We start from the raw sequence: 89,374 nt of genomic DNA, 5'->3' as shown, positions 1-89,374 counted from the left end.
GACTTCATTCGGTATTAGCTCACGTTTCCGCGAGTTATCCCAATCTTACAGGCAGGTTGCCCACGTGATACTCACCCATCCGCCGCTCGTTCCACGGACTAGACACCCCGAAGGGTGACGAGTCCGCTTCCCGCGCTCGACTTGCATGTATTAGGCACGCCGCCAGCGTTCGTCCTGAGCCAAGATCAAACTCTCCAAAAAGTTTGTTGTTAAATCTTAGCTTGTTCAAAAGGTTACCCTTTTGAGTTTTATAGAAGAAACTTAATTTCTCCTGACATACTGGTTGTTCTGTTCAGTTTTCAAAGATCAATTTCTGTCGTTTTTTAACGACGAGATATATCTTAACATGTTTATGAAATGCTGTCAACATATCTTTTGAAATGTTTTTGTTTGTTAATCCCTTTATCGGACAACAGAAATAAATATACCATATTAAAAAATATAATTCAATAGTATTTTTATAGTTTTTCACTTTTTATTTGAATTCACTTTTCTTCGGCATATATTCTAAACATTCTTGGTCAGTAGCCACACGGCGTAGCAGTTGAAATAATGTATGATACCTTGCACGCATAGCTTGTTTAACCACTTCATCTATTCTATGATCTTCTAAATCAAATAATAGTTCTTCTAGTTCTCTCTTAATCAAATAAATCATTTCTTTATGTTCTTTTTCATTAATTAATAATCCTAACATTTCCTCACCTCATAACTAACTACTTCTCTCACAAGTCACTTTCTCTTACATACCCTCTATACAGTTAATCAAACGCACCAAATTAATTATATCTGTTCCTATATAGGAATTCGACATATATGTAGAAACATGTCGGTTTTTTATCATTGTTAGTCAAATATTAGACAATAAGTTTATTTATTTAATATCCACGCTCCTTTATTTATTACCTAAAAACAAAGTTCTAATCATTTGCAAAATAGATTTACTTAAAATTACTATATATCGTCTTGTTACAACAGGACAAAGTTAACATAAACAACTGCTGTTCATAATAATAAATTTGCAACATAAACTAGAGCATGGAATATTTGTGAAGGGAGATTTCATATGCACCATTTTTATGTGTTAAGCGCCAAGCATTGGAAGCGCTGGGCAACTGTAGTTGTGTTTGCATTTTTTGCAGCTGTTTTCCTTTGGAATGGACAAGGAACTTATTCAACCTTTTCATCCACTGATCAAGAAGTTGTCTTAGCAAAAGGTAATAAGGATGAACCAAATATTAGTTTAACGTTTAATATTAGCTGGGGGGAAGAAAAAGTCCACGACATTTTAACACAGTTAAAAAAGCATGATGTCCAAGCTACCTTTTTTGTCAGTGGGGAATGGGCAGAGCTGCATCCAGAGATTTTAGAAGAAATCACTGAACAGAAACATGAACTAGGAATGTTAGGATACCGTTATAAAAGCTACTTAGAACAAGAAACTGAAGAAGTTCAAAGGGATTTAGTTCAAGCTAAAGAAACTTTCGATAAACTAGGTTACGAAGAAGTTGATTTATTGAGAGCTCCAAGTGGTCACTTGAATGAAGAGGTTATTGAACTGGCTGAAAACCAAGGCTTCAATGTCATTCAATGGAATGTCAATCCGAATGATTGGGAAAATCCAGGTACACAAGCAATCATAGATGACGTCATGGAAGAAACATCGAATGGTGATATTATTTTACTTCACGCTTCCGACTCAGCAAAGCATACTGCAGACAGTTTAGAAACAATCTTGCCAGGATTGAAAAATAAAAAGTATAAGTTCGTTCCCATATCAGAGTTACTTAATCAAGCACATGCCGAATCCGAAATTATTGATTAATCAAGATAAAAATTACACTGGATAGATAAAGGGGTCGGGACATAAGTATTTTTCCGAAACAAATAGCGCTCACTTAAAATTATACTTAGTTTTGGCCCAACCTCTTAATTTATTTTTTATTTGTTTTATTTGCAATTGTTTTTCTTTCATCCTGTTTGCCATTGCTCTTATTGTCTTTTGACAAACGATGAAGGGCAAACAATTGGTATGTGTTACATGCAAGCAAGGTAAAAATCATTAAAGTCGCGTAATCTGTTCCTTCAGACTGCAAACCCGGCACCCATTCGACTGTTGTAATCACAATCATTAAAAACAAAGCTGGAATAAACGCAGTTTGATTTGTTTCTTTCGCTTTCTTTTTAGCAACAATCCATCCGTAGCCAAACAAGGCAGCTGCCATTAAAATAAACCATAAGATTGACACTGTCCCGTTGTATGCGTTATATGGAAAATAAATTAAATCAAATAACACAAAAGCAATTAATATAACCTGTACTGTCGGCCAAAATGTTCGAAATATATTTAAACCAAAACGGTGTATAAATAAATAAGCAAAGAATCCTGTTTGACTGACAACTGCGGAGAGAAATCCAAAGCCAATATAAAACAGGACAAGCCCCAACAATTCCATTAAATTAAATGGACTAAGATTAGCTGAATAAATACTTGGATTAATAAAAAAGCTAACAATGAGACCTATTAGTCCACCTAGACCAAGAGTTTTAAAAAACAGATGCACGACATTTCGACTTCCCACTATTTTTCCTCCTAAAGCTTATCAACTTAGTTAATTAAGTCGTTATAATTCCACACTTTTATATCCATTCGTATTTTAACATGAATGCTTCACTTTTTCCTTTATATGTGCATATTTTTTTATTTATTTATCCATATTAAAGATAGGAGGAAGGAGGACTGTCGGCAAATGAAACGTCTCATGATGGTCTCATTATCAGTTATTTTTTTCTTATTATTAAGTGCTTGCGGTGGGGAAGATACAGGAAAGCAAGCCGAATACGATACAACTAAAAAGATGGTCATTGATATATTACAAACAGACGATGGCAAAAAAGCATTAGCTGAAATATTAGCTGACGAAAAAATGAAGAAAGAGTTAATTATGGATTCTGACATATTAAAAGAAGCTGTTAATGAATCGGTTGCTTCTGAAAAAGGAAAGGATATGTGGAAGAAGCTATTTGAGGATCCAAAGTTTGCTGAGAAATTCGCTAAATCCATCGAAAAAGAACAAGAAGAACTAATGAAACATTTAATAAGTGATCCTGAGTATCAGGAAAAGATGATTGATTTATTTAAAGATCCTGAAGTAACAAAGCACATATTACAATTATTAAAAAGCCAAGACTTTAATAAACATCTACAAGAAAGTATTCAAGAAACATTCGAAAATCCAATTTTCCAAGCTAAAATCCAAGAAATTCTGTTAAAAGCCGCGGAAGATCAAGGTCAGAAAAACAAAGACCAAGAAGACGATGGCGGAGGACAAGACCAACAACAAGGCGAACAACAACAACAACCTGGTGAAGAAGATATGTGACCATAACTTTCACAGTTATAACGGCACAATTTAAAAAATCTAGAGAAGCTAATTGTAACTTAGCTCTCTAGATTTTATATCATTTACTCCTCAACTTGAGCAACTATTTTTGATGCAATTAAATGATACTCTTTACCAAGTGGGTGATCCTGCTGGTAAATAGAAGGTGCGAATTCATCTTCCTCTTCATATGGTTGTTTCAGTGGTAGACGGCCAAGTACTTTTGTATCTAGAGCCTCTGCCAGCTTATCTCCACCACCACGACCGAAGACATATTCCTTTTCACCGGATTTACTTTGGTAATAAGCCATATTCTCAACAACACCTAATATTTCATGTTCTGTTTTGATGGCCATTTGTCCTGCACGCGCTGCAACAAAGGCGGCTGTAGGATGTGGTGTTGTGACAATGACTTCTTTACATGTTGGTAAAAGTTCATGAACATCCATCGCAATGTCACCGGTACCTGGAGGCAAGTCAAGCAATAAATAGTCGAGGTCGCCCCACTCTACTTCCTTAAAGAAGCTTGAAAGCATCTTTCCAAGCATTGGTCCACGCCAAATAATAGGCGAGTTATCCTCTACAAAGAATCCCATCGAAATAACTTTTACGCCAAAACGATCTACCGGAATGATTTTTTCACCTCGGACTGCCGGTCTTTGTTCAACACCCATCATATCAGGTACACTAAAACCATATATATCCGCATCGATAATACCAACTTTTTTACCAAGACGCATAAGTGACATAGCCAAATTCACGGTGACAGTAGATTTCCCAACGCCACCTTTACCGCTCGAAACCGCAATAAAGTGAGGTTGTTTACTGCCACCCATCAGCGTTTTCTCTTTGTCAGCTTCGGCAGCTGGTTGGTATTTTTGAATGATTTCATCTGGAAGTTGTTCAAAACGAAGCCCTACCGTTGAAGCACCATTTTTCTTTAAAATGCCGACAATTTCCTGCTGTAATTGCATTTGTTCACCGGTATTTGTTTTACTGATGCCTACTTTAACGCTTACATGCTTTTTATCCTCTTTAATTTTAATTTCTTTAATTCCGTCTGTCTCTTCAAGAGTTCTATGTATAAATGGATCTTTAACCGGATTAAGAAGCTCAATAATTTCTTCTTTTGTTAACATACTTTACCACCTCTCTTAACTGCTAGAAATATTATTAACATGCTGTTCAATTATGTTACTAAAGATACCTAATTTGTCGTTCCAACATGTTTTCGACTATTTTTTACTACAAAACTAGTATAACATAATTCAAAAAAATTCTAAGTGATTTGAATCATAGATGCTCTTAGGTTCACATTTCATAAAACCAAAAAATAAGATCTAACACAAAAAGAGCCCACCCAAATTTTAAAATCGAGTGTGCCCGTCTACTACTCTTCTATAAGTTATCTTTTTCTTCGTATTTTATTCTTCCTCTTCAGGTTCTTCTGTCACGTAACGCAACATACCTTCGTAAATACTTGCGGCCATTTGTTGTTGATAGCTTTCTTGTTTAAGTTCTTCTCGTTCTTGCTCATTTGATAAGAAACCAATCTCCACCAAAGCGCCTGGCACTTCTGCGTTCTTCAGGAGATAAAGTGTATTGATTGCAAGTGGTGTTCGGGTTGTGTTTTCTAGGTTATCAATAATTTCTGATTGAATCATCGTTGCTAAATGACGACTATGATCTTCTTTCGGATAATAAAAGGTTTGTGCCCCTCGCCAACGTGTTGAAGGAATGGCATTAAGGTGAACAGTAACGAAGAAATCCGCATCTTTTTCATGGATAAAATTAAGTCGATTACGAATATCTTCCGACTTTCGATTAGAGAGTCCTTGCGTTCCATCTTCCGCCAAATCTGTGTCTGTTTCTCGAGTCAAATAGACTAGAGCACCTGCTTGCTGCAAATAACTCTGTAATTTTTTAGATACGGCCAAGGATATTTCTTTTTCTGATGTATCATCTTTTCCAACTGCTCCTCCATCTGGACCACCATGCCCCGGATCGATAACGATGGTTTGGCCTGATAATGGTAAGGACCATGACTCCCATGTCGTAGTGGTTTTGTTAATAGGATATTGAATTAAAAAGCCTAACGCGACGATTCCTGCCACCCATGCTACCTTTTTTAACATTCCATTCATGTCACTCGCCCCTCATCCTGTTTACTCTCATTATTTTATGGGACGAGTTTAAGATTTATGACTTTTTATACTATAGAATCTGGTAATTGACAGGCATGGGACACTAAAGCTGGCTCTATTAGAGAACAAACCTGTTTGATGCGTGCGTGCTATTGGACATCTAAAATGATTTTCAAGCTTCCCATGTCCAGTTGGAACGTTTTACCGGACACCAATGGCCATTTTTGAGACTTCCATGTCCATTTGCAATGCTCTATCGGACATTTTATGGAAGATCTGAGCCATCCATGTCCGATAGGCATTTTTCCGAGTCCCACGAAACTCACGCTAGAAACCAAAAAATATCGACCCTCCTTAACTAGGAGAGTCGATATTATAACTCGGATTCAACCTCTTGCTTAATTTTTGCCAACTCATTTGCTCTTTTTTCTCCGTCTGTATACCACTTATTCTGGGTAGACTTTACTTTTTGGTTCAATGTAGAAACGAGTTGTTTGGCAGGATCTTTTGCGTATTTATTCAAGAGCCAACCTAGGACAATGCTGCCTGCAGAGCCAGCAAGAATTGTAGTACCCTTTGATGTTTTTCGTTTATTTTGTTTGCTCATGGGTCATAGTCCCTCCAGCTTTTTTCATCTGTTTACGTTTTTTCAACCAGTAATAACCTAATGCAAAACCGCCGTAGAGACCCCCTAATTGATTTTTATCAGCCATATCTTTTCCAGCTTCTGTTCGTGACTTCAATGTGTCTGTCACGTCAACTAGTGATGAAGAGAAGCGACGTGTCACATTTCCTACATCACCGACAATGTAAAAAAGTGGGCTAAGCTGCTCTAATTTCGTATTGACATCGGCAAGTGTCTCGTGACTTTCACCAATAAGTTGACCTGTTTCTTTAAAAATATCGTCAAGCTGATCTGGCAGCCTGTCAACCGTTTTTTCTACTCCCTTAAGAACGCCCGCCAAGTTGTTTAACGCATGCGCTACGAATATAGCAATGACTAGTAACGCTAATCCGATAATGATTACACCAACACCTGTTAATGTCATATTATCCCTCTTTCCCTGTTTGTTTTAATGGTACTACGTTTGTTTCTTCATTTTGTACTGCTAATTGTGTTTCTTCTTGAGGCTCGTCCTTCTTCCAATTGGAATAAAGCTCTGTACCTACTTCACTCCATTTGATGCCTTCAAGAAATGGTTTAGCTTTTTGGAAAATTTCTTCGTCTGATGTTCGGTCTCTCTTGATTTTATAGACTTGATTCATGGTGTGAACAGATGTCCCAATATTTCCAACTGTATCGACCACGCTGTCAGTTGCTTTTAATTTATCGTATATATCATCAACCAACTTACTTGATTCCTTCATTGCATTCTGTAACTCGGGAGTAATGACTCTCATCTTTTCTTCCATGTCATGAGCGGTTTTTCCAACTGATTTAAATGTAGACGCTACACTCATGAGTAAATAACAAATATAAAACACTATAATCGCAAAGCCAATCGCCAAAAGCATTAAAGCAAAATATAAGATACCTTGCATCCGTTCAACCCTCCTCTTTCACAATATTATACCACTCATACAAATAAATAAAACGTTAAGCTATCTTAAGATTGGTTCTCACTAAGATTGGGTATATAAGATACACATAACATCTATATGGAGGACCAACTTATGAAAACAATTAAAAATTACATCAAACAGCTGATGGAAAAATTCAGTGAACATAATGTCACTTTACTTGCTGCAGGTCAAGCTTATTATTATCTGTTATCAATCTTTCCATTACTTATTGTTGCATTTGCTATCATTCCCTATCTTAATCTCGATGTGAATCAAGTGATGGATACGGTTGAAAAATCACTTCCATCCGGAATGGCTGAGATTTTTGAAGATAATATTGTAAGCTTGATCGAGACCCCTAAAGGCGGATTACTAACAATCGGTATCATTGGCGCTCTCTGGTCAGCTTCCAACGGGGTGAACGCCTTCATCAAATCTGCAAACAGCGCCTATGGTGTTGAAGAAACGCGCTCATTTATTGTAGTGAGAGCAATGGCACTTGGGCTTACCATCGGATTAATCATCGCGCTTGGTGTCGCCATTACATTACCGATATTCGGTAATACCATTGTAAAGTACTTGGATATGATTTTATCGTTAGGAAGTTCAAAAACAATTCTCATACAAATCTTACGCTGGGCCATCAGCATCATTGTTCTCACAGGAATATTATTAATGTTCTATCGCTTTGCACCAAATAAAAACTTGCCATTTAAAGACACTTTACCTGGCGCTCTAGTTGCCAGTATTGCATGGTTACTTATTTCTTTCGGTTTTTCGTTTTATATAGACAACTTTGGAAATTACTCTGCAACCTATGGCAGTCTGGGTGGAATAATCATCTTAATGATGTGGTTCTTTTTAACAGGTATTATTTTAATGGTCGGTGCACTGATTAATGTTATTTATCAGCAAAATCAACAAAACACAAATGAGGCTAAAGATATGAAAAAAAGTAGAGAGGCTTAGTTTTATTAAGCACTCTCTCTTTTTCTGTTTTTATCTTGAAATAAAACCTGTCATTAAATCTTTAAACCATCGATCAGACTTTAATCGCTTAGCGTTAAGTGTCTTAACATCAAGTGAAGTGATGAATGGACTGGGGGATGTGAACCTATCTTGCGGATCAATCGCAATCCACTCACCCACTTCCGCTCCTTCAGTAATTTCTATAAGTGAATCCATTTCAATACCTATTTCAACAGGGTTCTTTATGATTGTACCTTTTGGGGTCATTAACCAAATCCCTGAATCATCTAAGTCTTTCTCGTCAACAACAGAGGCCTGAGATGATTCTTTCGTGATGATTTCTAAATCTGCATGATATCCGGGAAAAAGCTTGTCTTCCTCTTCTTCCTTTTCTTGCTCGTCCACGGTTTCAGTCTCTTTCGACTCATCATCACTTTCATTGATCTCAAGCCCTTTCCCAGAGTCTTGATCTTCATCTTGATTCTGATCTAAGTCTTGGTCATCCTGTTCTTCCTCGAAATCTTCTTGTTCAGCACCCTGATTTTCATCTTGTATCTCTTCATCTAACAGAGTAGCAATAAATGGATATTTACTCTTTCCCTTTAAACTGATTTCATCTGGAATTTCATCAACTTCTTCAATAAGACCTTCTTCTTTAGAATCATTTTCTGCCATGGTGATATAAACGGTTTGTTCCGGCTCTACTTTTGAATGATCTTGCTCCTTCAACTCTCCCTTTACAACCAATTCTGCTGATTGAACGGTAATTAAAGGATCTTCTAGCGTTTCAGATATATTCGTGACAACTCCATCATAAGGACTTTCAACTGTCACCGTTTCACCTGTTGCCGTTAATTCTGATAACTGTGTTTCCACACTAGTTTGCTCCGCTTCCTTTTGAGCGAGTTCTTTTTCTTTTTCCGTAATATATTGTTCTTTTATCAACTCGGCCTGTCCTGTATCTTGTACTTGGGTCATTTCTTCAAGAAAACTCTTGATCATTGAGTTCTCATCTTCGTCCGTATCGTCATCCATTGATGAGAGTGAATTAGCTTGAGCCGGCGCTGACGAAGTAGATGAAGGAATTTGATAGCTCTCCATCTTCGTAATAGCCGCTTCAATAGCCGTGATTTCTCCATCTAATTTTTCCATCTCACCCTCAAGCTGAGCGGCTGTTTCATAATAATTACGGACTTCATATGAATATAAGTCCTCTCCTGCATGAACCTGTTGCCCTTCTTCGATCATAAACGACTGAAATTCGCCAAGACTATCATCAAAATATATAAAGGACTCTTCAGAGAAATCAAGCACCCCTGTCGTATCGACCGATTCATACATATCCTGTTCAGTCACTTCCGTCCATTCTTTAATATGAGAAGTCTTGGCCACCTTTTGCTCTTTATCAATATAAATAAGCAAAACATTAGTCAATACAAATAACACTGCTAACACCAAACTCATTTTATGTTTTCGGGTTAATCTCATCCAAACCACCCACTTATAATAGACTGATCAGTAAACGAAAAGATGGCCGCCAGTCCCCACCATAATATATGGAGGAAAATGACACTAAGCCATAATGAACGCTCCCTTATCCCTGTCGTCATAGATTTTAAAAACAGAACTTGAAAACCTATGATCCATAATTGGAATATACTTATGGCTCCGAAGAAGTAGATGGCCCAACTATGATCCGTTATGTATGAAGCAATAATACCGAATGATAAAGGTGATACGTACCAATCAAGCCCTGCAAACAACATTAAAGGAATCCACAGCAAGCGCTCAACTAACATAATAAACAGGACGACCTGCTGCATCACAACTAACTTTTTAAATGGAATATCTGTCAGCAACTTAAATAAGTATGCAGGCACAAATAAAATAAACGAAGCAAAAAATGCCCCATAAAGAAGCCGACCGATAACAAACCAAAACTTGCTAGCTTCATAGTTTAACGCTCCCAAGACGAGCGCATCCCCTGAAATTAAATTAGAACCCATCCCTAAAAACGCCATCCACAGATAAATAAGCATACTCAGCAGAATGAGCAAACTATTCGATCTCCAAATGGGACTCATCGCCTCAGCCTGCCGCAGCCGAAACAAATGATCATTAATTGAAAATAAAAACTTAAAAAAGTTCGGTTGGTAGTTCATCAAACCCATTCCTTTTCTATTAAATAACACTTCTCTTATATTACTGAAATACTCTTAATTAATTTATTTCACGTGTATACACCATTTTACCTTATAATACCCCAATATCCCACCATTTTCCCGACATTTTTTTAAATAGACCTTTGTCACTAGTCATATACTAAAAGAAATCCGCCAAAGGGTAATACGTCGACTGCTGAGGAATCCACTCTTCAAACTTACGAATTTCAGCTATATCTCCATCAATCAAGCCAAGTTCAAACAACTCAAGCGGCCGCTTAAACCCTAACAACATCACCGTCAACTGTTGAATCGTGCAGAAAATAGCTACCTGATTATGACGATTCGATTTTCCATGTGCCACTTCCACCTTTTCACCCTTTTGGGTCAATCGATAAAAACCCTCATTTTCAGAAAAAAATGGGTCGTCCACCATAAGCGTTACTGACTCATTTGCCTTGACGGCTGTTTCAAATGGATAGTCTTTTAAGAAAGCCTGTACATCAACAATGCGTGCCATAAAATATGGTTCGATATGCTGAGAGAAATCTGGTTCATGGGCTAAAATAGCTAATTGATCATTTTCCGGAACAGTTATTTTAATGGTTTTTGCCATTGAATCATGATTAGCGATAAACTCAAGTAATAATTGCCAACCATTCATCGTTCGGTAAGCCAGCTCTTTCACAACCATTTCGTCTTTTTTTACGTAGTAATGAATATATCCTTCCGCTTCGTTATTTTCATTATATGCAATCGCAATTTGTTCGACTTGTTTAAAAGCGCGTTGCTTCCACCATTTATCATCGCGCATAATAGTACCAGTATAACGCTTCGTATAATCACTATAAATAGCATTTAGAGTAGGGATATCCAATTCACTACGGCGAACATAACCTTTTCCCTGCCAACGCCCTGCCATCTTTTCTACTGGAATGGTGTAATGTTTAAGATTAAACGTATGTTCAAAACCATACTGCCGGTAAAATCCGAATGAAAAAGGATGAAGAAATGTAATCGTTTGTCCCGCGGCTTTCATATGATTAAGTGCATGAAATAAAAGCTTCTTAGCCATGCCTTGCCTCCGGTATTCAGGCCATGTGGCAACGGAACTTATACCGCCCATTTTAAAAGGTTTCCCGTTAATCATTGTTGTCAGTGGAATGAGATGGAGCTTCGCCGCAATACTTCCATCATCCATATAGCCCCAAATCGTATGACGATCAGCTTCTTGTTTCTTTATTTCCATAGCCTCGTCATCTAATTTATATTGAAAAGCAAACTGTGATAACTCAAAAATTTCCGGATAATCAGAGGTGCTTAATGTTTTAATATTATCCATCTGTTCTCCCCCTTTTTCAGTATATATCTCATGATAATAGAAAATAGGCAAAAAACAAAACAGGGCAATAAAAAAAGGACCCTGAAGTCCTTTTTTAAGAAATTATAGAGTAATGGGGTGTTTAATTAAGTCCCAATTGGACATGGAGTCAGGTTTTCGCTTGTGCGATGTCTGATTGGCACGTTCTATCGGACATAGAGTTAGATTTTCGCTTGTGCGATGTCCAATTGTTAAATCACTTTCCACTTTATTCACTTAATAAGTCTTTTTCTACTTTCCCACCTTTTAAAACAACTTGAATAGTATCGTTGTTAGCCAATGAGTAGATGTCTTCGAGTGGGTTGCCATTAACGACAATTAAATCTGCTAGCTTGCCTTGTTCCACTGTACCTAATTGATCGTCCCATCCCATGCATTCGGCAGCTGTTTTTGTTGAAGCTACAATCGTATCCATTGGTGTCATGCCTCCGGCTGCCATAAGACCAAGTTCGCGTAAATTCGTTCCGTGTTTCATAACACCTGCATCTGTTCCCATAGCGATTTTAACACCTGCTTTATAAGCTCTCGTAAAACTTTCTTTATGTGCTTCAATCACTTCTCGCGATTTCTCTACCGCTCCTGCAGGCATGCCGCCTTCTTCTGCCATTTCAAGAACTGCTACGGGAGCGAGTAATGTCGGCACTAAGTAGGTTCCATTCTCAAGCATGAGTTCAATCGCTTCATCATCTAGGTAAATCCCATGTTCAATGGAATGGATGCCTGCTCGGATTGCATTCTTTATACCTTCAGCGCCTTGAGCATGGGCCATGACTTTGACTCCTTTTCTAAATGCACCTTCTTCAACAATCACTTTTAACTCTTCAGGAGAAAACTGCGTGAATTCAGGATGATCTGTCGCACTTAAGACGCCACCTGTGGCATGCACTTTAATAATATCAGCACCCGCACGTAGGATTTCACGAGTCTTTTTACGAACGTCCTCTACACCGTCACAAATTCCACTTGGCATACCTGGGTAGCCAGAAGGGAGAGTTTCAATATCATTTGTTGAGACGGTATAGCCATCACCATGCCCTCCAGTAATTGTTAAGGCGTTAACACTGATTTGTAGACGCGGACCTGTGATTAATCCTTTTTCGACCGCTTGCTTCACACCTAAGTCGGTTCCCGCTGCATCCCTGACAGCCGTAATCCCCGCATGGAGTGTGGTCTCCAAGTACTTCGATGCGTTGTAATACATCAGGGAGAATGGCATCTCTAGTTTTTTAGCAACTGGCATGTATTCCATCATCATATGCACATGGGTATCGATTAACCCTGGGAGAATTGTACCTCCTTGTGCATCAATAACTTCCTCATTTCCTGTTAATGAATAACTAGATTCCTCTCCTACGTATTCAATCTTATCTTCATTGACTACGACAATTTGATTTTCTTTCGCTTCACCACCATTACCATCAACTAATAGACCATTTTTAATTACTTTTTTACCCATGACAATCCCTCCGCTATTTTTTATAAAGTTTCAACAAGAATACTTGCAATTACAATGGATACGGCGGTGACTGTTGTGAATCCACCGATCAACATTGGGGCTAACAATTCATCAAATATCGTCTTTTCTTCCTCTTCATCTCGTGCGATGCTTCGACTCACTTCTTCACAGAGAATATAATCTCCTGGAAAGCCTATTAAGGCGGTTAAAGCCACTGGCATACCTTTAAACGGGTGCCATTTAACGAGTCTAGATACAATATAACCGCCTAAAGTGATCCCAACTGTCCCAATCAATAAAATCGTAATGATGCTTGGTAAATTATTTAACACTTGGCTAGGAGAAACACCTTCCATCGTCCCGATAATGACAAATAAAATTCCAAGCATGACTAACGTAAAGGAATTAGACTTCTCGAGAGCTTTCGCCTCAAGCAAGCCAAGTTTCAGACCAGCGACACCAATGGCTAAACACCAGAGACTGTAGTGGATTGGCGTCAGTTCCCCTAACATCACACCGATTGCTCCACCGACAAAGACGTAAAATAATTTCAACATCATACTTTTCTTTAGGGGATTCTGCTTACCATTTAGTTCTTTTGTTGCCGCGACATCATCAGTCATCATCGGTACAAATGAACCATTATCCATTTGTTTCTGAATAACAAAGGAATACTTTCTTAAAAAGTACATCGCGAGCGGCATTCCGAGCAATCCTTGAAGTGCTGCAATCAAAACAGGAATGGCAATAATAGATGTCATACCCAATTCCGTTAATTTTTCCGATGTGATGATGAGAGCAATCGTTCCGCCAGTGACTGGACCAATGCCAGCAACAGCTGTTGGATAGTCAAAAATAATTGGAACAATAGTCAAAATGACCACCCCTGATACTAAAACTCCTCCTAAAGCTATTAACACAGCTTTATACTGGGTTTTTAGTAAAGAGAAGGGAATCATTGTACCCATATGCACAATAGCAGGACCAATTAACATCGATCCCAAGATGGGGAGTGTTGACTTCTCTAGTATGTCTTCAGGAAAAATACCAGTCCATGTTAAAATTAAAAAACTTACCATCACCGTCAGTAACATAGGCACTCTAGCGCGAGTGATAATTGATAACCATTCCCCAAAAGCAATCAAAGCGAAAATAAGTACAGTAGCAATTAATGGATTGCTTAACATATTTACCCCTCCTCTTTTGAATAGTGAAATAATTTTAAATATAATGCTAAGTAATATATCACCTTTAAAAAGCTTTGTAAATGCATTTTTTAGAAATTTCAAACCTTTAAAATAATGGATTGTTATCACGTCAACAACGGCAATCGCTTACATAAGTTTAAAAATATTTTTATTATCATTAATTCAACTTTCGCATCAATAGAATAAGTTTAAATAGTGAACAGGGCCTGAGCTTATAGTTCTTCTAATCATCTTCTAAACAATCTGTTTAACTGAGTCTGTTTCTAAAAAAATCAGAACTATAGTTACTTGTTGACCGAACAGAAAATAACTGTTTATATACAAAAGATATAAACTGCGCAGTCCCAATAAAGCTGCTCTCAAAGCAAGCGTAATATCCACCGTCTGGGATCGCTCCGGGCGGATGATTTCCGCGGTGCCAGGAAGAATTGGAGTTCATTCTTCCCACTTCAGCCTCCTCGAGAAAACCACTCTGCGGGGTTTTCAGACTCGTGGAACTGCACTATCGTTCGCCCCATCGAAAACCATTTGCTGTTCCCGCAGAGGCGAAGAATTGCAATTCATTCTTCTTTAGTCACCACCCTGCACTCACCCAGACTATTAAAGTTATTTGATGCTATTATAAGATTTTTCTGTACAACAATATTACGCTGAGACAAGCGGAGGAAAAACGCGGAGACTCCTGGGACTGCAGCAAGCTTCGCCCCACCAAAAACCTTTGTGGGAGCTAATGTTTTCGGTGGGACGAGCATTTAGCGCAGTCCCAGAGACTCATCAGCCACCCACGGAAAGCGTAGCGATTTTTCCGCAGCGATGGGTTAGCACTTACCTTAACAGGACGGGAAGAGAGTCTTCGTTGAAACTATGTCGCAGTTGTGCTTGGTAATTAAGTTTTCTTAGGGGCAGTTCATTAAAAATCAACTGATGCTATGTATTATTATCCCGCCCCATAATCCCAAGGGGTATTTGTTAATTTTAATCTGCAAAAGTTGAGTTATTAAGCTAGCCGACAAAAGAGTTTCAAAAGCCTTAATCAAATAAAAAGGAAGGTTCGGTGTTTTCCACCGAACCTTCCTTTTTATTTACTTAGTGCTCGCTCAGTACAAATAACTGGTCATCTTTTTCAATTTTTGCAGTCTGTTTGAGAGTTGCAAATTCAATTGTCTCGTCCCGTTTAATAAATAAAGGAATACCTTGAACGTCAAGTTCTTGGAGATTAATCGACTTCTCATCAGGTATCTCAGTTGGTTGGATGCTATATCCTGTATTGACTTTCTTGTTTAAGTCTTTAAACGACGCCTCTTCATCAAATAAAAGATGTGCCTTTCTAGCCATGGGCAAATCCCTCTGGTTCTTTGTCCGATTCGTATCAACGACTAATGAAAAAGTGTTGTTATAGCCAAACTCAGGAACATAGGATTGACTGACAAGTGCGTTATAAGCGGCATCGCCTGTCATGACCAGTATTGTTTCATATGGAGTTAAATCGAGATTAAACTGAGCATGTTCTGATAAAATTTCTCCATGATGGGTTTCAATACCTAAAGAAATAGCCGGAAAAAGTCGACCGTATGAGGAGTCACTAATTAATACGGGGATATCCATGTTTTTCAAGGCATCAGCCAAGGCTATTGAAAAACTGCTCGCCCCAACTATAAGTACCCCAGGCGGGGCGTCACTAGCTAACTTTAGTTTTTTCGCAATAGGGCCAATTGAAAAGCCGTGTGCACAAACGGTAATAAATACAAGCGCAAAGGTTAACGCCGTTAGGAGAGCAGCTCCTTCGTATCCATCATCCATTAAAATATTGGCAAAGTAACCTGATACAGTTAAAGCAACAATTCCACGCGGGGCTATCCAACTCGCAAGTGTTTTTTCTGCCATCGTTAATTCGGTATTGATAGTAGCTAGCCAGATGGAAAGCGGCCTGACAATAAATAGCATAACAAGGACAAAACTAATAATTGGCCACGTGAACACTTCCGCAATCGTTTCACGAGTCAATGAAGCCGTTAGAAGGATGAACACTGTTGACGTGAGGATCACTGATATATTTTCGATAACATGTCCAATATTGCCTATGGAGGAGACGTATTTCTTTGTCCAACCAAGTGTCAAACCTAAGACCGTAACGGCTAACATCCCTGTTTCGTGCATGACAACTTCCGAAACTGTAAAAGTTATTAATACAAACGAAAGAATGATTGGTGATTTTAAGTACTCGGGAAATAATCCTTTATCGCTCATCCACCCTATTAAAAGACCAATCACTATCCCTAAAACGATAGCAATTAAAGCACCTATGAAATAGTTTGTTAAGTAATTAAATGATATGTCTTCATTTGTTAACACTCGCGATACTTGATAAGCAAGCAAAGCGAGCATCGGGCCTGCTGGGTCAACAATAATTCCTTCCCACTTTAATACAGCAGCAATTCGTGGTTTCAATTTAGCCTGCCTAAGCATAGGAATGATGACGGTCGGACCGGTCACGACGAAAAGTCCACCAATAATAAAAGCAACTTCAATTTTTAAACCTGCAATATAGTAAGCAGCGAGTGACCCACCAATCCAAGCAAGTAGAACGCCCCAAGTCACAATTCTAAAAACCGATTTCGATATATCTTTTATCTCTCGAACATCGAGACTTGAGCTTCCTTCAAAAAGTATAATTGCGACAGATAGTGAAATCAAAGGGCTATATAGTCCCCCTAAACCTGCACTCGGATCGATTAAGCCAAATATAGGTCCTATCAATAGACCTGCAATAGACATAATGACAATGGACGGCCACTGAATCCGCCATGCAAACCATTGCGAGAAAATACCTAGTCCTAAAATTATGACGATACTAATAAGTGCCAGTTGTTCCATTACTCCACCCCTTTATCCAAAAAAGCACAATTAATCTAAGATATTTCTAATGTTCTTATACCCTATTCTCCAACAAAAAAAGCATAGCTATACGCTACGCTTTTTTAAACGAAGTGTGAGGTGTTTTATTATACCATTACTCTGCAAATATCATTCGTAAACTCGACTGGATCACTGACAGGTAGGCCTTCGATTAATAATGCCTGATTATATAAGAGATTGGTATATAGTTTAAACGTCCCTTCATCTTTATCATAAGCTGCTTTAAGCGAATGATAAACATCATGATCAATATTTATTTCTAGAACTTTATCTGCTTTAATTTGCTGATTGTTCGGCATGGCGTTTAACACTTTTTCCATTTCTAGTGAGATTTCACCATCCGTAGAAAGACAAACAGGATGGGATTTAAGTCGTTTGGATACTTTCACATCGCTAACTTTACCAGAAAGAAGCTCCTTCATTTCTGCGAACATATCCTTATGCTCGTCCTCTTCTTCTTTCGCCTTTTTGCTTTCTTCTTCTGTATCAATGCCCAGGTCACCACTTGATACGGAACGAAACTCTTTATCTTCGTATTCAGTCAACATTTTAATTGCAAATTCATCAACTTCATCTGTGAAGTAAAGAATTTCATAGCCTTTATCAGCCACGAGTTCGGTTTGTGGTAATTTTTCAATACGTTCATTCGATTCACCTGCAGCATAGAAAATATATTTTTGATCTTCAGGCATTCTTGATACGTATTCATCAAGTGAAACAAGCTTCTTTTCTGTTGATGAATAGAATAGCAGCAAGTCTTTCAATGTTTCCTTATTAGCTCCAAAGTCATTGTAGACACCGAATTTAAGTTGACGGCCGAATGCATCATAAAATTTTTCATAGGTTTCTCGATCGTTACGAAGCATTTTCTTTAGTTCTTGCTTTATTTTCTTGACGATATTTTTTTCAATTAAACGAAGCTGACGATCATGCTGTAACATTTCCCGAGAAATATTTAATGATAAATCTTCGGAATCAACCATCCCTTTTACGAAACTGAAATAATCTGGGAGTAATTCTGCACATTTATCCATGATTAGAACGCCATTTGAGTAGAGTTCAAGTCCTTTTTCATATTCAGCAGAGTAATAATCGAATGGCGCAGACTCAGGGATGTATAAAATAGCGTCATAGCGAATATTTCCGTCAACATGTGTGTGGATATGTTTTAGTGGCTTATCAAAACCGTAATGTTTCTCTTGGTAGAAATTGACGTAATCTTCATCAGTCAATTCGCTCTTGTTTTTGCGCCAGATTGGCACCATGCTATTAATGGTTTCTTCTTCTTTGTAATCGACATATTCGTCACTATCATCATCTTGCGGTTTACTCTTTGTAACTGTCATTTTAATCGGATAACGAATGAAGTCAGAGTACTTTTTAACAATTGTTTGGAGACGATGTTCTTCTATATATTGATCATAATCTTCATCATCTTTATTTTCTTTTAGTTTTAAAGTAATTTCTGTTCCAACCGCTTCTTTATCAATTGGTTCAATCGTATAACCATCCGCTCCTGCTGATTCCCACTTGAAGCCTTGTTCACTATCGAGGGAACGTGTTTTAACAGTTACAGTATCAGCAACCATAAATGCAGCGTAAAATCCAACACCAAATTGACCAATGATATCGTGGCCATCTTCTACTTCATTTTCCTCTTTAAACGCTAGCGAGCCACTTTTTGCGATGATTCCTAGGTTTGTTTCCAGTTCTTCCTCTGTCATTCCAATCCCTGTATCTTTAATAGTTAAAGTGCGTTCTTCTTCGTTAGGAACGACTTCTATATAATAATCTTCTTGATTAAATGTCATGGAATCATCAGTGAGTGCGCGATAATAAATTTTATCAATCGCATCGCTTGCATTTGAGATTAGCTCGCGTAAAAATACTTCTTTTTGTGAGTAGATAGAGTTAATCATAATATCCAATAAGCGTTTGGATTCCGCTTTAAATTCTTTTTTAGCCATTATTAATCTCCCCTTTTTAAAGTTGCTATAGTCTATTTTAGCACTCTCGAGTCTCGAGTGCTAATCCCATATATTAAATAACATATTTTACTGAAAACGTCAATCAACACTCTATTTATCCAAGAAAAACTTGAAACCTAACGCACTATTAAATCGTATTTACACTATGCTACATTATATAGATAGTCATCAACTAGGGAGGAACACTAATATGTCATTACTAAACGAGCCTATTCATCCGATTGCTAAAGACGCTATTAAAGTTTGGAGAATAAGCAACACGATCAGTCAAATCATTATCATTTTAGTCGGACTAGGATTGATAGTTTCATCTATATATTTTGACTGGTATCGCTGGATACAAATAACGTTAATTATTTTACTTGCTGTAGATATATTGATGTCGATCTGGGATATTTTCATCGAACCAACATTGCTGCAAAAGTATTGGCGATATGATGTGAATAATGAGTACGTCCAGATGAAACATGGGATTTTCAAAGTAAAACACATCATCGCACCTATGACAAAAGTGCAGTACGTCAATACAGAACAGGGGCCCATTCTTAGAAAGTACAAGTTATATACCGTTGAAATTGGCACAATGAGCTCGTCCTTTTCGATCCCTGCCCTTCCAGAGCAAGAGGCATTAAGATTACGTTCACAAATTGCTGAATATGCAAAAATAAAGGAAGTGGAAAATGTATGATTGAAAGCTTTCGCATGCATCCTATGAATATTATCTCATCAATTATTAAACTATTTAAAGATTCCATTGTCTTTATCTTATTATTATTTGTGTTTAATTTTCGTGACGTATCTTTTTTTATAAAAGTCGGACGTGCTGTCTTTTTAACTTTTATCATTGTTCGTTTGATATTAATTGTCATTGAATGGTCGAAAACAACGTATGAAATCAAAAATGGAACAATACAAATCAAACATGGCGTGTTTCAGAGAAAGCAAAACAGCATACCTTTGCAGGAAATTCAAAATATCACATGGCGTACTCCTTTTTATTATCGTTGGTTCGGCATTACCTCATTACGATTAGAAACGAGCACTACTAGTGATACAGCCACCGTTCAATTAAACGCCATCAAAATTGATTTAGCAGAGCAAATTGAAGAACTTGCAACGCAATATAAAACAGAAATTACTGAAGGTAGAGATGAATTAGCAGAGGAAGAAGCTAACTCAGAAAATATAAACGATGACTCCAACTCATCTCATGAACGGACAGTTCATTTTATACCGACTAAAAGGGACGTTTTAAAAGCATCTTTTCTATCATTTAGTTTCTTAGGTCTCATTCCGATTATTATTGTTGGCTATACACAAATTGAAAAAGTAATTGATATCGACAGCCAAGTCGAAGGTGCTTTTTCATTTATAATGAGTTCTTGGGTTTTAATTGTCATAGCAATTATACTACTCATTACTGCCGCAGTAGGATTTGGTGTCATGCAGACGTTTCTTAAATATGGCAAGTATGAAATTTCTTCAGATGATGATCGAATTTTTATTCATCGTGGTATCTTAAATGAAAGATCCTTTTCAATTCAAAAAACGAATGTCCAGGCGATTCGACTGAACCAATCACCATTAAAAAAGCTGCTCAACTTTACTGATGTTCAGCTAATCAGTGCTGGTAGCGAAGAAAATGGTGACGATATTAGCTCCTTATATCCTTTTTTACCAAGTGATAAAGCCAAGGGACTGTTAGATGAGCTTTTGCCACAATTCCCACTTCAAGAAGCGGTCAATAAATTGCCACGTGAGTCTCTTTATATACGTTTGATGAGAATACCATGGCTTTGGTTAGTCGCCACTGGCTTAATCCTATGGTTTAAAAAAGAATGGTGGTTCATATCGCCAATCTTATTTCTTACCACATACTTATCGCGCTACTTCACTTACAGAAACACACGATTTTCGTGGGAAGGAAAAACCATTCAATTTAAAACAGGCGGTATTTCCACAGATATCTTCGTCACGAATCGAAAGAAAGTCATAGAAGTCTACACAGAACAAACAATTGTCCAGAAAAAATTAGGATTAGCGACCATCAATACCGTCAACAGAGTGAAACCTGTGCATCATGAAAAATTACAAGATATCCCTGTGATGGAATCTGAAAACTTTACTAACTGGTATCAGCAAAGAATAAATGAGATTAAGACTGAATAGGGAATTATCTATTTAATGAAATCGGGGTAGAATCGGCGTATCGGGTAAATATGTGGATTTTATTGGAATTTTGACCTTGAGAGGCACACTATCGATTACTTTTCCCGACTTTACTGGTATTTTAATCGAGAGAAGCATTCTCTCGATCACTTTTCTCAATTTCGACGATGTTTTAATCGAGAGAGGCGTTCTCTCAATCACTTTTCTAGACTTCACTGAGATTTTGAACGAGAGAGGCGTCCATTAATTTGGAAGTCGTTAACCTTTACAGGAGGTTCTATGGAAAACTGGTTTTATAATCCCAATATCCAATTTCATATGTGGGATAGTTCTCACCTGTTAACTATCTTTATAATTGTTGTCCTGCTTATTCTTATTTTCACATTAAGAAAGCGGCTAACCCCCTTTAGACGTCCCATTCGATTGATAATCGGAGTGTTGTTAATCTTGAGCCGGCTCAGTCTTGATCTCTGGTATATCACGACTGATCAATGGACGGCTCAATCATCACTTCCTTTAGAGTTATGCAGTATTGCTTCTCTCCTTGCTGGAGTAATGTTGCTGACAAAAAGCCGCTTCCTTTTTGAAGTGCTTTACTTTATTGCTATCAGTGGAGCTGTCATGGCAATTGTGACTCCGGATTTATATTTCGGGTTTCCGCAATATCGTTACATTCAATTTTTCTTTGATCACTTTTTACTGATTCTTGCCCCTCTATTAATGATTTGGTTGTATCATTATCAATTAACATGGCGATCAGTCTTTAAATCTTTACTATTTTTAAACGGGCTGGCAGGCGTTGTATTTATAATCAATCAACTGATATCAGCTAATTATATGTTCCTTCGAGAAAAGCCTAGTGGGGCTAGTTTACTTGATGTACTTGGGCCATATCCGTATTATCTTTTGTCATTAGAGTTTATTGCTCTAAGTTTATTTTTTCTACTTTATTTACCGGTTTTTAATAGCGGAGTTAAGAGGTAAATAATAACCCCCTTTCAATCGGTTTATTCTTTGATAAACTCTCTCATGGGAAGTAAAATAATTATCATGAACAATTTTGAGATGACTATAAGATGATAATTAACATATTCATTTTTATCAAAGAGAGGGTGAGCACCGATAGATTTAACAACAAGTATTATTAAACATAAAAAGTGGGTTGTTATTATCTTCACTGTTCTGGCGTTGGTTGGGGCGATAGTACAATTTGGCGTGCCAGTCAACTACAACATGACTGATTACCTGCCATCTAACGCTCCGTCTACAGAAGCGATGGACGTCATGGAAGAAGAATTTGGTGAAGATGTGGCTAACACACGCGTCATGGTACAAGACGTCTCAGTTCAAGAGGCGCTAGAATATAAAAGTGAATTAGAAGCGATTGATGGGGTTTCCGACGTATCATGGCTTGACGATGTAATTGATATTAAAACTCCCATCGAAATGGCAGATACAGATACCGTCGAAACGTATTATAAAGGTGATCATGCTTTATTTACTTTTCATGTTGATGAAGGAAAAGAAGTTGAGGCAACTGATAAAATCTATGAACTCATTGGGGATGGCAATGCTTTATCTGGTGAAGCACTCGATACAGCCATCTCACAGGAATCAACCGGTGAGGAGACGTTTAACGCAGCAGCCATTCTCGTCCCTATTATCATTTTAATTTTATTGCTTTCGACAAGGTCATGGATTGAGCCTGTATTTTTCCTTACAGCAATTGGTATTTCTATCCTGATTAACCTTGGCACAAATATTTTTGTCGGTGAGATATCCTTTATTTCTCAAGCGGTCGCTCCGATTTTGCAATTAGCTGTGTCACTCGATTACGCGATTTTCCTGCTTCATAGTTTTGATGATTATCGGAATAAAATGGATAGTCCGTATGAAGCCATGAAGCAGGCGATGAAAAAATCCTTTCCAGCGATTGCAGCAAGTGCTTCAACAACCTTTTTTGGATTTCTCGCACTGACCTTTATGAATTTTGAAATCGGTGCTGATTTAGGTATTAACCTTGTCAAAGGAATTTTATTAAGTTTTCTGAGTGTGATGGTTTTCTTACCTGCACTAACTTTGATGTTCTATAATTTAATTGATAAAACTTATCATAAGCAATGGATTCCAACGAAGTATAATATTGGAAAATATCTATTAAAATTACGTATTCCAGTACTCGCATTGATCGCTATTTTAATCATCCCAGCCTTTCTTGCCCAAAGCCAAACGAATTTCATTTATGGAATGGGTGAACTTCCCGACAACACGCGAGCTGGCCAAGATACTGCAAAAATAGAAGATGTCTTCGGTAAATATACGCCAATGGTACTTTTAGTTCCAAAAGGAGACCTTGCTAGAGAAGACGAGCTTGTTGGGGAGCTTAGCGATCTTAAACAGGTGAAAAGCACTGTCGCCTACACGAATACAGTTGGGGTTGCAATCCCACCAGAGTATCTCGACGAGGAGACAAAAGAACAGTTTTTCTCGGATAATTACAGTCGCATCATTTTAAACACAACAACAAAAGATGAAGGAGATAAAGCCTTTTCCCTTGTTGAAAAGGTAAGGGATATTGTAGATAGTTATTACGGAGAAGATTACTACGCCACAGGTGAAAGTGTAACACTTTACGATATGAAGCAAATTGTCCAAAAAGACAACACGCTTGTCAATATACTCACCGTGGCCACAATAGCGCTTGTTCTGTTAGTGACATTCCGTTCGTTATCCTTACCTATCGTACTGTTATTAACGATTCAATCGTCTGTATGGATTAACCTGGCTATACCATACTTTACTAATGATCCGCTCGTTTATATCGGATATCTTATTATCAGTATTGTACAGCTCGCTGCTACGGTTGATTATGCAATTTTATTTTCAGATGACTATACAAGTAATCGACAAAAGATGGGCGCATTAGCTGCAATCAAGAAAACCATTAACGAAAAGATTTTCTCAATTGCTGTCCCTGCTTCCATTCTTTCAAGTGTCGGATTTATCCTTTGGTTAACGTCTTCAGATCCAATTATATCATCCATTGGAATTTTGCTTGGTCGAGGAACATTACTAGCATTTACCTTAGTTGTCCTCTTCCTGCCGGCATTACTTGTTGTACTTGATCGACTCATTCAAAAAACAACTTTGAAAGCAAACTTTTATAAAGGGGAGTGATAAAATGCGAATAAAAAACTGGTTGATCGTTATATTGAGTGCTCTACTCGTGTTTTCTACGCTTCCTATAAGCGTGGCTGCGGATAATAGCGATAAAGACGACAGCCAAACAAGCGCCAAGTCAGGAAAGTATTCCACTAAAGACGAAGTAATTTACGGAAACTTAGATGCTAATGGAAAAACAAAAGATATGTACGTCGTAAACACATTTCATGTTACAAAGCCAGGGAAAATCGTGGATTACGGAAACTACTCTGATGTTCGTAATTTAACCAATTTATCAGATATAGAACAGACAACGGACAACGAAATTCAATTTCAATCAGATGAAGAAGAATTTTACTTTCAAGGACAACTTGAAAACCAACCGCTACCTTGGGATATTTCGATTACCTACCTATTAGATGGTAAAGAAGTAACCCCTGATGAATTAGCTGGTCAGAGTGGCGATTTTGAAATACAACTGAAGACATCTGAGAATAAGGATGTTGACTCTACCTTTTTTGAAAATTACTTGCTCCAGATCTCTCTAACACTTGATCCATTAGTATTTAATGACATTCAAGCACCAGAGGGAACCGAGGCAAATGAGGGTAAAAATAAACAAATATCATTCATGGTATTACCGGACCAAGAAGAAGAATTAATTTTAACAGCACATGTAAATGATTTTAAAATGGACCCCATTGATATATCAGCTGTCCCAGCGAATATCGCTATTGAGGATCCGGATATAGGTAATATGACTGGTGATATGGAATCTTTGTCAGATGCGATTCACCAAGTTAATTCTGGTATGGAAGAATTGAATAATGGCATTACGGAGCTTAGTTCCGGTGCTGAAGAATTAAGTAACGGATCCACCGAATATCGAAACGGGATGGACGAACTCAATCAATCTTCCGGGGAACTTGTGGAAGGTTCAAAACAAATTCGCGATGTATTAAACGAAGTGAGTGGTGCCCTACAGAGTAGTCCGGACATGCCGGAGATGGGCGAGATGAAAGACTTGCCTGCAGGTTTTCGAGATATGGCCGAGGGCTTAAGAGCTGCAGCAGGTGGACTTGATGAATTGAAAGAGAACTATGATGAAGCGTGGGATGCCTTGAGTGGTGCAATTGATGGTATTCCTAATTCCAATATTAGTGAAAAAGATATCGAAAAACTATATGGAAGTGGCGCTGATAAAAATACTGTTGATGAGTTAGTCAAGACTTACGAGGCTGCTCAGAAAGTCAAACAAACTTATGACGCTGTTAAGGACGGGTTTAATGTTGTCTCAGGAGCATTAAATGAATCTACCAAACCACTCCAAGAGATGGCTAATCAAATAGACTCTATTGCAGATGGTATGGAATCTGGGATGAAAGACTTAGAAAACTTTGACGCCCTTACTGAGTTACAAGATGGCATTAGCACGATGGCTTCTGAATACAACACGTTTCATAATGGGCTTATCGACTATACAGAAGGCGTTGGTACTTTGGCAACCAACTATCAGGACATTGACGCTGGCATTAAGGAACTATCAGAAGGAACATCTTCTCTTAATAGCGGTGCGGCCGAGTTAACTGAAGGAACAAATGAACTTCATAATGAAACAAATGATTTACCTGATGAAATGCAAGATAAAATTGATGAACTCATGGAGGACTATGAAAACTCGGACTTCGAGCCACAATCTTTCGTTTCTGATAAAAATAAAAAAGTCGATGTTGTCCAATTCGTCCTCCAAACAGAAAAAATTGAAGTTGAAGAACCAGAAACAGAGGATGTAGAGGAAGAAGAGCATAAAAGCATGTGGGATCGCTTTTTAGATCTTTTTAGGTAAAGGTAATAATTCATCTCGATTTAAACACTTGTAATTCCCTTAATAATAGTGGAATCACAAGTGTTTTTTGCATTGAAAGGGCTATAGAATTAATTAAAGGGACATAGAACAATAAAAGAGGGTTATGGAATTACAACCAGACAGATAAATACTTCATCTAGAATGCTCGTTATGATATATTGATAAAAATATACATATACATATTCCTTTCTAGAGGGGGCGTTTATTGATGAAGTGGTATTATACGTTTTATGCAATTTTGTTAGCAGCTCTTTCAATTTTCACCGGTGAAATTGTTACATTCTTAATGCTTGGGTTTATCTTACTTAGTTTAAATAACATCAATTTCACTTTAAAAAAGATCCTTAAGACAAAGCAAAATAGTGGCAAGATGTAAGTTTGTCAAAATGAGAACAATTAATAATAAGACAAAGGAGAATGTTGTAATGGCTACTTTTGATGATTTTGCCAAGTTGGATTTACGAATTGGAACTGTTATTGAGGCTGAGCCTTTTCCAGAAGCTCGAAAACCGGCCATCAAACTTCGAATAGATTTTGGCGAATTAGGTGTGAAGCAATCATCCGCACAAATTACTAAACGGTATGAACCTCGTGATTTAGTCGGACGACAGATTGCAGCAGTTGTCAATTTTCCTCCAATGCGTATAGCTGGATACAAATCCGAAGTGCTCGTTCTAGGTGGCATGCAAGAAGATGATGATGTTGTTTTACTGAATACTGATGAACCAGTTGAAAATGGCACGCGTATTTCCTAATAACAGGTCGCTCACATTCGAGCGGCCTTTTTTATTAATAGTTCAACTTAGTGATCCAGGGAATGGTTTCCCAAAAAATTTGTGATGTTAGATATGTTGTCTATCGATGTATAATTCTCTTTTTTATCACTTTCATATCGTGACACACGTTCTAACGATGGATAATCCTTTTTTCTATCATTTTCACATCGTGAGAAGTCCTCTATCGATGTATATTTCGTACTTTGAGAATTTTCGTAACGTAACAGGACTTCTAATGATGTATAATTCTCTTTTCTGACATTTTCACAGTATGAGCACGTATTTATTCTAATGCCTTCACAGATAGACTGACTCTACTTATCACCCTTCTCACACCTACCTATCAAAGAAATATATTCAACGAACATGTTTTAAACTTTCAAGATGAACGAATATAAGTTGTTTAATGCACATTCGCTTTTATAGACTAATTTTTTTCTTCCTTTTTATAGGTTTGATTATAAATTTTTTCGTATCAACAGATTTGATAATCAGTCTATATGAGTAAATACCTCGATATTGGGAATACAATAATTAGATAGCATATAAAAAGGGGGAGTATCTTTAAAGTGTTTAAAATAGAGCATTTAGTCGTAGAAAATGTGCTCAAAATCAATGAGCTCAAACTTGACGCATCTATTGTTAGTATCGAGGGACAAAGTGGCAGCGGGAAGTCTACCCTTTTACGTTTGCTTAATAACTTAGACACCCCAAAATCGGGAACCATTTATTATAACGATAAGTCATTAATTGAAATTGAACCAATGGAGCTTAGAAGAAAAATTGTTATGGTTCCTCAAGATCCGGTTGTTTTTGATGGAACTTTACGTGATAATTTACTGATTGGCTTAAAACTTTCTGGACAAGATGAAATAAGCGATACGTCTTTAGAAGACACACTCAAAACATTTTGGTTAGAAGATAAAGAGCTTGATACAAGTGCTTCTGATCTATCTGGTGGAGAAAAACAAAGATTAGCACTTGCACGGGTTTTATTAATGAAAGAAGCAGATGTCTATTTACTTGATGAACCCTCATCAAGTTTAGACGATGAGACGACAGACCATGTTCTTGATGCTTTTATACACCAAGCAAAAGAACAAAAGAACCAAATTATTATGGTCACCCATGATAAAAGAGTTGCTGAAAAGTATACCAAGCAAAAAATAAATATGGATGAGTATAGTACTCATATAAAACACGAGGTGACTCACGATGGATAACGATCAAATGATGGATTTCACCATTTGGCAAGTGGGCTTTGCCTATGTATTTATATTAGTTGTTTATTTAATTGTACGAATTAAAAAAATTCCTAGAGAAAAACTCATTTTAATATCAGCTCTTCGAATGACCTTTCAATTAATTTTAGTTGGGTTTATTCTAATTTATGTCTTAGATAACCCAAATCCTTTTATCACGGTAGGAATTATCTTAATCATGCTGAGCTTTGCAACATTCAACGTGTATCAACGAACAAAACCTATTATTAAAATATCACTAAAAAAAATGATTGCTCTCGCTATGTTTGTCGGTATAAGTGTTAACCTTATTTATTTTATGTTTGTTGTTCTTCAACTGGACCCTTGGTATGAACCTCAATATTTCATTCCGATTGGAGGCATGATTATCGGTAAAACAATGACGGGTGTCTCTTTGGGTGTTAATAATTTATTAACTGGGATGAAGGATCAGCAAGAAAAAATCGAAGGAGCACTTATGCTAGGTGCTTCCCCAAAAGTGGCGTCAAAATCCATTATCAATCAAGCTTTTGATGAAGCAATGCTTCCAACTATTAATGCCATGGTCGGTATGGGGATTGTTTTTCTTCCTGGAATGATGACGGGGCAAATTATCGCAGGTCAACAACCAATCACCGCTGTTAAATACCAGATCTCTGTTATGCTTGGTGTCGCTGGTACAGTGTCAATCACAGTACTTATTTTTCTTCATTTAGCTTATAAAGTATTTTTTAATGAACGAATGCAATTTATTTTGAGGAAACGAGATGCAAGTAAAGATGACTTACCTGTGCTATATGATAAATAACCACATAGGCCACCATGTCTGGTTCCAGTTACGACACCAGGCATGGTTTTTAATTGAATATTTTAAATATACAATTCATATCCGTTAATTAAAATATTTTAAATAAACTAATGCTATTTTATTCGTTTTAGCGTATATTAGTAATTAGAAAAGTTTAAGAGTAAGGAAGTGATACACTTGACCTTATTTGGTATGGACATAAATTCTATTTATTTAACTTTATTGATTGTCGCAGGAAGCTTGACTGTCCTTTACTTATTATTCGGAGATTTTTTAGAAGCGGTCGGTGAAGCGACTTTCTTAAGTCCCGTGCTAATCTTATCTTTTATTACATTTTTTTCCGCTACGGGCTATATACTCGAACTTATCACACCATTACATAGTTTACTTATTATAGCGATTTCTATCATACTTGCATTTATTTTAGACACTTTACTCAATGTATTTGTACTTATACCATTATCGTCTGCAGAGGAATCCTTAAGTTACACAGAAGAATCTTTAAAAGGAATGGTAGGGAAAGTGATTATTCCAATCCCTGAAAATGGATTTGGTGAATTAGTAATAGAAAGTAAATTTGGAGTCATTTCAAAACCTGCTCGTGAGATGGAAAATGGCGCCATTGAAGAAGGTGTAAAAGTTCTTGTTTTGAAAGTGAAGAATGGGGTTCTTTATGTTGTACCATATGAATATAATCAGCTAGATTCCATGTCTTAAACACTTATTTTGTGAATTTTCTTTTTCACAGAATATAGATAAATAAAAAATACAGGGGGAATAAGAATGATGTTAGATGGGATATGGATTGTTATTGCCATTGTTGCGTTTTTAATCATCGCACTCATTGGCGTATTTGTATCAAAATACCGCACTGCGGGACCTGATGAAGCTCTTATTATTACAGGGAGCTATTTAGGTGGGAAAAATGTACATACTGACGAATCGGGTAATAAAATTAAAATTATTCGTGGTGGAGGTGCGTTCGTTTTACCTGTATTTCAGCAGGCAGAGCCACTAAGTTTACTCTCTAGTAAACTAGAAGTCACCACACCTGAAGTATACACCGAACAAGGTGTCCCTGTCATGGCTGACGGAACCGCGATTATCAAAATAGGTGGATCTATTAATGAAATTGCAACCGCTGCTGAGCAGTTCTTAGGCAAAACGAAAGAAGAACGTGAGAATGAAGCCAAAGAAGTATTGGAAGGACATCTTCGCTCAATCCTTGGGTCAATGACAGTTGAAGAAATTTATAAAAACCGTGATAAATTCTCACAAGAAGTACAGCGTGTAGCTTCACAGGATTTAGCTAAAATGGGATTACTTATCGTATCCTTTACAATTAAAGACGTAAAAGATAAGAATGGTTATTTAGATTCGTTAGGACGTCCTCGTATTGCACAAGTTAAGCGAGACGCTGACATTGCAACAGCTGAAGCCGTCAAAGAAACACGAATTAAAGAGGCTTTGGCAAACAAAGAGGCACAAAAATCAGAGCTTGAGCGTGCCACTGAAATTGCCGAGGCAGAAAAGGAAAATCAGCTTAAAACAGCAGACTATCGCCGAGAATCTGATGCTGCCAAAGCACGTGCTGACCAGTCCTACGATCTAGAAACTGCCCGTTCAGAACAAGAAGTAACTGAACAAAAAATGCAAGTTCAAATTATTGAGAGAGAAAAACAAATTGAACTGGAAGAAAAAGAAATTCTTCGTCGTGAAAGACAATATGATTCTGAAGTTAAGAAAAAGGCCGATGCGGATCGCTACTCTGTTGAACAATCAGCCGCTGCTGATCTTGCAAAACAAAACGCTAACGCCGATGCTGCTAAGTATCGTATCGAAACGCAAGCGAAAGCTGAAGCAGAACAAGTCCGCGTTGATGGTCTTGCTAAAGCTGATGCCCAGCGTGCACAGGGTGAATCTGAAGCAGAAGTCATTCGCCTTAAAGGTCTCGCGGAAGCTGAAGCTAAGCGTAAGATTGCGGAAGCCTTTGAACAGTATGGCCAAGCGGCAATACTCGATATGATTACAAAAATGCTTCCTGAATATGCTAAGGAAGTTGCCGGACCACTTAGCAACATTGATAAAATTACTGTTGTTGACACTGGGGGTAAGGATAGCCAAGGTGGTGCCAATAAGGTTTCAGGCTATGCGACAGATCTAATGTCAACACTTCAAGAGTCCCTTAAAGCTTCATCTGGCATTGATGTTAAAGAAATGCTTGAAAATATGACCGGGAAAAAGAATGATCGATATGATGACCTAGGTTTTAATCGTTTATCACACAACACTAATCAAAGCACAAATGAACTAGCCGCAAGCAAAGATAATAACCATGAAGAATCAAATGAATGATAATCAAGACAACTAAAATAACAGTTTTAAAATAAAGGCAAGGCCCATCTACTAAGTGGCCTTGCCTTTATCATTATCTATTCACGTGCTTGTTTCCACTTCTTTTTTCATCGTTGATTTTTTGCTTATTAATTTAACAACAATCATCACAATAAACGAAACGATGAGTCCTACTGCTAGAAAGCTGTATTGAAACCGAATTTCTGGTAAGCCCACCAGGTTACTAATCGAATCGAGTACGACAGGTGATAAAAATTGACCTACATAAATCATACTAGAAACAATAGATATAACGCGATCACTTAATGCCGGATCAACGTCATTCAATACTTTATCGTTTATCAACGGAAAGATAATTCCTTGACCAAACCCGATAAAGCATACACTTATTAAAATAAATAATCAGAAGTGACGGTATAGTTAAAACTAATTTAATCAGAACTGGTGCAGCGTCATCAAAATGGGCTGCGATTAATCCAAGTGCTGGTGAAATTGCCGCTCCAGCCATCACGGTTGCCATTGCAATTGAAATAATGGTTGGTTTTAGCATACGACTCATTCTATCAATCTCCTCATATTTTTTACTTATATAAAAAAGTAGTTATGGGGCTAATTAATCACACTTATCAAATAAAGTCAAATATGCTCATATTACCTAAACTCATTGACATACTCACTAACCCCTGATATAGTTAGCACACTAATTCATAGGAGGATTTTATAGTGGTAGAAAGTCAAATTCGTAAATTAATACAAACCATTTCTATCCAAACTAGAAAAAGTTACTCATTCGAACTTCGAAAGTTAGGATTATATATCGGACAAGAACTTGCCCTGTCTTATCTATTTAAAAAAGATGGTATAACCCAATCCGAATTGAAAGAAATGATCGGATCTGAAGCTTCTACTGTAAGCAATATGCTAAAAAAGTTAGAAGGAGACAGTATTATAGTTCGAAGACATGAAGATCCAGACTCCCGGATCTCTAGGGTTTACTTAACAGATAAGGGAAGACAATTAGAGCAACCCATTAAAGATATGTGGAAGAAACATGAAGATAAAATGCTCGAAGGAATCCCACCAGAGGAATTGATGCTTTTGCGAAGAATTTTAAAAGAAATGTCAGATAACCTTTCTGTTGAAAACTAGAGTAAGCAACCTAAAAGTGAATATAAACATAGCCGTATGAGGTTGTACATCCTTTTGCTCTGAATACTTTGTAAGGGCGATACAAACCTTGATACAGCTTCTTGCATAATGAACCTAATTTAGTTAAATGGTTTTTCTTAATCAGCTTTCTTATTTTTATTCCAATTTAGGACTGGACGTGTTTCAGAGTGTAAATGATTATTGATAAATTCATCATCAACTGGTAAGTGTTCTTTTAAGAGATATGGTGGCGTTTGGGACATCCATTGACTAAGTGATATTTCCGCAAAGTGATCGCTACGAAACATTTCTAAAAACTTCAAAGTCGTGTCACCTGTGTTTTCAATATAGTGCCCCATCGCAAATGGCACATACCCGACATCACCTGCTTGATAGTCATAAGTGCGAGCTTTTCCCGCAGAGGCAAAAACTGACATTCTACCTTGTCCCTCTAAGTAGTACTGCCATTCCGCCGCATTGGGGTGCCAGTGTAATTCCCTGATCCCTCCAGGCTCTACTTCAACCAAGGCTGCAGCGATTGTAAATGATTTCTTAAAGTTGGTAGAGTCCAAAATACGAGCAGAACCACCTTTCACATCAACCTTTTTACCTTTATCAAATCGACTCGTATATGGAGGGGTCACAGATTCATTTTGCTCTTTTGGTAAATCTTCAATGAGTGGCCCAGGGACGTCACCTTGATAAATATACTTTTCTCCTTTAGGAAAATTATCAAAGTAGTCTTCTGAGACACCGAAGTTTTTGGCTAACGCTTCTTTAGGTGTATGGGCAAACCAATCTGTAATCGTAAATGTACTATTCTCAGAAAAGCTCCCATCATCAAAGACCAATAAAAATTCTGCGCCATTCTCTAAGCCCTTGATAGAATGAGGAATACCTGATGGAAAGTTCCACACGCCTCCTTCTTCAACATCGTCAACAAACATATTTCCCTCTGGGTCAATTGCTGTCACGCGGGCTGATCCCTTTATCATAAGAGCCCACTCTGCCTCTTTATGCCAATGAAGCTCTCTTACACCTCCTGGTTCGAGATGCATATTCACTCCCGCTATAGTAGTGGATTCCGGTAGTTCACGAGTGGTTACTTCTCGAGACCAACCACCATGTTCATTCCGTGTATGGCTCAGTGCATAGGGCCATTTTAAACTTGGCATGGTACCACTGTCGGTATCAGGAGGTGTAAGCATATCAGGGTTTTGTCGTTCTACCTCTACGTTATGCGCCCCATAGATGTTTCCTCCCAGGCTTCCCTTTTTAGGTTGCGGGAGAGGTTCTGTATTTTTATGATCTTGATTACTCATTATAGATCCGTCTCCTTATTTAGGTTATTAAATACTTGTACAAAAAGTATTATATTGTTCTTTACCCAAGCCTAGATTAGTTAAATCATATATTCAGTGTATATACCTATTTACCATCAATAAGACAATCAGTTTAAACAACATTATTTCTTTATGAAGGTATTTAATTATTTATACAATCTCATTGTTCTGATTGACTTTATCTAAAGATGGGTAGATTAATAACGGCAATCAATTTTATTTTTTTATTTGTATTTATAGATGTATGGGAGTTGATATTATCTCAAATTCAACAAGCCTCTACCGAAAGAGCATAAGTGTTTTAACGATATTCGCAACTTTTTTGATGGGATTCATCGATGCCTACACATACTTAGTCTTTGATGGAGTTTTCGTCAGTGCGCAAACCGGGAATGTGATTGTGATGAGTGTCAAAGCCTTTTCTGAGCAATGGCTAGAGTCCATTGTCCATTTAGCTGTGTTTGCCGGCTTTGCAGTCGGAACTTTCGTCGGTGAAGCAGTCATTGAGAAAATAAACAGCCAATCCTTGAAACAATTTCGCATCTTTCTTCTCGTACAAGGTGTACTTTTGTTGATTTTATCCTTATTCCAACTAACTCTTCCCAATTGGATTATGGTCTTTCTGCTTGGAACTTTATCAGGGTATGAACTTTCTGTCTTTAGGAAAATAGGTGTGACCACGATCAACAATGGAATTATGACGGGAAATACGAAAAACATGATGCATAGTCTCTATAAGCTGATGTTCGATGGGGAGAAAAAAGCGGGCATTGATTTCCGTAATCTTTTATTGGGACTTTTCATTTTTATTGTAGGGGTTATTTGTGGCACTCTAGTAGCTCGTTGGGATAGTGAGATGATTTTATGGACAGCTTTTATATTAAATATCCTTTTCAGCCTTTGGTTATACATTCTAAAATATAAAAAGAGAACAGTGTGAAAAGATTCCTAACTTGAGCCAGTTATTAGCGCGATTATAACCTTCTTCTTTGAATATCACTACGGACAAGCATAATAAAAAATCCATTCACCTGAAGGTAAATGGATTTTTTTACTATATTTGCGCTATTAACGTTTCGAGAACTGTGGTGCACGACGAGCTGATTTAAGACCGTATTTATAACGTTCTTTCATACGAGCGTCACGTGTAAGTAGTCCTTCACGTTTTAATGTTGTACGGTATTCTGGATCGGCTTCTAGAAGTGCACGAGCAATACCGTGGCGGATAGCACCAGCTTGGCCAGTAAATCCACCGCCATGAACGTTTACTAAAACGTCGTAAGTTCCTTCAGTTTCAGTAGCAGCTAATGGCTGATTCATAATTAATGATTGTGTTTCGTATGGAAAATAGTCTCTTGAGTCACGGCCGTTAATTGTCACTTTACCTGTACCTGGAACTAGACGTACACGTGCAGTTGACTTTTTACGACGACCTGTGCCGTAATATTGTACTTGTGCCAATTGAGTAACCTCCTTTTAATTATCCACGAAGCTCGTAGACTTCTGGTTTTTGTGCTTGATGTTTATGATCTGAACCTCTATATACGTGCAATTTTTTACCCATTTTACGTCCTAACGCACCTTTAGGTAACATTCCTTTAATTGCAAGCTCTAGCATTTGTTCTGGATATCTTGTACGCATTTCATTTGCAGAACGTTCTTTCAATCCACCTGGGTGGTTTGAGTGGCGGTAGTACATTTTATCATTAATTTTATTGCCTGTTAGTTCGATTTTTTCTGCATTGATGATAATGACGTTATCACCTGTATCAGCGTGTGGTGTGTAAGTTGGTTTATGCTTACCGCGTAGAATTGTGGCAATTTCACTCGCCAAACGTCCTAGACGCTTACCTTCAGCATCCACAACAAACCATTTGCGCTCAATATTTGCTTCATTTGCCATATAAGTTGTACGCATGGTTGATTTCCCTCCAATATATTTCATTCGTATCAATTTTTATTCTTATATTCTAACACAATTAGTTTCGGGGCTAATTTGCGGTTTTAGAAAATAAAATACCATAAGTCATAATATAACAAATCAGGGTCATTTGTCAAGGGGTGATCCCCTTTTCCAATGATCTTTTTCAAATTATTATTCATACTTAACATCCCATAAATATAATCCTTGTGGGGGAGCCGTTTTTCCGAGTAAACGACGATCTTTTTGTTCTAACAGTTCTAATATATCTTCTGGATTCCGTCGCCCTTGTCCAATATCTAATAAGGCACCCACCATAATTCTAACCATATTATACAAAAAACCATCGCCCCGGAAAATAAATTCAACTTTTCCATTGTTCATATGACAGAATGCATGAGTTAGTGTCCTGATTTTACTTCCTTTTATGGTTGCCTTTGCTGATGAAAAGGTAGTAAAGTCATGCGTTCCCGTAAAATACTCACAAGCCTTCTGCATGGATTCAAGTGACAAGGGATAAGAAAATTGATAAACATAGTAACGGTTAAACACGTCTTTTTCTGCATGATTCAACACATAATAACGGTATTCCTTTTCAAGTGCACTATACCTTGCGTGGAATGTGCTGTCTACTATATTCGCTTCTTTAACAAGTAAGTCATCAGGTAGTACCGTATTCAAGGCCTGTCGCCAATTTGACGCTTGGAGATCCAAGAACGTATCAAAGTGAAACACTTGCCTTATAGCATGTACACCGGCATCTGTTCTTCCAGAAGGATGAATGCGAATAAAAGTACCTTTGTGAATCTTCGTCAAGCCCTTTTCAAGCTCTCCTTGAACTGTGCGTTGCTTAGGTTGGATTTGAAAGCCAGCAAAATCACTGCCATCATAACTTATCACACACTTGATCCTTTTCATCCTTGACATCCTTCCGTTATTTATCAATGGAACTTTTCTAATAATGACGCGTTAGAAATAATCCCGCTACGACAAGAATAAACAATAGGTAGATAAGTATATCAATCTTACCTATTTTTAGCTCCCGTAGTTTAGTTCGACCTGCATCTCCTCGATAGCCCCGAGCTTCCATGGCCATGGCAAGTTCCTCAGCTCTTTTAAAAGCACTCACAAATAAAGGTATAAGTAATGGAACCACAGCTTTAACACGTTCTTTAATGGGGCCTGTTCGAAAATCTACGCCACGTGATGCTTGTGCTTTAGAGATTTTATCTGTCTCCTGCATCAATGTAGGAATGAATCTTAATGATATGGACATCATGAGTGCTAATTCATGAACTGGAAACTTAAAACGTTTCAGTGGATGAAGCATATCTTCAATCGCATCCGTTATTTCAATCGGTGTCGTTGTTAACGTTAAGAGAGACGTCATTAAAATTAGTAAAAAGAAACGCATTGAAATAGCAAAACCTTGGATAATGCCACCCGTATAAATTTCTAAGGAGAATACTTCAATTAAAACAGTACCTTCTTTAGTAATGAAAATGTGTAGTAAAAAAGTAAATGCGATTAAAAACCAAACTGGCGTTAAACCTTTTAATATAAATTTTATTGGAATGTGAGTAATCAAGACACTTATAAAAGCAAAAGCTGTTAAAATACTATAGCTCCAAAATGAATTAGCAAAAAACACGAAAAACACGAAAAAGAAAATAATAGTGATCTTCGTACGTGGATCTAAACGATGTACTAATGATTTACCAGGGACATACTGGCCGATGATTAATGAGTTATTCATGGTTGTCGACCCCTTTTAACGAAGTCTGAATTTGCTTAGCCAGTTCCTGAATTGACTGACGAGTAAAAGGTATTGACGTATTAAAACGCTTGTTATAATCATTCATAAATTGGACCATTTCTGGAACATCAAGCTGAACGTCATTTAAAGCGTCCTGACGCGTAAATACGTCTTCGGGCTTACCTTCCATATACTTCGTCCCTTTATTCAAAATAAGCACATGGTCAGCGTATTTCATGGCATCTTCCATGCTGTGTGTTACAAGCACTGTTGTTAATGCTTCTTTTTTATGCATGTCATAAAACATATTCATCATTTCTTTTTGTCCACGAGGATCCAAGCCAGCCGTTGGTTCATCCAGTACCAGTATATCGGGATTGACGGCCAAGACACCAGCAATAGCAACACGACGCATTTGTCCTCCACTTAAATCAAATGGCGAGCGTTCGAGTAACTCTTTTGGTAACCCAACAGCTGGAATAATGTCATTCATGCGTTTATCAATTTCTGTTTTTGATACGCCGAAATTTTCAGGACCAAAAGCGATATCCTTTGCGACAGTTTCTTCAAATAGTTGATGTTCCGGATACTGGAAGACAACACCGACCTGGCTCCTGAGTTCTTTCATGTTTTTTGGTTTTTCATTGGGTTTCAAATGGAAGTTTCCAATCGTAACTTCGCCTTTACTTGGGGAGACCAATCCATTTAAATGCTGAATGAGCGTTGATTTTCCTGACCCTGTATGACCGATAATTGCAACGAATGAGCCTGATGGTATATGAAACGAAACCTGATCCAGTGCTCTATGTTCAAATGGGGTATTTTGTTGATAGATATAACTTACATCTTTGAATGTAATGTCCATAGGTCCTCCAAAAGTTCGTCGTGATTCATCGGGTCATGAGTTAATTGAACATCAAGTTCTTTTAATTCAGATGCTAAAAGAGCAACAAAAGGTAAATCCAGACCGATGTGTTGTAGTTGTTCTTTTTCAGCAAAAATTTCTCTTGGTGACGCTTCTTTCCAAACTTCACCTGCATTCATAACAATAACTCGCTCAGCTTGAACAACTTCTTGTAAATCATGGGTAATCGTTATGAGTCCTAGATGATGTTCATCCTTCACCTCAGTTACCGTCTTTAGAATTTGATGTCGTCCTCTTGGATCAAGCATTGCTGTTGCTTCATCCAAGATAATCACTTCAGGAGAAATTGCTAGAACTCCAGCAATCGCGACACGTTGTTTTTGTCCTCCTGAAAGTCTATGAGGCTCAGTTAGTCGATAATCTTCCATTTGAACTGCTTTTAGCGACGAGTCAATTCGTTCAATCATCTTTTCACGGGGAAAACCTCGATTTTCCATTCCAAATGCGACATCATCTTGCACTGTCGTTCCTACGAACTGGTTATCGGGATTTTGAAAAACCATACCGACTTCTTTTCGGACATCCCAGACCGTTTCTTCATTAACAAGTTTGCCGTTTATGATGATTTCTCCTTCTTGTGGAAAGAGAAGTCCGTTCATTAACTTAGCAATAGTCGACTTCCCCGATCCATTGTGACCAATGATTGCCAGCCATTCATTCTTATATATGGAGAATGAACAGTTTTTAAGTACCCAAGGCCCTTCCTCATCATAACGAAAAGACACATTTCTAAACTCTATTAATTTCTCTCTCAACTTGGCTCCTCCTCTTCTCAGCTAAATAGCCGTGGGTAATTTTAAAAGTAACTCTCAATCCGTTTTATGATATGTCTATTATATATAAAACACAAAACAAAGGGCAAGATACAAACAAAACAACCGCTAAGCATGCTTAATTATAATTTAACGTTTACAGGAATACTGCGACATAGTGACAATTAATAATGTGTATCTCTTTATTCTAGCAAATTGAGTGCGTACACCTCGCTTCGGCAGAATGCTTCGCTTTCCATGGGCACGGCTTCAGCCTCCTCGAGGAAACCACTCTGCGGGGTCTTCAGACTCGCGCTATTCCCATAGGAGTCTTCGCATTCTGCCTACGCTTTGAAAGACTTTCTACTTCATTATTGGCTGCAAATCTTGGTGTAACTGGTACAAAATCAACTCTAACAGGATAGTAGTTTAACAAAAATAAGAAAAGATAAACTTCAGCGGAGGAAATACGCTGAGACTCCTGTGGGAGCTGAGGCCTAGATGAGACCCCGCAGAGCGATAAGCTCGAGGAGGCTCATCAGCCACCCACGGAAAGCGAAGCGTATTTCCGTAGCGCTGGTTTTATCTCTCTCTAAAATAGTAAGTTACTACGCATCAAATATCTTATGTTCATTAAATTAAACCCTTGTTTTGATTGCTGTACGATAATGATAAATACACAAAAAAAGGGCTTGGATGTACCTCTTAAAAGAGATTCAGTCCTGCCCTTAACGCGAATGGTTTATTAAACGAGTTCAATGATGGCCATTTTAGCACCATCGCCTTGACGTTCGCCTAATTTAAGCACACGTGTGTAACCACCTTGGCGATCCTCATAGCGTGTTGCAACATCATCAAATAACTTTTGAATGACGGTATTGTCTTCTTCTTCTACCTCTTTATTGTATAGGAACGCTGCCGCTTGACGGCGGGCATGAAGATCACCGCGTTTTCCAAGTGTAATCATTTTCTCTACAACTGATTTAAGTTCTTTTGCTTTAGACTCAGTTGTTTCAATACGTTCATGTATAATTAAGTCAGATGCCAGATTACGAAGTAAAGCCATCCGTTGATCTGTTGTACGACCTAGTTTTCTAGCCATGGACTATCCCTCCCTTTCTTGAAACTCTAAAGGTGTCTTTGTTGATTAATCGTCTTTGCGTAATCCTAAGCCTAATTCATCTAATTTATGTTTTACTTCATCTAGAGATTTACGACCTAAGTTACGTACTTTCATCATATCTTCTTCTGTCTTTTGCGAAAGTTCCTGTACAGTATTTATTCCCGCGCGTTTTAGGCAGTTGTAGGATCTAACAGATAAATCTAATTCCTCGATTGTCATTTCCATGACTTTTTCTTTTTGATCTTCTTCTTTTTCTACCATGATTTCCACGTCTTTAGCTTCATCTGTTAAACCAATAAATAGATTCAAATGCTCAGAAAACACTTTTGCGCCTAGAGAAACAGATTCTTCTGGGCGAATGCTTCCATCAGTCCATACATCCAATGTTAACTTATCATAGTTTGCACTTTGACCGACACGAGTATTTTCTACTTGATAGGTTACACGTGGTACTGGTGTGAAAATAGAATCAATTGGAATGACACCAATAGGTTGATCATCATGTTTATTATCCTCAGCCGGACGATAGCCACGGCCACGTTCTGCGGAAATCTTCATATTCAGGCTACCTTTACTATTTAAAGTAGCAATATGCAAATCAGGATTTAAAACCTCAACATCACTGTCATATGTCAGGTCAGCAGCTGTCACGACTCCTTCTTCCTGAACATCAATCTCTAACGTTTTAACATCATCAGAGTAAATTTTGAGAGCTAATTCTTTTAAATTCAAAATGATAGTCGTTACATCTTCAACGACACCATCAATGGTGGAGAATTCATGTAATGCTCCATCAATTTGAACGGATGTAACAGCAGCGCCAGGAAGTGAGGATAGAAGGATACGACGCAAGGAGTTTCCTAGAGTTGTACCATACCCACGTTCAAGCGGTTCAATTGTAAACTTCCCAAACGTAGCATCATCACTGATCTCTATCGTTTCAATTTTTGGCTTCTCAATTTCGATCATTCAATAAAACCCTCCTTAAAAACGTCGAAACCCCGGTTAGACTCATCTGTCTAACCGAAATTCCCCAAATAGGCAGTTGGCGTTTCTGCACTATCGTAATTCCGTACTGTTTGTCTTAACGATGTTGTTACAGCAAAGATTAAACTTTGGCATTTCTCCATTACATGTAATGAAAAGAATAACTAGTTTGTTAGGCTGTTTACTTATTCTATAGATAAACAACGCTTCGCCATATACTTTAGCCATCATAACCCATTATAGACAGGGTGACAAATTCTATACGCTAAAATTAAACGCGACGACGTTTCGGCGGACGGCATCCATTATGTGGAACCGGTGTTAGATCACGAATAGCTGTTACTTCAAGACCAGCTGCTTGTAATGAACGAATAGCTGCTTCACGACCTGCACCTGGTCCTTTTACCGCTACTTCTAGAGACTTCATACCTCTTTCAACTGCTGACTTAGCTGCAGTTTCTGCTGCCATTTGAGCGGCAAATGGAGTAGATTTACGAGATCCTTTAAAGCCAAGTGCTCCAGCTGAACTCCAGCCAATCACGTTGCCTCCAGTATCCGTAACCGTAACAATTGTATTATTAAAGGTAGAATGAATATGAGCTACCCCTTTATCGACTTGCTGTTTTACACGACGTTTACGTGTGGATTTTTTAACTTTTGTACGAGCCATTAGTAATAACCTCCTTTACATTTATTTCTTTTTGCCTGCGATAGCATGACGAGGACCTTTACGAGTGCGAGAGTTGTTTTTAGTCTTTTGACCACGAACTGGTAATCCGCGACGATGGCGAATTCCACGGTATGAGCCAATTTCCACTAGGCGTTTAATGTCTAATGAACGCTCACGGCGAAGATCTCCCTCAATCGTATAGCTTTCGACCGCTTTACGGATGTTTGACAACTCATCTTCTGTCAAGTCGCGTACACGTGTATCTTCTGAAACGCCTGCTTCTTTAAGGATTTTCTGTGCGGTAGATTTTCCAACTCCATAAATTGATGTTAGAGAAATGACTACGCGCTTATCACGTGGTATATCTATACCTGCAATACGTGCCATAAATACTACACCTCCAGTGCTTAACCTTGTTTTTGTTTATGCTTAGGGTTTTCACAAATCACCATAACTTTACCCTTACGACGAATAACTTTACATTTTTCACAAATTGGTTTTACAGATGCTCTTACCTTCATCTTCGTTACCTCCTCTTATATCGGAGCTTACTCGCTTATTTGTAACGATAGGTAATGCGCCCTCTAGTTAAATCGTAAGGAGAGAGCTCTACCGTTACTTTATCTCCTGGTAAGATACGAATAAAGTGCATACGAATTTTACCAGATACATGCGCCAATACGGTATGGCCATTCTCAAGCTCAACATTAAATTGCGCGTTCGGTAATGTCTCTTGAACAATACCTTCTACTTCAATAACATCTTCTTTCGCCATCGTGTTGATCTCCCTTCTTTAATCAGTCACAACCTCACCAACAAATTTAGCTATAGCAAATCGTAATTTACCATTTGTGACACGACCAGTTTTTAGAAGGCTGTCTCGGACTTCTGGAGAAATATAATCTATTGCTTCAATATGATTGATATTCTTTTTCTTCTGTCGATCATATTTACGCTTATCCCCATCTGCTAACATAACAAACTTATCATCAATCACTTCAATGACTATAGCAAACTGTCCTGCTTCGCGTCCCTGTTTAATACGAACAATTTGACCTATTCGTGGAACCGAATCTTCTACGCTCAACAACGATCACCTTCACTTAGGCTATTTTAAATCCTTGCATTAGGATCTATTATTATATTTTGTCTTTGTGTCACTTCGTAAAACTAAAAAACACTACGACTTATATTATAACTTTTTACATATGGATTTGCATCTATTCCATATTATATGTGGCCTTAGAGCGTTTTATTTTTCAATTTTCGACTGAATGTCATGAAATACGTCATTAATGTCTTGGTCACCATTAACCGTTACTAGATAACCTTTTTCCTTATAAAAATCAAGTAAAGGTTGTGCTTGCTCAATATTAACGGAAAGTCGTTTTTTAACTGTTTCAGGTTTATCATCGTCTCGTTGAATTAGCTCAGAACCGTCCTTATCACATATCCCAGCTTCCTTAGGTGGGTTGTAAACCAAGTGATAAGTTGTTCCACAAGTTGGACAAACGCGACGACCTGTGAGTCGTTCAACTAACTTTTCTTCTGGGACTTCAACATTTATAACATAATCGATGTCTTCATTCAAATCACGCAAGATGTCTTGTAATGCTTCTGCCTGAGCAATTGTTCTAGGAAAACCATCAAGCATGAAACCCTCTTTACAATCATCTTTACTCAAACGCTCTTTGACAATACCAATGGTCACTTCATCTGGAACGAGAGCTCCTTGATCCATATATTCTTTTGCTTTTTTTCCAAGTTCAGTTCCTTCCTTAATAGCAAGACGGAACATATCTCCCGTGGAAATATGAGGGATATTATATATTTCATTTATTTTTTCTGCCTGTGTGCCTTTACCAGCACCGGGTAGACCCATTAAAATCAAATTCAAAGCAATTCCCCTCGCTTTCATCATTGGCAGCTCTTATCTAATGAAGCCTTTGTAGTGACGTTTAACTAACTGACTTTCTAGTTGTTTCATCGTCTGTAACGCTACTCCAACAACAATTAGTAAACTTGTGCCGCCGATTTGTACTGCTTGAGGTAGATTTGCAAGACTACCAAGTAAAATAGGTAGTACAGAAACAGCCGCTAGGAAAATAGAACCTACAAATGTCAAACGATACATGACACGCGTTAAATAAGTTTCTGTCTTTTTCCCTGGACGAATGCCTGGGATATATCCACCTTGTTTTTGTAAGTTTTCAGCCATTTGTTCTGGGTTAACTTGAACAAACGTATAGAAATACGTAAAGGCAATAATTAATGCCACGTAGATAACCATACCAATTGGCTGTGTATAATCAAAAATCAACTCAATTTTTGAAGCGATATTACTTCCTTCAAAAAAGCCTGCTACTGTACGTGGAGCAATAATAAATGCTATCGCAAAGATAACTGGAATTACTCCAGCAGCATTAACTTTAAGTGGTAAGTGGGTTGAATGTCCCCCGACCGGTGAACGGTTAACCAGCTTTTTGGCATATTGTACTGGAATTTTACGTAGAGCCTGTTGGATATAAATAACCCCTACTGTAACAGCAACAATCACTAAGGCAATAAGTGCAACAATCACTATATTAATGAATAGTTCATCTCCAGGGTTAGTGAAGTAAGTGACGTATAGTTGCTGTACGCCATTAGGTACAGCTGCAACAATCCCTGCGAAAATGATAATAGAAATACCATTGCCAACACCATTTGCAGTAATTTGCTCACCCAACCACATTAAGAAAGCTGTTCCACTTGTTAGCACAATCGCGATAACAAGAAATTTAGAAAAGCTCGGGTTATCGATTAGCATTCCACCAGCCATTGCATTAAATCCAATTGACATAGCAATACCTTGAATAAATGCTAAAACAATTGTACCGTATCGTGTGACTTGGGCTAATTTCTTCCGTCCCATTTCACCTTGTTTTTTCCACTCAGCAAACTTCGGTACAACGTCCATTTGCAGTAGTTGCATAATAATGGAAGCTGTAATGTAAGGCATTATCCCCATAGCAAATATGGAGAAGTTTTGGAGAGCCCCACCACCGAATGTATTAAGAAATCCGAACACATTTTGTTGATTCATAAAATCAATGGCTTCTTTATCAGTGAAAGGTACAGGTATAAACGTACCTAGACGGAATATAATTAGCATAAGCAAAGTAAATACAATCTTCCGTCTTATATCACCTACGCGCATAAAATTGGAGATTGTACGGAACATTAAATCACCTCTGTTTTACCGCCCGCTGCTTCAATAGCTTCTTTAGCTGAAGCGGAGAACTTATGAGCTTTTACGGTATATTTGTTTTCGATTGATCCTTTTCCAAGAACTTTAATTCCTGTCTTAAGGTTCTTCACGACACCTTCTTTTTGTAAGAGCTCAGGTGTAATTTCTGTGCCGTCTTCAAACTTATTTAATGTTTCAAGATTGACAATTGCATATTCTTTACGATTAATATTTGTAAATCCACGTTTTGGTAAACGTTGGAATAAAGGCATTTGGCCACCTTCAAAACCTGGACGAGTTCCCCCGCCTGAACGTTGTTTTTGACCTTTATGCCCTCTGCCTGATGTTTTACCATTTCCAGATGACATACCACGACCTACACGGTTACGTCTTTTGCGAGTTCCTTCTGCTGCTTTCAATTCATGAAGTTTCATTTGAGCACCTCCTCTTTACGCTATGTTTACTTAGATTTCTTCTACCGTAACTAGATGAGATACTTTATTGATCATTCCTCGAACAACTGGAGTATCCTCACAAACTACGGATTGACGGATTTTCTTTAGGCCTAACGTTTCAATTGTTTTACGTTGATTTCCTTTTGAGCCAATAACACTGCGCTTGAGGGTGATTTCTAACTTTTTAGACATAGTATTTCCCTCCTTATCCTAACAGTTCTTCTACAGACTTTCCTCGTAGTTTTGCTACGTCTTCTGCACGTTTTAAGTTCGTTAACCCATCTAGTGTTGCACGAATCATATTAATTGGGGTATTGGCACCAAGGGACTTCGTTAAAATATCACCAACACCTGCAAGTTCTAATACCGCACGAACCGGTCCTCCAGAGATAACTCCAGTACCTTCTGTCGCAGGTTTCATAAGAACGTTACCTGAACCAAATACTCCATTAATTTCGTGTGGAATAGTTGTTCCTACAATCGGTACTTCAATCAAGTTTTTCTTAGCATTATCAATCGCTTTTTTGATTGCTTCTGGCACTTCTAATGCTTTACCTGTACCAAATCCAACATGACCATTTTTGTCACCGACTACAACTAATGCAGCAAAGCGAAAACGACGTCCACCCTTAACAACTTTTGCTACACGATTTACTGCAACAACTCGTTCTTCTAATTCTAATTTGTTTGGATCGATGTTAATATTCATATCTAACCCTCCTTTATCATTCAATTAAAATTCAAGACCCGCTTCTCGGGCAGCGTCAGCCAAAGCTTTAATGCGTCCGTGATAAAGGTACCCTCCACGATCAAATACAATTGATTTATAACCTTTATCCGTTGCACGTTTAGCAACTAGTTCTCCGACTTTCTCAGCCGCTTCGACGGTGCCAGTAGACTCGAGTGACAATTCTTTATCTAACGTTGATGCACTTGCTACAGTGTTGCCATTGTTATCATTAATCAGCTGTGCATAGATATGACTGTTAGAACGATAGATATTCAAACGAGGGCGCTCCTCAGTTCCTGCAACATTTTTTCGAACACGTGCATGTCTTCTCTTGCGAGTTTCATTTTTGCTAGGTTTTGTGATCATTTAGGTCACTCCTTTCTGTTCCCTAACTTACCTTACTTAGCAGTTTTACCTTCTTTTTGACGTACATATTCACCAGCATAACGGATACCTTTTCCTTTATAAGGCTCAGGTAATCTGATTGATCTGATGTTTGCAGCAACTGCTCCAACTAATTCTTTGTCAATTCCTTTAACAATAAGTTCCGTGTTTTTAGGAACATCAATTTCGATGCCTTCTCTTGCTTCGATTTCCACTGGGTGTGAGTAGCCTGCGTTCACTACTACTTTATCACCTTGTTTTTGAGCACGATATCCAACACCAATGATTTCAAGTTTCTTTTCGAAGCCTTTATTTACGCCTTCTACCATGTTTGCGATTAGGCTACGAGTTGTTCCGTGTAATGAACGAGTTTCTTTTAAATCGTTAGGACGTTCAATATTAACTGTGTTATCCTCCATTTTAACGACCATGTCATTATGGATTGTTCTTGACAATTCACCTTTAGGACCTTTCACAGTCACTTTGTTACCGTCCATTTTAACTTCCACACCTTCTGGAAGTTCAATTGTTTTAAGTCCGATACGAGACATTGGTTGCACCTCCTCAATCAAAAAGTATTAATTACCAAACATATGCAAGTACTTCGCCACCAACTGCTTGAGAACGTGCTTCCTTATCAGATAGAACACCTTTAGAAGTCGATACGATTGCAATTCCCAAACCATTTAACACACGTGGCACTTCTTCGGCTTTTGCGTACACACGTAGACCAGGCTTACTTATACGTTTAATTCCCGTAATAACTTGTTGGTCATTATTTCCGTACTTAAGGAATATACGTAGAATACCTTGTTTATCATCTTCAATAAATTCGTAATCACGAACGAAACCTTCTCTTTTTAAAATATCAGCGATGTCGCGTTTCATCTTTGAAGCCGGAAGCTCCAATTTTTCATGGCGCACCATGTTAGCGTTACGAATACGAGTTAGCATATCTGCTACTGGATCAGTCATAACCATTACTCATTACCTCCTTCCCAAATCGGGGTTTACCAGCTTGCTTTTTTGACGCCAGGAATTTGACCTTTATAGGCAAGTTCTCGGAAACAAATACGGCATAGTTTAAATTTACGAATGACAGAATGCGGGCGACCACAACGTTCGCAACGTGTATATTCACGTACTTTAAACTTTTGTGGGCGTTTTTGCTTAGCAATCATTGATTTTTTAGCCACAATTTTACCTCCTTGTATTAGCTTCTAAGCTTACTTTTGGAAAGGCATGCCTAGCTGAGCTAAAAGTTCATGTGCTTCTTCATCTGTGTTAGATGTTGTTACGATAACAATGTCTAAACCACGGATTTTGCTAACTTTATCATAGTTAATTTCCGGGAAGATAAGTTGTTCTTTTACACCTAATGTGTAGTTTCCACGACCATCAAAAGCTTTATTAGAAACACCTCTAAAGTCACGAACACGTGGTAGTGAAACGGCAATAAGCTTTTGGAGGAAATCATACATTCTTTCTCCGCGTAAAGTTACTTTAGCTCCGATTGGCATTCCTTCACGTAGACGGAATCCTGCAATGGATTTCTTCGCACGAGTAACAACTGGCTTTTGACCAGAAATTAATGAAAGTTCTTCAACTGCGTTATCAAGTGCTTTTGAATTTTGTACAGCGTCACCAACACCCATGTTGATAACAACTTTCTCAATCCCTGGAACTTCCATAACAGATTTATAGTTAAACTTTTTAACTAATGACGGTACTATTTCTTCGTTATATTTTTGTTTTAATTGATTCATCACGAGCGCCCTCCTTTCGCCTAAAAATTATTTATCTAATGGTTCACCGGATTTTTTAGCGATACGGACTTTTTTTCCATCACGTACTTCGTACCCAACGCGAGTTGGTTCACCGGTCTTTGGATCAATTGGCATTACATTAGAAACGTGTACAGAGCCTTCTTGGTTGAGAATTCCACCTTGTGGATTCTCTTGAGATGGTTTTGAGTGCTTTCTTACCATGTTTACTCCTTCAACTAATACACGTTCTTTTTTCGGATAGGCTTCTAAAACAGTTCCTTCTTTACCGCTATCTTTACCGGTAATGACTTTGACTTTATCACCTTTTTTGACATGCATGCTTGACGCACCTCCTTATTAGGAAACTTGGCAGTCGCCAAGTCTTTGACGGCGATGCCTTAGTTGCGCTTATGCAGTTTAGAAAACTTGTTATTTTCTTACCTGCCAAGGACAATTCTACTTATAATACTTCTGGTGCTAGTGATACAATTTTCATGAACTTTGCGTCACGTAATTCACGGGCGACAGGGCCAAAGATACGAGTACCTCTTGGACTTTTGTCATCGCGGACGATTACGGCAGCATTTTCATCAAAACGAATGTATGATCCATCTTTACGACGAACGCCTGTTTTTGAGCGAACAATAACAGCCTTCACTATTTCACCTTTTTTGACAACGCCCCCTGGTGTTGCATGTTTTACTGTACAAACAATTACATCACCAATGTTAGCGGATTTACGTCCAGTTCCACCTAACACTTTAATTGTTGACACCTCACGTGCACCAGAGTTATCGGCAATTTTCAAATGACTTTCTTGTTGAATCATATCGCTTTAGACCTCCTTTCGGAACCTCTTCCCAGCATTACTATGGTTAAATAATAACTGCTTCTTCAACAACTTCAACGAGTCTAAAACGCTTCGTTGCAGATAGTGGTCGAGTTTCCATGATGCGAACAACATCTCCAGTTTTCGCTTGGTTATTTTCATCATGAACTTTGAACTTTTTAGAATACTTAACACGTTTACCGTATAATTTATGAACTTTATAAGTTTCAACCATTACAGAAATGGTTTTATCCATTTTATCTGATACAACACGTCCTGTATATGCTTTACGACTATTTCGTTCTGTCATAGTGAGGCTTGCCTCCTCTCAATAATCAGTTCTTTAATTTACGCTTAATTCGCGTTGACGTACAACAGTTTTCATACGAGCAATGGATCTTCTAACTTCACGAATTCTTGCAGTGTTTTCCAATTGTCCAGTTGCAAGTTGGAAACGTAAATTGAATAATTCTTCTTTAAGTGTTTTTACCTTTTGTTCAATTTCGGCAGTGGTTAAATCTCTTATTTCATTAGCCTTCATTGCTTTCACCACCAATTTCTTCACGTTTTACAAATTTAGTACGAATCGGTAGCTTATGTGAAGCAAGTCTTAATGCTTCGCGAGCAACATCTTCCGATACGCCTCCAACTTCAAACATAATTTTTCCTGGTTTTACAACGGCTACCCAGCCTTCTGGGGCACCTTTTCCTGATCCCATGCGCACTTCAAGTGGTTTTGCAGTATATGGCTTATCAGGGAATATTTTAATCCAAACTTTACCGCCACGCTTCATATAACGGGTCATTGCTATACGAGCTGCCTCAATTTGACGACTTGTAATCCAAGAAGCTTCTACAGCTTGTAGGCCGTATTCACCGAATGCTACGGTGGTTCCGCCTTTTGCGCGACCTTTCATACGTCCTCTATGTTGTCTACGATATTTAACACGTTTAGGCATTAACATAAGAATGAGCCCCCTTCCTTATTTTTTCGGTTTTTCTGGAAGGACTTCTCCACGATAGATCCACACTTTTACACCTAGTTTACCGTACGTTGTATCGGCTTCTACGTTGCCATAGTCAATATCGGCACGTAAAGTGTGTAGTGGTACTGTCCCTTCACTATAATGTTCTGCACGAGCGATGTCGGCTCCGCCAAGACGTCCTGATACTTGTGTTCTAATTCCTTTTGCTCCTCCGCGCATTGCACGTTGGATAGCTTGCTTTTGAGCACGACGGAATGATACACGATTTTCAAGTTGACGGGCGATATTATCAGCTACTAACTTTGCGTTAAGATCTACTTTTTTAATTTCAACAATATTAATGTGTACACGTTTGCCTGTTAAGCTATTTAGTGCTTTACGTAATGATTCAACTTCCGAACCACCCTTACCAATAACCATACCTGGCTTACCTGTATGAATCGTAATATTAATACGGTTTGCCGCACGTTCTATTTCAATAGAAGATACTGCAGCTGTACTTAGACGATTTTCAAGATATTCTCTAACCTTAATGTCTTCATGAAGTAAATCGGCATAGTCCTTATCGGCATACCATCTAGACTCCCAGTCTTTAATAACTCCAATACGAAGACCTGTTGGATTGATTTTCTGACCCACTGACTATCCCTCCTTCTTTTCTGATACCACGACTGTAATGTGGCTTGTGCGTTTATTTATTCTGCTTGCGCTTCCTTGAGCGCGTGGGCGAAAACGTTTCAATGTTGCACCTTCGTTAACATATGCTTCGGAAACTACTAGGTTATCCGTATCCATTTCGTAGTTGTGTTCTGCGTTAGCAACTGCAGAGTTTAAAACCTTTTCTACGACTGGAGAAGCACCTCGTTGGGTTAGGCGCAAGATTGCAACGGCTTCCTCAACGTTCTTTCCTCGGATCAAATCGATAACTAATCGGACTTTACGAGGAGCAATACGAACAGATTTCGCAACGGCTTTTGCTTGCATTTTGAGTGCCTCCTCTCATTAGCTTTATGCTGTAGTTGTTGATTTATCTACGCCTGAATGCCCTCTAAACGAACGAGTTGGCGCAAACTCACCTAATTTATGTCCGACCATATCTTCCGTCACATAGACTGGCACATGTTTGCGACCGTCATAAACAGCGATTGTGTGCCCTACGAATGATGGGAAGATTGTTGAACGACGTGACCAAGTTTTCACTACTTTTTTCTTATCAGATTCATTTAACTCGTCAATCTTTCTGAGTAAATGATCATCTGCAAAAGGTCCCTTTTTTAAGCTACGTCCCATGGAAAAACCTCCTTTTTATCAATTGGAAGACGGGTGATTAATTCCCGTCACCGCCTTAATTATCTTTTACGCTCACGTACGATATATTTGCCAGTCGGCTTATTGCGTTTACGCGTCTTATAACCAATTGTCGGCTGACCCCATGGAGATACAGGTGATTTACGTCCAATTGGCGTACGACCTTCACCACCACCATGTGGGTGATCGATTGGGTTCATCGCAGAACCACGTACGTGTGGGCGTTTGTTTAACCAACGAGAACGTCCTGCTTTTCCAACACGGATAAGCTCATGTTCAATATTTCCAACTTGGCCTACAGTTGCACGGCAAGTTGTCAATATAAGACGAACTTCACCTGAAGCAAGTCTTACCAATGTGTATTTTCCTTCGCGCCCAAGGATTTGCGCTTCAGTACCAGCTGAACGAGCAAGTTGTCCTCCACGTCCTGGTTTCAATTCAACATTGTGAATGATTGTACCAACAGGAATGTTTGCAAGTGGTAGAGCATTACCTAGCTTGATGTCAGCATTCTCACCTGACTCAATCATTTGACCTACTTTCAAGCCCTTTGGTGCTAGTATATAGCGTTTCTCACCATCTACATAGTTAATTAATGCAATGTTTGCTGTGCGGTTTGGATCGTACTCGATTGTAGCAACGCGTCCTGGTATGCCATCTTTGTTACGTTTAAAATCAATAAGACGATATTGACGCTTATGTCCGCCACCTTGATGACGAGATGTGATTCTTCCTTGATAATTGCGCCCACCACGTTTAGATAGTGAACCCAACAAGGATTTCTCAGGTTTGTCTGTTGTAATATCAGTGAAGTCTAAACCTGACATATTACGGTGACCATTAGATGTTGGTCTGAACTTTTTAATCGCCATCTTATTTCCCTCCTTTATCTAAGTCGTTTTTACGCTTCGAAGAATTCTAGTTCTTTACTGTCTTCGCTAAGTTGCACAATGGCTTTTTTACGATCTGAACGGTAGCCGCCATATTGGCCCATTCTTTTAAACTTACCTTTTAAGTTCATTGTGTTTACTTTTTCAACTTTAACACCAAAAGCAACTTCAACTGCATGCTTAATTTCAGATTTGTTTGCTTTCGGGCTTACTTCAAAAGTGTACTTTTTATCTGCCATTAAATCAGCAGAATGCTCTGTGATCACGGGGCGCTTAATAATATCGCGTGGATCTTTCATTATGAAAGCACCTCCCCTACTCTTTCAGCAGCCTCTTTTGTAATAATTAATTTGTCATGCTTGATCAAGTCATATGCATTAACTTGACTAGCAGAAATAACATGTACATTTTGGAGGTTATTAGCTGATCGACTTACATTTTCATTTCGGTCTGCTGTAACAATTAAAGCTGTTTCATCTACTTTCAAAGCTTTAAGCATATTAACAACTTCCTTTGTTTTTGGCGCATCAAAAGATAGATTTTCTAAAACGATAATACTATCTTCTTTCACTTTAGATGAAAGAGCTGATTTAAGCGCTAAACGACGTACCTTTTTAGGTAGTTTATAGCTATAGCTACGTGGAGTTGGACCAAAAACAACGCCACCGCCAACCCATTGTGGTGATCTGATTGAACCTTGACGTGCACGTCCAGTCCCTTTTTGTCTCCATGGCTTGCGTCCACCGCCACTTACTTCTGAGCGGTTTTTAACACTGTGAGTTCCTTGTCTTAATGATGAACGTTGCATTAAGACTGTTTCGTGTAAAACATGTGTGTTTGGCTCAATGCCGAAAACCGATTCATTTAATTCCATTTCACCGGCATCTGAACCGTCTTGTTTAAATAATGCTACTTTAGGCATGACATATCCTCCCTTCCTGTGAATTATTTATTTTTTATGGCGCTAGTAATCGTAACGTATGATTTTTTAGCACCTGGAACATTACCTTTTACAAGTAATAGATTACGTTCTGTATCCACGTTAACAATTTCTAAGTTCTGGATTGTAACTTTTTCAGCACCCATTTGACCTGGTAGTTTTTTACCTTTGAATACACGTGCTGGAGTAGCTGCCATCCCCATTGAACCTCCAGTTCTGTGGAAACGAGAACCGTGTGTTTTAAATCCTGTTGATTGATTGTGACGCTTGATTGAACCTTGGAAACCTTTACCTTTAGATGTTCCTGTCACATCAACTTTATCGCCTGTTTCGAAAACATCAACGCTAATCTCTTGGCCTACTTCATAACCGCCAAGATCAGCATCACGGATTTCACGAACGTAGCGCTTAGGTGTTACATTTGCTTTTTCAGCATGACCTTTTTTCGCTTTGTTTGTACGTGATTCTTTTTCGTCAGCAAAACCAATTTGAATAGCTTCATAGCCATCATTTTCAATTGTTCTCTTTTGCAATACGACGTTTGGCTCAGCTTGAATAACTGTTACGGGAACAAGTTCACCGTTCTCTGAAAACAACTGAGTCATGCCGATTTTACGGCCTAAGATTCCTTTCGTCATCCGTCTGCACCTCCTATAATTAAATCATATATTTTATAACTTTATTTCAATGTCAACACCTGATGGTAAGTCAAGTCGCATAAGCGAATCAACGGTCTGTGGTGTTGGATCTACAATGTCAATTAAACGTTTATGTGTGCGCATTTCAAATTGCTCACGTGAATCCTTGTATTTATGAACCGCACGTAAAACAGTATAAACAACCTTTTCAGTAGGTAGTGGAATCGGTCCGGAAACACCTGCACCTGAACGTTTAGCAGTATCTACAATTTTCTCTGATGACTGATCTAAAATACGGTGATCATATGCTTTTAAACGAATTCTAATCTTTTCTTTTGCCATTACTTTCCCTCCTTTATCGCCCATTTTATAATAGACATTCTCCGTGAAAATTTCTCGACCACCCGCCATGGCAAAGGGGCCGGGTGTGCCAACAACCTTTCACTTCATCGCTATTTGTGACCAACATTAATAGTATAATAAAATTATGTGGTCAATGCAACCTTTTTTATTAAAATACTAGGATTGCACATTTATGTATTATACAAACTATTAGCAGTGATTGCAAGGGGTTTTGTCAATCTTTTTAGGTTTATCTCGAAAAAGATAAATATTAATGTTCTTTAACAGAATTCACTTTCAATAATATGTGAAATCCTTGTACACTTCACACCTAAATAAAATAGTGTGAAGGTAATTCTGATAAGTCTGCCTTTATTAATTTAAGGGGAATTACACGATTAGAAAACATCCACTAATAACTGAAACATATTATTTCATCGGAGAATCGATTATACTTTACCTTTTGATTCAACCTATAATATATTTCATTATAACTACATACCGATTTGGAGCTATTTTCTTGTGGTTCGTGCACGAAAGAGGGACGGCAACCGACATTTTAACTAGTAAAGAAACATATTGAGCCTTTCTTAAAAAAGTTAGCTCCTAGTGTAGCTTTATTTCTTATAATGGTAATACTATTTGTAACTGGCCCACCCTGCTGTTTCCTATTTTTAAAAGGGATAAAGAAATTTTAGACAGAACGAACATTAGCGATCAAAGCAATCAAGTTATTGAAAAGATTGTTGATGATGAACAAGTTTCTTACTTTAAAACCCTGTTCAACATGCAAAAATCACCTACCGATTTTGTTAGGAAAATAATCTATCAGTTTGAGGGGAAAGCAAATAAAGTAAAATTAGGCAGAATACCATATGAAACGCTAGAGGAATGGTTAAATCGCCTTGGGGTTTCATCATATTTTAATATGTATCAAATTGTTAGATATGGGGAGGGAGGCTGTTAATCAAATGGAAATTGAAGCTTTGCTTGAGGAATTAAAACACGCTGAGAAGAGACTTAAAAAATCTTGAATGATAATTCATTGTAAATACTGTCATGGTATTTCAATATTTTAAAGAAAAAACAGGCAGTTAATAACTGCCCGTTTTTTATATGAATTACTTATTTTTCAATAGTAGTTACAACGCCTGATCCAACAGTACGTCCACCTTCACGGATAGAGAAACGTGTACCATCTTCAATAGCGATTGGTGAAATAAGCTCTACAGTCATTTCGATGTTATCGCCAGGCATTACCATTTCTACGCCTTCTGGAAGTTCAATAACTCCAGTTACATCAGTTGTACGGAAGTAGAACTGTGGGCGGTAGTTTTGGAAGAATGGAGTATGACGTCCACCTTCTTCTTTTGATAGAACATAAACTTCTGATTTGAAACGAGTGTGTGGAGTAATAGATCCTGGCTTAGCAAGAACTTGACCACGGCTGATATCTTCACGGTCTACACCACGTAATAGTGCACCAATGTTATCTCCAGCTTCAGCATAGTCTAGAAGCTTACGGAACATTTCAACACCAGTAACTGTTGTCTTCATAGCTGATTCGTTCATGCCGATGATTTCAACTTCTTCACCAACTTTAACTTGACCACGCTCAACACGACCTGTAGCAACTGTTCCACGACCAGTGATTGTGAATACGTCCTCAACAGGCATCATGAATGGCTTGTCAGTGTCACGCTCAGGAGTAGGGATATACTCATCAACAGCGTTCATTAGTTCAACAATCTTTTGCTCGTATTCTTCATCGCCTTCAAGTGCTTTAAGAGCAGAACCTGCAACTACTGGTACGTCATCACCTGGGAAGTCATACTCAGTTAGTAGGTCACGTACTTCCATTTCAACAAGCTCAAGAAGCTCTTCATCGTCAACCATGTCTGTTTTGTTAAGGAATACAACGATTGCAGGTACTCCAACGTTACGTGAAAGCAAGATGTGCTCACGAGTTTGTGGCATTGGGCCATCAGCAGAAGATACTACTAGAATAGCACCGTCCATTTGTGCAGCACCAGTAATCATGTTTTTAACATAGTCAGCGTGTCCTGGGCAGTCAACGTGTGCATAGTGACGAGTATCTGTCTCATACTCAACGTGGGATGTTGCAATTGTAATTCCACGTTCTTTTTCTTCTGGTGCACCATCGATTTGATCGTATGCCATAGCACCTTCAGTACCTTGGACTTTATGCATTACAGTTGTAATAGCAGCTGTTAATGTAGTTTTTCCATGGTCAACGTGACCGATTGTTCCAATATTTACGTGCGATTTAGAGCGATCGAATTTTTCTCTAGCCATTATAGTTCCTCCTTTAATAAGTAAAAGCATTTTTTAATATATTTTAACTAAGAAAAAGTCTGATATCGTTTCTTAGTCCTTAAATAATGTTATACTTCAGATTCGTAAAAAAATCAATTATTCACCAGCATTTTTCTTAATAATTTCTTCAGAAATGCTCTTCGGTACTTCTTCATAGTGGTCGAATACCATTGTGAAAGTTCCACGTCCTTGTGTGTTAGAACGTAATGCTGTTGCATAACCAAACATCTCAGAAAGTGGTACAAATCCTTTTACAAGTTGTGCAGGTCCACGTGCTTCCATACCTTCCACACGTCCGCGACGAGAAGTCACGTCACCCATAATGTCTCCCATGTACTCTTCCGGAATTACAATTTCAACTTTCATCATTGGTTCTAGAAGTACTGGATTACATTTGTCTTTGGCTGAACGAAGCGCCATTGAACCAGCAATTTTAAATGCCATTTCGTTAGAGTCAACATCATGATAACTTCCATCATATAGAGTTGCTTTGATGTCGATTAATGGGTATCCAGCTAATACACCATTTTCTGTTGCTTCTCTAATACCCTCTTCAACAGATGGAATGTATTCACGTGGTACAACCCCACCAACGATTTTATTTTCAAATTCAAATCCTGAACCTTCTTCACCAGGTTCAAACTCAACCCAAACGTGACCATATTGTCCACGTCCACCAGATTGACGAATGAATTTACCTTCAGCTTTTGCAGAACTGCGGAATGTTTCACGGTAAGCAACTTGTGGTGCTCCAACGTTAGCTTCCACTTTAAATTCTGCTTTTAGACGGTTAACAATAACATCTAGGTGAAGTTCACCCATTCCAGAAATAATTGTTTGACCTGTCTCAGCATTCGTTTCGGTTGTAAATGTCGGATCTTCTTCAGCTAATTTAGCTAAAGCAATCCCCATCTTATCTTGATCACCTTTAGTTTTCGGCTCAATTGCAACACCGATAACTGGTTCAGGGAATTCCATTGACTCTAAGATAACTGGGCTTTTCTCATCACAAAGTGTATCACCTGTTGCTGTATCTTTAAGCCCAACAGCAGCCGCGATATCACCACAGTGAATTGTTGAGATCTCTTCACGTGAGTTTGCGTGCATTTGTAGAATTCTACCTACACGTTCACGTTTATCTTTTACTGAGTTAAGAACATAAGAACCAGAATCCAATGTCCCTGAGTAAACACGGAAGAATGTAAGCTTACCAACATATGGGTCTGTCATTACTTTAAAAGCTAATGCAGAGAACGGTGCTTTATCGTCTGCCTCACGTGTTGTCTCTTCGTCAGTACCTGGTAGGATACCTTCGATTGGTGGTACATCAGTTGGCGCTGGAAGATATTCGATAACTCCGTCAAGAAGAAGTTGAACACCTTTGTTTTTAAATGCTGAACCGCAGAATACAGGATAAAACTCAACATCTAATGTAGCCTGGCGAATTGCTTGTTTAAGCTCTTCATTGGTGATTTCTTCACCTTCTAGGTATTTCATCATTAGATCTTCATTTACATCTGCTACAGATTCGATTAGATCTCCACGTAGTTTTTCTGCTTGTTCTTTGTATTCGTCAGGAATTTCACGTGCTTCATCTCTTGTTCCTAAATCATCAAGGTAGAAGTGTGCTTCCATTTCAATCAAGTCAATAATTCCGTCAAATTCATCTTCAGCACCAATTGGCATCTGAATAGGATGAGCGTTTGCTCCAAGACGGTCTTTTAAAGTGCTTGTTGCATAAAGAAAGTCAGCACCGATTTTATCCATTTTGTTAATAAATACTACTCTTGGTACACCATAAGTCGTTGCTTGACGCCATACTGTTTCAGTCTGTGGTTCAACACCTGACTGAGCATCAAGAACAGTTACCGCACTATCAAGTACGCGAAGTGAACGCTCAACTTCAACTGTAAAGTCCACGTGACCTGGTGTATCGATAATATTAATGCGGTGGTTCTTCCATTGAGCTGTTGTCGCAGCAGAAGTGATTGTTATACCACGTTCTTGCTCTTGCTCCATCCAGTCCATTTGTGAAGCACCTTCATGTGTTTCTCCAATTTTATGAATGCGTCCTGTATAGAAAAGAATACGCTCAGTTGTAGTGGTTTTACCTGCATCAATGTGAGCCATAATACCAATGTTGCGTGTCTTTTCCAAGGAGAACTCTCTTGCCATGTATTCTTCTCCTTTCTAACATATATATTTTTATAATTATTTAATGAATTACCAACGATAGTGAGCAAATGCTTTGTTAGCTTCTGCCATTTTATGCAATTCTTCACGTTTTCTTACTGCGGCTCCTGTGTTATTAGAAGCATCTAGAATTTCATTCGCTAGACGCTCTTCCATTGATTTTTCACCGCGAAGACGTGAATAGTTAACAATATAACGTAAGCCTAGAGCTTGACGTCGTTCTGGACGAACTTCCATCGGTACTTGGTAGTTTGATCCACCAACACGACGTGCCCTAACTTCAAGTACAGGCATAACATTCTTCATTGCTTGTTCAAATACTTCCATTGCATTTTGACCGCTTCTTTCTTGAACAAGTTCAAAAGCTTTATAAAGTAACTTTTGTGCTTTACCTCGCTTACCATCTATCATGATTTGGTTAATTAAACGAGTCACTAATTTTGAATTATAAAGTGGATCTGGTAAGACATCGCGCTTAGGTACTGGTCCTTTACGTGGCATATGTCCCCCTCCTTTCTTTCAATTTGAGTTGCTATATGCTTATTTCTTAGGTTTTTTAGCTCCGTATTTAGAACGTCCTTGCATACGTCCTTCAACACCAGCAGCATCAAGTGCTCCACGAACAACGTGATAACGAACACCAGGTAAGTCTTTAACACGACCTCCACGTAGTAATACTACACTGTGTTCTTGTAGATTGTGTCCAATACCTGGGATGTAAGCTGTTACCTCCATGTTGTTAGAAAGACGCACACGTGCATATTTACGTAGTGCTGAGTTCGGTTTCCTAGGAGTCAATGTACCAACACGGGTACATACACCACGTTTTTGTGGCGAATTAACAGTCGTAACTTTCTTCTTAAAAGTATTGTAGTTTCTGCTCAATGCTGGTGAGTCAGATGCTTTTGACTTGCTTACACGACCTTTACGAATAAGTTGGTTAATTGTAGGCATATTATTTCCCCCTTCCCTTAGTTGGTTATTAATTATAAAACTAGGTAATAAGTTGTTTTTTGTAAGACCACACATCCAGGTGGTTCATTTAAAATCAAAAAAACAGGGCTTTCGCAAGTTTTTACTGCCAAGGCCATTATTTCCTTATCGCAACCGTTGACGTAGCAACATCTATGCCACAGGCGGCTCCTAGTCTTTTCTTAGAGTTCACTTTAAGACATTGAATGTCCAGTACTTCAGCTAGTTGTTCTACTTGGCTTGTTATAAACTGATCAGCATCTTCAGCTATAATAACTTCACTTATTTCGTCATTTTTCATAGCTTTAAGGGTTTCTTTAAGCCCGATGACTATTTTAGATCTGACTGCAGCCACTTTTTCATAAGACATACTATATCCTCCAAAGTAACAGTCACGTTTCGAAGTACCTTGAATATATTATCACTGTTATTTTTTAATGTCAACCTATAATTGATAGAAATCGTGATTTATTAAATTAAAAATTGAATTAGGAAAAGAAATCGGAGAGAAATTCATCCGATTTCTTTTCCTGAATCACTATTTGAAAAGTCGCTTTCGCTTTTCTTATTGTCTAGCTACAGCGACTACCTCCTCGAGGACTTAAGCAGTTAATCTCTGTGGCATAAAACCGCCACGACGATTCCTTGCTTAAGCTTGTCGGAGGTGACCAAGTCGCTTTCGCTTTTCTTATCTCACTGTTTCTTCTGTTTCCACTGCTTCTTGAGTATCCTCTTCTGTCACGTCTACGCTTGGAACTTCAATTTTACGATATCTTTGCATTCCCGTACCTGCTGGCACAAGTTTACCGATAATGACGTTCTCTTTTAATCCAAGAAGTTTATCCTGCTTTCCTTTAATAGCTGCATCTGTTAGGACACGTGTTGTCTCCTGGAATGAAGCAGCTGATAAGAATGAATCCGTTTCAAGCGACGCTTTCGTAATTCCGAGTAAAACAGGTTTTCCAACAGCTGGTTGCAGCTCTTTAGAAAGTGTTTTTTGGTTGGCTTCTTTAAATTGATGAACTTCAAGCAATGAACCAGGAAGAACATCTGTATCACCAGCATCAACGACACGGATTTTACGTAGCATTTGACGAACCATAACTTCGACGTGTTTATCACCGATTTCAACACCTTGCATACGGTAAACACGTTGAACTTCACGTAACAGGTATTGTTGAACTCCTTCAACGCCTTTAACACGTAAGAGTTCTTTAGGATCAATTGACCCTTCAGTTAATCTTTGTCCTGCTTCAACATCATCACCAACAGTCACTTTTAGACGAGCGTTATACGGCACGGTATACTTTTTCTCTTCCACATCACCTTGGATGACGATTTCATGTTTATCTTTAATTTCCTCAATTTCTTGAACTTTTCCATGGATTTCTGTAATGACAGCTTTACCTTTAGGGTTTCTCGCTTCAAACAACTCTTGAATACGCGGTAAACCTTGAGTAATATCGTCTCCAGCAACTCCACCCGTGTGGAAAGTACGCATTGTAAGCTGTGTACCTGGTTCTCCAATAGACTGAGCAGCGATGATTCCAACTGCTTCGCCGACTTCAACCTCGTCACCAGTTGCAAGGTTTCTACCGTAACACTTCTTACATACTCCATGTTTTGTGTTACAAGTAAAGGCACTGCGAATGGTTGCTTCTTCGATGCCTGCATCAATAACTTGTTTTGCTTGATCCTCAGAAATCACTTCATCCGCTTCAACAATGACTTCACCTGTTTGTGGGTCTTTAATTGTTTCAAACAACGTACGGCCGACTAAACGATCAAGTAATGGTTCAATGACCTCAGCACCTTCTGTCAATGTCGTTACTTTCAAACCACGGTCTGTGCCGCAATCTGTTTCACGTACAATAACATCCTGAGCAACATCAACAAGTCTTCTTGTTAGATAACCTGAGTCCGCTGTCTTAAGTGCTGTATCCGCCAATCCTTTACGCGCTCCGTGTGTAGAAATAAAGTACTCTAGAACTGTTAAACCTTCACGGAAACTTGATTTAATAGGTAATTCAATAATACGTCCAGCCGGGTTAGCCATTAGTCCACGCATTCCTGCAAGTTGCGTAAAATTGGACGGGTTACCTCTTGCACCAGAGTCACTCATCATATATATAGGATTTAAATGGTCAAGTGAGTCCATCAATTTATCTTGAATATCATCTTTAACCTGTGACCAGATTGAGATAACTCGATCATAACGCTCTTCCTCCGTAATTAAACCACGGCGGAACTGTTTTAACACGTTATCAACTTTCTTTTCACCTTCATCAAGCATTTTTTGCTTTTCTGGTAAAACGACAATATCAGATACACCTACAGTCATACCGGCTCTTGTCGAATAGCTAAATCCTAAATCCTTCATGCGATCAAGCATTTTAGAAGTTTCACTGATTTTGAATTTCTTGAAAATCTCAGCAATTATATCGCCTAAGAACCCTTTCTTAAATGGTGTATTTACCTCTTGATTTTTAATAACTTCTTTCACATCAACACCATGTTCGATGAAAAATCTGTCTGGTGTACGCTCTTCTAGGTTAGAACGTGTAGGTTCATTAATGAATGGAAATGAATCCGGTAAAATTTCATTAAAAATCAACTTACCTACTGTCGTCATCAACAATTTCTTCTGTTGTTCGTCAGTAAAGGTTTCGTTGTGTAACCCTTCAGCTTTAATCGCTATACGTGTATGCAAATGTACATAACCATTTTGATAAGCCATTAAGGCCTCATTAACATCTTTGAAAATGCGCCCTTCACCTAATGCGCCTTCTCTTTCTAGGGTTAAATAATAGTTACCAAGTACCATATCCTGAGAAGGGGTTACAACTGGCTTTCCATCCTTAGGGTTTAGTATATTTTGAGCAGATAGCATTAAAATACGTGCTTCCGCTTGCGCTTCTGCAGATAATGGCACGTGCACAGCCATTTGGTCCCCGTCAAAGTCCGCATTATAAGCAGTACATACAAGTGGGTGTAAACGAATAGCTCGGCCTTCAACCAACGTAGGTTCAAAAGCTTGAATCCCTAATCTATGCAATGTTGGTGCACGGTTTAATAAGACTGGATGCTCTTTAATTACTTCTTCTAGAACATCCCATACTTCTGGATTTACCCGTTCTATTTTTCTCTTAGCTGATTTAATGTTATGAGCAACACCTTTTTCAACTAATTCTTTCATTACGAACGGCTTAAACAATTCCAGTGCCATTTCCTTCGGCAATCCACACTGGTACATCTTTAAGTGAGGACCAACAACGATAACAGAACGACCTGAGTAGTCTACACGTTTACCAAGTAGGTTTTGACGAAAACGTCCTTGCTTCCCTTTCAACATATGGGATAAAGACTTCAACGGACGGTTCCCAGGCCCTGTTACTGGGCGACCACGACGACCGTTATCTATTAAAGCATCAACAGATTCTTGGAGCATACGTTTTTCGTTTTGCACAATAATTCCTGGTGCGCCTAAATCAAGCAATCTTTTTAGACGGTTATTACGGTTAATAACCCGACGATAAAGATCATTCAAATCAGATGTTGCAAAACGACCACCATCAAGTTGAACCATTGGTCTAATCTCTGGTGGGATGACTGGCAAGACATCTAGAACCATCCAAGACGTATCATTACCAGAATTACGAAAAGCCTCCATAACTTCTAATCTTCTGATGGCACGTGTACGACGTTGGCCAGTTACGGTTTTCAACTCTTCTTTTAATGCGTCAACTTCTTTATCTAAATCTATATCTTGTAACAGTTTACGAATTGCTTCGGCACCCATGTCTGCCTTAAAGGAACTACCGTACTTTTCATAGTATGCTCGGTATTCTTTTTCAGAAAGGAGCTGCTTTTTCTCAAGAGGTGTATTTCCTGGTTCTGTAACAATATAGGCTGCGAAATAGATTACTTCTTCTAAAGCTCTTGGAGACATATCTAAGATAAGTCCCATGCGGCTGGGTATCCCTTTAAAATACCAGATGTGAGAGACTGGTGCGGCCAGTTCAATGTGAGCCATCCTCTCTCGACGTACTTTTGCTTTAGTTACTTCTACTCCACAACGATCACAAACAACACCTTTATATCTTACTCGTTTATATTTTCCACAATGACATTCCCAATCCTTTTGCGGACCAAAAATACGTTCACAGAACAATCCATCTTTTTCTGGCTTAAGAGTACGATAATTAATGGTTTCTGGTTTCTTTACCTCTCCATATGACCAGGAACGGATTTTTTCCGGTGAAGCTAAACCGATCTTCATAGACTCAAAATTATTTACATCTAACAAGGGTCTACCTCCCTTTTAATGTGTGCGATTCTGAATTAATTTAAATTTATATAAATAAAGATGAGATTGAGACAAAACTAAGTAATTCTTCAAAAGCGTAACATCGCACGCAGAAAAAGTGATTTCCTTTTTCAAGGAGTCTACGTATTTTTCATACGCTGACTTAAAAAGTGTATATTAAAAGAAATATCCCTTAATACATTCGCTTTACATTACTTATGCCTCAGTCTCAAATCTTTATATTATTGTTCTACTTCTAAGTTCAATTTACTGGCTGTTTGTGAATCATCATCTTCTAATTCGCGAATCTCAATTTCTTCCTCATCACTTGAAAGAATTTTGACATCCATACCTAAGCTTTGAAGTTCCTTAATAAGAACTTTAAATGATTCTGGCACTCCAGCTTCGGGTACATTTTCACCTTTAACAATTGATTCATAAGTTTTCACACGTCCAACCACATCATCTGATTTGACGGTTAGTATTTCTTGCAGTGTATAAGCTGCACCATAAGCTTCTAGCGCCCAAACTTCCATTTCTCCAAAACGCTGACCACCAAACTGGGCTTTACCACCTAATGGTTGTTGAGTTACCAAAGAGTATGGTCCAGTGGAGCGTGCATGTAACTTGTCATCAACCATATGGGCAAGTTTAAGCATATACATGATTCCAACCGACACTCGGTTATCAAATGGCTCTCCTGTTCTTCCATCATAGAGAACGGTTTTAGCATCACGTGACATGCCTGCCTCTTCCAGGGTTTCCCATACATCTTGTTCAGTTGCACCATCAAATACAGGTGTTGCAACATGAATGCCCAATTCCCTAGCTGCAATACCTAGATGTAATTCAAATACCTGTCCGATGTTCATACGTGAAGGGACACCTAGTGGATTTAACATAACATCAATTGGTGTACCATCTGGTAAGAACGGCATATCTTCTTCAGGTAAGATTTTAGAAATAACACCCTTGTTCCCGTGGCGACCAGCCATCTTATCTCCCTCAGCTATTTTACGCTTCTGAACAATATAGACGCGAACAAGCTGATTTACACCTGGTGATAGTTCATCGCCATCTTCTCTGTTAAATACTTTAACATCATGGACGATTCCACCTGCACCATGCGGTACTCTTAGTGATGTATCCCGTACCTCACGTGCTTTCTCACCAAAGATGGCATGTAATAGACGTTCTTCAGCAGATAACTCTGTCACTCCTTTAGGGGTGACTTTACCAACTAAAATGTCACCATCAGTCACTTCCGCACCCACACGGATAATTCCACTTTCGTTCAAGTTTTTAAGTGCATCTTCTCCAACGTTTGGAATATCTCTTGTGATTTCTTCAGGTCCGAGTTTCGTATCACGAGCTTCCGATTCATATTCTTCAATATGAATTGAAGTATAGGCATCGTTTTTAACAAATCTTTCACTCATAATGATGGCATCCTCATAGTTATAACCTTCCCAAGTCATAAAGCCTACAAGAACATTACGTCCTAAAGCGAGTTCACCTTTTTCCATTGATGGACCATCTGCTAAAATTTCACCTTTAGTGACGCGGTCACCTTTTGCGACAATCGGACGCTGATTATAACATGTACCCTGGTTTGAACGAATGTATTTCTCTAGTCGGTAATGATCAACATCACCTTTAACTTCCTTGCCATCTACCTCAGACACACGTCTAACAATTACTTTTTTCGCTTCTACGTGTTCCACGACACCGTCATTCCGACAAATAATTGCAGCACCCGAATCTTTTCCGGATACATATTCCATACCAGTTCCTACGATAGGTGACTCAGGATCTAACAGTGGTACCGCTTGACGCTGCATATTCGCTCCCATAAGAGCACGGTTAGAGTCATCGTTCTCTAGAAATGGAACACATGCCGTTGCCGCTGATACCACTTGTTTTGGTGATACGTCCATGTAATCAATTTGATCACGAGGAACAGCTGTGTTTTCACCACGAAAACGAGCAATAACTTCTTCAGCCACAAAACTACCATCCTCATCTAAATGAGCGTTGGCTTGAGCAACAACGTATTGATCCTCTTCATCAGCCGTTAAATAGTCAATGGTTGCAGTCACTTTATTTGTATCAGGATCAACCCGACGATAAGGTGTTTCAATGAAACCAAATTTATTTACTTTCGCATAACTTGATAAAGAGTTAATTAATCCGATGTTCGGTCCCTCTGGTGTTTCAATCGGACACATACGGCCGTAATGTGAGTAGTGTACGTCACGGACCTCAAAGCCAGCTCTCTCACGCGTCAGACCTCCAGGCCCTAATGCTGATAGACGACGCTTATGTGTCAGTTCCGCAAGTGGATTTGTTTGATCCATAAACTGGGATAGCTGCGAACTACCAAAGAATTCTTTAATTGAAGCTATAACCGGACGAATATTGATTAACTGTTGTGGTGTAATGCTTGATGTGTCTTGAATAGACATACGCTCACGCACAACTCTTTCCATACGGGAGAGGCCGATCCGGAATTGGTTTTGCAGTAATTCTCCAACAGAGCGAAGACGTCGATTACCTAAGTGATCGATATCATCTGTATTACCGACTCTGTGCAGTAAGTTGAAAAAGTAACTGATGGATGACAAGATATCTGCCGGTGTAATATTCTTAACATCTGAATCAATCGATGCATTACCGATTACATTTAGAACTCTTTCACCTTCAGGATCCGTTGGGTCGAATATTTTAACCATCTGGACATGAACCGGTTCTTCCAAAACAGCCTCATCAAGTTCATAAATTGTTTCACCTAGTTTATCTTCCTCTTGTTCTAGGTACGGAATAATCTTGTTAAGTAGCTTCCGCTCTAATTTATCACCTTTTTGAGCTAATACTTCACCAGTTTCAGGATCAACAATTGGCTCAGCTAGCACCTGGTTAAATAAGCGATTTACAATATTCAACTTCTTATTCATCTTGTAACGACCAACTGGAGCTAAATCATATCGTTTAGGATCAAAAAATCGTGAATATAATAAACTTCTAGCATTCTCAACTGTAGGTGGCTCACCTGGACGCAAACGTTCGTATATCTCAAGTAAGGCCTTCTCAGTTGTCTCGGTGTTATCCTTTTCTAATGTATTAATTAGGTATTCATTTTCACCAATCAAGTCAATAATCTCTTGATCTGTACTAAACCCTAAAGCACGTAGTAAGGCTGTGATGGGAAGCTTTCTTGTTCTATCAATACGTACATGAGCTACATCTCTTGCATCAGTTTCAAATTCCATCCAAGCACCACGGTTAGGTATAACGGTGGCCGTTATGCCTCTTTTGCCGTTTTTATCAAATTTCTCACTATAATAAACGCTTGGCGAGCGAACGAGTTGCGATACAATGACACGTTCAGCTCCATTAATGATAAACGTTCCTGTATCAGTCATAAGTGGAAAATCTCCCATGAAGACTTCCTGCTCTTTGACTTCGCCTGTTTCATTGTTAATTAAGCGAACTTTAACACGTAGTGGCGCGTTATAAGTCACATCCCTTTCTTTAGATTCCTCGACTGGATACTTAGGTTCTCCTAAACTATAATCGACGAATTCTAAAGATAGGTTGCCAGTAAAGTCTTCAATTGGCGAGATGTCCTTAAACATCTCTCGCAAGCCTTCCTCTAGAAACCACTGATAAGAAGCTGTTTGAATCTCAATTAAATTAGGTAACTCTAATACTTCACTGATACGCGCATAACTTCTACGCTGCCGGTGTCGTCCATATTGAACTAGTTGACCTGCCAACTGCTTCACCTCTCAAATCTGATGCTTTTTTATTATGTGAAATAGATTATCTAACTCACATAAGATTAAGTATTTATTTTAAAATGCAAACTTTTTCATTAAATTTAAAGTTTACATTTTCTTATAACTGTAAAAACCTTTAAAAACAGACTAAACATAAAAGCCTGTTCTGACCATGGGATTCACAAAGTCGTATGCAAGATTAAACTAATTACTAGCAAGATGAATTATCATCAATTTGACAAAGGACCCACTTGCCAACGAACAGATAATAAGTTATCATTTAAAAATAGAAAAAGGTTTTTATCAACCTCTCACCATCTCATACTATAAGGAACCGCTTGGAAGTTTACACTCCCCTCTAATGACAAAAGGCAATAATTGATGTTATCTCAGAAATCTTAAAGACATCTTTAAAACAACACAAATATTGCTTTCCATTTTTTAGACATTTTATCATTCTTTCCACCCATGGCTTTTTTATACTTGTTTTGTGTTAAAGTCTCCATGACGGAAATGTTCCATGTTAGCATTATATTATACTATCACAACTGGAATATAGGGTCAAACTTTTCCTGCTAGTTTATAGTTCGCCATTAAAATTCAACACTTACTTCGCATTGCTCTTAAAATATAATATCCTTTACTACGATCAATTACGTCTACTTTTTCAAATAGCGTACTCAGTTTCTTCTTTGCAGAAGGTGCACCTTGCTTCTTTTGAATGACAACCCATAACTCTCCACCAGGTTCTAAAGCCTGATGACTCTCATCAAAAATAGCATGGACAACTTTCTTTCCCGCTCGGATAGGAGGGTTAGTCAAAATAGCAGCAAACTGGTGGGCGTCAAGCTCAGAAAAAAGATCACTTTGAATAAGCGATACATTCTGGATATGATTTTGTTCCAAATTACGATTTGCTAAGTTTAATGCACGTTCGTTCACGTCGGTCATATAAACTTGACGATTTGGATAACTTCCAGCAATTGAAATGCCAATTGGTCCATAGCCACACCCTAAATCCAGGAAGTTTCCTCCAACTGTAGGTTCTTCAAAATTCTCGATCAGTAGTCTAGATCCGTAATCCACTTCATTTTTTGAGAATACGCCGACATCACTTGTAAATGAATAAGTCTTATTTCGTAATTTATATTTCCACGTCTTGGGTGAACTTTTTGATTGGGGTTGTTGGGAAAAGTAATGCTCTGTCATTTTACACCTACTTTATGACGTATTGGCTTAGTGAAGGTTTAAATAAATCGATTAAGGCGGATATTTAAGTAAATTAAAGCTCGTCGTTAAGTGTATCGACGAGCTTTAATTTATCAAACAAGCTTACTTAACTTCTACGCCAGCGCCTGCTTCTTCTAGTTTTCCTTTTACTTCTTCAGCTTCTTCTTTACTTACGCCTTCTTTAATCGCTTTAGGGGCGTTATCTACCATATCTTTAGCGTCTTTTAGGCCAAGACCTGTAATTTCACGAACTGCTTTAACAACTTTAATTTTAGAAGCACCTGCATCGTTAAGAACAACATCAAATTCTGTTTGTTCTTCAGCTGCTTCACCGCCGCCTGCTCCACCTGCTACGGCAACTGGTGCTGCTGCAGTTACTCCGAATTCTTCTTCAATTGCTTTAACTAAGTCGTTCAATTCAAGAACTGACATTTCTTTAATTGCATCAATAATTTGTTCTTTAGTCATGTCTATTTCCTCCTGATTTTTAATTTTAATTTATTTTTACCGTAAAGAATTACTCAGCATCTTCGCCTTGTTCTTCTTTTTCATCTGCAATAGCTTTTGTTGCATAAGCAAGATTACGAATAGGTGCTTGTAACACGCTAAGCAACATAGATACCATTCCTTCGTATCCTGGAAGTTCAGCAAGTTCTTTAATCTGATCTAGAGTTGCAATTTCACCTTCGATAATGCCTCCTTTAATTTCAAGGGCGTCATGTTCTTTCGCGAAATTGTTAAGGATTTTAGCCGGTGCGATAACATCGTCTTCGCTAAATGCAATTGCTGTTGGTCCGACTAATGTTTCATTCAATTCACTTAGTTCTGCTTTATCAGCAGCACGGCGAGACATAGTATTTTTATATACTTTAAAATCAACACCTGCATCACGTAATTGTTTACGTAAATCTGTAACAGCAGCTACATCCAGACCACGATAGTTAACCAACACTGTTGTTTGGCTAGCTTTAAATTTTTCAGTGATCTCTTCAACTACTTGCTTTTTCTTTTCAATAACGTTAGACATACATCCACCTCCTAAGAATTTAATTATTATACCGTACATCAAAGGATAAACATCTGACGAGTCAAGTCCATTAAAAAAGCCTCCATGTAGACATGAAGGCTCTTATATAACAAATAACATGCATATATTTGTTCATAAACACCTCGGTAGGCTATTAAGCATTATCTGCTCCTACTGTCTACGGTACAACATATTTATTTTTAACGAATATAAGTTTAACTAACCCTTAAGCAAATGTCAAGAATTAATTATGACGTAGATGATAAGTATCTACTATGAACGTAAATATTCAGAAGCATCTACTTTGATACCAGGGCCCATCGTTGAAGTAACAGAAACGTTTTTTACATAGTTACCTTTAAGTGAATGTGGGCGTGCTTTTGCGAGCGTATCTGTAATTGCTTCAAAGTTTTCAATTAGTTTTTCATTATCAAAAGAAGCTTTTCCAATCGGTACATGAACATTACCAGATTTATCTACGCGATACTCCACTTTACCGGCTTTAATATCTTTAACAGCTTTTTCAACTTCGAAAGTTACTGTGCCAGTTTTAGGGTTTGGCATTAAACCTTTAGGTCCTAGAACACGACCAAGTTTTCCAACTTCACCCATCATATCTGGTGTAGCAACAATCACATCAAAATCAAACCATCCTTGATTAATTTTGTTAATAAGTTCTTGGTCACCAACGTAGTCAGCGCCTGCTGCTTCAGCTTCTTTTAGCTTCTCACCTTTCGCGAATACAAGAACACGCTGCGTTTTACCAGTACCATGTGGTAGAACCATCGCACCGCGGATTTGTTGATCCGCCTTCTTAGTGTCAACACCTAAACGATAAGCTGCTTCGACAGTTTCATCAAAGTTAGCTTTTGCTGTTTCTTTTAATACTTCAATAGCTTCTTTTATATCATAAACTTTTGAACGATCAACTAGCTTTTCAGCCGTTTGATATCTTTTACCTTTTTTAGCCATTTTAATCCTCCTCTATTGTGGTGATAACGGTTATACCTCCCACTTACAGAAACCGGTTGTTTCTGTAAACCTCACATACATGGGCAAATCAATAGGCTGCGAAAGAAATACTACCGCAACCTATTTATATTCAGGTTCATTAGTCTTCGATTGTAATTCCCATGCTGCGAGCGGTTCCTTCAACCATACGCATGGCTGCTTCAACATCAGCAGCGTTTAAATCTTGCATTTTTAATTCAGCAATTTCTTTTACTTTATCACGTTTTACCGTTGCAACTTTAGTTTTGTTCGGCTCACCGGACGCTTTGTCGATACCTGCTGCATCTTTCAACAAAATAGCAGCTGGTGGAGTTTTAGTGATAAATGTGAATGAACGGTCTTCAAACACCGTAATTTCTACTGGGATAATCATTCCAGCTTGATCTTGTGTTTGCGCGTTAAACTCTTTACAGAAACCCATGATGTTAATACCTGCTTGACCTAATGCTGGTCCAACTGGCGGTGCTGGGTTTGCTTTCCCTGCTGGGATTTGTAGTTTAATTTCATTAATTACTTTTTTAGCCACGAAACACACCTCCTTAGTTCGTGATGTGGTCACAGGGGACTTGTCCCCTCCCACTCATGTTTTCTCTGACACAATGTTTAATTTGTGACGAATAACAAAAGAATTTTAGCATGAAAATAAGAATAATGCAAGTGTTTCTTTCGGGTTCCAGCTGATAAACGTATCCATTAAAGTTTTTCGATTTGCGAAAAGTCTAATTCAACTGGGGTATCTCTTCCAAACATATTGACATGTACTTTTACTTTTTGTTTATCTACATCAATATTTTCAATTGTTCCTGTAAAGTTGGAGAATGGTCCATCTGTGACACGAACGTTTTCTTTTACTTCAAAGTCAATATGGACTGTGGATTCGGTCATCCCCATTCGCTTTAATATGGAATCTACTTCGTCTGGTAATAATGGGGTTGGTTTTGTTCCTCCCCCACTAGAACCGAGGAAGCCAGTTACACCTGGTGTATTTCTTACTACATACCAAGAATCATCCGTCATAACCATTTCTGCTAAAACATAGCCTGGAAAGAATTTTTTCTTAGAAACTTTCTTTTTACCATCTTTAATTTCTGTTTCTTCTTCTTCGGGTACAATCACACGGAAAATCTTATCCTCCATTCCCATCGTTTCAACTCGCTTAAGCAAATTCGTCATTACCTTATTTTCATAACCTGAATAAGTATGAACTACATACCATTGTTTCTCCATACATCATAGGACAAATATAATTGCCCATTCCCTCCCTTAACGATTGTTGTATAACTCATATTTTAATTACTAGTTCTCCAAAATTTTAATAAATCTCAATTTACCACTTCTTGTGAAGTTGATATAAACTGCGACGGAATTTCAACGAAGACTCTCTTCCCACCCTTTTAAAGTAAGCGGTAATCCAAACGCTACGGAAAAAACGCTACGCTTTCCGTGGGCGGCTGTTGAGCCTCCTCGAGCTACGCTTTGCGAGGTCTCATCTAGGCCTCTGGGACTGCGCTAAATGCTCGTCCCACCGAAAACATTAGCTCCCACAAAGGTTTTCGGTGGGGCGATGCTTGCTGCAGCCCCAGGAGTCTCCGCATTTTTTCCTCCGCTTATAGCAGTTATAGTAGTTGTCTCTCGTGATATGAAGATGTCTGTAATAATCAATCTTAGTAAGAAATGCCTTATTGCAAATTGCAGAGTCCATAATAGCGTAGGCAGAATACGAAAACTCCTCGAAAATACAAAACAATTTTCTTCGTGCGATGTAATGCTTCGAAGCTTTCCTTGTCCTATGGGAATAGCGCGAATCTGAAGACCCCGCAGAGTGGTTTCCTCGAGAAGGCTGAAGTCGTGCCCATGGAAAGCGAAGTATTCTGCCGAAGCGAGGTGCACGCACTCAATTTTCAAGGATTAAAATAATCAAATAACTAATCTTCACTGTGTCGCAGTTTATGGATAATACGCACCTAACAATTTCCCAATATTTCACTAAGTCTATTCACTAGTAAAAAAACACAATAATAAAAAACCCGTAAGACGGGTTTTTTCGTTTCTTTTATTTATCTACATTATAGCATAAACTTAATTAAATTATTCAATAAAAAGATTTATAACATATTTAAAAAGAAAGAGATAAGTGCATCAATGGCCGCAAAGAAAACTGCTATGAAAGCAACCGTTGCGATGACAGTAACCGTATAACTAGATAATTCCTTACCTGTTGGCCAGGTTACCTTTTTCATTTCTCTTGATACGTTTTTCAGAAACTTAAACATGCTTATACCCCCCGAAATCTAACCGAAAATGCATCTTTATTTAGTCTCACGGTGCAACGTGTGTGTCCCACATGTTTTACAAAACTTTTGTACTTCTAGTCGTGTGGGGTTGGTTGAAGCATTTTTATTTGTTGAATAGTTCCTACTTGAACAAATTGCACACGCTAATGTAATTTTTTTACCCATTATATATCACCCCATTGAAGGGTTTTCACTGTTCAAATGTAGCATTTTTATCATATTATGTCAACGCAAATTTCGATAGACACCTCTGAATTTGCGCAGCACAGCTACTTTTTTTACGGATTAGCTTCTTTATGTATTTATACCCTCTGTTTTTAATACTTCTTCTAGTTTTCGCTTTACCCGCTGAATTGCATTGTCAATTGACTTTTCATGTCTTTTCAATTCAATAGATATCTCTTGGTATGTACGTCCTTCAACATATAAATCTAATACTTTTCTTTCCAAGTCGCTTAATAATTCCGATAATTTAACTTGTAAATCACCAAACTTCTCCCTATTTATGAGCAGTTCCTGTGGATCGATTGCTTCAACTCCTGTAATGACATCCAATAACGTTCGATCTGACTCTTCATCGTAAATCGGCTTGTCCAGTGACACATAAGAGTTTAAAGGAATGTGTTTTTGTCTTGTTGCCATCTTAATTGCAGTTAGAATTTGTCTAGTAATGCATAATTCAGCAAAGCCTCGAAAAGATGCCAGCTTGTCCCCATCATAATCACGTATCGCCTTATAAAGACCAATCATACCTTCTTGTATAATGTCCTCTCGATCGGCACCGATTAAAAAGTAAGTTCGCGCCTTAGCACGGACAAAATTTTTATATCTGTTTATTAGTATATCCAGTGCCTGATTATTATCTTGACGAACTAAGGCTAAAAGTCCATCATCATCAAGCAGAAGCATTTGTTCATTGTCTAATATCAATTGCTTGACGCTCACCTAGAATAACCCCCTGATTCATAGTGCAGTCAATATAAAAGACATTATACAACAAGGTCAGCAATAAAACAATAGCTACAAGGCTTGATTTAAAGGGATTTTGACAAAAGGTGTTTGAAAATTCACTCCGCTCTGATGGCTAAAGTCAATAAATCACCATCCTAAAATGCAATTTTTCTATTTGCCTCGTCTCCATTTTTCAAATACTGCCATAATATCATCATCTAAAATTATTTTAGATTTGGGTGTTACTTTCTGGCGTGTTTCAAGACGTTCGGCAATATCTTGATTCATATTCTTAACTTCAATATAAAGCTCTCGAGCAGATTTTCTTAAGGCACCTTGGCTAAAAATGGTTCGTTGCTCAGTATAATCAGAGGTTGCCACGTACACTTGATTTTGAACGTTTTTTATTGTTTTTATGAGTCTCTCAATGCATTCATCAGCTGTTTCCTTTTCTTTCGTATAAATGACTTCAACCTTATGCTGCTTAAACTTGCTTTCCATTCCATATACTTCATGAGCATCAAATACAACAATCACGCGATCACCTGAATATGCTTGATACTCAGCCATCAGTTCAATTAAGCGATCGCGTGCTTGACTCATATCAATATCTCTTAATCGTTCCAGCTCGTCCCATGCACCTATGATGTTGTATCCATCAACGACTAATATCTCCACGGCTACTCACCTACTGGATACCTTTTTCGGTAGACTTCATACAATAATAGACTACATGCAACTGACGCATTCAATGACGAGACGTTTCCCTTCATGGGAAGGCTTACCGTCCAATCACAATTTTTTCTTACGAGTCGACTCATTCCTTTACCCTCATTGCCAATGACTAAAGCAATAGGCAATAGACCATCCAATTCCCGGTAATCTTCAGTGGCTTCCATTTCAGTTCCCACAACCCAAACATGTCTTTCTTTTAGTTCAGAAATTGTATCTGAAATATTCGTCACGCGAGCAACTGGTATATATTCAATTGCACCCGCTGACGTTTTAGCAACTGTTGCAGTAAGACCGACAGATCGACGCTTTGGGATAATAATGCCATGTACCCCCGCGGCGTCGGCTGTTCTTAAAATAGAGCCTAAGTTATGTGGGTCCTCTAGCTCGTCTAAAATAATGAAAAAAGGCTCCTCATTTTCCATTTCTGCTTTGGCGAATAAATCATCCAAGGAAGCATATTCATATGATGCCACATAAGCAATCACACCTTGATGATTACCTTGTGCCAATTGATCAATTTTTTTCTTAGGGACCTTTTGAATGACTGCACCTGCTTGTTTACTGAGCCGCTGTAATTCACGGTACACTCTATCATTCATCTGTTCTGACACCATTAATTTATTAATCGAACGGCCAGACTTTAAAGCTTCAATAACAGGGTTTCTACCTATAATCATGTCTTGTGCCATCTTACTTATTCCTCCTTTCAATAAATATAATTGACGCCTCTTGTAGTTCCGCTAATCGAATAGCGTTATTCAACAAGTAATGATATCCGATTAACGCTTCAAATGCTGTACTATAACGATACGCTTGAACACTCGTATTCTTTGGTACTGATCCTGATTTTGCATTTCTGCCTCGATAGACAACCCGTTCTTCCTCATCCGTTAAAAAGCCCTCATCAAGCCAAGATAATATAATCTTAGCCTGTGCTTTAGCGGAGACATATTTAATTGCTTGCTGATGTAATTGATTCGGCTTAACCTGACCTGTCTTAAGGAGATGCTCACGTACATACACTTCATAGACAGCATCTCCCATATAAGCCAGTGCCAGACTTTTCATTTGTTTAACGTCCACAGTCATTCGCCTCTTTTCCAGCGAACCCCTTGAGATGTATCTTCGAGAATAATATCTTTTTCTTTTAAAAGATCTCTAATTTCATCTGCTCGCTCGAAGTTACGTTTTTTTCTCGCTTCATTTCGTTCTTCAATAAGCGCTTCAATATCTTCATCTAGCAGTTCTTGCTCTTCCTCGATAGAGATACCAAGCACATTTAAAATCAAGGAGATACTTTTTTGAAAAGCTTCAAGCACATCTGTTGAGGTTTGCTTTGATTCTAAATATACATTTGCTTCTTTGGCAATGTCGAATAGAATAGAAATGGCATTGGCTGTATTAAAGTCATCGTCCATTTCCTCAATAAATCGCTCCTTAAATTCTTTAATTTTATCCAGCCATTCTTTAGAATCCACTTCAAAATTCATACTTGCCTGTTTACGATGTTCTAAATTAAAATAGGCCGTTTTAATTCGATCCAAACTGTTTTTAGTAGCTTCCAGGAGCTCATGCGAGAAATTAATGGGATGACGATAATGAACGCTCAACATAAAAAAGCGTATGACTTGCGGATCGTGAGCTTCGATTAGCTCTCTCGCTAGTACAAAATTCCCAAGAGACTTCGACATTTTCTCATTGTCAATATTAATATACCCGTTATGCATCCAGTAATTAGCAAATGGTTCACCATTACGGGCTTCAGATTGTGCAATCTCATTTTCATGATGCGGAAATGTCAAATCTTGCCCCCCAGCGTGAATATCAATCGTTTCACCTAAATATTTTTTCGCCATGGCAGAACATTCAATATGCCAACCGGGACGTCCTTTACTCCATGGTGAATCCCACGCCGTTTCACTATCTTTTGCTTTTTTCCATAACGCGAAGTCGAGTGGATCATTTTTAGCTTCACCAACTTGAATCCGAGCTCCGGACCTTAACTCATCAATCGATTGATGTGAAAGTTTACCGTACCCATCAAAGTCTCTCGGTTTAAAGTAAACATCTCCGTTTTTTGCTTCATATGCAAAACCTTTGTCAATTAAGTCTTGAATAAATTGAATAATCTCATTAATTGTTTCCGTCACGCGAGGATGATAAGTTGCTTCTTTAACGCCCAATGTTTTTACATCCTTAAGATAGGCATCAATAAATTTATCAGCTACCTCTAATGTGTTTTTTTCCATATCACGTGCTGCTTGAATAATTTTATCATCTATATCTGTAAAATTTAAAACATAAGTGACATCATAGCCTTTATATTCAAAATAACGACGAACCGTATCAAATACAATCGCAGGTCGCGCATTACCTATATGAATGTAATTATAAACTGTCGGCCCGCAAACGTACATGCTCACTTTGCCATCTTGTAATGGTTTAAACCCTTCTTTTTCACGAGTTAATGTGTTGAAAATTTTAATTGACATGCTGATTCCCTTCTTTCATGTTTTTTATTTCTTGTTTTAGGACATCTATCTCTTTTTGCAAAGTCTTACATCGTTCCTCAACCGGGTCAGGCATCTTGTGATGATCAAAGCTATCCGCAGATTTCACCTTCTTACCATTTTGAACAACGACTTTTCCTGGAATACCAACGACGGTAGAGTGTGGTGGTACATCCTTTAAAACAACTGATCCAGCACCCACTTTTGCATACTCTCCTACGGTAAAGGATCCAAGAACTTTAGCTCCAGTAGCAATTAACGCATGATCCTCAATCGTAGGATGCCGCTTCCCTTTTTCATGCCCGGTTCCCCCAAGAGTGACACCTTGGAAAACCGTGACATCATTACCTATTTTACATGTTTCCCCAATGACAACCCCCATACCGTGGTCAATAAAAAACCGACGTCCTATTTGTGCAGCAGGATGAATTTCAATCCCAGTTAAAAATCGACTAAACTGAGAGATTGCCCGGGCAATAAAATATAATTTTCTATTATAAAAAAAGTGTGCAATCCGATGATTCCAAACAGCATGAAGTCCTGAGTAAGTTAAAAACACTTCAAAATACGTCCGAGCTGCAGGATCTTTTTCAAACACAATATCCATATCTTCCTTCATCTTTTTTAAAAAACTCACTTCTATGACCTCCCTCATTTAAAAAATAAAATAAAAAATGAACAAAAGCGTGGGGCGCCCGGTTAGCCCCGAAATGCTTAAGCAGAAAAACGTAGTGGTGGTTTTTGCCACGCAGTTTTAATGTTATAGTTTCCTAAACAAATAAAAAGGCGCCTCTGTGTAATCATTACACAGAGACGCCTAGACGCGGTTCCACTCTGTTTGAAGATACTCTATGAGAATCCCCCAACTTGGCCCTGGTTAACGGTAGAGTGATCCGCCATCATGTACTAACGTTTCCATAATGGGCTCCGAGGGGCACTTCAATACCGTCACTTAAAATCACTCTCAGCCGGTGGTGACTTTTCTCTGGATAAGTGGGGCGATATTTACTTTCCCTCTTCAACGCTCTTTATTGATTTTATAAATAAGCTAAGTAAAGCACGTCATGTTTAATGCCTTTTAGTTAATACTTACTATATTACAGTATTCACAGATTGTGAATTAAAAACTTCAACTTACTATAAAGTCATTATTAACATTGACTTATGCATTAAGACGCTTTAATACTTCATCAAGACGCTTAACAATTGTATCTTTACCTAATAACTCAATAGCTAGTGGCAATTCCGGACCATGAGTTTGACCTGTTGTCGCTACACGAATTGGCATAAATAGTTTTTTTCCTCGATGTCCTGTTTCTTTTTGTGTTGCTTTGATTTGGGCTTTAATCTCATCTTTATTGAAATCATCTAGATGAATTAGCTTATCTGCCAAAACTTGCAACACTTCGACAACTTGCTCTTCTTCAAGAACCTTCATCGCCGCTTCATCATATTCAATCGATTCTTTGAAAAATAAATCAGTTAACTCGATAATTTCTTGGCCATAATGCAACTGCTCTTGATAAAGGGCAATAACCTTTTCCGCCCATGCCCTCTGTTCGTCATCCATATTTTTTGGTAGCTTCTCTGCCTCAATTAAGTATGGCATGGCAAGGTCAATGACATCTTTAACATCTGCCTTTTTAATGTACTCGCCATTCATCCACTTCAATTTCTGTTGATCAAAAATAGCAGCAGAGGTAGATAAACGATCAGGATCAAAAATATCAATTAATGTATCTTTATCAAAGATCTCTTCTTCACCTGTAGGAGACCAGCCTAATAAAGTAATAAAGTTAAAGAGCGCCTCAGGCAAGAAACCACTATTATAATATTGTTCGATAAATTGCATAATGTGTTGGTCGCGTTTACTTAACTTTTTACGTTCTTCATTAAGAATAAGTGTCATATGTCCAAAACGCGGTGGTTCCCAGCCTAAGGCTTCATAAACCATCATTTGACGCGGCGTATTAGAAATATGCTCTTCCCCGCGAAGGACATCTGTAATATTCATTAGATAGTCATCGATCACGACTGCAAAGTTATATGTGGGAATACCATTTTTCTTTACGATAACCCAATCACCAAAGTCGCTCGATTCAAACGTAATATCGCCTCGAACTATATCACTAAATCTATATGTTTTATTTTCTGGTACACGAAGACGAATACTTGGCTGACGACCTTCTTTTTCAAATGCGTCAATTTGTTCTTGAGTTAAGTTGCTGTGCGCACCTGAATATTTAGGGACTTGTCCCTTAGCACGCTGTTCTTCACGTTCCTGTTCCAATTCTTCAGCCGTCATATAGCATTTATAAGCAAGATCTTTTTCAAGTAGCTCATCAATGTATTTTTGATAAGTGTCTAAGCGTTCCATTTGCCGATATGGCCCATAATCTCCACCAATATCAGCACCTTCATCCCAGTCAATACCTAACCACTTTAAAAATTTCAGCTGACTTTCTTCTCCACCAGCAACATTTCGTTTATCGTCAGTATCTTCAATACGAATAATCATCTTTCCGTCAAAATGTCTGGCATATAAATAGTTAAATAAAGCTGTTCGCGCATTCCCGATATGTAGATGCCCCGTTGGACTAGGAGCATAGCGAACACGTACTTCTTTTTCCATGATATTGTTACCCCTTCCTTATTCACCAATCTTTTATTAACAAATATCTAAAATAAATGAGTTCCACATTTCAATATGTTCCCATACTATTCTATCATGTTTCATTATTTTCTCTAGCAGAACAGAAAGTGATAACACGATTGTTATCACTTTCTGTTTGTTAATGTACATTATAGTTATACCGTTTTTATAGAGCTTTTTCAAGTAATTTCGGTTTGGCAAATATCATTCGTCCTGCTGAGGTTTGTAGAACACTCGTAATCAATACTTCAATTGATTTACCAATGTAATTTCTTCCTTCTTCAACTACAATCATTGTACCATCATCAAGATAAGCAATACCCTGATTTTGCTCTTTACCATCTTTAATAACTTGCACCATTAATTCTTCTCCCGGAAGTACAACTGGTTTAACAGCATTGGCTAAATCATTGATATTTAGAACCCGTACACCTTGTAAATCACATACTTTATTCAAATTAAAGTCATTAGTAACGACAATTCCATCAATCACTTTGGCAAGTTTAATTAGTTTACTATCAACTTCTTGAATCTCTTCAAAGTCTCCTTCATAAATCTCTACCTCAACGGGTAGCTCTTTTTGAATTCGGTTAAGAACATCAAGACCTCGTCGCCCTCTATTACGTTTCAAGACATCCGAAGAATCCGCAATATGTTGCAGCTCCCCAAGAACAAATTGAGGGATTACAAGGGTGCCTTCTAAAAAATTCGTCTGGCAAATATCGGCAATTCTTCCATCAATAATCACACTTGTATCCAAAATCTTTGCCCTTGAATGATTATTAGAGCTCACAACTTCTTCCTCAACCACTGAACGTTTCTTATCTCGCTCTTTCTTATTAACATTAAGTAAGTTTACAAATTCCTCTCGCCTTCTAAAACCAACCTGAAAACCAAAGTAACCTAATAAAATGGTAATAAATAGCGGTAAAATTTGTGAAACCACTTTAATATTAATATCTTGTAGGGTAATATTGATTAGATATGCGATGACTAGACCAATAATCAATCCTACACTTCCAAAAAACAAATCTCCAACAGGTACTTTAATAAGTGCTTCTTCTACCCATTTCAAAAAACCAACAATATAATCCGCTATTAAATACGAAACGAAAAATAATATAATTGCTCCTAATACTGTACCTGTATAGGGTGACGAGACCCAACCGGCACTTGTAAAGTCTAGCCATGTAATTAGTGATGGCATGTACAAATAACCTAAGGTTCCACCCGTAATAATGAAAAACAAATGAACGATATTTTTCAGCATCAAGTCACCTCCTCACCAATATTATTGCCTATTTATTGTAAAAATAACCAATATGATTAAAAATTATCTATGTTATGTATTAAATCATAGCATAGGAAATAAAAACATTCAAACTAGTAAACGTAAAATTTTATCATACTAATTACCCAAAGTCAAAGATTTTTATTTGAAGATTCAACATACATTTTTTGGTAAAAGCTACCATACACTAGCGCTCTAAGCTGATATCTAGCGCTTCTTGTACTGTACTGACTCCTACTACTTGGATGTTGTCAGGAATCTTCCACCCATCCAAGTTATTTTGTGGGCAAATCACCCGATTAAATCCTAATTTCGCTGCTTCTTGAACCCGCTGTTCGATTCTGGATACCCGTCTAATTTCTCCTGTCAAACCAACTTCTCCGATAAAAATATCATCTGGTTTTGTTGGATGATCTCTAAAGCTCGATGCAATACTAACGGCGATGGCTAAATCAATCGCAGGCTCATCGAGTTTAACTCCCCCAGCGACTTTAATATAAGCATCATGATTTTGAAGAAGCAGACCTACTCGTTTTTCCAATACTGCCATAAGAAGTGGCACTCGACTATTATCTACTCCTGTTGCCATTCGACGTGGATTTCCAAAACTAGAAGGAGCAATAAGCGCTTGAATTTCAACTAGTACCGGTCGTGTTCCTTCCATGGAAGCCACAACTGTCGAGCCAGCAGCCCCCTCTGACCTTTCTTCCAAAAACACTTCAGAGGGATTCATAACTTCCCTCAAGCCTTCTTCTTTCATTTCAAAAATACCCATTTCATGTGTGCTACCAAACCTATTTTTAACACTTCTTAAAATACGATAGGTATGATGTCTCTCCCCTTCAAAGTAAAGAACCGCATCAACCATATGCTCAAGCATACGTGGACCCGCAATAGCTCCTTCTTTTGTCACGTGACCAACAATGAAAATAGGTATTCCTAATGTCTTAGCTAATCTCATCAATTCACTCGTTGATTCGCGGACTTGGGATACACTTCCTGGAGCACTTTGGATTTCTTCTCGATAAATCGTTTGAATGGAATCAATAACTACAAATGATGGTTTAATGGCTTCAATTTGATTAGCAATATCAAATAAGTTCGTTTCAGCTAACACAAATAATAAATCTTGTGCTACTCCTAAGCGGTCCGCTCTAATTTTTGTCTGACGAGTCGACTCTTCACCTGATATATATAATACAGGGAGCTGCTTTTCAGCGAGATGTGCGGAAATCTGCAGCAAGAGGGTCGATTTTCCAATCCCCGGGTCTCCACCTATCAATACAAGTGACCCAGGAACAATACCTCCACCTAGAACACGGTTAAACTCTTTCATGGGAGTTTTCATACGTGGCTCATCGGTTGATTCAATTTGAGTAATCTTTTCTGGTTTGCTTATGTGCTGACTACTTGTCGGCACATGTTTGTTTTTTGATGAACTTTCAATTTCTTCTACTAGTGTGTTCCATTGATGGCAACCTGGGCATTTCCCCATCCATCTTGCTGATTCATAGCCACAATCTTGGCACACAAATTTAGTTTTTCTTTTTGCCACTATGTCAATCCTCCATTTTCTATTATATACGATTAAAGTAACATAGAGGTTACAGCATTCTATCAGTTTGGAAATATTTTTCCATATATTTGCCGTAACTCCTGCTCTATCGTTATGTTTATCACGATATTAACTGGTCATAGACTTCAGTCTTTTTTTATAGATTAATTATAACAGTTTTAAACAGTGCAAGTTATATTTAATCCAACAAACAACTGGTTAGTCAGTAAGAACATAAAAACTAGAAGATTAAAATCTTCTAGTTTTTAAACATAACATGTTATTTAATTTGAATTAAAAATGACACATATCACAGTTTTAAGTTAGTACTATAAAATGTCCCTTGTTGTTTAAGCCTACCTTCACTTTTTCGCCTTTTTTAATGTTTTCTTTCAGGAGTTCTTCAGATAACAAATCCTCAATATTTTTCTGAATGGATCGACGTAAAGGGCGTGCGCCGTATTCAGGTTCATAGCCTTCCTCGGCTATTTTTTCCACCGCTTTATCAGTTAATGATAAGTCGATTTCCTGTTCCAATAAGCGCTCCTTGAGCTGCTCAATCATTAATTGAACTATTTCTTTCATATGTTCTTTTTCAAGTGAATGGAAGACAATTGTTTCATCAATACGGTTTAGAAATTCTGGACGGAATGCTTTTTTCATCTCTTCAGTTACTTTTTCTTTCATATTTTTATAGTCTTGACTTGCATCATCAAGAGTAAAGCCAACATATTTATCGCGATTTAATTGTTCAGCCCCGACATTGGATGTCATAATTAACACGGTATTTCTAAAATCAACCACCCGGCCAGTTGAGTCTGTCAATCTTCCATCTTCTAATACCTGAAGTAATATATTAAATACTTCTGGATGGGCTTTCTCTATCTCATCAAGTAAGACAACAGAATAAGGCTTTTGTCGAACCTTTTCCGTCAATTGTCCACCTTCCTCATAACCGACATATCCTGGAGGAGAGCCAACTAAACGTGAGGTTGTGTGTTTTTCCATGTATTCGGACATATCAATCCGAATCATCGCATCCTCTTCGCCAAACATTGCTTCAGCGAGTGCCCGAGCAAGTTCTGTTTTTCCAACCCCCGTTGGACCTAGAAAAATAAATGACCCTATAGGACGCTTGGGATCTTTTAAGCCTGCTCTTGCTCTGCGAATAGCTTTAGATACTGCATCTACTGCTTCCTCTTGCCCAATCACCCGGTTATGGAGTGTATCTTCCATGTTCAGCAAACGATCACTTTCATCTTTAGTCAACCTAGACACTGGTACACCCGTCCAGATCGAGACGACGCTAGCAATATCCTCAACTGTCACTTTAGAGTCCTTTTTACCTTGCTTTTCCTTCCACTCTTCTTTGGTTGTATCGAGTTCTTCTCTAAGACGTTGCTCTGAATCCCGTAAGGATGCTGCTTTTTCAAATTCCTGGCTTTGGACTGCGGCGTCCTTCTCCTTCCGCACTTCTTCAAGTTTTTGTTCCAATTCTTTTAAATTAGGTGGAATTGTATAAGAACGTAAACGTACTTTCGAACCCGCTTCATCAATTAAATCAATTGCCTTATCTGGTAAGAAGCGCTCACTAATATATCGATCTGATAGATTTGCAGCTGCCTCAATCGCCTCATCTGTGATGGTAACACGATGATGGGCTTCATAGCGATCACGCAAACCTTTTAAGATTTTTACTGTTTCATCTAATGTAGGTTCATCAACTTGAATGGGCTGGAATCGCCTTTCTAAGGCAGCATCTTTTTCAATGTATTTACGGTATTCATCTAGCGTTGTTGCACCTATACATTGTAGTTCTCCACGAGAAAGTGATGGTTTTAAAATATTGGAAGCGTCAATTGCTCCTTCTGCACCACCTGCTCCGATCAATGTATGTAATTCATCAATGAAAAGAATAACATTTCCTGCTTGACGTATTTCTTCCATAACTTTTTTAAGACGATCTTCAAATTCGCCTCGATATTTTGTTCCAGCAACGACTGTACCCATATCAAGCGTCATGACACGTTTATCACGTAACGTTTCAGGAACTTCATTGTCAACAATCTCCTGTGCTAATCCTTCTGCCACAGATGTTTTTCCAACACCAGGTTCTCCGATTAAGACAGGGTTGTTTTTAGTACGACGACTTAAAATTTGAATAACACGTTCAATTTCTTTACTCCTACCAATAACTGGATCAACATTTCCTTCGCGAGCGATTTCTGTCAAATCACGGGCTAGAGAATCGAGTGTCGGTGTATTGGCACTTGAAGCTTTCGATCTCCCTTGTTTTCCGGCTTGTGATTCATTGGTTCCTAGTAATTGAAGCACTTGCTGTCTAGCCTTATTAAGACTGACACCTAAGTTATTTAAGACTCGTGCTGCAACTCCCTCTCCTTCTCGAATTAACCCTAATAAGATATGCTCTGTTCCAACATAAGAGTGGCCCAACTTCCGAGCTTCGTCTTGGGAAAGTTCAACAACTTTCTTTGCTCGAGGTGTATAATGAATGGTTTGCATTGGTTGCTTACCTACACCAATTAAGCTTTCAACTTCTTCTTGTATTTTGGATACTTTTAAGCCTAGTGACTCTAGCGCCTTTGCTGCAATTCCTTCTCCCTCACGGACAAGCCCTAATAATATATGCTCTGTTCCAATATTGTTGTGACCAAGTCGTACAGCTTCTTCCTGGGAAAGTGCCAAAACTTTTTGCGCTCTTTCTGTAAATCTACCAAACATCATATAATCTTCCTCCTACTTTTTCTCTAATTGTAGACGCTCACGAATAAGAGAAGCTCGTAAAATATCACGCTCATTCGCTTTTAATGTTTTCTTAGCATAATGCTGCAAAAATCCTGGTTGAGTTAAAACCATTAATTCATTAAGTATATTACGTGAAATATGTTTAATGATTCCTAAATCGATCCCGAGACGGACATTTGATAAACATCTCGCTGCTTCTTTGGATTCGATGATTCGACTGTATTCTAATGTTCCTAGAGAACGATAAATACGATCTTCTAATTTTGTACCAGACCGTTCCATTAAACGTTTTCTCGCCTGTCTTTCGTGTTCAATTAATTGATGAACAACACTTTGTAAATCTTCAATGATATCTTCTTCAGTTCTTCCTAGTGTAATCTGATTAGATATTTGAAATAAGTTCCCTATTGTTTCACTGCCTTCACCATAAATACCTCTAACAACTAAACCAAGTTGATTAATAGCCGGAACCATTCGAGTGAGTTGCTTAGTCATCGTTAGAGCAGGAAGATGCATCATAACAGACGCTCTCATACCTGTACCTACATTTGTTGGACAGCTCGTTAGATAACCCCTACTTTCGTCAAAAGCATAATTTATCTTTTCTTCCAACCAATCATCAAATTCAAAAGCTTTCTCAAGAGCTTTTGACAATTGCAATCCCGGAAAATAAAGCTGTATCCTTACATGATCTTCTTCGTTAATCATAACTGAAATCTTTTCACTTTGAGAAATCATAGCAGCAGCACCTTGTGCACTTTTTTTGGCTAACAAGGGGCTTATCAAATGCTTTTCAATCAATACTCTTTGCTCCACTGAACTGATATCTTGCATTGGAATAAACTCAAAATTAACATTGTCTTGGAAAGTGCCATCTGCGAATTCATCTTTCATAAACGTTTTAATATGCTCTAATTCTTCCTTATCAGCAATTAGGGGGAAAGTAGCTTCTGAAAAATTCCTTGCCAAGCGTATTCGACTACTCAAAACGATATCACTGTCAGGCCCTTGATCACGCATCCATGGACTAATAGCTTCATCTATAAAATGGCTCAGTGTCACTCTGCTTCCCCCTCCTCTTTATTCTTGATTGTTTGTTCTAAATCCTTTATTTGGTCTCTAATCGTAGCAGCTTTTTCAAATTCTTCATTTTTAATAAGAGACTGAAGCTCTATTCTTAAAGAGTCAAGTTCTTTTTTTAGATGGAGATGCCCACCTTTTCGCTTAGGAATCTTACCATGATGAAGCGTGTTACCACTATGAACCCGACGAAACACGGGATCTAATTTTGATGAAAATGTATTATAACACTCAGCACAACCAAATTTTCCAAGTCGTTTAAAATCAGAAAAAGTCATTTCACATTTAGGACATTGTAATTCCTTTGATTGCTTAAGATGAGCTTTCTTTTGTGGATTGATGGACGAATCGAAATCGAAAAGGCCGGTAATGAGGTTGTGTAAAGTGTAAGCCTCATCCGGAAAAGACATATAGCCTTTTTCCTTAGCACATACTTCACAAACATGAACTTCTGTTTTATTACCGTTAATCACTTGTGTAAAGTGAAGTGTTGCTGGACGTTTATGGCATTCTTGACATTCCATAATTCTCCTCCTCTGCAGCTAGGGTTATATAATATGTTCAATTAATGTATATATTTTAATGTTGTTAACATTGCTGTTAGCAAGCGGGCACGTATTTCATCCCTCGCTGGCAATTGTACTGCCAAAGTTTCACGGTCAATAATGCTTGCCATCATCCTTGCCTCACGCACAGTAATAATTTCTTCCTCTAAGAGACGATTTAGAATATCGACTGCCATCTGTTGTGTGACGGTTGGGTTTATCATTCCAATAATATCATCAATCATGTCAGCTTCACTCTGATGCTCAACTCTTATAATTCTTATATATCCTCCTCCGCCACGCTTACTCTCCACAAGATACCCTTTTTCAATCGTAAACCGTGTGTTGATAACATAATTAATTTGAGAAGGAACACATTGAAATTGATTAGCAATCTCGCTTCTCTTGATTTCAATCACATTTTTTCCTTTATCACTTAACTTCTTTTTTAAATATTCCTCAATAATGTCAGAGATATTGCGCATAACCATCACCCCCCTCTTCATTGGTGAGCGTAATACAAGTTGTTTCCATATTATGATGGTTTATACCTTGACTTTGACTATCTTTGACTATAATTTTATTATACCGTAATTTCGTATCATTGCAAATAAATATCGTGTTGCTCAATGAAGTTAATGGTCTTAATTTTAAAAGGGAGTTGGTTGACTATTGAGGTCTCTCATTTACGTAGTATAGTATATGTTGAAGATCAGTAAATGAATCCTGTTTTTATAGGAACTTTCAATATTGATTACAGGATATCTTAAGGTTGTTTCTACTCCGCCATAATAATACTTTCTACTCTAATAATTATTACCCGATTAGTTCTTTGACTAAACTTATTAAATAGTTTTCATATAAATGAAGTTACTACTATCAAATACTATAGACAAAAGCTAAACATTTAAAACCTGATTTGTTAACGTTATTCCATTATCCTTTAAAACTAAATCTAGATAAATGAATATGTTAATTTTATGCACAAAAAAACATCTAATAATAATGTATTAGATGTTTTCATCTGCCTGGCGGCGTCCTACTCTCGCAGAGACAAAGTCTCAACTACCATCAGCGCTGAAGAGCTTAACTTCTGTGTTCGATATGGGAACAGGTGTGACCTCTTCGCTATTGCTACCAGACCTATAACTTAGTTGTTCTGTGTTACTCCTTGTTGAATTGAGTAAATTACTGACAGAACTTGTAACTTGTTGACCTTTTTATTAAAGCCAAGAACTATTATAGTTATTTCAAGTTAAAAATGCAAGTCTTTTTTGAAAAAAGTTATTTCTTATTAATTTATACCTTGAAAACTAGATAAGAGTAGAGGTCAATGACATCACATAGATAAAAGTTAGTTAAGTCCTCGATCAATTAGTATCCGTCAGCTTCACGTGTCACCACGCTTCTACCTCGGACCTATCAACCTCATCGTCTCTGAGGGATCTTACTCATTTAAAATGATGGG

The 89,374-nt window shown here is 38.1% G+C and carries 96 protein-coding genes, 3 rRNA genes, 1 pseudogene and 2 other annotated features; of the genes and pseudogenes, 16 read left to right on the top strand and 84 right to left on the bottom strand.

The genetic code is table 11. From position 1 onward, the window contains the following. Together KQI49_RS14675 and KQI49_RS14670 are read right to left on the bottom strand one after the other, a co-directional pair. Positions 1-201: ribosomal RNA gene (locus tag KQI49_RS14675) — 16S ribosomal RNA — on the bottom strand; the annotation flags it as partial. A gap of 274 nt (positions 202-475) precedes the next feature. After that, positions 476-697 (bottom strand): hypothetical protein, encoded by a 222-nt coding sequence (locus tag KQI49_RS14670; protein ID WP_216490147.1) that lies wholly within the window; start codon positions 695-697, stop codon positions 476-478. A 369-nt stretch (positions 698-1,066) separates the two neighbouring features. Between KQI49_RS14670 and pdaB the strand changes: the two genes are divergently transcribed. Continuing rightward, positions 1,067-1,825: a polysaccharide deacetylase family sporulation protein PdaB gene (gene pdaB, locus KQI49_RS14665; protein WP_216490145.1), complete on the top strand. Its 759-nt coding sequence runs from the start codon at positions 1,067-1,069 to the stop codon at positions 1,823-1,825. A gap of 109 nt (positions 1,826-1,934) precedes the next feature. On the opposite strand, the gene KQI49_RS14660 is transcribed toward pdaB, so the two are convergent. Then, positions 1,935-2,582, bottom strand: coding sequence for a KinB-signaling pathway activation protein (locus tag KQI49_RS14660; RefSeq protein WP_216490143.1), 648 nt, complete (start codon positions 2,580-2,582; stop codon positions 1,935-1,937). 168 nt (positions 2,583-2,750) lie between these two features. Between KQI49_RS14660 and gerD the strand changes: the two genes are divergently transcribed. Next, positions 2,751-3,383 (top strand): spore germination lipoprotein GerD, encoded by a 633-nt coding sequence (gene gerD / locus KQI49_RS14655; RefSeq protein ID WP_253286845.1) that lies wholly within the window; start codon positions 2,751-2,753, stop codon positions 3,381-3,383. Between the two features lie 83 nt (positions 3,384-3,466). Here gerD and KQI49_RS14650 read toward each other — a convergent pair whose 3' ends face one another. The 5 genes from KQI49_RS14650 to KQI49_RS14630 all read right to left on the bottom strand — a co-directional run bounded on the left by KQI49_RS14650 (position 3,467) and on the right by KQI49_RS14630 (position 7,069). Beyond that, entirely contained in the window at positions 3,467-4,522 is a 1,056-nt protein-coding gene (locus tag KQI49_RS14650) for an Mrp/NBP35 family ATP-binding protein (protein WP_216490141.1), read from the bottom strand. Positions 4,523-4,807: 285 nt separating this feature from the next. After that, positions 4,808-5,527: an N-acetylmuramoyl-L-alanine amidase CwlD gene (gene cwlD / locus KQI49_RS14645; protein ID WP_216490139.1), complete on the bottom strand. Its 720-nt coding sequence runs from the start codon at positions 5,525-5,527 to the stop codon at positions 4,808-4,810. Positions 5,528-5,900: 373 nt separating this feature from the next. Next, the gene (locus KQI49_RS14640; protein ID WP_216490137.1) at positions 5,901-6,134 is read right to left on the bottom strand and encodes a hypothetical protein; all 234 of its coding nucleotides are present in this window, start codon (positions 6,132-6,134) and stop codon (positions 5,901-5,903) included. Beyond that, positions 6,118-6,576, bottom strand: coding sequence for a DUF948 domain-containing protein (locus KQI49_RS14635; RefSeq protein WP_216490135.1), 459 nt, complete (start codon positions 6,574-6,576; stop codon positions 6,118-6,120). The genes KQI49_RS14640 and KQI49_RS14635 overlap by 17 nt, the downstream gene beginning before the upstream one ends. Before the next feature lies 1 nt (position 6,577). Further along, positions 6,578-7,069: a DUF948 domain-containing protein gene (locus KQI49_RS14630; RefSeq protein ID WP_216490133.1), complete on the bottom strand. Its 492-nt coding sequence runs from the start codon at positions 7,067-7,069 to the stop codon at positions 6,578-6,580. Between the two features lie 132 nt (positions 7,070-7,201). On the opposite strand from KQI49_RS14630, the gene KQI49_RS14625 reads away from it, so the two are divergent. Then, complete coding sequence (locus tag KQI49_RS14625) at positions 7,202-8,059, top strand: YihY/virulence factor BrkB family protein (protein ID WP_216490131.1); 858 nt, start codon at positions 7,202-7,204, stop codon at positions 8,057-8,059. A 30-nt stretch (positions 8,060-8,089) separates the two neighbouring features. Here the strand turns inward: KQI49_RS14625 and KQI49_RS14620 are convergent, their stop codons facing one another. From KQI49_RS14620 to htpG, 7 genes are all read right to left on the bottom strand, one after another. Next, positions 8,090-9,547: an efflux RND transporter periplasmic adaptor subunit gene (locus KQI49_RS14620; protein ID WP_216490129.1), complete on the bottom strand. Its 1,458-nt coding sequence runs from the start codon at positions 9,545-9,547 to the stop codon at positions 8,090-8,092. After that, entirely contained in the window at positions 9,544-10,221 is a 678-nt protein-coding gene (locus KQI49_RS14615; protein WP_216490127.1) for a hypothetical protein, read from the bottom strand. Before KQI49_RS14615 ends, KQI49_RS14620 begins: the two co-directional genes overlap by 4 nt. Before the next feature lie 160 nt (positions 10,222-10,381). Further along, entirely contained in the window at positions 10,382-11,563 is a 1,182-nt protein-coding gene (locus KQI49_RS14610) for a GNAT family N-acetyltransferase (protein ID WP_216490125.1), read from the bottom strand. A 247-nt stretch (positions 11,564-11,810) separates the two neighbouring features. After that, positions 11,811-13,058: a metal-dependent hydrolase family protein gene (locus KQI49_RS14605; RefSeq protein WP_216490123.1), complete on the bottom strand. Its 1,248-nt coding sequence runs from the start codon at positions 13,056-13,058 to the stop codon at positions 11,811-11,813. Between the two features lie 20 nt (positions 13,059-13,078). After that, the gene (locus KQI49_RS14600; protein WP_216490121.1) at positions 13,079-14,245 is read right to left on the bottom strand and encodes a hypothetical protein; all 1,167 of its coding nucleotides are present in this window, start codon (positions 14,243-14,245) and stop codon (positions 13,079-13,081) included. A 1,107-nt stretch (positions 14,246-15,352) separates the two neighbouring features. After that, the gene (locus KQI49_RS14595; RefSeq protein ID WP_216490119.1) at positions 15,353-17,140 is read right to left on the bottom strand and encodes a cation:proton antiporter; all 1,788 of its coding nucleotides are present in this window, start codon (positions 17,138-17,140) and stop codon (positions 15,353-15,355) included. A 128-nt stretch (positions 17,141-17,268) separates the two neighbouring features. Then, the gene (gene htpG, locus KQI49_RS14590) at positions 17,269-19,149 is read right to left on the bottom strand and encodes a molecular chaperone HtpG (protein ID WP_216490117.1); all 1,881 of its coding nucleotides are present in this window, start codon (positions 19,147-19,149) and stop codon (positions 17,269-17,271) included. Between the two features lie 211 nt (positions 19,150-19,360). On the opposite strand from htpG, the gene KQI49_RS14585 reads away from it, so the two are divergent. The 11 genes from KQI49_RS14585 (at position 19,361) to KQI49_RS14535 (ending at position 31,548) form a co-directional block, all read left to right on the top strand. Further along, positions 19,361-19,858 (top strand): PH domain-containing protein, encoded by a 498-nt coding sequence (locus tag KQI49_RS14585; protein ID WP_216490115.1) that lies wholly within the window; start codon positions 19,361-19,363, stop codon positions 19,856-19,858. Next, positions 19,855-21,339: a PH domain-containing protein gene (locus KQI49_RS14580; RefSeq protein WP_216490113.1), complete on the top strand. Its 1,485-nt coding sequence runs from the start codon at positions 19,855-19,857 to the stop codon at positions 21,337-21,339. Before KQI49_RS14585 ends, KQI49_RS14580 begins: the two co-directional genes overlap by 4 nt. A 279-nt stretch (positions 21,340-21,618) precedes the next feature. Continuing rightward, positions 21,619-22,323 carry a YwaF family protein gene (locus tag KQI49_RS14575; RefSeq protein ID WP_216490112.1) on the top strand — a complete coding sequence of 235 codons (705 nt, stop codon included), beginning with the start codon at positions 21,619-21,621 and terminating at the stop codon, positions 22,321-22,323. Between the two features lie 249 nt (positions 22,324-22,572). Continuing rightward, positions 22,573-24,516, top strand: a complete 1,944-nt coding sequence (locus KQI49_RS14570; RefSeq protein ID WP_253286852.1) for an efflux RND transporter permease subunit — start codon at positions 22,573-22,575, stop codon at positions 24,514-24,516. Between the two features lie 4 nt (positions 24,517-24,520). After that, positions 24,521-26,347, top strand: a complete 1,827-nt coding sequence (locus tag KQI49_RS14565) for a methyl-accepting chemotaxis protein (RefSeq protein ID WP_216490110.1) — start codon at positions 24,521-24,523, stop codon at positions 26,345-26,347. A 229-nt stretch (positions 26,348-26,576) separates the two neighbouring features. After that, entirely contained in the window at positions 26,577-26,744 is a 168-nt protein-coding gene (locus KQI49_RS14560) for a hypothetical protein (RefSeq protein ID WP_216490108.1), read from the top strand. 49 nt (positions 26,745-26,793) lie between these two features. Next, positions 26,794-27,123, top strand: coding sequence for a chaperone CsaA (csaA, locus tag KQI49_RS14555; protein ID WP_216490106.1), 330 nt, complete (start codon positions 26,794-26,796; stop codon positions 27,121-27,123). 590 nt (positions 27,124-27,713) lie between these two features. Then, entirely contained in the window at positions 27,714-28,367 is a 654-nt protein-coding gene (locus tag KQI49_RS14550; protein ID WP_216490104.1) for an ABC transporter ATP-binding protein, read from the top strand. Further along, entirely contained in the window at positions 28,360-29,193 is an 834-nt protein-coding gene (locus KQI49_RS14545) for an ABC transporter permease (protein WP_216490102.1), read from the top strand. The genes KQI49_RS14550 and KQI49_RS14545 overlap by 8 nt, the downstream gene beginning before the upstream one ends. A gap of 177 nt (positions 29,194-29,370) precedes the next feature. After that, positions 29,371-29,910 carry an NfeD family membrane protein gene (locus KQI49_RS14540; RefSeq protein WP_216490100.1) on the top strand — a complete coding sequence of 180 codons (540 nt, stop codon included), beginning with the start codon at positions 29,371-29,373 and terminating at the stop codon, positions 29,908-29,910. Positions 29,911-29,979: 69 nt separating this feature from the next. After that, on the top strand, positions 29,980-31,548 hold the full coding sequence (locus KQI49_RS14535; protein ID WP_216490154.1) for a flotillin lipid rafts scaffold protein FloT: 1,569 nt from the start codon (positions 29,980-29,982) through the stop codon (positions 31,546-31,548). Positions 31,549-31,629: 81 nt separating this feature from the next. On the opposite strand, the gene KQI49_RS14530 is transcribed toward KQI49_RS14535, so the two are convergent. Next, the gene (locus tag KQI49_RS14530; protein WP_216490098.1) at positions 31,630-31,893 is read right to left on the bottom strand and encodes a hypothetical protein; all 264 of its coding nucleotides are present in this window, start codon (positions 31,891-31,893) and stop codon (positions 31,630-31,632) included. Further along, the gene (locus KQI49_RS14525) at positions 31,880-32,107 is read right to left on the bottom strand and encodes a hypothetical protein (protein WP_216490096.1); all 228 of its coding nucleotides are present in this window, start codon (positions 32,105-32,107) and stop codon (positions 31,880-31,882) included. Before KQI49_RS14525 ends, KQI49_RS14530 begins: the two co-directional genes overlap by 14 nt. Positions 32,108-32,271: 164 nt before the next feature. On the opposite strand from KQI49_RS14525, the gene KQI49_RS18630 reads away from it, so the two are divergent. Further along, positions 32,272-32,697: a MarR family winged helix-turn-helix transcriptional regulator gene (locus KQI49_RS18630; RefSeq protein WP_216490094.1), complete on the top strand. Its 426-nt coding sequence runs from the start codon at positions 32,272-32,274 to the stop codon at positions 32,695-32,697. Positions 32,698-32,834: 137 nt separating this feature from the next. Here KQI49_RS18630 and KQI49_RS14515 read toward each other — a convergent pair whose 3' ends face one another. Next, positions 32,835-34,019, bottom strand: coding sequence for a cupin domain-containing protein (locus KQI49_RS14515; protein ID WP_216490092.1), 1,185 nt, complete (start codon positions 34,017-34,019; stop codon positions 32,835-32,837). A 265-nt stretch (positions 34,020-34,284) separates the two neighbouring features. Here KQI49_RS14515 and KQI49_RS14510 point away from each other — a divergent pair, with 265 nt between their 5' ends. Continuing rightward, positions 34,285-34,980 carry a YoaK family protein gene (locus KQI49_RS14510; RefSeq protein WP_256439018.1) on the top strand — a complete coding sequence of 232 codons (696 nt, stop codon included), beginning with the start codon at positions 34,285-34,287 and terminating at the stop codon, positions 34,978-34,980. Positions 34,981-35,108: 128 nt separating this feature from the next. On the opposite strand, the gene rpsI is transcribed toward KQI49_RS14510, so the two are convergent. The 66 genes and pseudogenes from rpsI to KQI49_RS14180 all read right to left on the bottom strand — a co-directional run. Further along, positions 35,109-35,501 carry a 30S ribosomal protein S9 gene (gene rpsI / locus KQI49_RS14505; RefSeq protein WP_216490088.1) on the bottom strand — a complete coding sequence of 131 codons (393 nt, stop codon included), beginning with the start codon at positions 35,499-35,501 and terminating at the stop codon, positions 35,109-35,111. Between the two features lie 19 nt (positions 35,502-35,520). Continuing rightward, on the bottom strand, positions 35,521-35,958 hold the full coding sequence (gene rplM, locus KQI49_RS14500) for a 50S ribosomal protein L13 (protein WP_216490086.1): 438 nt from the start codon (positions 35,956-35,958) through the stop codon (positions 35,521-35,523). A gap of 177 nt (positions 35,959-36,135) precedes the next feature. Then, positions 36,136-36,879: a tRNA pseudouridine(38-40) synthase TruA gene (truA, locus tag KQI49_RS14495; RefSeq protein ID WP_216490084.1), complete on the bottom strand. Its 744-nt coding sequence runs from the start codon at positions 36,877-36,879 to the stop codon at positions 36,136-36,138. A 37-nt stretch (positions 36,880-36,916) separates the two neighbouring features. Then, positions 36,917-37,717, bottom strand: coding sequence for an energy-coupling factor transporter transmembrane component T family protein (locus KQI49_RS14490; RefSeq protein WP_216490074.1), 801 nt, complete (start codon positions 37,715-37,717; stop codon positions 36,917-36,919). Next, complete coding sequence (locus tag KQI49_RS14485) at positions 37,710-38,582, bottom strand: energy-coupling factor ABC transporter ATP-binding protein (RefSeq protein WP_216490072.1); 873 nt, start codon at positions 38,580-38,582, stop codon at positions 37,710-37,712. Before KQI49_RS14485 ends, KQI49_RS14490 begins: the two co-directional genes overlap by 8 nt. Continuing rightward, positions 38,558-39,397: an energy-coupling factor ABC transporter ATP-binding protein gene (locus tag KQI49_RS14480; RefSeq protein WP_216490070.1), complete on the bottom strand. Its 840-nt coding sequence runs from the start codon at positions 39,395-39,397 to the stop codon at positions 38,558-38,560. Before KQI49_RS14480 ends, KQI49_RS14485 begins: the two co-directional genes overlap by 25 nt. A gap of 742 nt (positions 39,398-40,139) precedes the next feature. Then, positions 40,140-40,496 (bottom strand): 50S ribosomal protein L17, encoded by a 357-nt coding sequence (gene rplQ / locus KQI49_RS14475; RefSeq protein WP_216490068.1) that lies wholly within the window; start codon positions 40,494-40,496, stop codon positions 40,140-40,142. Positions 40,497-40,541: 45 nt separating this feature from the next. After that, positions 40,542-41,486 (bottom strand): DNA-directed RNA polymerase subunit alpha, encoded by a 945-nt coding sequence (locus tag KQI49_RS14470; protein WP_216490066.1) that lies wholly within the window; start codon positions 41,484-41,486, stop codon positions 40,542-40,544. Positions 41,487-41,775: 289 nt separating this feature from the next. Further along, a complete protein-coding gene (rpsK, locus tag KQI49_RS14465) occupies positions 41,776-42,174 on the bottom strand; it encodes a 30S ribosomal protein S11 (RefSeq protein WP_216490065.1) in 399 nt (132 codons plus the stop codon). Positions 42,175-42,195: 21 nt separating this feature from the next. Continuing rightward, complete coding sequence (gene rpsM, locus KQI49_RS14460; RefSeq protein ID WP_216490059.1) at positions 42,196-42,561, bottom strand: 30S ribosomal protein S13; 366 nt, start codon at positions 42,559-42,561, stop codon at positions 42,196-42,198. Positions 42,562-42,581: 20 nt separating this feature from the next. Further along, on the bottom strand, positions 42,582-42,695 hold the full coding sequence (gene rpmJ / locus KQI49_RS14455; protein WP_207521112.1) for a 50S ribosomal protein L36: 114 nt from the start codon (positions 42,693-42,695) through the stop codon (positions 42,582-42,584). A 35-nt stretch (positions 42,696-42,730) separates the two neighbouring features. Next, positions 42,731-42,949, bottom strand: coding sequence for a translation initiation factor IF-1 (gene infA, locus KQI49_RS14450; protein ID WP_216490044.1), 219 nt, complete (start codon positions 42,947-42,949; stop codon positions 42,731-42,733). Next, positions 42,927-43,261 (bottom strand): annotated as a pseudogene (locus KQI49_RS14445) (KOW motif-containing protein). The gene infA and the pseudogene KQI49_RS14445 overlap by 23 nt, the downstream one beginning before the upstream one ends. A gap of 165 nt (positions 43,262-43,426) precedes the next feature. After that, on the bottom strand, positions 43,427-44,071 hold the full coding sequence (locus KQI49_RS14440; RefSeq protein ID WP_216490152.1) for an adenylate kinase: 645 nt from the start codon (positions 44,069-44,071) through the stop codon (positions 43,427-43,429). Positions 44,072-44,104: 33 nt separating this feature from the next. Beyond that, positions 44,105-45,397, bottom strand: coding sequence for a preprotein translocase subunit SecY (secY, locus tag KQI49_RS14435; RefSeq protein ID WP_216490042.1), 1,293 nt, complete (start codon positions 45,395-45,397; stop codon positions 44,105-44,107). Next, the gene (rplO, locus tag KQI49_RS14430; RefSeq protein WP_216490040.1) at positions 45,397-45,837 is read right to left on the bottom strand and encodes a 50S ribosomal protein L15; all 441 of its coding nucleotides are present in this window, start codon (positions 45,835-45,837) and stop codon (positions 45,397-45,399) included. Before rplO ends, secY begins: the two co-directional genes overlap by 1 nt. Before the next feature lie 30 nt (positions 45,838-45,867). Then, a complete protein-coding gene (gene rpmD / locus KQI49_RS14425; protein ID WP_216490038.1) occupies positions 45,868-46,050 on the bottom strand; it encodes a 50S ribosomal protein L30 in 183 nt (60 codons plus the stop codon). 13 nt (positions 46,051-46,063) lie between these two features. Next, entirely contained in the window at positions 46,064-46,567 is a 504-nt protein-coding gene (gene rpsE / locus KQI49_RS14420; protein WP_216490036.1) for a 30S ribosomal protein S5, read from the bottom strand. A 24-nt stretch (positions 46,568-46,591) separates the two neighbouring features. Further along, positions 46,592-46,954 carry a 50S ribosomal protein L18 gene (gene rplR, locus KQI49_RS14415; RefSeq protein WP_216490034.1) on the bottom strand — a complete coding sequence of 121 codons (363 nt, stop codon included), beginning with the start codon at positions 46,952-46,954 and terminating at the stop codon, positions 46,592-46,594. Positions 46,955-46,986: 32 nt separating this feature from the next. Next, a complete protein-coding gene (gene rplF / locus KQI49_RS14410; protein ID WP_216490032.1) occupies positions 46,987-47,523 on the bottom strand; it encodes a 50S ribosomal protein L6 in 537 nt (178 codons plus the stop codon). Between the two features lie 31 nt (positions 47,524-47,554). Then, on the bottom strand, positions 47,555-47,953 hold the full coding sequence (gene rpsH, locus KQI49_RS14405; RefSeq protein ID WP_216490030.1) for a 30S ribosomal protein S8: 399 nt from the start codon (positions 47,951-47,953) through the stop codon (positions 47,555-47,557). 29 nt (positions 47,954-47,982) lie between these two features. Next, positions 47,983-48,168: a type Z 30S ribosomal protein S14 gene (locus KQI49_RS14400; RefSeq protein ID WP_077324032.1), complete on the bottom strand. Its 186-nt coding sequence runs from the start codon at positions 48,166-48,168 to the stop codon at positions 47,983-47,985. Positions 48,169-48,198: 30 nt separating this feature from the next. Then, positions 48,199-48,738, bottom strand: a complete 540-nt coding sequence (gene rplE / locus KQI49_RS14395) for a 50S ribosomal protein L5 (RefSeq protein WP_216490028.1) — start codon at positions 48,736-48,738, stop codon at positions 48,199-48,201. 27 nt (positions 48,739-48,765) lie between these two features. After that, positions 48,766-49,077 carry a 50S ribosomal protein L24 gene (gene rplX, locus KQI49_RS14390; protein ID WP_216490026.1) on the bottom strand — a complete coding sequence of 104 codons (312 nt, stop codon included), beginning with the start codon at positions 49,075-49,077 and terminating at the stop codon, positions 48,766-48,768. Between the two features lie 121 nt (positions 49,078-49,198). Next, positions 49,199-49,567 (bottom strand): 50S ribosomal protein L14, encoded by a 369-nt coding sequence (gene rplN / locus KQI49_RS14385; RefSeq protein WP_216490024.1) that lies wholly within the window; start codon positions 49,565-49,567, stop codon positions 49,199-49,201. A gap of 46 nt (positions 49,568-49,613) precedes the next feature. Continuing rightward, on the bottom strand, positions 49,614-49,877 hold the full coding sequence (rpsQ, locus tag KQI49_RS14380) for a 30S ribosomal protein S17 (protein WP_216490022.1): 264 nt from the start codon (positions 49,875-49,877) through the stop codon (positions 49,614-49,616). A gap of 33 nt (positions 49,878-49,910) precedes the next feature. Continuing rightward, positions 49,911-50,108, bottom strand: a complete 198-nt coding sequence (gene rpmC, locus KQI49_RS14375; protein WP_216490014.1) for a 50S ribosomal protein L29 — start codon at positions 50,106-50,108, stop codon at positions 49,911-49,913. Then, a complete protein-coding gene (gene rplP, locus KQI49_RS14370) occupies positions 50,098-50,532 on the bottom strand; it encodes a 50S ribosomal protein L16 (RefSeq protein ID WP_216490012.1) in 435 nt (144 codons plus the stop codon). The genes rpmC and rplP overlap by 11 nt, the downstream gene beginning before the upstream one ends. Positions 50,533-50,550: 18 nt before the next feature. Next, positions 50,551-51,192, bottom strand: a complete 642-nt coding sequence (gene rpsC, locus KQI49_RS14365; protein WP_216490006.1) for a 30S ribosomal protein S3 — start codon at positions 51,190-51,192, stop codon at positions 50,551-50,553. Between the two features lie 3 nt (positions 51,193-51,195). Then, the gene (rplV, locus tag KQI49_RS14360; RefSeq protein ID WP_216490005.1) at positions 51,196-51,537 is read right to left on the bottom strand and encodes a 50S ribosomal protein L22; all 342 of its coding nucleotides are present in this window, start codon (positions 51,535-51,537) and stop codon (positions 51,196-51,198) included. A gap of 24 nt (positions 51,538-51,561) precedes the next feature. Next, positions 51,562-51,843 carry a 30S ribosomal protein S19 gene (gene rpsS, locus KQI49_RS14355; protein ID WP_216490003.1) on the bottom strand — a complete coding sequence of 94 codons (282 nt, stop codon included), beginning with the start codon at positions 51,841-51,843 and terminating at the stop codon, positions 51,562-51,564. 59 nt (positions 51,844-51,902) lie between these two features. Then, on the bottom strand, positions 51,903-52,733 hold the full coding sequence (gene rplB / locus KQI49_RS14350) for a 50S ribosomal protein L2 (RefSeq protein ID WP_216490002.1): 831 nt from the start codon (positions 52,731-52,733) through the stop codon (positions 51,903-51,905). A gap of 29 nt (positions 52,734-52,762) precedes the next feature. Next, the gene (rplW, locus tag KQI49_RS14345) at positions 52,763-53,050 is read right to left on the bottom strand and encodes a 50S ribosomal protein L23 (RefSeq protein ID WP_216489999.1); all 288 of its coding nucleotides are present in this window, start codon (positions 53,048-53,050) and stop codon (positions 52,763-52,765) included. Next, the gene (gene rplD, locus KQI49_RS14340) at positions 53,050-53,673 is read right to left on the bottom strand and encodes a 50S ribosomal protein L4 (protein WP_216489997.1); all 624 of its coding nucleotides are present in this window, start codon (positions 53,671-53,673) and stop codon (positions 53,050-53,052) included. Before rplD ends, rplW begins: the two co-directional genes overlap by 1 nt. Before the next feature lie 23 nt (positions 53,674-53,696). After that, positions 53,697-54,329 (bottom strand): 50S ribosomal protein L3, encoded by a 633-nt coding sequence (gene rplC, locus KQI49_RS14335; RefSeq protein WP_216489995.1) that lies wholly within the window; start codon positions 54,327-54,329, stop codon positions 53,697-53,699. Positions 54,330-54,362: 33 nt separating this feature from the next. After that, entirely contained in the window at positions 54,363-54,671 is a 309-nt protein-coding gene (rpsJ, locus tag KQI49_RS14330; RefSeq protein ID WP_216489993.1) for a 30S ribosomal protein S10, read from the bottom strand. A gap of 1,125 nt (positions 54,672-55,796) precedes the next feature. Then, the gene (gene tuf / locus KQI49_RS14325) at positions 55,797-56,987 is read right to left on the bottom strand and encodes an elongation factor Tu (protein WP_216489991.1); all 1,191 of its coding nucleotides are present in this window, start codon (positions 56,985-56,987) and stop codon (positions 55,797-55,799) included. 117 nt (positions 56,988-57,104) lie between these two features. After that, positions 57,105-59,183, bottom strand: a complete 2,079-nt coding sequence (gene fusA, locus KQI49_RS14320; RefSeq protein ID WP_216489989.1) for an elongation factor G — start codon at positions 59,181-59,183, stop codon at positions 57,105-57,107. A gap of 48 nt (positions 59,184-59,231) precedes the next feature. Further along, entirely contained in the window at positions 59,232-59,702 is a 471-nt protein-coding gene (rpsG, locus tag KQI49_RS14315) for a 30S ribosomal protein S7 (protein ID WP_216489987.1), read from the bottom strand. A 39-nt stretch (positions 59,703-59,741) separates the two neighbouring features. After that, a complete protein-coding gene (rpsL, locus tag KQI49_RS14310; protein ID WP_216489985.1) occupies positions 59,742-60,155 on the bottom strand; it encodes a 30S ribosomal protein S12 in 414 nt (137 codons plus the stop codon). Positions 60,156-60,291: 136 nt separating this feature from the next. Beyond that, the gene (locus KQI49_RS14305; protein ID WP_216489983.1) at positions 60,292-60,543 is read right to left on the bottom strand and encodes a ribosomal L7Ae/L30e/S12e/Gadd45 family protein; all 252 of its coding nucleotides are present in this window, start codon (positions 60,541-60,543) and stop codon (positions 60,292-60,294) included. A gap of 318 nt (positions 60,544-60,861) precedes the next feature. Continuing rightward, positions 60,862-64,479: a DNA-directed RNA polymerase subunit beta' gene (gene rpoC / locus KQI49_RS14300; RefSeq protein ID WP_216489981.1), complete on the bottom strand. Its 3,618-nt coding sequence runs from the start codon at positions 64,477-64,479 to the stop codon at positions 60,862-60,864. A gap of 242 nt (positions 64,480-64,721) precedes the next feature. Continuing rightward, positions 64,722-68,255 (bottom strand): DNA-directed RNA polymerase subunit beta, encoded by a 3,534-nt coding sequence (rpoB, locus tag KQI49_RS14295; protein ID WP_216489979.1) that lies wholly within the window; start codon positions 68,253-68,255, stop codon positions 64,722-64,724. A 603-nt stretch (positions 68,256-68,858) separates the two neighbouring features. Continuing rightward, positions 68,859-69,467 (bottom strand): class I SAM-dependent methyltransferase, encoded by a 609-nt coding sequence (locus KQI49_RS14290; protein WP_216489978.1) that lies wholly within the window; start codon positions 69,465-69,467, stop codon positions 68,859-68,861. Between the two features lie 123 nt (positions 69,468-69,590). Continuing rightward, positions 69,591-69,956 carry a 50S ribosomal protein L7/L12 gene (gene rplL, locus KQI49_RS14285; RefSeq protein ID WP_216489976.1) on the bottom strand — a complete coding sequence of 122 codons (366 nt, stop codon included), beginning with the start codon at positions 69,954-69,956 and terminating at the stop codon, positions 69,591-69,593. A 49-nt stretch (positions 69,957-70,005) separates the two neighbouring features. After that, a complete protein-coding gene (rplJ, locus tag KQI49_RS14280; protein ID WP_216489975.1) occupies positions 70,006-70,515 on the bottom strand; it encodes a 50S ribosomal protein L10 in 510 nt (169 codons plus the stop codon). 63 nt (positions 70,516-70,578) lie between these two features. Further along, positions 70,579-70,717: a sequence feature (ribosomal protein L10 leader region), on the bottom strand. 71 nt (positions 70,718-70,788) lie between these two features. After that, positions 70,789-71,487, bottom strand: a complete 699-nt coding sequence (gene rplA, locus KQI49_RS14275) for a 50S ribosomal protein L1 (protein ID WP_216489972.1) — start codon at positions 71,485-71,487, stop codon at positions 70,789-70,791. Between the two features lie 139 nt (positions 71,488-71,626). Next, positions 71,627-72,052, bottom strand: a complete 426-nt coding sequence (gene rplK, locus KQI49_RS14270) for a 50S ribosomal protein L11 (RefSeq protein ID WP_216489970.1) — start codon at positions 72,050-72,052, stop codon at positions 71,627-71,629. Positions 72,053-72,219: 167 nt separating this feature from the next. Continuing rightward, positions 72,220-72,753: a transcription termination/antitermination protein NusG gene (nusG, locus tag KQI49_RS14265; protein ID WP_216489968.1), complete on the bottom strand. Its 534-nt coding sequence runs from the start codon at positions 72,751-72,753 to the stop codon at positions 72,220-72,222. An 878-nt stretch (positions 72,754-73,631) separates the two neighbouring features. Continuing rightward, positions 73,632-73,805 carry a preprotein translocase subunit SecE gene (gene secE / locus KQI49_RS14260; RefSeq protein ID WP_216490151.1) on the bottom strand — a complete coding sequence of 58 codons (174 nt, stop codon included), beginning with the start codon at positions 73,803-73,805 and terminating at the stop codon, positions 73,632-73,634. A 30-nt stretch (positions 73,806-73,835) separates the two neighbouring features. After that, on the bottom strand, positions 73,836-73,985 hold the full coding sequence (gene rpmG / locus KQI49_RS14255; RefSeq protein WP_216489966.1) for a 50S ribosomal protein L33: 150 nt from the start codon (positions 73,983-73,985) through the stop codon (positions 73,836-73,838). A 129-nt stretch (positions 73,986-74,114) separates the two neighbouring features. Continuing rightward, a complete protein-coding gene (gene sigH / locus KQI49_RS14250) occupies positions 74,115-74,729 on the bottom strand; it encodes an RNA polymerase sporulation sigma factor SigH (RefSeq protein WP_216490149.1) in 615 nt (204 codons plus the stop codon). Between the two features lie 213 nt (positions 74,730-74,942). Further along, positions 74,943-75,449, bottom strand: coding sequence for an NYN domain-containing protein (locus KQI49_RS14245; RefSeq protein ID WP_216489964.1), 507 nt, complete (start codon positions 75,447-75,449; stop codon positions 74,943-74,945). 2 nt (positions 75,450-75,451) lie between these two features. Next, a complete protein-coding gene (gene rlmB, locus KQI49_RS14240; RefSeq protein ID WP_216489962.1) occupies positions 75,452-76,195 on the bottom strand; it encodes a 23S rRNA (guanosine(2251)-2'-O)-methyltransferase RlmB in 744 nt (247 codons plus the stop codon). A 1-nt stretch (position 76,196) separates the two neighbouring features. Continuing rightward, complete coding sequence (locus KQI49_RS14235; RefSeq protein ID WP_216489960.1) at positions 76,197-76,595, bottom strand: Mini-ribonuclease 3; 399 nt, start codon at positions 76,593-76,595, stop codon at positions 76,197-76,199. After that, a complete protein-coding gene (gene cysS / locus KQI49_RS14230) occupies positions 76,592-77,998 on the bottom strand; it encodes a cysteine--tRNA ligase (protein WP_216489958.1) in 1,407 nt (468 codons plus the stop codon). Before cysS ends, KQI49_RS14235 begins: the two co-directional genes overlap by 4 nt. Further along, positions 77,988-78,635 (bottom strand): serine O-acetyltransferase, encoded by a 648-nt coding sequence (gene cysE, locus KQI49_RS14225; RefSeq protein WP_371817577.1) that lies wholly within the window; start codon positions 78,633-78,635, stop codon positions 77,988-77,990. Before cysE ends, cysS begins: the two co-directional genes overlap by 11 nt. A 187-nt stretch (positions 78,636-78,822) precedes the next feature. Further along, positions 78,823-79,047: a binding site (T-box leader), on the bottom strand. Between the two features lie 131 nt (positions 79,048-79,178). Further along, positions 79,179-80,648: a glutamate--tRNA ligase gene (gene gltX, locus KQI49_RS14220; protein WP_216489955.1), complete on the bottom strand. Its 1,470-nt coding sequence runs from the start codon at positions 80,646-80,648 to the stop codon at positions 79,179-79,181. A gap of 187 nt (positions 80,649-80,835) precedes the next feature. Continuing rightward, the gene (locus KQI49_RS14215; protein WP_216489953.1) at positions 80,836-81,939 is read right to left on the bottom strand and encodes a PIN/TRAM domain-containing protein; all 1,104 of its coding nucleotides are present in this window, start codon (positions 81,937-81,939) and stop codon (positions 80,836-80,838) included. A gap of 208 nt (positions 81,940-82,147) precedes the next feature. Next, on the bottom strand, positions 82,148-83,515 hold the full coding sequence (radA, locus tag KQI49_RS14210; RefSeq protein WP_216489951.1) for a DNA repair protein RadA: 1,368 nt from the start codon (positions 83,513-83,515) through the stop codon (positions 82,148-82,150). A 318-nt stretch (positions 83,516-83,833) separates the two neighbouring features. Further along, a complete protein-coding gene (clpC, locus tag KQI49_RS14205) occupies positions 83,834-86,260 on the bottom strand; it encodes an ATP-dependent protease ATP-binding subunit ClpC (RefSeq protein ID WP_216489948.1) in 2,427 nt (808 codons plus the stop codon). Between the two features lie 12 nt (positions 86,261-86,272). Then, positions 86,273-87,343: a protein-arginine kinase McsB gene (mcsB, locus tag KQI49_RS14200; protein WP_216489946.1), complete on the bottom strand. Its 1,071-nt coding sequence runs from the start codon at positions 87,341-87,343 to the stop codon at positions 86,273-86,275. Continuing rightward, positions 87,340-87,885, bottom strand: a complete 546-nt coding sequence (mcsA, locus tag KQI49_RS14195; RefSeq protein WP_216489944.1) for a protein-arginine kinase activator protein McsA — start codon at positions 87,883-87,885, stop codon at positions 87,340-87,342. Before mcsA ends, mcsB begins: the two co-directional genes overlap by 4 nt. Before the next feature lie 41 nt (positions 87,886-87,926). Beyond that, the gene (locus KQI49_RS14190) at positions 87,927-88,391 is read right to left on the bottom strand and encodes a CtsR family transcriptional regulator (protein ID WP_216489943.1); all 465 of its coding nucleotides are present in this window, start codon (positions 88,389-88,391) and stop codon (positions 87,927-87,929) included. A gap of 541 nt (positions 88,392-88,932) precedes the next feature. Further along, positions 88,933-89,048: ribosomal RNA gene (gene rrf, locus KQI49_RS14185) — 5S ribosomal RNA — on the bottom strand. 212 nt (positions 89,049-89,260) lie between these two features. Beyond that, positions 89,261-89,374: ribosomal RNA gene (locus tag KQI49_RS14180) — 23S ribosomal RNA — on the bottom strand; the annotation flags it as partial.

This window comes from Virgibacillus sp. MSJ-26 (genome assembly GCF_018918075.1).
Taxonomy (GTDB): domain Bacteria; phylum Bacillota; class Bacilli; order Bacillales; family Amphibacillaceae; genus MSJ-26.
This window is presented reverse-complemented; position numbering and strand designations above follow the sequence as displayed.

Excerpts from the sequence above, each read along its gene's own strand:
- KQI49_RS14670 (WP_216490147.1), bottom strand. The coding sequence starts at position 697 with ATGTTAGGATTATTAATTAATGAAAAAGAACATAAAGAAATGATTTAT.
- pdaB (WP_216490145.1), top strand. The coding sequence starts at position 1,067 with ATGCACCATTTTTATGTGTTAAGCGCCAAGCATTGGAAGCGCTGGGCA.
- gerD (WP_253286845.1), top strand. The coding sequence starts at position 2,751 with ATGAAACGTCTCATGATGGTCTCATTATCAGTTATTTTTTTCTTATTA.
- KQI49_RS14650 (WP_216490141.1), bottom strand. The coding sequence starts at position 4,522 with ATGTTAACAAAAGAAGAAATTATTGAGCTTCTTAATCCGGTTAAAGAT.
- cwlD (WP_216490139.1), bottom strand. The coding sequence starts at position 5,527 with ATGAATGGAATGTTAAAAAAGGTAGCATGGGTGGCAGGAATCGTCGCG.
- KQI49_RS14640 (WP_216490137.1), bottom strand. The coding sequence starts at position 6,134 with ATGAGCAAACAAAATAAACGAAAAACATCAAAGGGTACTACAATTCTT.
- KQI49_RS14635 (WP_216490135.1), bottom strand. The coding sequence starts at position 6,576 with ATGACATTAACAGGTGTTGGTGTAATCATTATCGGATTAGCGTTACTA.
- KQI49_RS14630 (WP_216490133.1), bottom strand. The coding sequence starts at position 7,069 with ATGCAAGGTATCTTATATTTTGCTTTAATGCTTTTGGCGATTGGCTTT.
- KQI49_RS14625 (WP_216490131.1), top strand. The coding sequence starts at position 7,202 with ATGAAAACAATTAAAAATTACATCAAACAGCTGATGGAAAAATTCAGT.
- KQI49_RS14620 (WP_216490129.1), bottom strand. The coding sequence starts at position 9,547 with ATGAGATTAACCCGAAAACATAAAATGAGTTTGGTGTTAGCAGTGTTA.
- KQI49_RS14615 (WP_216490127.1), bottom strand. The coding sequence starts at position 10,221 with ATGAACTACCAACCGAACTTTTTTAAGTTTTTATTTTCAATTAATGAT.
- KQI49_RS14610 (WP_216490125.1), bottom strand. The coding sequence starts at position 11,563 with ATGGATAATATTAAAACATTAAGCACCTCTGATTATCCGGAAATTTTT.
- KQI49_RS14605 (WP_216490123.1), bottom strand. The coding sequence starts at position 13,058 with ATGGGTAAAAAAGTAATTAAAAATGGTCTATTAGTTGATGGTAATGGT.
- KQI49_RS14600 (WP_216490121.1), bottom strand. The coding sequence starts at position 14,245 with ATGTTAAGCAATCCATTAATTGCTACTGTACTTATTTTCGCTTTGATT.
- KQI49_RS14595 (WP_216490119.1), bottom strand. The coding sequence starts at position 17,140 with ATGGAACAACTGGCACTTATTAGTATCGTCATAATTTTAGGACTAGGT.
- htpG (WP_216490117.1), bottom strand. The coding sequence starts at position 19,149 with ATGGCTAAAAAAGAATTTAAAGCGGAATCCAAACGCTTATTGGATATT.
- KQI49_RS14585 (WP_216490115.1), top strand. The coding sequence starts at position 19,361 with ATGTCATTACTAAACGAGCCTATTCATCCGATTGCTAAAGACGCTATT.
- KQI49_RS14580 (WP_216490113.1), top strand. The coding sequence starts at position 19,855 with ATGATTGAAAGCTTTCGCATGCATCCTATGAATATTATCTCATCAATT.
- KQI49_RS14575 (WP_216490112.1), top strand. The coding sequence starts at position 21,619 with ATGGAAAACTGGTTTTATAATCCCAATATCCAATTTCATATGTGGGAT.
- KQI49_RS14570 (WP_253286852.1), top strand. The coding sequence starts at position 22,573 with ATGACTGATTACCTGCCATCTAACGCTCCGTCTACAGAAGCGATGGAC.
- KQI49_RS14565 (WP_216490110.1), top strand. The coding sequence starts at position 24,521 with ATGCGAATAAAAAACTGGTTGATCGTTATATTGAGTGCTCTACTCGTG.
- KQI49_RS14560 (WP_216490108.1), top strand. The coding sequence starts at position 26,577 with ATGAAGTGGTATTATACGTTTTATGCAATTTTGTTAGCAGCTCTTTCA.
- csaA (WP_216490106.1), top strand. The coding sequence starts at position 26,794 with ATGGCTACTTTTGATGATTTTGCCAAGTTGGATTTACGAATTGGAACT.
- KQI49_RS14545 (WP_216490102.1), top strand. The coding sequence starts at position 28,360 with ATGGATAACGATCAAATGATGGATTTCACCATTTGGCAAGTGGGCTTT.
- KQI49_RS14535 (WP_216490154.1), top strand. The coding sequence starts at position 29,980 with ATGTTAGATGGGATATGGATTGTTATTGCCATTGTTGCGTTTTTAATC.
- KQI49_RS14525 (WP_216490096.1), bottom strand. The coding sequence starts at position 32,107 with ATGAGTCGTATGCTAAAACCAACCATTATTTCAATTGCAATGGCAACC.
- KQI49_RS14515 (WP_216490092.1), bottom strand. The coding sequence starts at position 34,019 with ATGAGTAATCAAGATCATAAAAATACAGAACCTCTCCCGCAACCTAAA.
- KQI49_RS14510 (WP_256439018.1), top strand. The coding sequence starts at position 34,285 with ATGGGAGTTGATATTATCTCAAATTCAACAAGCCTCTACCGAAAGAGC.
- rplM (WP_216490086.1), bottom strand. The coding sequence starts at position 35,958 with ATGCGTACAACTTATATGGCAAATGAAGCAAATATTGAGCGCAAATGG.
- truA (WP_216490084.1), bottom strand. The coding sequence starts at position 36,879 with ATGAAAAGGATCAAGTGTGTGATAAGTTATGATGGCAGTGATTTTGCT.
- KQI49_RS14490 (WP_216490074.1), bottom strand. The coding sequence starts at position 37,717 with ATGAATAACTCATTAATCATCGGCCAGTATGTCCCTGGTAAATCATTA.
- KQI49_RS14485 (WP_216490072.1), bottom strand. The coding sequence starts at position 38,582 with ATGGACATTACATTCAAAGATGTAAGTTATATCTATCAACAAAATACC.
- rplQ (WP_216490068.1), bottom strand. The coding sequence starts at position 40,496 with ATGGCTAGAAAACTAGGTCGTACAACAGATCAACGGATGGCTTTACTT.
- KQI49_RS14470 (WP_216490066.1), bottom strand. The coding sequence starts at position 41,486 with ATGATCGAAATTGAGAAGCCAAAAATTGAAACGATAGAGATCAGTGAT.
- rpsK (WP_216490065.1), bottom strand. The coding sequence starts at position 42,174 with ATGGCTCGTACAAAAGTTAAAAAATCCACACGTAAACGTCGTGTAAAA.
- rpsM (WP_216490059.1), bottom strand. The coding sequence starts at position 42,561 with ATGGCACGTATTGCAGGTATAGATATACCACGTGATAAGCGCGTAGTC.
- rpmJ (WP_207521112.1), bottom strand. The coding sequence starts at position 42,695 with ATGAAGGTAAGAGCATCTGTAAAACCAATTTGTGAAAAATGTAAAGTT.
- infA (WP_216490044.1), bottom strand. The coding sequence starts at position 42,949 with ATGGCGAAAGAAGATGTTATTGAAGTAGAAGGTATTGTTCAAGAGACA.
- secY (WP_216490042.1), bottom strand. The coding sequence starts at position 45,397 with ATGTTCCGTACAATCTCCAATTTTATGCGCGTAGGTGATATAAGACGG.
- rplO (WP_216490040.1), bottom strand. The coding sequence starts at position 45,837 with ATGAAACTTCATGAATTGAAAGCAGCAGAAGGAACTCGCAAAAGACGT.
- rpmD (WP_216490038.1), bottom strand. The coding sequence starts at position 46,050 with ATGTCTAAAAAGTTAGAAATCACCCTCAAGCGCAGTGTTATTGGCTCA.
- rpsE (WP_216490036.1), bottom strand. The coding sequence starts at position 46,567 with ATGAATATTAACATCGATCCAAACAAATTAGAATTAGAAGAACGAGTT.
- rplR (WP_216490034.1), bottom strand. The coding sequence starts at position 46,954 with ATGATCACAAAACCTAGCAAAAATGAAACTCGCAAGAGAAGACATGCA.
- rplF (WP_216490032.1), bottom strand. The coding sequence starts at position 47,523 with ATGTCTCGTATCGGACTTAAAACAATTGAACTTCCAGAAGGTGTGGAA.
- rpsH (WP_216490030.1), bottom strand. The coding sequence starts at position 47,953 with ATGGTTATGACTGATCCAGTAGCAGATATGCTAACTCGTATTCGTAAC.
- rplE (WP_216490028.1), bottom strand. The coding sequence starts at position 48,738 with ATGAATCAATTAAAACAAAAATATAACGAAGAAATAGTACCGTCATTA.
- rplX (WP_216490026.1), bottom strand. The coding sequence starts at position 49,077 with ATGCATGTCAAAAAAGGTGATAAAGTCAAAGTCATTACCGGTAAAGAT.
- rplN (WP_216490024.1), bottom strand. The coding sequence starts at position 49,567 with ATGATTCAACAAGAAAGTCATTTGAAAATTGCCGATAACTCTGGTGCA.
- rpsQ (WP_216490022.1), bottom strand. The coding sequence starts at position 49,877 with ATGACAGAACGAAATAGTCGTAAAGCATATACAGGACGTGTTGTATCA.
- rpmC (WP_216490014.1), bottom strand. The coding sequence starts at position 50,108 with ATGAAGGCTAATGAAATAAGAGATTTAACCACTGCCGAAATTGAACAA.
- rplP (WP_216490012.1), bottom strand. The coding sequence starts at position 50,532 with ATGTTAATGCCTAAACGTGTTAAATATCGTAGACAACATAGAGGACGT.
- rplV (WP_216490005.1), bottom strand. The coding sequence starts at position 51,537 with ATGCAAGCAAAAGCCGTTGCGAAATCTGTTCGTATTGCTCCTCGTAAA.
- rpsS (WP_216490003.1), bottom strand. The coding sequence starts at position 51,843 with ATGGGACGTAGCTTAAAAAAGGGACCTTTTGCAGATGATCATTTACTC.
- rplB (WP_216490002.1), bottom strand. The coding sequence starts at position 52,733 with ATGGCGATTAAAAAGTTCAGACCAACATCTAATGGTCACCGTAATATG.
- rplW (WP_216489999.1), bottom strand. The coding sequence starts at position 53,050 with ATGAAAGATCCACGCGATATTATTAAGCGCCCCGTGATCACAGAGCAT.
- rplD (WP_216489997.1), bottom strand. The coding sequence starts at position 53,673 with ATGCCTAAAGTAGCATTATTTAAACAAGACGGTTCAGATGCCGGTGAA.
- rplC (WP_216489995.1), bottom strand. The coding sequence starts at position 54,329 with ATGACGAAAGGAATCTTAGGCCGTAAAATCGGCATGACTCAGTTGTTT.
- rpsJ (WP_216489993.1), bottom strand. The coding sequence starts at position 54,671 with ATGGCAAAAGAAAAGATTAGAATTCGTTTAAAAGCATATGATCACCGT.
- tuf (WP_216489991.1), bottom strand. The coding sequence starts at position 56,987 with ATGGCTAGAGAAAAATTCGATCGCTCTAAATCGCACGTAAATATTGGA.
- fusA (WP_216489989.1), bottom strand. The coding sequence starts at position 59,183 with ATGGCAAGAGAGTTCTCCTTGGAAAAGACACGCAACATTGGTATTATG.
- rpsG (WP_216489987.1), bottom strand. The coding sequence starts at position 59,702 with ATGCCACGTAAAGGACCAGTACCTAAGCGCGATGTCTTACCAGATCCA.
- rpsL (WP_216489985.1), bottom strand. The coding sequence starts at position 60,155 with ATGCCTACAATTAACCAACTTATTCGTAAAGGTCGTGTAAGCAAGTCA.
- KQI49_RS14305 (WP_216489983.1), bottom strand. The coding sequence starts at position 60,543 with ATGTCTTATGAAAAAGTGGCTGCAGTCAGATCTAAAATAGTCATCGGG.
- KQI49_RS14290 (WP_216489978.1), bottom strand. The coding sequence starts at position 69,467 with ATGACAGAGCATTACTTTTCCCAACAACCCCAATCAAAAAGTTCACCC.
- rplL (WP_216489976.1), bottom strand. The coding sequence starts at position 69,956 with ATGACTAAAGAACAAATTATTGATGCAATTAAAGAAATGTCAGTTCTT.
- rplJ (WP_216489975.1), bottom strand. The coding sequence starts at position 70,515 with ATGTCTAACGTTATTGAAAAGAAAAAGCAAGTAGTTGAAGAGATCACT.
- rplA (WP_216489972.1), bottom strand. The coding sequence starts at position 71,487 with ATGGCTAAAAAAGGTAAAAGATATCAAACGGCTGAAAAGCTAGTTGAT.
- nusG (WP_216489968.1), bottom strand. The coding sequence starts at position 72,753 with ATGGAGAAACAATGGTATGTAGTTCATACTTATTCAGGTTATGAAAAT.
- rpmG (WP_216489966.1), bottom strand. The coding sequence starts at position 73,985 with ATGGGTAAAAAAATTACATTAGCGTGTGCAATTTGTTCAAGTAGGAAC.
- sigH (WP_216490149.1), bottom strand. The coding sequence starts at position 74,729 with ATGCTTCTGCTTGATGATGATGGACTTTTAGCCTTAGTTCGTCAAGAT.
- rlmB (WP_216489962.1), bottom strand. The coding sequence starts at position 76,195 with ATGGCACAAGACATGATTATAGGTAGAAACCCTGTTATTGAAGCTTTA.
- KQI49_RS14235 (WP_216489960.1), bottom strand. The coding sequence starts at position 76,595 with ATGACTGTGGACGTTAAACAAATGAAAAGTCTGGCACTGGCTTATATG.
- cysS (WP_216489958.1), bottom strand. The coding sequence starts at position 77,998 with ATGTCAATTAAAATTTTCAACACATTAACTCGTGAAAAAGAAGGGTTT.
- cysE (WP_371817577.1), bottom strand. The coding sequence starts at position 78,635 with ATGAAGGAAGATATGGATATTGTGTTTGAAAAAGATCCTGCAGCTCGG.
- gltX (WP_216489955.1), bottom strand. The coding sequence starts at position 80,648 with ATGGAAAAAGAAGTACGTGTTCGCTATGCTCCTAGTCCAACGGGGCAT.
- KQI49_RS14215 (WP_216489953.1), bottom strand. The coding sequence starts at position 81,939 with ATGCTGAAAAATATCGTTCATTTGTTTTTCATTATTACGGGTGGAACC.
- clpC (WP_216489948.1), bottom strand. The coding sequence starts at position 86,260 with ATGATGTTTGGTAGATTTACAGAAAGAGCGCAAAAAGTTTTGGCACTT.
- mcsA (WP_216489944.1), bottom strand. The coding sequence starts at position 87,885 with ATGGAATGTCAAGAATGCCATAAACGTCCAGCAACACTTCACTTTACA.
- KQI49_RS14190 (WP_216489943.1), bottom strand. The coding sequence starts at position 88,391 with ATGCGCAATATCTCTGACATTATTGAGGAATATTTAAAAAAGAAGTTA.